Source organism: Bifidobacterium margollesii (assembly GCF_002860355.1).
Taxonomy (GTDB): domain Bacteria; phylum Actinomycetota; class Actinomycetes; order Actinomycetales; family Bifidobacteriaceae; genus Galliscardovia; species Galliscardovia margollesii.
In genome coordinates this window covers 1-97,542 of record NZ_NMWU01000012.1, presented here as the reverse complement: position 1 = coordinate 97,542, position 97,542 = coordinate 1, and the positions used below count along the sequence as shown (strand labels likewise).

The 97,542-nt window shown below is 62.0% G+C and carries 72 protein-coding genes and 2 pseudogenes; 19 read left to right on the top strand and 55 right to left on the bottom strand.

Translation table 11 applies throughout. The annotated features are described in order from the left end of the window. The 6 genes and pseudogenes from Uis1B_RS04480 to Uis1B_RS04455 form a co-directional block, all read right to left on the bottom strand. Nucleotides 1-189, bottom strand: a pseudogene (locus Uis1B_RS04480) (hypothetical protein); the annotation flags it as partial. Nucleotides 190-478: 289 nt separating this feature from the next. Further along, nucleotides 479-1,288, bottom strand: a complete 810-nt coding sequence (locus Uis1B_RS04475; RefSeq protein WP_279324934.1) for a gluconate 5-dehydrogenase — start codon at nt 1,286-1,288, stop codon at nt 479-481. A 163-nt stretch (nt 1,289-1,451) separates the two neighbouring features. Continuing rightward, entirely contained in the window at nt 1,452-2,246 is a 795-nt protein-coding gene (locus Uis1B_RS04470) for a carbohydrate-binding protein (RefSeq protein ID WP_101615993.1), read from the bottom strand. Between the two features lie 141 nt (nt 2,247-2,387). Further along, nucleotides 2,388-3,422 carry a LacI family DNA-binding transcriptional regulator gene (locus Uis1B_RS04465; RefSeq protein ID WP_101615979.1) on the bottom strand — a complete coding sequence of 345 codons (1,035 nt, stop codon included), beginning with the start codon at nt 3,420-3,422 and terminating at the stop codon, nt 2,388-2,390. A 235-nt stretch (nt 3,423-3,657) separates the two neighbouring features. Continuing rightward, nucleotides 3,658-4,896: an AGE family epimerase/isomerase gene (locus Uis1B_RS04460; protein ID WP_101615977.1), complete on the bottom strand. Its 1,239-nt coding sequence runs from the start codon at nt 4,894-4,896 to the stop codon at nt 3,658-3,660. Nucleotides 4,897-5,131: 235 nt separating this feature from the next. Continuing rightward, nucleotides 5,132-5,329, bottom strand: coding sequence for a hypothetical protein (locus tag Uis1B_RS04455; RefSeq protein WP_101615975.1), 198 nt, complete (start codon nt 5,327-5,329; stop codon nt 5,132-5,134). A gap of 840 nt (nt 5,330-6,169) precedes the next feature. Between Uis1B_RS04455 and Uis1B_RS12440 the strand changes: the two genes are divergently transcribed. Continuing rightward, a complete protein-coding gene (locus Uis1B_RS12440; RefSeq protein WP_279324933.1) occupies nt 6,170-6,295 on the top strand; it encodes a hypothetical protein in 126 nt (41 codons plus the stop codon). A 240-nt stretch (nt 6,296-6,535) separates the two neighbouring features. Further along, entirely contained in the window at nt 6,536-6,661 is a 126-nt protein-coding gene (locus tag Uis1B_RS12435) for a hypothetical protein (protein WP_279324932.1), read from the top strand. 144 nt (nt 6,662-6,805) lie between these two features. On the opposite strand, the gene Uis1B_RS04450 is transcribed toward Uis1B_RS12435, so the two are convergent. From Uis1B_RS04450 to Uis1B_RS04430, 4 genes are all read right to left on the bottom strand, one after another. Next, a complete protein-coding gene (locus Uis1B_RS04450; protein WP_207763376.1) occupies nt 6,806-7,960 on the bottom strand; it encodes a glycoside hydrolase family 88 protein in 1,155 nt (384 codons plus the stop codon). A 232-nt stretch (nt 7,961-8,192) separates the two neighbouring features. Further along, complete coding sequence (locus tag Uis1B_RS04440; RefSeq protein WP_165782732.1) at nt 8,193-9,215, bottom strand: sortase; 1,023 nt, start codon at nt 9,213-9,215, stop codon at nt 8,193-8,195. Between the two features lie 4 nt (nt 9,216-9,219). Next, on the bottom strand, nt 9,220-11,739 hold the full coding sequence (locus tag Uis1B_RS04435; RefSeq protein ID WP_165782731.1) for a prealbumin-like fold domain-containing protein: 2,520 nt from the start codon (nt 11,737-11,739) through the stop codon (nt 9,220-9,222). Between the two features lie 84 nt (nt 11,740-11,823). Continuing rightward, on the bottom strand, nt 11,824-15,402 hold the full coding sequence (locus Uis1B_RS04430) for a hypothetical protein (protein ID WP_101615970.1): 3,579 nt from the start codon (nt 15,400-15,402) through the stop codon (nt 11,824-11,826). 35 nt (nt 15,403-15,437) lie between these two features. Between Uis1B_RS04430 and Uis1B_RS04425 the strand changes: the two genes are divergently transcribed. Further along, nucleotides 15,438-15,641, top strand: a complete 204-nt coding sequence (locus tag Uis1B_RS04425; RefSeq protein WP_101615969.1) for a hypothetical protein — start codon at nt 15,438-15,440, stop codon at nt 15,639-15,641. Between the two features lie 300 nt (nt 15,642-15,941). Here the strand turns inward: Uis1B_RS04425 and dnaG are convergent, their stop codons facing one another. The 4 genes from dnaG to Uis1B_RS04405 all read right to left on the bottom strand — a co-directional run bounded on the left by dnaG (nt 15,942) and on the right by Uis1B_RS04405 (nt 21,724). Next, complete coding sequence (dnaG, locus tag Uis1B_RS04420; RefSeq protein ID WP_101615967.1) at nt 15,942-18,029, bottom strand: DNA primase; 2,088 nt, start codon at nt 18,027-18,029, stop codon at nt 15,942-15,944. 57 nt (nt 18,030-18,086) lie between these two features. Next, nucleotides 18,087-19,376 (bottom strand): deoxyguanosinetriphosphate triphosphohydrolase, encoded by a 1,290-nt coding sequence (locus Uis1B_RS04415; RefSeq protein WP_101615989.1) that lies wholly within the window; start codon nt 19,374-19,376, stop codon nt 18,087-18,089. Nucleotides 19,377-19,396: 20 nt separating this feature from the next. Beyond that, nucleotides 19,397-20,755 carry an alanine racemase gene (alr, locus tag Uis1B_RS04410; protein WP_101615965.1) on the bottom strand — a complete coding sequence of 453 codons (1,359 nt, stop codon included), beginning with the start codon at nt 20,753-20,755 and terminating at the stop codon, nt 19,397-19,399. 132 nt (nt 20,756-20,887) lie between these two features. Then, nucleotides 20,888-21,724, bottom strand: coding sequence for an ATP-binding cassette domain-containing protein (locus Uis1B_RS04405; protein ID WP_101615963.1), 837 nt, complete (start codon nt 21,722-21,724; stop codon nt 20,888-20,890). A 293-nt stretch (nt 21,725-22,017) separates the two neighbouring features. Between Uis1B_RS04405 and Uis1B_RS04400 the strand changes: the two genes are divergently transcribed. After that, nucleotides 22,018-23,493, top strand: coding sequence for an APC family permease (locus Uis1B_RS04400; RefSeq protein ID WP_101615961.1), 1,476 nt, complete (start codon nt 22,018-22,020; stop codon nt 23,491-23,493). 19 nt (nt 23,494-23,512) lie between these two features. Here Uis1B_RS04400 and gnd read toward each other — a convergent pair whose 3' ends face one another. Together gnd and Uis1B_RS04390 are read right to left on the bottom strand one after the other, a co-directional pair. After that, nucleotides 23,513-24,466, bottom strand: a complete 954-nt coding sequence (gnd, locus tag Uis1B_RS04395) for a phosphogluconate dehydrogenase (NAD(+)-dependent, decarboxylating) (RefSeq protein WP_101615960.1) — start codon at nt 24,464-24,466, stop codon at nt 23,513-23,515. Nucleotides 24,467-24,480: 14 nt separating this feature from the next. Then, nucleotides 24,481-25,011, bottom strand: a complete 531-nt coding sequence (locus Uis1B_RS04390) for a gluconokinase (protein ID WP_101615958.1) — start codon at nt 25,009-25,011, stop codon at nt 24,481-24,483. Between the two features lie 157 nt (nt 25,012-25,168). Here Uis1B_RS04390 and Uis1B_RS04385 point away from each other — a divergent pair, with 157 nt between their 5' ends. After that, on the top strand, nt 25,169-25,879 hold the full coding sequence (locus tag Uis1B_RS04385; RefSeq protein ID WP_101615955.1) for a FadR/GntR family transcriptional regulator: 711 nt from the start codon (nt 25,169-25,171) through the stop codon (nt 25,877-25,879). Between the two features lie 122 nt (nt 25,880-26,001). Here the strand turns inward: Uis1B_RS04385 and Uis1B_RS04380 are convergent, their stop codons facing one another. From Uis1B_RS04380 to Uis1B_RS04330, 11 genes are all read right to left on the bottom strand, one after another. Then, nucleotides 26,002-27,192: a pyridoxal phosphate-dependent aminotransferase gene (locus tag Uis1B_RS04380; protein WP_423734860.1), complete on the bottom strand. Its 1,191-nt coding sequence runs from the start codon at nt 27,190-27,192 to the stop codon at nt 26,002-26,004. Between the two features lie 36 nt (nt 27,193-27,228). Continuing rightward, nucleotides 27,229-27,711: an S-ribosylhomocysteine lyase gene (locus tag Uis1B_RS04375; RefSeq protein ID WP_207763375.1), complete on the bottom strand. Its 483-nt coding sequence runs from the start codon at nt 27,709-27,711 to the stop codon at nt 27,229-27,231. Between the two features lie 212 nt (nt 27,712-27,923). Next, the gene (gene recQ, locus Uis1B_RS04370) at nt 27,924-29,855 is read right to left on the bottom strand and encodes a DNA helicase RecQ (protein WP_101615949.1); all 1,932 of its coding nucleotides are present in this window, start codon (nt 29,853-29,855) and stop codon (nt 27,924-27,926) included. A gap of 229 nt (nt 29,856-30,084) precedes the next feature. After that, complete coding sequence (locus Uis1B_RS04365; RefSeq protein WP_243390254.1) at nt 30,085-31,470, bottom strand: MFS transporter; 1,386 nt, start codon at nt 31,468-31,470, stop codon at nt 30,085-30,087. Nucleotides 31,471-31,713: 243 nt separating this feature from the next. After that, the gene (locus Uis1B_RS04360) at nt 31,714-32,880 is read right to left on the bottom strand and encodes a cystathionine gamma-synthase (protein ID WP_101615944.1); all 1,167 of its coding nucleotides are present in this window, start codon (nt 32,878-32,880) and stop codon (nt 31,714-31,716) included. Nucleotides 32,881-32,949: 69 nt separating this feature from the next. Beyond that, a complete protein-coding gene (locus tag Uis1B_RS04355) occupies nt 32,950-33,960 on the bottom strand; it encodes a cystathionine beta-synthase (RefSeq protein WP_101615942.1) in 1,011 nt (336 codons plus the stop codon). A 429-nt stretch (nt 33,961-34,389) separates the two neighbouring features. Next, nucleotides 34,390-35,418, bottom strand: a complete 1,029-nt coding sequence (locus tag Uis1B_RS04350; protein ID WP_133124836.1) for a sensor histidine kinase — start codon at nt 35,416-35,418, stop codon at nt 34,390-34,392. Nucleotides 35,419-35,653: 235 nt separating this feature from the next. Further along, nucleotides 35,654-36,304 carry a response regulator transcription factor gene (locus Uis1B_RS04345; RefSeq protein WP_165782730.1) on the bottom strand — a complete coding sequence of 217 codons (651 nt, stop codon included), beginning with the start codon at nt 36,302-36,304 and terminating at the stop codon, nt 35,654-35,656. Nucleotides 36,305-36,367: 63 nt separating this feature from the next. Further along, nucleotides 36,368-36,823 (bottom strand): hypothetical protein, encoded by a 456-nt coding sequence (locus Uis1B_RS04340; protein ID WP_165782729.1) that lies wholly within the window; start codon nt 36,821-36,823, stop codon nt 36,368-36,370. Nucleotides 36,824-36,896: 73 nt separating this feature from the next. Then, nucleotides 36,897-37,667 carry a hypothetical protein gene (locus Uis1B_RS04335; protein WP_101615934.1) on the bottom strand — a complete coding sequence of 257 codons (771 nt, stop codon included), beginning with the start codon at nt 37,665-37,667 and terminating at the stop codon, nt 36,897-36,899. Between the two features lie 214 nt (nt 37,668-37,881). After that, nucleotides 37,882-39,369 carry a glycoside-pentoside-hexuronide (GPH):cation symporter gene (locus tag Uis1B_RS04330; protein WP_101615932.1) on the bottom strand — a complete coding sequence of 496 codons (1,488 nt, stop codon included), beginning with the start codon at nt 39,367-39,369 and terminating at the stop codon, nt 37,882-37,884. Between the two features lie 403 nt (nt 39,370-39,772). Between Uis1B_RS04330 and lacZ the strand changes: the two genes are divergently transcribed. Beyond that, a complete protein-coding gene (lacZ, locus tag Uis1B_RS04325) occupies nt 39,773-43,012 on the top strand; it encodes a beta-galactosidase, LacZ type (protein WP_101615930.1) in 3,240 nt (1,079 codons plus the stop codon). Nucleotides 43,013-43,166: 154 nt separating this feature from the next. On the opposite strand, the gene Uis1B_RS04320 is transcribed toward lacZ, so the two are convergent. Further along, entirely contained in the window at nt 43,167-44,324 is a 1,158-nt protein-coding gene (locus tag Uis1B_RS04320) for an ATP-binding protein (protein WP_101615929.1), read from the bottom strand. 359 nt (nt 44,325-44,683) lie between these two features. Beyond that, nucleotides 44,684-45,718 (bottom strand): LacI family DNA-binding transcriptional regulator, encoded by a 1,035-nt coding sequence (locus Uis1B_RS04315; protein WP_243390253.1) that lies wholly within the window; start codon nt 45,716-45,718, stop codon nt 44,684-44,686. Nucleotides 45,719-46,188: 470 nt separating this feature from the next. Between Uis1B_RS04315 and Uis1B_RS04310 the strand changes: the two genes are divergently transcribed. The 10 genes from Uis1B_RS04310 to Uis1B_RS04265 all read left to right on the top strand — a co-directional run bounded on the left by Uis1B_RS04310 (nt 46,189) and on the right by Uis1B_RS04265 (nt 56,989). After that, entirely contained in the window at nt 46,189-47,691 is a 1,503-nt protein-coding gene (locus Uis1B_RS04310) for a bifunctional phosphopantothenoylcysteine decarboxylase/phosphopantothenate synthase (RefSeq protein ID WP_101615987.1), read from the top strand. Between the two features lie 16 nt (nt 47,692-47,707). Beyond that, the gene (locus Uis1B_RS04305; RefSeq protein ID WP_101615924.1) at nt 47,708-48,520 is read left to right on the top strand and encodes a type III pantothenate kinase; all 813 of its coding nucleotides are present in this window, start codon (nt 47,708-47,710) and stop codon (nt 48,518-48,520) included. After that, complete coding sequence (locus Uis1B_RS04300) at nt 48,520-49,464, top strand: Rossmann-like and DUF2520 domain-containing protein (protein ID WP_101615922.1); 945 nt, start codon at nt 48,520-48,522, stop codon at nt 49,462-49,464. Before Uis1B_RS04305 ends, Uis1B_RS04300 begins: the two co-directional genes overlap by 1 nt. A gap of 126 nt (nt 49,465-49,590) precedes the next feature. Next, entirely contained in the window at nt 49,591-50,418 is an 828-nt protein-coding gene (panB, locus tag Uis1B_RS04295) for a 3-methyl-2-oxobutanoate hydroxymethyltransferase (protein ID WP_101615920.1), read from the top strand. A gap of 123 nt (nt 50,419-50,541) precedes the next feature. After that, nucleotides 50,542-51,411 (top strand): pantoate--beta-alanine ligase, encoded by an 870-nt coding sequence (gene panC / locus Uis1B_RS04290; RefSeq protein WP_101615918.1) that lies wholly within the window; start codon nt 50,542-50,544, stop codon nt 51,409-51,411. 35 nt (nt 51,412-51,446) lie between these two features. After that, nucleotides 51,447-51,830, top strand: coding sequence for an aspartate 1-decarboxylase (panD, locus tag Uis1B_RS04285; protein ID WP_101615916.1), 384 nt, complete (start codon nt 51,447-51,449; stop codon nt 51,828-51,830). A 114-nt stretch (nt 51,831-51,944) separates the two neighbouring features. Beyond that, nucleotides 51,945-53,510, top strand: a complete 1,566-nt coding sequence (gene zwf, locus Uis1B_RS04280) for a glucose-6-phosphate dehydrogenase (protein WP_101615914.1) — start codon at nt 51,945-51,947, stop codon at nt 53,508-53,510. Continuing rightward, nucleotides 53,507-54,433 carry a glucose-6-phosphate dehydrogenase assembly protein OpcA gene (locus Uis1B_RS04275; RefSeq protein ID WP_101615912.1) on the top strand — a complete coding sequence of 309 codons (927 nt, stop codon included), beginning with the start codon at nt 53,507-53,509 and terminating at the stop codon, nt 54,431-54,433. Before zwf ends, Uis1B_RS04275 begins: the two co-directional genes overlap by 4 nt. A gap of 329 nt (nt 54,434-54,762) precedes the next feature. After that, a complete protein-coding gene (gene pgl / locus Uis1B_RS04270) occupies nt 54,763-55,551 on the top strand; it encodes a 6-phosphogluconolactonase (protein WP_101615985.1) in 789 nt (262 codons plus the stop codon). A gap of 76 nt (nt 55,552-55,627) precedes the next feature. Further along, complete coding sequence (locus Uis1B_RS04265; protein WP_133124834.1) at nt 55,628-56,989, top strand: hypothetical protein; 1,362 nt, start codon at nt 55,628-55,630, stop codon at nt 56,987-56,989. A gap of 200 nt (nt 56,990-57,189) precedes the next feature. On the opposite strand, the gene Uis1B_RS04260 is transcribed toward Uis1B_RS04265, so the two are convergent. The 14 genes from Uis1B_RS04260 to prfB form a co-directional block, all read right to left on the bottom strand. Then, entirely contained in the window at nt 57,190-57,726 is a 537-nt protein-coding gene (locus tag Uis1B_RS04260; RefSeq protein WP_165782728.1) for a heme-binding protein, read from the bottom strand. A 123-nt stretch (nt 57,727-57,849) separates the two neighbouring features. Then, nucleotides 57,850-59,304, bottom strand: a complete 1,455-nt coding sequence (gene gndA / locus Uis1B_RS04255; RefSeq protein WP_101615983.1) for an NADP-dependent phosphogluconate dehydrogenase — start codon at nt 59,302-59,304, stop codon at nt 57,850-57,852. Nucleotides 59,305-59,441: 137 nt separating this feature from the next. Then, the gene (locus Uis1B_RS04250; RefSeq protein ID WP_243390256.1) at nt 59,442-60,233 is read right to left on the bottom strand and encodes a pseudouridine synthase; all 792 of its coding nucleotides are present in this window, start codon (nt 60,231-60,233) and stop codon (nt 59,442-59,444) included. Nucleotides 60,234-60,414: 181 nt separating this feature from the next. Then, nucleotides 60,415-63,003, bottom strand: coding sequence for a glycoside hydrolase (locus Uis1B_RS04245; RefSeq protein ID WP_101615905.1), 2,589 nt, complete (start codon nt 63,001-63,003; stop codon nt 60,415-60,417). A gap of 41 nt (nt 63,004-63,044) precedes the next feature. After that, a complete protein-coding gene (gene glmS / locus Uis1B_RS04240; RefSeq protein ID WP_101615903.1) occupies nt 63,045-64,937 on the bottom strand; it encodes a glutamine--fructose-6-phosphate transaminase (isomerizing) in 1,893 nt (630 codons plus the stop codon). Between the two features lie 288 nt (nt 64,938-65,225). After that, nucleotides 65,226-66,059: an amino acid ABC transporter ATP-binding protein gene (locus Uis1B_RS04235; protein WP_101615901.1), complete on the bottom strand. Its 834-nt coding sequence runs from the start codon at nt 66,057-66,059 to the stop codon at nt 65,226-65,228. A gap of 18 nt (nt 66,060-66,077) precedes the next feature. Continuing rightward, entirely contained in the window at nt 66,078-67,058 is a 981-nt protein-coding gene (locus Uis1B_RS04230; RefSeq protein ID WP_101615898.1) for an amino acid ABC transporter permease, read from the bottom strand. Between the two features lie 145 nt (nt 67,059-67,203). After that, a complete protein-coding gene (locus Uis1B_RS04225) occupies nt 67,204-68,148 on the bottom strand; it encodes an ABC transporter substrate-binding protein (RefSeq protein WP_101615896.1) in 945 nt (314 codons plus the stop codon). 165 nt (nt 68,149-68,313) lie between these two features. Next, nucleotides 68,314-69,201: an ABC transporter substrate-binding protein gene (locus Uis1B_RS04220; RefSeq protein ID WP_243390252.1), complete on the bottom strand. Its 888-nt coding sequence runs from the start codon at nt 69,199-69,201 to the stop codon at nt 68,314-68,316. A gap of 191 nt (nt 69,202-69,392) precedes the next feature. After that, nucleotides 69,393-69,872 carry an SsrA-binding protein SmpB gene (gene smpB, locus Uis1B_RS04215; RefSeq protein ID WP_101615891.1) on the bottom strand — a complete coding sequence of 160 codons (480 nt, stop codon included), beginning with the start codon at nt 69,870-69,872 and terminating at the stop codon, nt 69,393-69,395. 160 nt (nt 69,873-70,032) lie between these two features. Beyond that, on the bottom strand, nt 70,033-71,463 hold the full coding sequence (locus Uis1B_RS04210; protein WP_101615889.1) for a CHAP domain-containing protein: 1,431 nt from the start codon (nt 71,461-71,463) through the stop codon (nt 70,033-70,035). A gap of 113 nt (nt 71,464-71,576) precedes the next feature. Next, the gene (gene ftsX, locus Uis1B_RS04205) at nt 71,577-72,500 is read right to left on the bottom strand and encodes a permease-like cell division protein FtsX (RefSeq protein WP_101615887.1); all 924 of its coding nucleotides are present in this window, start codon (nt 72,498-72,500) and stop codon (nt 71,577-71,579) included. Then, nucleotides 72,497-73,978: a cell division ATP-binding protein FtsE gene (gene ftsE / locus Uis1B_RS04200; RefSeq protein ID WP_101615886.1), complete on the bottom strand. Its 1,482-nt coding sequence runs from the start codon at nt 73,976-73,978 to the stop codon at nt 72,497-72,499. Before ftsE ends, ftsX begins: the two co-directional genes overlap by 4 nt. Nucleotides 73,979-74,095: 117 nt before the next feature. Further along, the gene (prfB, locus tag Uis1B_RS04195) at nt 74,096-75,226 is read right to left on the bottom strand and encodes a peptide chain release factor 2 (RefSeq protein WP_101615883.1); all 1,131 of its coding nucleotides are present in this window, start codon (nt 75,224-75,226) and stop codon (nt 74,096-74,098) included. Between the two features lie 401 nt (nt 75,227-75,627). Between prfB and dapD the strand changes: the two genes are divergently transcribed. Then, nucleotides 75,628-76,611: a 2,3,4,5-tetrahydropyridine-2,6-dicarboxylate N-succinyltransferase gene (dapD, locus tag Uis1B_RS04190; protein ID WP_101615882.1), complete on the top strand. Its 984-nt coding sequence runs from the start codon at nt 75,628-75,630 to the stop codon at nt 76,609-76,611. A 286-nt stretch (nt 76,612-76,897) separates the two neighbouring features. On the opposite strand, the gene Uis1B_RS04185 is transcribed toward dapD, so the two are convergent. After that, nucleotides 76,898-78,184, bottom strand: a complete 1,287-nt coding sequence (locus Uis1B_RS04185) for a citrate synthase (protein ID WP_101615880.1) — start codon at nt 78,182-78,184, stop codon at nt 76,898-76,900. 278 nt (nt 78,185-78,462) lie between these two features. Further along, nucleotides 78,463-79,239 carry a type I methionyl aminopeptidase gene (gene map / locus Uis1B_RS04180; protein ID WP_101615878.1) on the bottom strand — a complete coding sequence of 259 codons (777 nt, stop codon included), beginning with the start codon at nt 79,237-79,239 and terminating at the stop codon, nt 78,463-78,465. Nucleotides 79,240-79,444: 205 nt separating this feature from the next. On the opposite strand from map, the gene Uis1B_RS04175 reads away from it, so the two are divergent. Then, entirely contained in the window at nt 79,445-81,511 is a 2,067-nt protein-coding gene (locus tag Uis1B_RS04175) for a M13 family metallopeptidase (protein ID WP_101615876.1), read from the top strand. Between the two features lie 16 nt (nt 81,512-81,527). Here Uis1B_RS04175 and Uis1B_RS04170 read toward each other — a convergent pair whose 3' ends face one another. The 5 genes from Uis1B_RS04170 to Uis1B_RS04150 form a co-directional block, all read right to left on the bottom strand. Then, nucleotides 81,528-82,088 carry a single-stranded DNA-binding protein gene (locus Uis1B_RS04170; protein WP_165782726.1) on the bottom strand — a complete coding sequence of 187 codons (561 nt, stop codon included), beginning with the start codon at nt 82,086-82,088 and terminating at the stop codon, nt 81,528-81,530. A gap of 496 nt (nt 82,089-82,584) precedes the next feature. After that, nucleotides 82,585-84,405: a proline--tRNA ligase gene (locus tag Uis1B_RS04165; protein ID WP_165782725.1), complete on the bottom strand. Its 1,821-nt coding sequence runs from the start codon at nt 84,403-84,405 to the stop codon at nt 82,585-82,587. Between the two features lie 110 nt (nt 84,406-84,515). Continuing rightward, nucleotides 84,516-85,961: a PIF1 family DEAD/DEAH box helicase gene (locus tag Uis1B_RS04160; protein ID WP_101615870.1), complete on the bottom strand. Its 1,446-nt coding sequence runs from the start codon at nt 85,959-85,961 to the stop codon at nt 84,516-84,518. Between the two features lie 211 nt (nt 85,962-86,172). After that, nucleotides 86,173-87,315, bottom strand: a complete 1,143-nt coding sequence (locus Uis1B_RS04155; protein WP_101615866.1) for an iron-containing alcohol dehydrogenase — start codon at nt 87,313-87,315, stop codon at nt 86,173-86,175. A 138-nt stretch (nt 87,316-87,453) separates the two neighbouring features. Next, the gene (locus Uis1B_RS04150) at nt 87,454-88,680 is read right to left on the bottom strand and encodes an aspartate aminotransferase family protein (protein WP_101615865.1); all 1,227 of its coding nucleotides are present in this window, start codon (nt 88,678-88,680) and stop codon (nt 87,454-87,456) included. A gap of 467 nt (nt 88,681-89,147) precedes the next feature. Here Uis1B_RS04150 and Uis1B_RS04145 point away from each other — a divergent pair, with 467 nt between their 5' ends. Beyond that, the gene (locus tag Uis1B_RS04145) at nt 89,148-90,461 is read left to right on the top strand and encodes an ATP-binding protein (RefSeq protein ID WP_101615863.1); all 1,314 of its coding nucleotides are present in this window, start codon (nt 89,148-89,150) and stop codon (nt 90,459-90,461) included. A 314-nt stretch (nt 90,462-90,775) separates the two neighbouring features. Here the strand turns inward: Uis1B_RS04145 and Uis1B_RS04140 are convergent, their stop codons facing one another. From Uis1B_RS04140 to Uis1B_RS04120, 5 genes and pseudogenes are all read right to left on the bottom strand, one after another. Continuing rightward, nucleotides 90,776-92,062 carry a riboflavin kinase gene (locus Uis1B_RS04140; protein ID WP_101615861.1) on the bottom strand — a complete coding sequence of 429 codons (1,287 nt, stop codon included), beginning with the start codon at nt 92,060-92,062 and terminating at the stop codon, nt 90,776-90,778. A 118-nt stretch (nt 92,063-92,180) separates the two neighbouring features. Next, entirely contained in the window at nt 92,181-93,317 is a 1,137-nt protein-coding gene (locus tag Uis1B_RS04135) for a tRNA pseudouridine synthase B (RefSeq protein ID WP_101615981.1), read from the bottom strand. An 11-nt stretch (nt 93,318-93,328) separates the two neighbouring features. Then, a complete protein-coding gene (gene rbfA / locus Uis1B_RS04130; protein WP_101615859.1) occupies nt 93,329-93,883 on the bottom strand; it encodes a 30S ribosome-binding factor RbfA in 555 nt (184 codons plus the stop codon). A 179-nt stretch (nt 93,884-94,062) separates the two neighbouring features. Continuing rightward, nucleotides 94,063-97,026 carry a translation initiation factor IF-2 gene (infB, locus tag Uis1B_RS04125; protein ID WP_101615857.1) on the bottom strand — a complete coding sequence of 988 codons (2,964 nt, stop codon included), beginning with the start codon at nt 97,024-97,026 and terminating at the stop codon, nt 94,063-94,065. 278 nt (nt 97,027-97,304) lie between these two features. Then, a pseudogene (locus Uis1B_RS04120) lies at nt 97,305-97,542 on the bottom strand (transcription termination factor NusA); the annotation flags it as partial.

Sequence of the window (97,542 nt, the reverse complement as noted above, 5' to 3'; positions counted from 1 at the left end):
CCCGGAGTTGAGCAGCGCGGCGGCGAGCACGCCGTTCTGCACGTAGGTCAGCTGCGCGGCGTCGTCGGCCGCGTACATGCCGTAGTTGTCCACGTCGAAGCCCTTGGCGGCGGCGACCTTGCCCAGGGCCTCGTGGATCAGGCCGTTCTTCGCGGCCTGGCTGTTCTCGTTGATCAAAGCGATGCGCATGATGGTGTTTCCTTTCCGAATCGGTGAGATATGACGGTGTGACGGTTTGCCGGCGTGGGACCGGGGCGTGCGGGCGCGGGGCCTCCCCTCCGGGAGGGGGCGGGCGTGGGGCCGGGGCGAGTTCGGGGCCTCCCCTCAGTCGCCTCCGGCGACGGCTCCCCTCCGGGAGGGGAGCCGGGCGTGGGATGCCGTGGATCATGTGATGCGTGCGTCGTCAAGGCGCGGGGCGCGAAGGCGTATTCGCATACGTCGAGCGCCCCGCAACGCGGACGACGCTCCATCACATGATTCACTGGGGCTGCTTGCCGATGTACGCGAGGATCCCGCCGTCGACGTACAGCACGTGCCCGTTGACGAAGTCGGACGCGTCGGAGGCGAGGAACACGGCCGGGCCCTTGAGGTCGTCCGGGGTGCCCCAGCGGGCCGCGGGGGTCTTCGCCACGATGAACGCGTCGAACGGGTGGCGCGAGCCGTCGGCCTGACGCTCCCTGAGGGGCGCGGTCTGCGGGGTCGCGATGTAGCCGGGCCCGATGCCGTTGCACTGGATGTTGTGCTCGCCGTACTCCGAGCAGATGTTGCGGGTGAGCATCTTGAGCCCGCCCTTGGCCGCGGCGTACGCGGACACGGTCTCGCGGCCCAGCTCGCTCATCATCGAGCAGATGTTGATGATCTTGCCGTGCCCCTTGGCGACCATGCCCGGGATCACGGCCTTGGCGACGATGAACGGGCCGTTGAGGTCGATGTCGACGACCCTGCGGAAGTCCTCCACGCTCATCTCGGTCATCGGGATGCGCTTGATGATGCCCGCGTTGTTCACCAGGATGTCGGGCGTGGTGCCGAAGTCGCGCTCGATGTCCTCGACCAGACCCTGCACCGCGTTCTCGTCGGTGACGTCGGCCACGTAGCCGCGGGCGTCGATGCCGGCTTCCTTGTAGGAGGCGAGTCCCCGGTCGACGGCTTCCCGCGTACGGTCGTTGAACGCGATCCTCGCGCCGGCCTGGGCGAACGCCGAGGCGATGGCGAAGCCGATGCCATAGGAGGCTCCGGTGACCAAGGCCACCTTGCCTTCGAGGGAGAAGCTATTCATGTCGAATGCCATGGAATAATCCTTTCACGAGATGATGCGATCTTCCACAACCACATCAACACCGCCACTATATCATGAAATCGGTTTCAAAATCAACCGGAGAAGCGTTGCTTCAAACACCGTTCAAAACCGCGCAACCATGCAGACACCCTCCGGTCACAATCGAGCGACTACCTCAGATCTCGGAATCCCGACCGTACGCCTCAAGCTGCACCAAGGCCGCCCACGGCGAGGGATCGTCGGATTTCACGAGGTCGCCAAGCTTCACCCACGTCACGCCGCGCTCATCCACCGGGAAACGGTGCGGCTGATCGCTGCGTTCCATGGACAAATCCCGAACGTCCCCGTTGGAGAACGTCAGCCGGGCGCTCACCCACCAGTTGTCATGCGGAAAATCAGCACGGGTGACCAGCACCACCTCGTCGAGGTCCACAGGGCGCCCGAACTCCACGACGATCTCGGCGTCGTCTCGCCCGTCATTGCCCCAAGTGGCGTATGGCCACACGCCGTGCGAATCATTCGCCGTCACGCCATCGATGGCGTTCCGGGCGAAGAACACCGCCTCCCCGCGGGTTTCGGCATTGGCGCGGGCGTGCGGATAGCAGGTCTCGCAATCATGCTGGTCGATCGGATTGACGGCAAGATTGCCGTATGCGAATCGCTCCTCATCAGCCAACGCCCTAATGGAGAGCATATGGCGATCCCCCGCGAACGCCTTGGGGCTGTAAGGAATCCGGGCGTCGCCGAACGGTACCTCATAGGTGAGCCCGGTGCCCTTGAGCAGCACCGAAGCCTCGTCGACGGCATCGTCCACGCGAACACGCCACATATCGCCGGACGTCGGCACGCCGAAGCGTATGCGATCGCCCTCCTCGTATTCGCCATCCCATACCAATACCGCGCGATCGGCCGCTTCGACCGATGCCTTGACTTCGCCCTTGGCGTTTTCGACTGTGATGCTCAGCGTCATCGTCTGACCTTTCATTAATCGATTTCATTTCATATAGTAAATTATGAAACCGATTTCTTAAATAAGGCGTGTCGAATTCCGCTTCACATCGGCCCTGCGGCGATCCGATCAGATCAATCAACCCGTCCGACCCTTTGCCGACTACCCCGCGAACGGACGTGCCGAGTCACGCTCCACGAACTCGCCCCGCACAATCTCCATTCGCGATTCCGGCGGCTCCTGACCGGCGCGTCTGGCCTGAATCTGCTCGTAGAGCAGATCGAACGCCCGCTCCCCCGTCTCGACGAAATTCTGACTGTAGCTGGTGAGCGGAGGGGTCCACAACGGCCCGAAGATGCGGTTATCGAAACCGACCACGCTCACATCCTCCGGCACACGTCGGCCACCCTCCCTCAGGCCCCTGATCACGGCGATGGCGGTTTCATCGTTGCCGGCAAACACCGCAGTCGCGTCGTCAATACGCGCGAGCCTGCGACCGGCCTCCACGGATTCATCAAGATCAGTGGCGGAAACCTCCAGAACCGGAGGCGCGACAATGCCCGCCTCCGCAAGGGCATCACGCCATCCGTTGGTCCGCGTATTATCGCTCGGCCCCTGCGGACGGCCGACGTGATACACCGTACGATGCCCCAGACCAAGCAGATACCGCGTCATCAGATGACCGCCCTCACGCTCCGAATTGATGACCTGATAGCGTCCCTCACCGGCATTGCCCCCGACGATGACCAGCGGAATGTCGTCGGGAATGCACCGCAACGCCTCGGCTCCGGCATGATCGTACTCATACACCACCACACCGGCGGGATTGGATCCAAGCACCATCTGCACGGTCGAACGAACCTCGTCCATCCGATTCTCGCTCAATGTGGTCACACCGAACAGATAGTTTTTGCTCCGCGCCCCGTTCTCGACGCCGATACTGGTCATGTTGGTGGAGAACGTGCCGGAGTTGGTGGCGAACACCATCACCGAATCCATTTCCTTGTTCGCCAGGGCACGCGCCACGACGCTGGGCTTGTACCCCAGCAGTTTGATGGCCTGAGCGATGCGCTCCCGCTTCTCCTCGTTCACCTTGGCGGTGCCGTTGAGATATCGGGATACCGTGGGTGCGGAGACTCCGGCGAGCTTGGCCACGTCCTTGATCACCGGCGTGCTGCGTTGCGCGTTACGGGGCATGATGTCTCCTTCGGAATGCTGACGATGGGTCCCCGCTGGAACGACGATACGATTCGCGGGGACGACGATACGATTCTTCCTACAACCATAGACGCGGCCGCACCGGGCATGAAAACGTTTCATACAGTCGTTTCATCCGGTGCCACCGCGCCGGTATACGTCCGTTGCCGGCCAGCTTCGGCCTACGAGGCGCAACCGCTTACCTGTCCGGTTACTTGTCCGGTTACTTGTCCGGTCACTTGTCCAGAGCGGCCTTCAGCGCCGGCGCCACGGAGACGCTCGGGTCAAGCAGCGGAATGAAGGTGCACTGCAGGGCGTGATACAGATCGGACTTGCCCGGCCACACGGTGCCAATCACATGGTTGTCCTTATCGAGCTGGTGGAACCAGCTGCCCTTCTCATGATCGATCAGGTACTGGTCGATGTACGCCCAGAACTTGGCGTACCAGTCCTTGTACACCTGCTTGCCGGTCACGCGGGCCAGCACGGCGGAGGTGTTCACCGATTCGGCAAGCGTCCAGTGCATGCGGTCGGTGACCACGGGCTCACCTTGCCAGTCGGTGGTGTAGGCCAGTCCGATGGTGCCGTGACGGTTCCAACCATCCTCGAGGGCACGGGCGAACAGGTGCTCGGCCGCATCGACGAGACGCGACTTCTCGGCATCGTCACGCTTGGAGCTCAAGGCGAACTGGGTGATCAGACGGGCCCATTCGATGCCGTGGCCCGGCGTGGCGCCGTACGGCTTGAACTGGTCGTCCGGCTTGTCGCGGTTGCATTCCAGATCAGGAGTCCAATCGGCCGTGAAGTGTTCGGGGATGCGCCAGTCGTTATGGCTCGCCCAGTCCACCACATGGTCCACGATGCGACCGGCACGCTCGCGGTACCGCTCGTCGCCGGTCACATCGGCCACCGCGAGGAACGCCTCCGTGGTGTGCATGTTGGCATTGATGCCGCGATACGGATCGAGCTTGGTGAATTCGGTGTTCCATGTATCGACCGACAGCCCGGTCTCCTCGTCCCAGAACCGCTTGTCGAAGGTTTCCAGAGCCTGATCGAGCAGCTCTCTGGCACCCGGACGGCCGATCAGCGTGGCCGACGCGGAGGCCAGCATCACGAAGGCATGGGTGTAGCAGATCTTATTGGCTGCCGGGGCTCCGTCCCAAGAGATCTCGGGATACCAACCGCCGTTGACGTCGTCATGCAGATGGCCGCGAAGACCTTCGAGGGCCTTGTCCACCAGTTCCTCGGAACCGGGATGACCGTAGATGGCACCCAGGGAATAAACGTGGGCCATGCGGCAGGAGATCCACGTCTGGATGCCGTGCGACGGATCGGGATTGCCTTCGTTGTCCAGCCAGGCCGAGCCGCCTCCGGGAGCGGGGAAGCGATGTCCGAAACCGAGCAGATTTTCGGTTTCCCGCTTCAGTAGTGCGCGATTGGCGTCGGTGCCGTATTCGTATGCGATGTCTGTCATGGTCGTGTGCTCCATCGGTCACTGTGATCGATCACTGTGGTCAATCATGCTGATCAATCATGCTGATCAATCATGCTGATCAATCAGAGTGATCAATCATCTGATCATTGATTTGTATGAACCGTCATTATTATATGAAACCGATTTCAAACAATCAACCGGGACACACGATCCAACCGGAATACACGAAACAACCGGAACGCATAAGGAAAATCACAGCTCACATCACCGGACGTCACGAAGACCTGCGCGGTACGGCCACCGATCCGCGAACCCCCAGTCCCGTCGGCATGACGATGTTCGCACCGGCATGCTCAAGCCCCACCTGCACCGCCATGCGGCCATCATATCGACCATGACCGTCGACCGACAATCCGAACGTCCAAGCGTCCAGCTTTTCGTCCGCATCCCCGCACTCCCTTTTCGTCCGCATCCCCGCACCACCTTTTCGTCCGCACCCCTCCGGAAGAAGATGGACCAGCACGCATTTGATACGAAATGCACACTAGTCCATGAAAAGCCGAAGTCATCGGAACACAGATCCGCATGATTGCAGCATTTCCGAAACCATGAAATCCCGCCAACAATGGATCGGACTGCATTTCGAATTTTTTGCGCCCTGTTCCATTCGAGATTCCCCGCCGCCATCCAAATCCCGCTCCGCTACTTTGCGCCTCATGCCACCGTCCGCGCCCGACATCACCATTTGAACCCCACGCCACCATTCGGCAGCACTTCATCGTTTTGCGCTTGACTCCACCGAAGCCTCAACACACGGCGGTCGGAGATTGAAGCGATCGACAACGAGCCCCCACGCGCGCAATCTCGCACGAAGCCTCCGCCGATAAGGCTGCGCCACAATGTCGCAGCACAGCAACACCATGCCACCGCAACACCACTACACTACGTCGCAGCACCACGGCACTACAGCTCTATGCCACCGCAATGCCACGCCACCACAATGCCGCGCCACCACGCTACGCCACAAAACGCCACAAAACGCCACAAAACAGCATCCGCTTGCGCCATCATCAGCCAGCTTAGGGAGTATCGATCAACCACGATTCTCAGCAGGGAATCCCTTGTCAATCAACACAAAGACCACATTGCCCAAAATGCGACACGCCGACAAAACCCTTGAAAACCTACCAATCGGTAAGTATTTTTGCGGGAGCGCTTGCGCATCGGTGAAACAGGGTCTATGGTTAACAATGTCAGCCAAGGAACAAGGAAAGAATCCGGCTGACGGAAACAACCACCTAAGGAGAACACGATGGACTTCAAGAAGAGCATGATTCGCGGCATGGCCATCTACGGCGCCTCCACGATGATGAACAGCAGCATGGGCAACAAGCAGCTGGTACAGGACGTCATCAATCTGACCAACGAGAACCGCTGAGCAGCAAACACGGATCCTCGCTGAATTCATCGCCGACCCGCGGCGACATGCACAAAAGCGTCAAGAGCAAAAACAACAAGAGCAAAGCAAAACGGCATCCGACCACGACACATACGGCCGCAATGATGCCTGCAGTGAACCACTGCCCGAAACAATCACCGGGCAGCAGACACCGATAAACGGATCAGCACCGCTGATCACACAGAACAACGTCAAGAACGTCAACGTCAAGGAGTAATCATGAACCTCAAGAAGAGCATGCTGCGCGGTCTGGCCCTCTACGGCGCAAGCAACATGACCACAGCCAGCCTGGCCAACAAGCAGATCGCCGAAACCGTCAGCGACATCGTCAACGACGTTCGCTGACCCCTCACCTTTATTGCATCCCTCCGCTCAGTCGATCACCTGAGTTCGGATACGTAAATACGTAGAACGTTGGGCCGTTACGCGAGAAGCATTCGCGTAACGGCCCAACGGTTATTCATATCCGCTCTCAACGGCACACCGGCACTACCACAGTTGAGCGGCCTTGCCATTGAGACGTAGCACCGCCTCAAGGAAGTAGTAGTCCGCGTACATCATCGGCACTTCCCTATCACTATCGTTTTCATAGCAGCCGGAGCACATCTGCACCAGACCGTCGCGCGCGGAATCCCAATCACACCAGTTCTTATCGACGGCCTTGAGCAGACGCACCGCCCAGCGCACGTAGAACGGTCGTTCCAGTTCAGGCACCTGTTCGGCGATCTCTAGCAGACCGCACGCCGTGATCACATTCGCCAGCGCATCCCAGTAGACCGGTTCCGCGGGGGCTCGGAAATCGATCAGGGCTTTGTCGTCATTGAGCGCGACGTTGGCGCAGAAGTAGTTGGCCACGCGCTTGGCCGCGTCGAGATAGCGCTGCTCCCCGCTGTGATGCGCCGCGAGCGCATAGCCGTAGATGGCCCAGGACTGCCCGCGGGTCCATGACGATCCCGACTTGTAGCCTTGGCCTCCGGGATTGTCTCTAAGTTCACCGGTTTCCAGATCAAGGTCGACGATGTGGTTGCAGGAACCGTCCGGACGGACGACCGCCTTGAGCAGGGTATCGGCGTGCATGCGCGCCACGTCGGCGAATCGCGGGTCTCCGGTGACGTCGCTGGCCCAGAACAGGATTTGGATGTTCATCATCGAATCGATGATCGCCCAGCCTTCGGAATTCGGCAGATTCCATGCACGGATGAACCGTCCTGCGGGATTGAAACGTCCGGCGAGCAGGGTTGCGGCGGCGAGGCCACGGTTCTTCGCGCGTTCATCACCGGTGAGTCGATAGTCGGCCACGGCGGACAGCAGCCACATGAATCCGACATCGTGGTGCAGTCCCATGAAGTCGGTGTCGATTACCTTGGTGAGCGTATCCTCCACTTCGCGGGCAGGCTTCTCGTAGTTCTTGTCGCCGGTGGCTTGATACATCTGCCATAGGATTCCCGGCCAGAATCCGTTGGTCCACCACGCGGGATCGCTGACATCCTTGAAATCCCTGTACACACCGTCTTCGGAGATGTACGGAATGTGCGAACCGACGCGATCACGTTCGGCCTTGAATTTGTCGTTCAGCTTGGGCAGCAGCGAGGCGGCCCATTCACGTTCCTCTTCGGTCAACATCTGCGTTATGTCGAACGCCATAATCACCCTCCGTCGGGAAAGACTCCATCCGGTTTATGAAACCGGTTTCAGAAGGTATTCAAGCATATGACACTCGGCTCTGTCAAACCCGACACTCAAATCAGCGCCCGCACACATCGGATCCTGCGGTGCGATGACGACGAATCGGATCGACACCGCGCCGCACGAATCACCGTTCATCGGCCACATCATCCGGCCACCATCGGTCACCAACAGCCACCATCGATCGCCATCATCGCATGGCATGCCGCATCACGATCCGACGCGGAGTGACGATCAGCGCGATGACCACCGCCACACCACCGGTGATCCCCGCGGAAATCCACGGAGCCCACGGATCGGCCTGATCAGGCACCGATCGCTCGTCGACATATGGGACCCGATGCGCCGTGACGATCAGCCGTCTGGTATTAAGGCCGGGCGGATCGCAGGTGTACAGGGTCAGCAGCACCCTGCTGCCGTCAAGCTCGATGGCCCGACGCTCCTCCGCACCTCCCGGTTCCACTCGAATCGTCGATTCCACCTGCCAGGAGACGATTCTTCCGGCAGCCTCAGTGTAAATCAGATCTCCGGATTTCAGTTCACCGAGACGGTAGAACAACATGCGAGCGCCAAGACCCCTATGCGCGGCGATCACCGAATTGCCGGGATCACCCACCGGAAGCGTCGTGCCGTACATGTGTCCGGCCTGCGTCGACAGCATTCCTTCCGCGGTACCGTGGCCCACCGGCAGATTCACACCGATCCGGGGAATTCTGACGGCGGCCATCATCACCCCCTCTCCGAGTTGGGACCGATAATCCGCATCCCGCTCATGGGCGGGGACGTCGGAATCCCGAAGGAATGGGTCGGCGGCCTCGCCCAAAGCCAGCGTGCCATGCTTCAGCAGATTCCGATCGTATTCGGATGCCCTGCGCAAGGCGCGGGTGTCTTCAGCCACAGGACCGGCGACGGCATGGCGAACCGTTTTCGGCATATCGGCAAGACCGATCGTCAGCGGCAGACTGAGAATCAACGCCCCCATGACGATCAGCATGATGCCGATTATGGTGAGACGACCGTGAATCAGCCGGGAAGACGATACGTTATCCATACCACCGATGATGTCGCACCATGACGGATGCCGGATGCCGAGCGAACGGCGTGCGGGGAGAGCGACGGAACCCCCGTCGCTCTCCCCCAGCCGCCGACCTTCCGCAACGGTTCGTCCGATCGGATCGATGGACACGGACTTCGCCGCGGATTCGGACGACATTCGATCAGCCTCGTAAGGCATTACGCCGGACGAGCATCAGTACGCCGCCGATGATGGCCGCGATGCCGGTGACGGCGATCAGACCGAGACCGACCCAGCCGCCGGTTTTGGCGAGCATCACGTTGATCGGCTGGTTCCACAAGGTCAAATCCGTACTCACCCAGTCGGTTTTGTCGTCGGCGTAATACTTGCCGGAACCGTCCGTGCCCGACCAGTACGCATCGGTTGCGGTGATGGTCAGACCCTTGGGAGCGTTGGCCTGGGTGACCGCGAAGTTGAACATCGGTTTAAGCAATGGCACGATGCGATTGTTCCGGCTGATGGTGAGCTTTGATTCGGTCTGATGGTCCGGTGTGATGAAATTCGCAGGATCATCCACGAACTTGGCCGAAATACGCACGTCCTCACTGCTCTTCAGCAACTGATAGTTCTTGGGAGCTTTGGTTTCGGTCAGCGTATAGGTGCCCATATCCAACCCTCGCAGCCGCAACAGCCCATCACGACCGGTGACGACGAGATCGGTGCCGCTTTCCCCCTTCACGGCGAGGCGATAATCCCCGGCCGTGGAGGATGCTCTGACGAGCTTGAGCGCGCCGCCGTTGGTCTTCCCGTCGGCGGGGTTGGCGTTGTCCTTGACGGTGACCTTGAACTCGGCGCCGGCCAGTCCGGTGTTGGACGTGCTGGAGCGCTTGTGAAGGTCGATGTCGTAGGTCCACTGGCGGATGATCACATGCGGGGTGGAGTGGTGGCTTCCGCTGTTCACGTCGTGCGGAGTGTCGGTGTAGTCCAGCCAGTTCTCGTTGTGGGTCATGTTCTGGTGGGCGAGGATCTTCGGCGTGATGGTCGCACTATACCGGATCGCCAGCTGAGAGCCGTACAGCGTCTTCGTTCTGTCGTTGAGCCTGATGTCGCCGTAGTTCTTCACGATCCACTTGCCCAGGCCGACGATCATGTGGGTCTCGTCGTTCGCACCGGATTGCAGGTAGTACCAGGCGTCCGGCTGGCCAGCCTGACCGGTCGCGGTGCCCGCGCCCTTGGCCGCGTACTGCGGGATGCCGGTCACACGGGTCAAGGGGATGGAGACTCTGGGTTTGATCAGGGTTTTGCCGTCGGCCCCGGTGACCTTGTCTCTGGCGAGCGCCTTGCCCTTCGCGTCGTACAGGTTCGCTTCCGGGACGTACAGGTCCACGGTCGGCGTGTCGGTGATCTTCAGGCCCGGCTGCGTGTAGTCGAGCACGCGGTACTCGTAGCTCCACTTGTCGCCGTTGTCCAGAGCCGCCCGATAGGCGGACATGTCCGCGATCCGGTAGCTCACGACATACGGGATCACATCACCCACGTCGGAACCGTTGTCGGCCGCATCCTTGCCTGGATTGACCGTCTCATCACGCTGCTTGGGGATGCTGGGCGGCAGAACCTCCTCGTCGACCACGTTCTTCACCACGATCTCGCCGAGCGTGCCGGTGGTGCCGAGCTTCGTGCGGTCGGACGGCTTGTACCCATCCATGGTGGCCACGTCCTTGTCGTCGGGCCGGGTGGGCACGATCATCGGCTGCGTGGAGCCGACGGTCCATGACGCCGAATGCCCATTCACGTTTCTCCCGCTCCACGTCGTGGTGCCGGCGGTGTCGAGAATCAGATACACGCCCGTGCCCTGGTTTGCCGTCAGGGGTATCGTACAGCTGTCGGCCGCCTTGCAGGTGACCGTCGCACTGTGCGGCTGTGCCTTCACCGCGGTCAACGCCGCCGAATCCTTGACGAGATTGTCGGCGAATTCACGCACCGAACCCGTGTACGCCTTCGCCGGTGAATTGTTGCCCACGCGCTGCGGGCCCGATTCATTCCATCCGAAGCCGAAATACCCCGCATCCTGCCGATTGCCGGGCTGCCCGTTCCCCGCCTGATGCTGTCGGAATCCACCCATCCATGCGATCGGATCCGAACCAGCCTGCGCCCATCCGGGAAGCTTGGCGACATCCGCCACTCCCGTGGTTCTGGCCAGTACGCGGTTCAGGTGTCCTTTCGTCGCCGAAGGCGTTTCCACGGCCACACCGTCGAGCTGTTTGTTGCCGACGGATACGTAGGTGCCGTTCACATACTCGGCGAGCTTGTAGGCGGTGAACTGCCGACCCGTCAGGGAATGCCGGCCTCCCCGCGATGCCGTCGCGGCCTTGATGGTGATGTCGTAGGGCGGTGCCGCATTGGCCGTCGTCGCTCCGGCCGCCAGCCCGGCCACCATGCCGGACGCGGCGATCACGCCCACGGCGGCACGGCGAATCCCGTTCCCACGGCGGCGAGCGCTTCTCGCGTCGGCATGCCGAACGTCCATTCGCCGCCCATCAGTTTGACGCCCATCGGTGGAACGGCCATCGCGCGGTGGAATGCAGACGGGGCGAAGGTGTCCGGTGCTTCGGACCATCCTCACCGATGCGGTTCGAGGGGTGTCCCGCACGTCGAGTTCGGGGGTTTTCGTTGCCGTTCGGGCGTTCGCGGGAACGCCGCTGCGTTGATTGTTGGTGTTCATGGGAGGGTTTCCTTTCCTGATGTTGTGTTCCCAAAATTGATGTCCGGTCGTCGCCTCGCGAATGCGTCGGCGCACGACCTTTGGTCATCGTCGGAATCTGACGATGGCGAAGCCTAGTCCTGCAATGCCCGCGGTCACCACCAGCACGCCGATCATCATCCGAACAGCGTCCACATCCGAGCCGGTGATCGGCGGCGACACGTTGACGCCGACCGGGTCTCCCAGCGTCTGCCGCCAGTGTTCCGGTCTTGCGCCGCGGCCGGAGCCGGGACTGGTGGTCTGCTCGGCCGTTCCCGTGGCCGCGCCCTTGATCAGCCAGGAGGTTTCCTCGGAACTGCCGGTGACGTTCAATGTCACGCCTCGCGAACCGGTGACGTTCGTGACTTTGACCGTCCAGTAGGCGCTGTTCGCCGGCACTCGCATGGGTTCGGGGGCCTTGGATTCCCACACGCGGTAGTATCGCGTCTGGCCGGAGCGGATATGCTGTTCGGCGAATGTTCCGTGCCCCTGGGCATCCAAGGTGATCGTGGAGGTGGGGGCTTCATTCAGCATCGTCGTTCCGTTGGCGTCGCTGGTTTCCCTCATGTGCAGTATGGCTCCGGCAGCCGGATGGTCGGTCATCCAGGCTCCTTGCGAGCCGTTGCCCATGCGGGCGATCTTGGTGACGGACAGTCTCCATCGGGCGAGCTGCTCGGCCTGTTCTCGTCCCGGTCGCCATCCGTCGGTGACCGACGGCCCCATGTCGAGGATGCTTTCGCTGGCGACGTTCAGCGTCTTGGCCCACCCGCGACCGCGGAAGTTCCATGAGTAGGTCACGCGCTGGCCGATCAGGTCGGCTTTGTCGATCCGCCATACATAGGTCACGTATCCGGTGCCGATATGCGTCGCCGATTTCATCGCGGCATCGACGGCGGGATCGTAGAGGATCGTCTGTTTGCCGTCACGGAAGTCCTTCGCTAGGAACTTCAGCGGCGTGACGGTTCCGATCCTTTTGGCGTCTGCGGGAATCGCCGTGCCGTCGTTGCCTTTCGTCGGACTCCAGTACACGTCGGCTCTGGCCAGAACCGTCAGCCCGGTCACCGATTTGGGCAGCGTCACCGTGATGGCGTCCTTGGGCAGGGTGCCGTCCGTTGTGGAGGCGGTGGCGATTTTCGAAGCGATACGGGGCGTCACCGGACCGATGAGGTGCATGCTTTCGGCGCCGTTGAGCTCGCTGGTCTGCCGCCCGTAGTCCTTGAGGCATAGACGGTGGGATCCCGCCACGGCGTTGACGAGCAGCTGGCCGGCCGGGCATTCGTATCCGGCTGTATTCGTCGCTCCGGTGACTGAGACCACCGCGCTGGTGAACCATGCGTCTCCGGTCGGCCATTCATCCAGGCCGACATCGTCCGGAACGAACCTGAATGATTCGGTTCCAGCGGCATTGGCGGTGGACGACGTGCGGTACCCCTTGAACGGTATGAGCTTCGACGCGGTTTTCCCTCCCGCCAGATGCAGGGTGGTTTTCACGACGAATCGCAGATCAGCGTCGAAACGCCCGTCGCCGTCGGCATCCCAGTCGTGGTGGCCGTCCGCCGCGCTTACGGTGAGCGCCACCGCATCGACCAGCGGCGCGGAGCCGCCCGCCGTTCGCAGTGAGGCGTCATGGGAGCTGAATCTCGTGGCAGCGGTGATGTCGTTTTGATTCCAGCCCTGGACCAGACCGTTGACCGCCTGGCTGGTCACCGTCGCGGTCATTTCGCGACTATCCGGCTGCCGTGGCGGCGGTATCGGCTCGGTGTTGTAGCGCTCCGCGGGATCGTTCGCGCCGCTGCTCTGATTGAAGCCGTAATGCACGTATCGTTGCCCCTGCGCACCGTTGGGCACCATGTATGAACGGTATTCGTAGACGGTTGCGGCGTAGCCGGGATCGGACGGCGATACGCGCCGGACGATGGTGTCGTACCACAGGTCGGCGTTGGCCGGCCACTGCGTGGCTCCGCCACCTTGACTGCCGGTGAGGAACTGGAACGTGTAGTCGCGGGTCTGATGGCGGGTGAAGTAGTCGTTGACGATGCGTCGCTGGGCGATGGATTTTTCGGCGCGGCCGTCCTTGTTCGCGTCGATGTTCAACCGTACGTCGATGGTGAAGAAGTCGTCGGTGGGATGGCCGACCCCGAGCGCCTTGATGCTCACCACGTCGCGCAGCACGCTGTTGCGGGCGATCTTCGCGTTCACGCTGTCCTTCCATTGCGGTTTGCCGGACAGAAACGATCCGGCCGAAGCGTATCCGGCGTGGGTGATGATGCTGGGCTTCCACGGCGACATCTCCCATCCGATCAGCGACTGGCCTGCCGAAGCCGGCTGGGCCATGTAGAAGAGCAGGCGCAGTCCGGAGCTGTCGGGGATCGGATTGCTCTTCGACAGGGATATGAGCTTGTTGTAGAAGCCGTCCTTCAGCACCGAACCGGGAATGCCGGCCGTACTGCCGTTGTGGATGGCGGAAAGCGCGTAGTGCACCATCACCAGTCCGGTGTTGCGGTCCGAACCGAAGATGTTGCCCGGACCTTCCGGACCGAAGTAGAACACGGATCGCATTCTGTTGCCCTTGTCCGTACCGTAGTTGTATGACCTCGGATCGTAGCCCGTACCGAGCTCGGGCGTACGGGCGGCGGCCTGCACGCACAGGGCGTGACGCCCGTTGGAGAGGATGAAGTCGCCGGCGGCGAAATCGTTGCCGTTCCACGGGATGCGGCCGATCTCCTTAAGGCTGAGGGCCGCGGCCCGAGTGGATCTCAGGGAGAACATGCCGCGCAGTCTGGAGAACAGTCCCCCTTCGCCGGTCGGAAATCCGTTTCCGGTCTCGTTCGCAGCCGAAGCCGTTCCGTCTCCCCCGGTCGCAGCGAGTTCGGCGGGATCCGAAGCTGCTTCTCCGCAGACCATCGCCATGCCCAGATGATGATCGTTCGGGCTTAAGCCGTCGATTGCGGTTCCGGCCAGCGTGGCAACGCTCATTCCGTGCTGCGGTACGACGAGATACACGCCTTCGGGCACGGAGACGTCGCCCTCTCCGGTGACGACGGCGTCGGCGGACACGCCGGATCGGCGTATTCGTTCGGCCAGCGATGAGTATGCCTGTTCGCGATCACCGATGTTGGTCATATGCCACAGATCGTTCATGGGATCATCCGCAGTCCGCTTGCCGATGCCGGACAGCACTTCGGCCGCGGCTTTTCGCTGCCGCTCGCCGTGGCTGACGATCCGCAACGATTCGAACGGCATGTTCCTCACGTCGCCGGCGACGTCATAGTCGCCCACTCGATACAGTTCGACGCCGACGCCGGTGAGCGTGGTGGAGGCCACCGCTCGTATGGTCAATGACGCCCGTCGCCCCTCATCCGCTGTTCGTGACGCGGCCCCCGTTCGCGGCGACGTCTCCTGTATCGATGTGGAGGGGGCCGGCTCCCCAGCCGGCTTGCCCGAGGAAGGGTTCGCGGCAAACGCCGCGACGCCGCATCCCGCCATCATGGATCCCGTCACCAACAGGCCGATCATGATGCGCAGCGGTCGTTTCCATCCGCCGCCGGGAGCAGCGTCGGATCCGCCTCTCGTGAAGCTGGGACGCCGTCGTTTCCGGGACACGATGCCCGTCAGTCGCTCGATGAGTTCTCCGATCATGTTCATCTCGTTCCTTTGCTCATCCGCACCCTGCGGAACCGATGGCCCGTGGCGGCGTCCGCATCGATGACAGCCCGTACAGGCTGGCGTCGATATCGTTCGGTTCCTTCCGCATCCCACGCCGGATCGGCTATGGGTACGGCCAATCATGGCAACGGCTCGACGTCGATTCCACCGGGGCCGACGAGATTGTGGATAACCGGGAAAAGTTGAAGACGAATGCCGTGAATGTGGAAAACCCGTGACCACGGAATCGTTGTCATGTGGAGAAAACCGGGAAAGATTTCGCGACATGTGGACGGTTTTCCGGCCGTCCACATGTCACCGAGTTCGCCGCAGCCGCACCAGTCCGGACGCACATGTACAGGCACGCCAGCCCGGATATGCCCGTGATCGTACCCGTCCGGCCGGTCGGTCGTACCCATCCGGACATACCCATCCATTCGCATCCGTCCGGCATCGACCGCGGTGTCAATGCCGGTTACGCAACGACGGCGTTCAGGATCGGCTGCCATTCGGCGCGAGCCGTACCGAAGTCACGGAATCTACGCGGCGACGTTGCCGTAGATTTCGGCCTTGAGATTCTTGCGGCTGGTTTCGAGTCCGGTGATCTCGCCGAGCAGTCGGAACTTCTCCTCGCCTTCGGGAAGCTGGTTCATCCGCCGCTTGTCGGCGGCGATGCGACGCATGAATCCCAAATCGAGAATGCGCACCAACAGTTCGGAGGCATACTGGCTCTCCGCTGCTGTGGGGGCCCTGAGCGTCGAACCGGAGCCGTCGGCCTGCGAATCACCGCCGACCACATTGCCCGACTGACCGGAGCCTTGGCCGGATCCGTTGCCGTTCGAAGGCAACGGCAGCGGCATCACCGCGAGTTCGTTCACCACGCCTTCGAGCATGGGTCCCGCCGCCTTCGAAAGGTTATGCAGCCACAACCCCTGGGGAGTGTCGTCCGCAGGGAGCCCTCCCGCGGCTTCGACCGCTTGGAACAGCGAACGGAACACGGGGGTCATGAAATTGCCGGGAACCAGCTGGGAGAACATGGCGGCATTCACGGCCCTAGGCACTTGGATCAGCACCCCCATGAACTGCTGCTCGCAGATGAACACGGCATCGTCGATGCGGTAGTAGCCCTGTGCGATGGCATCGTGACGCTCCAAAGCGCGACGACGGGCCGGATCCACATACGGATCCTCTCCGCGCGAATGTTCTAAGCCACGCGAATCCTCTCGACCCCTTCGGGGGGCGTACGCATCTTCGTCTCGGACGTTCATCCGCCGTCGAGCGGCATTGACCTCGTTGGTCATGATATCGAGATCGACTCCCACCCGTCGCACCGCCTTACGCGCATACAGGTTGACCAGCGAACGGTCGCGGATCTGCGCAATCACCGGGGCCACCGCCTTCACCGCCCCCATCTGCCCGGTGGCGTATGTAGTGTCGAACTGGTCGATGGCGGTGTCGATCACGAAATCGTAGAGCGGCCGGGCATGTTCCACCAGCGTACGCACGGCGGCGTCGCCCCGCTCGATCCGCAGATCGCACGGATCGAGATTGTTATCGGCCACGGCCACGAACGTCTGGGAAAGGAACGCACCGTCAAGGCCGAAGGCATGAAGCGCCGCCTTCTGCCCGGCGGCATCGCCGTCGAAGGTGAACACCACTCGTGACGTCTGGTTCTTCCCCGGTCCGATGAGCTGCAGAGCGCCGAGCTTGTCATCGGAGATCAGCCGCCGCACGATCTTCGCATGTTCTCGGCCGAATGCGGTGCCGCAGGTGGCCACCGCCGTGTCCACGCCGGCCAGATGACAGGCCATCACATCCGTGTATCCCTCGACGACCACGACCTGACGCTTCTTGACGATATTGGCCTTGGCGACGTCAAGACCATACAGCACCTGATTCTTGTGGTACAGGGAGGTGTCGGGGGTGTTGATGTATTTGGCCTGAATCGTGTCATCGTCGAAAAGCTTGCGCGCGCCGAACCCGAGCGTACGGCCCGTGGCGTCGCGGATCGGCCAGGTGACGCGCCCGCGGAAGTAGTCGTAGACGCCGCGCTGCCCCTGACGCGCCAGACCCGCGTCGAGCATCTCCTGCTGGGTGAATCCCTTGCCCGCCAGATGCCGGACGAGATTGTCCCACCCCTGCGGCGCGTACCCGCAGCCGAACCGTTCGCAGTCGGCCTGGGAGAAGTTGCGGCCGGCAAGCAGCTTGCGCGCGGCCAGAGCCTCCTTGCTCATGATCTGGGAGACGAAGAACCGCTGCGCCGCCTCGTTGGCCTCCAGCAGACGGGAGCGCTTGGACCCCTGACGCTGGTCCGGCCGCTGCGAGTCGTAATGCAGCTCGATGTGGTACTTGTCGGCGAGGATCTCCACAGCGTCGGCGAACCCAACGCTTTCGGACTGCTCGACGTATTTGAACACATCGCCGCCCAGCCCGCAGCCGAAGCAATGCCATGCCCCCAGCGCGGGGCGCACCGAGAAGCTCGGGGTCTTTTCGTCATGGAACGGGCACAGGCCCATGTAGGTGCCGGTTCCGGAAGCCTTCAGGGTGACGTCGGCGGATACGATGTCGTACAGATCCGCGACGGCACGCACCTTCTCGATGTCTTCCTTCAAAATCAAACCAGGCATATCGCTACCATACATGCGTTCAGCGAATTATCGCGCGTTCACGCGCGCCCGTACGCCTCACGAACACAGGATCGAATGCAGCGCCAACGCCGAACCGTCGGTAAGGCTCGCCACCTGATCCACCGCCACACGCAGTCGTTCGCCGTCATCGGCGGCGTCATACCAGTCGTCGAGGAACTGATCCTCCAGCGCATCGGAGGGTTCGGGGGAGTTCGTCATCATCACGTCGATGAGATCCTCCACGATTCTCAGCTGTTCCTGATGGAACGGCTCATGCTCGCGTGGAGCCATCACGAAATGGACGGCGATGCCCTTGAGCGCCGTGATCTCGTAGACGGTTTCCTCCGGAATCACCAGCGAAGCGGTGTATCGCACCAGAGGACCCTCACCGTACCGTTCGCGCGTGGCGCTTTCCACCGACCATGCGAACCGGCCGATCAGATCGCTGGTGATGTTCTTCAGCAGGGCAAGGGAACGCCGAGATCCCGAGAAATGGTCGGGCAGCAGATGGGCCCGGCGCAGCCTGCGGTAGGCGGCCAGCAGGAGATCGGGATTCCATTGCGGACCATACCAGCGTATGGTGCTTTCGACGATCCGATCGAGCATATGGGGGTCGACGAGAGATCTGGGATCGCAGGATCCGGAGACTATGGCGTCCTCCATGTCGTGCACGCAGTAGGCGATGTCGTCGGAAAGATCCATCACCTGGCATTCCATGGGCTTGGTCCGCGCGGGGGCATTGCGCTTGAGCCAGTGGAACACCGGCTCGTCGTCGGGATACACGCAGAACTTCGGGCTCGGTTTGCCGTCCGGACGCAGAGGCGCCTCGGCCTTGGTCCACGGGTATTTGACGGCCGCGTCCAGTGCGGCGCGGGTGAGGTTGACCCCGGCGCTGCGACCGTCGTCGTGGAAGACCTTCGGCTCCAGACGGGTCAGGATGCGCAGGGTCTGCGCGTTGCCTTCGAATCCTCCGATATCGCGGGCTATGCCGGCCAAGGCCCGTTCCCCGTTATGGCCGAACGGGGGGTGCCCCAGATCATGGGCGAGGCACGCGCAATCCACCACATCCGGATTGCAGCCCAGCAGCGCGGCGATCTGCCGGCCGATCTGCGCCACCTCCAGCGTATGGGTGAGCCGCGTTCGCGCGAAATCGTCGGTACCGGCCACCAGCACCTGGCTTTTCGCTCCGAGCCGACGCAACGCGGCGCTGTGGATCAGACGGGCGCGATCACGCTCGAAGGCGGTGCGGCTTTTGGATTTCGGCGGCTCTTTGGCCCATCGCTCCTCGTCGAAGGCCATATAGCCTTCGGTCTCCAGCACCAGCTCCCCGTCGGCGGTCTCGCCCATCATCGTCACGGCTGGCTCGCTCACAGCAGGCTCGCCGGATCCAGCTTCGCAAGATCCCGCCCGTCAAGCACCTTCGAAGCGTTGAGATACAGCCGCGGAATGCGATTGCGCAGGCAGGTGAAGATCTCATAGCTGATGGTGCCGGCGGCCTTGGCCCAATCATCGGCGGTGGGCTCGGCGAACGCCTCTCCCCTGCCCGGACCGAACAGTTCCACGGTATCGCCCTCATGCACGCCGAGCTCGGCGGCGGAACCATGCAGATCGAGGATGAACTGATCCATGCATACGCGGCCGGATACCCGCATGAGCTTCGGCCCGTCGACGGTCATCACCCGCACCGGGCCGCCGTTCTTCTGCACATGCTCGGCACCCTGCATGTCGAATCCGGAGGCCGAGCGGTGAATGCCGTCCGCGTAGCCCACCGGCACGATGGCCGTGCTGGTGTTGTCGGGGGTCAGATAGGTGCGGCCGTAGGAGATGCCGTGCCCGGCCTCCACGTCCTTGACGGTGCCGAGCTGGGCCTGGAAGGTCATGGCCGGCTTCAGCCGGTAGCTCGACGGGGTGCCCATCGCGGGATCGGGCTCATAGCCGTACAGGCCGATGCCCGGCCGGGTGAGCTCGAAATGGATCTCCGGTCGGCTCAGCGTGGCGGCGGTGTTGGCGAGGTGACGGATCTCGGGGGCGATGCCGGCCTGCTCCATGCGACGGGTGAAGTCCTTGAACGATTCGATCTGGCGGTCGGTGGAGGCCACGAATTCGGGAACGTCGGGACTGTCGGCCACGGCGAGGTGGCTCCACTGCCCTACGATGTGCAGCACACCTTCCTTGGCGAGCGGCACCAGTTTGTTCAGTGCGGCCTCGAAGCCCTGCGGGGTGAACCCGTTGCGTCCGAAACCGGAATCCACCTTCACATGCACGCGGGCGGGCCTGTCGAGCCTGCGGGCGGCTGCGGCCACCGCATCGATGCCGGCCAGGGAGCCGACCGAAACGTCGATGTCGTTGGCGATCAGCTCGTCGAAGGGCACGGCCGTGCCGTTGTACACCCAAGTGAGAATATGGCAGCGGTCGGGACCGATGCCCGCCTTGCGCAGCAGCAGAGCCTCGTGCGACTGCGCGGCGCCCAGCCAGGTGGCGCCGCCGGCGAGCGCGGCGAGCGCGGCGGGGATGAGCCCGTGCCCGTAGGCGTCGGCCTTGACGATGCCCATCACCGCGGTACCGCTGTTCGGCCCTCCCACCACGTTGACCAGCTGGGCCATGTTGTCTTTCAGGGCTGCGAGGTCGACGATGCATTGGGCCGGGTATCTCCGGCATGCCGCCTCGTAGTTGGCTTTTCCTTCGGCGGAGGAGAACTTCCAATCAGGTACTGCGTTCAAAGTCATAGCCACCATTGTGGCGCGTGAATGCGACGAAATCGTGATCATCGGTCGGTTCGCCGGAATCAAGTCACTCGGGTCGTCCGCATCGGGTCGTTCCGGTTCCCGTGCTTGCCGCGGGTTGCGCGTCCTGATCGCTCACGCCTCGGACTTCATGTCCTCGTACCGCCGGCGGATGAGATCGTTGTAGAAGTCAACGGCGGGTTGGGCCTCGCCGTCGAAGACGATGGTCTGGTCGTCCACCACCAGCACGCGGTCGATGCGGTAGGTGGGGTTGACGATCAGGTCGAGGTCGTGCGTGGCGAAGATCACCTGCTTGTTGTAGCCGAACAGCGCCTTGGCCACGGTTCTCGTGGCGTTTTCGTCAAGTCCCTTGGTCGGTTCGTCGGCGACGATCGCGGCCGGGTTGATGACCAGGGCGCCGACGATGGCGAGCAGATGCCGTTTTTCACTGTCGAGGCTGGAGGCCTTGCTGCGGGCGTACGGGGTGAGGCCGAAGTGGGCGAACAGCGATCCGACGGTCTCATGCTGCACGCCTTCCGGCAGACGGTATTTCCTCAGCTGGGCGGCCACCGCTTCGGAGATGTTCTCGGCCATGTAGTAGGACTGCGGGATCTCCTCACGTCGTACGATGCCGATGACGTCCCGGGCTTTTTTGGCGTCCGCCTTGACGGCGAGGTCCAGTGCGTCCGCGGTTTCGGTGGTGCCGTCGTCGTTGTAGAGGGTCTCCACCACGCTCGCATGGCCCGCGGTCGCCTTCTCCGAACCGTCGAGCACCTTGAGCAGTGAGGATTTGCCTGCCCCGTTGAGTCCGATCACCGCCACGCGTTTTTCGTCGATGGTGAGCGTGGCGGGTTTCAGCCCGACATGCCCGTCCTCGTAGGTGAGGCCGGCCTCGTCGAGCACGAACGTCAGCGATTTCGCGCGCGAATCCCAGGTGCGGTCCTTTCGTCCGAACAAACCGAACAGTGCCATGTCGTTCCCCTTTACGTAGATCCGTTACCGCCATTGTAGGGATGCGCTCGGATACCGCCGGACGGACCGGGGTTCGATGCGGATCGAGTCTTTCCGCAGACGTATTTCACGGCCCGGTCGTCTTACGATACGGACAAACGGAACATGCACAACACCACGGTTACATGGAAGCCTCTAAAATGTGATGGTCGATATTCGACGACCGATAACCGATGCGGGGCACGATCCTGACAGTCAGGCTCCGACGTCCCCGATCTCATGCCTGCGTGCATATCGAAGAGAAGAGTTATTACATGAGCGACTTGTTGCGTAAGAAAGACGTGGCGACCATCGTGGCCGAATCCACGCCTTTGAAACGAACGATGAAGACCTTTGATCTGACGATGCTGGGCATCGGCGCGATCATCGGCACCGGTATCTTCGTGCTCACCGGCAAAGGGGCACTCACCGCCGGCCCAGCGTTGTCGGTGTCGTTCCTGCTCGCCGCCGTCTGCTGTGGTTTCGCCGGTCTGTGCTACGCGGAGTTCGCGTCCATGGCCCCGGTTTCCGGTTCCGCCTACTCCTACGCTTATCTGGCGTTCGGCGAGCTCGTGGCGTTCGTGATCGGCTGGAATCTGATTCTGGAATACGCTCTGCAGGCGGCCACCGTCTCCGCGGGTTGGGCGGGCTATTTCAACAAGCTGCTCGAAGGGTTCGGGCTGCATCTGCCCGTAGAGCTCACCGCCGCATACGGCACCACGCCGGGCGTGACCACATACTTCAACCTGCCGGGCTTCGTGGTCGTGCTGATCATCACTTGGGTGCTGTCGATCGGCATCAATCAGACCAAGCGCGCCAACGACGTGATGGTGATGATCAAGCTGGCCATCATCGTCCTGTTCATCGTGTGCACCGTATGGTACGTGAACCCGGAGAACTGGAAGCCGTTCTCCCCGTACGGCATCTACACGTTCCAGCCCGGATCCACCCAGCCGTACGGCATCATCCCCGCGGCGTCGATCGTGTTCTTCAGCTTCATCGGCTTCGACGCCGTCTCCTCCTCCGCCGAGGAGACCGTGAACCCGAACAAGACCCTGCCGCGAGGCATTCTGATGTCGCTGGCCATCTCCACGGTGATCTACGTGATCATGACGCTGGTGATGACCGGCGTCGTGCCCTACAAGGAGTTCGCGAAGTTCATCGACGCGCCCGTCGCCGGCGTGATCCTCGAAACCGGGCTCAACTGGCTGGCGGTGATCGTGAACCTCGGCGCGCTGGTGGGCATGACCACGGTGATGCTGGTGCAGTTGTACGGTCAGTCCCGCATCTGCTACGCCATGGGCCGCGACGGCCTGTTCCCGAAGATGTTCAGCGAAGTGCACAAGAAGTACCTCACCCCGTTCAAGGGTACGTGGTTCTTCGGCCTGCTCACGGCGTTCGCCGGCGGGTTCATCAACATCAACATCCTGTTCGAGCTGGTGAACATCGGCACGCTTTCCGCGTTCATCATCGTCTCCGCCGGCGTGCTGTGGATGCGCAAAACGCACCCGGATGCCCATCGTGGATTCAAGGCGCCGGGCGTGCCGTTCACGCCGATCCTCTCGATCATCTTCTGCCTGGTGTTCATCGCCGGACTCAACTGGGAGACCTGGGTGCGGTTCGCGATCTGGCTGGCGATCGGCCTGTGCGTGTACTTCGGATTCTCCCGCAGGAACTCGGTGCTCGGCAAGCAGGCGCAGAAGAAGGCCCGCAAGGCCATCGACGAGGCGCTGGCCAACCAAGGGAAATAACCCCACGGAAGCGGCCCGATCACCATTTGGCGATCTCATCCACCTTGGTGACATGTCCGCCGAACTGGGCGCGCAGGGCGGTGACCACGCGCAGGATGTCGTCCGCGCCGCCGCGGGAGGACTGACGCTGCCACAGGGCGGCAGCCGTGGTCGGAGTCGGCACGCCAAGCTCAAGTGCCGCTTCGATCATCCACTTGGCCTCACCGGACTCGTTGGCTACCGCGGGCGTGTTCTTCAATTCGGGATCGTCCTGCGTGGCGTTGTCGAACAGGTCGAGCAGCCAGCTCGCCACCACCGAACCTTCGCGCCACGAATCCATGACGGCGGCCGGATTCTCGACGTATTCGCTTCTCATCATGGTGGCGAATCCTTCGCCGAACGCCTGCATCATGCCGTATTCGATGCCGTTGTGCACCATCTTGGCGAAATGGCCGCCGCCCACCGGGCCGGCGAGCACCAAGCCGTGATCACCCTCCGGCTTGAGCGTTTCCAATAGCGGCCGCACGGCATCGAACGTCTCCCGATCGCCGCCGAGCATCAGCGCGTAGCCGCGATCCGCGCCCCACACGCCTCCGGAGACGCCGCAGTCAAGGAACCGGATGCCCCGCTCGGCGAGCGCGGCGGCATGCGCCCGATCCTCGGTGTATTTGGCGTTGCCTCCGTCGATCACGATGTCACCCGGTTCCAGCAGCGTCTTCAGCGAATCGATGGTCTCCTCGGTGGGTTTGCCGGAGGGAACCATCACCCACACCACGCGCGGAGCGGACAGGGCCTCGACCAGCGCTTCGAGGCTGTCCACGTCGCGCTCGGATTCCGGGTTCATGTCGAATCCGACGACCTCGTGTCCGCCATCCCGAAGCCGCTTGGCCATGTTGCCGCCCATGCGGCCGAGTCCGATCATTCCGATCTGCATGATTGTGCTCTTTTCTCTGTGATGTTGTTCGTGACGTTGTTCTCTCTGTAGGGCAGGCATGCGTAACGCCGGCATCATGCGGTGAGTGCGCGCTCCTCCGTGGCGGCGTGCATATCCACGGCTGCAAGAGCGCGTTCGATCATCTCGTCGATGCCGCCTTCGATGGACACCGTGATGCCGGGTTCGTCATTCTCGAGTGGTTCCAAATCGGCGAACTGGCTGGGCAGCAGCGATGGCGGCATGTAATGGCCCTTACGGCGTGACATGCGCTCACCGATGACCTCCTCGCTGCCGACCATATGCACGAAGAACACGGGGACATCCTTGCGCAGCACGTCGCGATAGGCGCGTTTGAGCGCCGAACAGGAAACGACGGTGGACTCCCCCTCGGCGGCCCGACCCCGCATCCACTGATTGATGGTGCGCAGCCAGGGCCATCGATCCTCGTCGGTGAGGGGGATACCTGCGCGCATCTTGTCGACGCTGGCTTGGGGATGGAAGTCGTCGCCTTCGGCATAGACGAATCCCCTGCGATCCCGAATCGCCTCGGCGATGGTGGTCTTGCCGCATCCGGCCACACCCATAACCACTACATGCGTTGTCATCGTTCGCTCCTTTGCCTCAGTGGCCGCACTGCGGCCACGATCACGACTGCAAGTTGATGAGATTATCATAAATACATATCGTAATCTTTGTCAATTCAAAAAGAGTACTTTTAAAGATAAGGTACTGCCATACTTGCGGATTGGTATTCTTTTTCCTATGACCGATACGCCGAAACCCTCCGACACCAAGCTGATGCACCTGCCCATTGCGGATCGACTGGCCACCGACATCATCGACGGACCATGGGCCGTGGGAGCCAGCATGACGCTTGAGGACATCCAGAACCGGTTCGGCGTCTCCCGAACGGTGGCGCGCGAAGCGGCGCGATATCTGGAAGCCACCAATGCAGTGACGATACGGCGACGCGTGGGACTGGTGGCGCAGGATCCCGCAACCTGGGCCGCGATGAACCCGCAGGTGATTCAGTGGAAGCTGCATTCGAACCAACGTAAGCAGGAACTGCTGTCACTCACCGAGCTGCGACTCGCCGTGGAGCCGGCCGCAGCCGCATGCGCCACGCATCGGGCGCCTCTGGAGACCCGCGCGAAGATGCCGGTGCTGGCGATGGAAATGAGGCGACACGGCGAGGCCGGCGACCTCGATCCATTCCACGAACTCGACATCGAATTCCATTCGACGCTGCTGCGCAACAGCGGCAACGAGCTGTTCGCGTCGCTGGCACCGATCGTCGAAACGATCCTGCGCGGACGCGTGGAGATCAACATGTATCCGAGCAGGCCGTCGAAAAGCGCACTCGATGCGCACGACGCGGTGGCAGACGCCGTATGGCGGGGCGACGCCGAACGGGCGCGTATGGCCATGCACGACATCGTCGATGAAGTCAGCACGGTGATCGCAGCACGGTGATCGCAGCCGCTTCACCGCACGATCACCGATATGCCGGGCAGCCGGCGTGAATCCGGCATGGATGGATCCGGCATGGATGGATCCGGCATGGATCCACAGTCAGGCAAATCTGCACCGCAAATCTAAGCCGTCGCGCCGAGACGCGACCGCACCGACGTCATACGACGAACCGCCTCGGCCAGCTGCCGCTCATCCTTCAGCAGACTGAACCGCACATAATCCTTTCCCGCAGAGCCGAAGCACGAGCCGGGCAGAATCGCCACCTCGGCCTCGCGCAACACCGCTTCGGCGAACGACGAACCATCCACGCCATGCGGGGCCCGCGCCCAGACGAAAATGCCACCGGCCGAATCGAACACGTCAAGACCGAGATCGCGCAGACCATCGGCGATGATCGCGCGACGGCGGGCATATCGCGCGGCCAATCGCTCCACACAGCTCTGATCGCTACGCAAAGCGGCGATGCCGGCGTCCTGGACCATGCCGGTGATCATCGATCCCATCTGATAGTGGTAGCGCTTGAGATGCGAAACGATCTCGGCATTGCCGGCAACGAACCCTGCGCGCCATCCCGCCATCGCATACTGTTTGGACAGCGAATCCACCTCCACCGACACGTCGAGCGCCCCCGGCACGGACAGCAGACTGATCTGCTGATTCGCCGGATCCACGCCGAGACCGGTGTAGGCGAAATCATGCACGATCACGAAACCGTATTCATGGGCACGCGACACGGCTTCGGAGAAAAACGACACGGGCGCCTGAGCGCCGGTGGGATTGTTCGGATAGTTGAGCACGAGCACGCGCAGGCGCCGCCACACGTCGGCCGGCACCGCGTCGAGATCGGGCAGCCAGCCGAGCTCCGGGCTGGCCGGCAGCAGGATCTCCTCAGCCCCCGCCATCACCGCCATGCAATGATACGAGGGATAGTATGGGTCGGCGAACGCCACCGCATCGCCGCGATCCAGAAGGATCGCGGTCAATCCGGCAAGGCCGTCCACCGCCCCCTCCACGGCGAACACCTCGGTTTCGGGATCCACCGCCACTCCATGAACATCGCGATACCAGTCCGCGGCCGCCCGCAGATACTCACGCTTGCCGTCGAACGGCGTGTAGCAGGCATTGCCGGGATCATCAACGGCCCGCTTCGCCGTCTCACGGATGAACGACTCCGGATAGGCGTCGGGATTGCCCTTGCTCAGATCGATGACATCCGCTCCCCCGGCAACCGCCCGCGCCACCCTGGCATCCATATCGGCGAAAATATTCGCCGGGATCCCCTGCGCGACCCTTGAAAACCGCATCGGCCTCATTGACTGCATGCCCCCGAACCAGACGAACCAGACGAATCAGACGACCTTGCGTTCGAACGGGTCGGAGCTGATGCCCTTGGCGAGAATGTCCTTGGCCCATTCCTTCGCAGTGAACAGGCTGTGGTCGCGGTAGTTGCCGCAGCTTTCGATGGTGGTGGCGGGCACATCATCCCATGTGGCCTTGTAGGCGATGAATTCCAGCGACTCCTTGAGCGCGCGGGCCACGTCCTCGGTGGAATGCTCGCCCCAGGTGAGCAGATGGAATCCGGTGCGGCAGCCGAACGGCGAGCAGTCGATGTAGCCCGGAATGCGTTCGCGCAGCAGCACGGCGATGGTGTGCTCGATGGTGTGCAGGCCGCCAGTGGGGATGGCGTTCTCGTTCGGCTGCACCAGACGCAGGTCATAGTTGGAGATCACATCGCCGTGAGGGCCGGTCTCCGTATCGATGTAACGCACATACGGCGCCTTGACCTTCGTGTGATCGAGCTGGAAACTTTCAACGACCGGCTTATCTGCCATGATGCCTCCTTGGATGGGAATGGTAACCGCTACCTACTGTGGTCCGAAAACGACCGATCGTCAACCATGCGATCATATGCGTTGGTTATCGCCGGCCATCAGGAACGTACCGACCGGGGCGGATCGGCGGCTCGGCCCGGATCGACGGCAATGCCGACGCCCTCGTCCTGCCGACAGCGTCGATGATTCCCGATCCCGCTATTCCACGAAATCTATTCCACGAAATCACGGATGGCTGCGATGAAACGGTCACCGTACAGTTCAAGCTTGTGCTGCCCGACGCCGTTGACCTCGAGGAATTCATCGGCCGAGGTGGGACGCCGCTCGCACATGCCGCGCAACGTCTTATCGGAGAAGACGATGTACGGTGGCTTGCCGATCTCGCGAGCGATCTCCAGACGCAGTTCCCGCAGCCGGTCGAACAGTTCGGCGTCCGACCCCTCAAGCCCGGCGGCCGCAGCCGATCGGGACCGGGCACCATCCCCGGAGCCCCCGTACGCTCCCGCACCGTATACGCTGGCCTGTCTTACGGACGCGCCGGCCGGCCGCTCCAATCGTTTGACCGTCATCCGGAAGTCCGGCGCCACGGTCCGCACGGCCCGGGGCCCGAACAGCACGATCGGAAATCTGCCATCGGACACGACGAGATATCCGTCAGAAATCATCTGAGAGATCACGTCGCGAATCTGCGCCGCGGACCTATCCTTCAACCGTCCATAGGTGGGCGCCGAATCGAGATGACGCCAATCGTGCATGTCCTGCGAATCGGAACCTCGTAGGATCTGCACGATCTTGGCCGCGCCGAGACCACGGGGACTGCCGTCCCGATTCGGTTCCAGCAACGTCAGGATGTCATGCACGCATTCGCTGACCGCCCGCGCGATGTCGGTCACGTCGACGATTTCGAATTCGCCGTCGCAGTTCGAACAGCCGGAGCATGCGGTCTCGCCGGTTTCGCCGAAATACGTGGTGATGTACCGGTGCAGGCATTCGGTGGTGCGGCAGTATCCGGTCATGCCGTCGAGCATTACGCGCCGGCGGTTGCGCACGGCTTCGAGCTCCTCTGCGCTCAGACGGTCGTTCTCGCTCTCGTTGTCGATGAACCGGCGTCGGGTCATGATGTCCGCATCGCTCCACAGCAGGGTGCAACGGGCCGGTTCGCCGTCACGCCCGGCGCGACCGGCCTCCTGATAGTAGGCCTCGATGCTGTCCGGCATGTTGTGGTGGATCACGTATCGCACGTTGGATTTGTCGATGCCCATGCCAAACGCATTGGTGGCCACCACCACGCGCACCGTATCGTTGACGAAATCCCGCTGCGCCCGGTGACGTTCCTCCGCAGACAATCCCGCGTGATAACATGCCGCGGATATGCCATGACGCTGAAGATCGTCGGCAAGTGACTCCGTCTCCTTGCGCGTGGCGCAGTAGATGATGCCGGATTCGTCAGGGCGGGCGGTCACGTAGCGTTCGATCCACTGTCGCTTGACGGTGGGCGTGGCCTTGATGACGTCAAGGTACAGGTTGGTTCGGTCGAATCCGGTGACGCTGATCTGCGGAGCATTGAGGCCGACGAGTTTGACGATGTCGCGGCGCACCCGTTCAGTGGCGGTGGCGGTGAACGCGGCGATGATGGGACGGTACGGCAGGCCACCGATGAAGTCGCCGATGCCAAGGTAGGCGGGCCTGAAGTCCTGCCCCCATTGCGAAACGCAATGCGCTTCGTCGATGGCGAGCAAGGAGATGCGGGTGTTGGCGGCGAAACCGGCGAACTGCCGGGTTCCGAGCCGCTCAGGGGCGACGTAGACGACTTTGCACCGCCCGGCGCGCGCCTCGGCAAGCGCTGCGGACTGTTCCTCGAGGCTTTGCGTCGAGTTGACGTAGACGGCATGAATACCGTTGTCTTCGAGGCCGGCGACCTGATCGGCCATCAGCGAGACCAGCGGCGAGACCACCACGGTGAGGCCTTCGAACAGGACCGCGGGAATCTGATAGCAGATGGATTTGCCTGCGCCCGTAGGCATGACGCCGAGCGCGTCACGGCCGGAAAGGATCGCGGCGATCAGCGGTTCCTGACCGGGCCGGAAGCCGTCGTAGCCGAAATACTGCCGCAGCGCCGCGCGCGCATCGTTCATGTCTGCCATGATTCAGACCATAGCACCGAGGGTGGGGGATTTTGCCGTTCACTCTTCGCGGGGTGCCGGCGAAGAGTGAACGAATCTATCTTCGCAATACCATCAAACGAACACGGGTTCGACGGAATCATGCCGATGCGAAGAAGGAAACCGAACAATTGCGAACAGCCTCCAATTCACTCTTTGAAGCGCTCTTCAAAGAGTGAACCGAGAACGAGCACAGCTAATGGGCCACCGATCACCGTTCTCTGGTGATGGTGAAGTTGCGACGGAACACAAGCAGCAGAATCAGCGCCACGATGGCGATGCCGCACATGATCCAGAACATGTTCGCCGCCTGCGCCGAAACGCCACTGCCCACGCCGAACAGGCTGCCGCGAGCCGTGGATGCGCTTGCCATGAGACTTGAATACACGGCGATGCCGATGGATGCGGACGTATTGAGCATCAGATCAAGGATGCCTATGCCACGACCATTCTCCTCCACCGGAAGCGCATCGGATGCCGCATCATAGATCGGCGCGTAGATCAACGTGGTTCCGCCGACGAACACGCAGGCGAGGACGGTCAGCACAGCGAACCCCTTGCCGATGAGCAGTGCCGAACCGGCGAATCCGACGATCATCATCAGCGCGGACACGATGATCGTACGCATACGACCCATACGGTTGATCAGCGGCCCCGACAAGGAACCCAGGACCGCGGAAATCGCGTAGACCAAGGCAAGGCACATCGAAATGACCGTCAGCGGCATCCGATAGATCTGCGTACCGATAACGTTGTAGATCGGCACACAGGCGTAGTTGAAGAACACGAACAGAAACTGGACCAACAGAATCGACATGAACGCGCCGTTGGTGACGAAGGATCGACCGAGGAACGGATTCTTCGACTTCCAGATCCACAGCACGAACAGAATCGCGAACAGCACCGCGGCGACGATAAGACCGAAGCCGGGGAACGAGAAGTAGACGGCGATAAGGCCCGCGAACACCGCAAACAACGCAATGCCAATGCCGTCGATACGTTCGCCGCGCTCCCCAACGTCGGGAGTGTTCCGAATCAGCAGCGGAACGAAAACGACCGACAACGCCGGCACAAGAAAAAGGTACTTCCAGTCGAAGGAGCTGATGATGCCGCCGGCAAGAACACCGATCGCAGCCGCGACGCAATACACGGCATTGTAGAGCCCAAGGTAGAAGGCCTTCTCCTTGTCGTTGAGGTATTTGACCGCCATCACAAGGAACACGGATCCGGCGACCTGCGCACCGGCGACCTGAACCATGCGCGAAACCAGTACGATCCAGAAGTTGAATGATCCGAGGAATCCCACCAAGCTTCCCGCCAGCAATGCGGCCATGCCGAATATCGTCATGCGTTTCGGGGAGATGAAATCGCACAGCGTGCCATATAGCATGCAAACGACACCAAGCACGATCCCCGGCAATGTGCTGATCAGCGAAGCGCTCGACGACATGCCCAGCGCATCGCCGATATTCTGGAACACCAGATTGAACGCCTGGATCATCAGCGCACCCAGCATGAATACGACGAGCAGCGCCGGCAACGCCTTCTTGGTTTTCGCGCGGTTTTCTTCAAATTCGACGGCCGCTTCTTCGGTCATGATCGGCATTCCTTTTTCTGGGCAACATGAAAACAACCTTCAGTATCGGTCAATCATGTTTCCTCCGTTCACTCTTCGCGGGGTGCCGGCGAAGAGTGAACGAATCTATCTTCGCAATACCATCAAACGAACACGGGTTCGACGGAATCATGCCGATGCGAAGAAGGAAACCGAACAATTGCGAACAGCCTCCAATTCACTCTTTGAAGAGCGTTTCAAAGAGTGAACCGGAAACAGGCACGATCAGGCACGCTCAAGGGCCTGATCAAGGTCGGCGATCAGATCGTCGATGTTCTCGATGCCGACGGAGAGACGAATCAGGTTGTCTGGGACCTGCAGCGTGGTTCCTTCCACGGAGGCGTGGGTCATCGCGGCGGGATGCTCGATCAGCGACTCTACGCCGCCCAGCGACTCGGCCAGCGTGAAGATCTCGGTGGATTCGGCGAACTTCAACGCCGCCTCGCGTCCTGCGGCCAACTGCACGGAAACCACGCCTCCGAAACCGCCATGCATCTGGCGGGCGGCGATCTCATGACCGGGATGGGATTCCAGACCGGGATACAGCACCTTCTCCACTTCCGGACGGGAAGCCAGATGCTCGGCCACGGCCAGCGCATTGGCACTGTGCCGCTTTACGCGCAGTTCGAGGGTCTTGAGCCCACGGGTCTGTAGCCAGGAGTCGAAGGCGCCCGGCACCGCACCCGCGGAGTTCTGCAGGAAGGCCACCTGGTCGCGCACCTCCTCGTCGTTGAGCACCACGGCACCGCCGACCACGTCGGAATGGCCGCCGATGTACTTGGTGGTGGAGTAGACCACGGCGTCGGCGCCCAGCTCAAGCGGATGCTGCAGCACCGGGGACGCGAAGGTGTTGTCCACCACGATCTTCGTGCCATGACGGTGGGCCAGATCGGCGATGGCCTCGATGTCGGTGATGCGCAGCATCGGGTTCGACGGGGTCTCCACCCAGATGTAGGCGTAGTCATTGCCCTCCAGCGCCTCGGCGACGGCGGCGAGATCCGAGATGTTGACCACGTCCAGACCGACGCCCCACGGCACGAACACCTTGCTCAGCAGTCGGTAGGTGCCGCCGTACACATCGTTGCCCAGCAGCACGCGGTCGCCAGGCCGAAGCGTGGAGCGCAGCAGCACGTCGATCGCGGCCAAACCGGACGAGAACGCGAGCGCGTATCTGCCGCCTTCGATCGCGGCGAGCTGGGTGTCGAAGGAGTCACGGGTCGGGTTCACCGAACGGGTGTAGTCGTAGCCGTGGCGGAGCTTGCCGACGCCGTCCTGCTTGTAGGTGGAGGTGAGGTACAGCGGCGGAACGACGGCGCCGGTGATCGGATCGGGTTCCTGTCCGGCGTGGATGGCGCGGGTGGCGAGCTGGGTGGCGGTGAAGTCGATGGACATGATGGCTCCTTAGCTATATGCGATGAAATTTATGAGGTTGATTGAATCGTATGGTGATGGGCGGCAGGATCACTCGGGGATGATCGAAGGACGCGAGGTGCGCTTGACGACGTCTTCGAAGCCGTTGTCGATCATCCACTGGTCGTTGAAGATCTTGCCGAGGTAGCTTCGGCCGGAGTCGGGCAGCAGCACCACCACCACCGCGTCCTTGCCGAGCTGGTGCTCGCGAGCGTACCGCAGCGCGGAAACCACGGCCATGCCGGAGGAGCCGCCCACCAGCAGTCCTTCCTCGGCGGCGAGACGGCGGGTCATTTCGAAGGCGTCGGCGTCGTTCACCTTCACGATCTCGTCGACCACGCTCGGATCATAGGCCTTGGGGAAGAAGTCCTCGCCCACGCCTTCGATCTTGTACTGATGCACTTCGGCCGGATCGTCGGCCGAGTAGATCGAGCCCTCGGGATCGGAGCCGACCACGGTCACAGCCCCGTCGGAGACCTCCTTGAGGTACTTGCCCGCTCCGGAGATCGTGCCGCCAGTGCCGATGCCGGCCACGTAGTGGGTCACCTGGTGGTCGGTCTGCTCCCAGATCTCCGGCCCGGTCGTGTAGTAGTGGCTTAAGGGGCCGTTGGGATTGTCGTACTGGTTGGGTTTGAACGCGCCGGGGATCTCCCGGGCGAGACGGTCGGACACGTCGTAGTAGGAGCGCGGGTCGCCGGGGCCGGCGTCGGTGGGGGTGACGATGACTTCGGCGCCGTAGGCGCGCAGCACGGCGCGCTTGTCTTCGGAGACCTTGTCGGGCACGGTGAAGATCGCGCGGTATCCGCGCTGCTGGGCGACCAATGCCAGTCCTACGCCGGTGTTGCCGCTGGTGGGTTCGACGATGGTGCCGCCGGGCTTGAGCTGACCGGATTTCTCGGCCGCGTCGACGATGCGGGCGGCGATGCGGTCCTTGGAGGAGCCGCCGGGGTTCATGTACTCCACTTTCACGGCGATGGTGGCGTCGATGCCGTCGGTCACATGGTTGAGCTTGACGAGCGGGGTGTTGCCGACGAGTTCGGTGATGGAGTTGGCGATGGTCATGTCTCATTCCTCCGGTTGCGGATGGTTGTTTCGTACTGCCTGCGTTCCTTGCGATTGCTGCGATCGTTCGCCGCTTCCCCGTGGGCGCCGATCGGCTGTGCAGTACTGAAATGAGACGATACCCGATGCTGGTTTCGGGTTTGGATGATGATCGCCCTGCGAGATATTCGGTCGGGCATGCCATCAGGATCGACAATGGATCATGATGTTTGATCACCGATTGGATTTCACGCCGAATGGCGGTGAGAAATTCGTCCTATTTCAAGTTATGCGTCACTGACCAGCGCCCGGCACCTATCGTGCCTCGGGGCGGCGGTTAGCGACAACAACATGAAAAGAACGTCATGGCTCAAACAATACCACCCTCCCCGACATCCGGCGTGTCGGAAGATCCGCCCGGTACGCCGACGCAGCCCACGGACCTAAACGTCACCCCAATGATCGCAACGGAATCACAGCGGTCATCGCCCAGAATCCATCACGCGAATCCACGGTCAGGGAACCGCCCTGAGATCGGAACAGCGCTTCATGACTTCGCATTCCCCGACCGGAACGGGCAATCACGACGGAGGAATCGCCGGAATCATCCTTGGGCCTGTCGCTCACCGTCACGACAAGTTCATCGTCCTTCACGCAGATGCGCACCGCATATCCTCCCTCAGGAGAGGCATGACGAGCGATATTGCCATAGACCTCGGCGACGAATGATTCGACCAAAGTCCGCTGATTCCTTCCGATTCGCACGACGCCCGAATCATCCAACCACGAATCGCCTCGGAATCCCAAGGAATGCAAGCGACCATCGCCGTTCTCGACGATCAACCACAACGATTTCCCAAGATCCGCGCCCCTCACCGCATCGCCGACATCGTCAACGGTTCCGGCGAAGACCCCGGAAGAATTCCCGGACCTCGCATCATCCTCCAATGCGTCAATGACCTCATAGGTGTGATTCAGCGCCGTCACAGCAACCTCCCGCAGATCCGACAACGCTTCAGGAGCTCTATCATTCATCGCCTCATTCGTTGTCGTCGACTGATCGATGCGCATGATAAGATACGCCAGATCATTGGAGATCGAATCATGGATGCGAAGGGCCGCCCGTTCCCGTTCAAGACGATCATCCAGAGCCCGAACCACCTTGCGATTGCGAGTATTCCAGTACAGTGACGATCCGATGAACACCATCGCCACCATGATGCCGATCATAGCTGTCAGAGCGGGCGTGGTGTAGGTATCGTAATCGCTGGAACGCACGGCCTGAACGACGCTGCCGGAAAGTGCCAGCACCGCAAAGGGCACCCCTTCAACCGCATGCCGATGTGAAATCGTCAGCGCCGACAGCCATACCAACAGCATCGGAGACCATGGACTGTCCACCACGGCGTTGAACGAACCGACGAACCACAGCGATCCCACGAACCATCCAGAGACACGGGGAACGAACGGCAAGGCCATCGCCGCCATCGCATATAGACCCAGTTCGACAATGACACCGATCCGAAGCTGATCATAACCGTGTAACACCGTCATCTCGAAAATGGATATGCCTACGCATCCGACCGCTCCGATCCCGACCCACATGCGCCAAGGAAGTCGAACGAGCAGTCGAGCCAAGCCAGTAGGCCAAGCCAGGGCATCACGTATCGATCGCACTGATCTCATCATCGCATCGCCTTTATCACGGTATTTCCTACAAGACATGGTTGAACAGATTTCGTCGCTTGCAAATGGTGATGGCCTGCTCTCGATTCTTCACATGCAGCTTGCCAACCGCCCTATGCGTGTATACATATACGGTGCCTTCGCCAATGCCAAGCATCCTGGCAATCTGCGGGGTCGTATGATGCTCGGCATACAGGCGAAGCACCTCGACTTCGCGAGAGGTCAGCTCGACATCGAGTGAACCACCTTCGGGGGAATTCAGGACGGCATAAGATTCCCTCGGCGTCATGAATCCGGAATCTGCGGGATACACGCCGCCTGTCACGACGCTCCGAATGGCATCGGCGATATTCGCGAGCAGCGCATCCTTGGTCAGTAATCCCTGTGCCCCCGACTCACGAGCCCGGCCACGATACACGCGGGGATCATATGATGTTACGGCAAGTAGGCCGATGGACTCGGATCGCCTGCGAAGCTCCCGGCAGATCTGGCATCCGTCGCCGTCGGCAAGAGACATGTCCACCAACAGCACGTCGGGGACTTTGTCTGTGTACAGACAACGATGCAACGCTTCGGCACCCGTGGAAACGTCCCACACCACATGGAAGCCTCTCGAAACACGGCCGATGATCGTCTTCATCGCCTTGCGTGACAGCACATCGTTATCGACGATGCCCACGGTGATGGCTTCGCCGGCCTTGTCGCTGGCACCCATCGGCACGAGTCCATCAAGCCTCATATATCACGCTCCCCATGGATCCGGCTCAATGGAGGTCAACGATATATCCGCATATCGCAGCAACACGCGATATCCGGATGCGGTTTCCGCCGTCACATCGAAGTCCAAAGCCGAGCTCAACACCGAATCGGCGTTGAATTTCCCGGCATCGGCCTTTCGGTACACCGCCACATGATAGATCGCCCCCTCCTGCAGCCAAGGAACCACATCGATCTCGACGGCATCGAAACCTCCCAGACGATGAAGCATGCGACGCATCTTCGTCACGGCCCTCCGAAGGTCCTCATCGCTCTCATTCAAATCGGAAACCACGCAGGCCTTATGGATATCGCCGTCGCGTACGGATTCCATCAGCATGGTCACCGCCATATCCGGCGTGCGCGCCCCTGCGCCGCACCTGGCAAACCCAATGCCGCTGGAACACGCGGAACACGCCGCAACCATCAGCACGGTCAGCAACAGGGACGACATCCTTCGAACCATCATCGATCCGCTCTTATCGGATCACACCAGATGACCGAACCACTGCTTTTTACCGCGATCCGTAATCGCCGTAAACGGCTTGTTCCGAATCGGAGCGGAATGACCGCTCAAATAAATGAGATTCCCCTTCTTTGAACTGCGCATCCGAATCGTTGGACGCCGCATACTCATCATCGATGCTGCCTGATTCGTCTTCATCAGAAGACCTGTTCTCCGAAGACACTGCCTCGTTCGTGGATTGAGTATCCTGCCAGTTCTGATCTTCGGCAAGAATGTTGACGACGGTATTGTTCTCCGTATCGATAGTGAACCGATGAGGAACGATTTCCTCCCAATCAACGTCATCTTCGAAGATGTGCCGAGTGATGCGCAAATCAGCCGTTGCGACAACCATCGAATCGCCGCTGTTTGATTGCACCGACACGTTCCCCTCCTGTACGATAGTCACCTTATCAACAGTGAGAGGTCTGTCTCCTTTAGACATCGAACGCACGGTTTCAAGTTGCTCCGCTCCTTGCTTCTTCAGCGCATTGGATTCGGCGTCAGAGGCATGCAACGCATCCACAGAACGATCGACTCTATTTTGCGCGGAACGTGATTTCGGATTCGACGTCTGCGCGTACACCGCGTTATACACGGCGTTGAGATTGCTCGTCGTGGTTTTTACGGCATTATCTATGCTGATGCTGTCCGACGAGGACAGTCCCGCAGTATCATCCGAAGTCTCCGCCGCGGTCGCGGCAAATGGCATCATAGGGATGAGGGAAACAGCCAAAGCCGATGCGACACCCGCAATCATCAGATTCCGACCGCTCTTCATGGTTCCTCCTTTTGCATTGGAATCAATTCGATGATTCCGGTTGTATTCGAAGAACGCATGGGGGTTCAATCACCGGTACAGGAAATCTATACACCAAATCATCGGCCCCACAACGGTTGCACACATTCCGAAGCAGTCCCACACGGGATTGAGGAAAGCATGATGCCCCGATGATGGATTGCCGTGTTTCCATCGTCTTCGACTGTGGATGCCATCACTCCTCCTCGTCCTCGGTCTCGCCGTCGGCAAGCTTGGCTTCGAGTTCCTCGACGATCTTCGCGTGCATCGTTTCGTCGATCTTCACGGTGAAGACGAACACGAGCAGGCTGGCGACGATCAGCGCGAGCGGCGTGTAGAAGGCGAACATCTTGAAGGTGCGGATGTTGGCGGCGGTCATGTCGTCGGCGGTGGCGGTGCCGACCATGCCGGCGGCCACGGCGATGAAGCCGACGATGCCGTTGGAGAACGCTCCGGCGATCTTGTCGAGCATCGGACGGACGGAAAGCGTGACCGCCTCGTTGCGGCTTCCGGTTTTGAGCTGCCCGTATTCGATGGAGTCGGTGAGCGAAAGAATGGCGGTCATTTGGATGAACGTGCCGGGAATGTAGAACAGCACCAGGGCCACGATCACCATCGTGAGGTTCTGCGCGCCGACGATGAACGTGAGGTATCCGGCGATCATGAAGACCATGCCGGCGATGTACAGGTATCGGCGGGGAATGTAGCGGTTGAGCACCGGGTAGAGCGGAGTGGCGATGAGACCGGTGATGATCGGGATGATGCCGGCGATGGAGAACGCGGCCGGCTGGCCGAGCACGAACTTGAACAGGTAGAGCAGCACGCCGGTGGTGGCCACGTTGGCGATGGCGTACAGCAGGTAGCTCAGCGCCACCCACAGCAGCTGATCGTTTTTCGCGAGCGCGGCGAACGCCTGCAGCGGGTTGCCGTTCTTCTGCGCCTTGGCTCGCAACGCGCTTTCGTTCTCCTTGGTACCGAAGGCCACGGTGAGGGCGGTGATGATGCCGAGCAGTCCGACGATGATGCCGAATGAGGTCCAGCCGCTCTGGCTTTCCGCACGGGATCCGGTGAACACGTAGCTGAAGTAGGTGACGATCGGGATGACGACGACGGTGATGCCGTTGTAGCCGATGGAGCCGGTGAACGAACCGAGTGCGGTGTAGACGCTACGCTCGTGCGAGTCCTCGGACAGGGCGGGAATCATGCCCCAGTAGGAGATGTCTCGCAGCGAGTAGAGCACGTCGAGCACAATGAACACGATGACGAACAGGATGACGAACCATGTCTCGCTCACGTTGACCAGACCGAACAGGCCGGTGTAGACGAGCATGAGCAGCAGGGCGGATGTGCATCCGCCAATGACCTGCCATGGGCGGAAGCGGCCGAATCGTGTGGTGGTGTTGTCGATGAGGTTGCCGAGCAGCGGGTCGATGAAGATCTCCGCGATGCGGATCACCACGATCAGACCGGTGATGATGCCGATGAGTTTGGCGGCGAGTGCTTTGTCGACGCCTGAGAACATGGCGCTGGTGACGTAGACGACGAAATAGGTGCTGAGGGCGTTGTAGAAGGCCGCCTGCCCGAGGTTGCCGACGGCATAGCAGAGGCGGCGGCCGATGCCGGTTCGCCCGCCTTCGGATTGTCCGGTTTGACCTTGCGTCGATTGATCCGTTGTTTGCTTCATGGTCGCTCTTTTCTGTAGGTTCCGGTTCTGTGGATTGCTGCGGAGGCTGGGGATGTTGTCAAAGGATCATCCGTTGATCCAATATCGGTCAGTGTATTTCATTATTGATTTAAAGTAAAATTCATTACTAAAATATTGGTAATACGGCGTGTTCGAAACCGGAAACATTTGGTTATCACGGTAAAAGATCAAGCAAGATACCAAGCATTCCCACCGAGATCACCGGCCGAAATCGCCGACGATTCCGACAATCGTTCTCCCCGAAGTTGCGCGACGGCAACCCATGTATTACTTTTTTCAGTAAAGAGTTTTACTCCTCTTGCTGAATCAACGACAACGGCCACAACAACGATCACAAACAACAACGATCACGACAACGATCACATGTCAGGAAGCAGGCATCATGTCCATCAACGACACCGACCGACCGGCAATCCGTCAGCGAATCCGCATCACCGAAGCGGCGGAGGCGTCACCGACGTGGCTCACCGACCCGGAGGTGTTTGCGGTCAATCGCACGCCGGCCCATTCGAGCCATCGTTTCTACGACCACACCCCGATGCCGAACGAGACGATGAACCTCGTGCAGAGTCTCGACGGGGAATGGAAGATCGATATCGTCGAGGCCACGCCGGACGGATACCCGATCGCTTCGGTCGGCGGCACCGGCGATGCCGATCATCCCTCCTTCGCGAACCCTGATTTCGACGATTCCCCATTCGGCAGGATCGATGTGCCGTCGAATCTGGAGACGGCGGGATATCTCAATCCACAGTATGTGAACATCCAGTATCCGTGGGACGGCCACGAAGATCCCGTTGCACCCGACGTCCCGGAGCGCAACCATGTGGCACTGTACCGGCGTACGTTCGTCCCCGACGCCGCAGTAGCCGAGGCGCTGGCCGAACACCGACCGGTCACGCTGACGTTCCACGGCGCCCAGACCGCGATCACCGTATGGCTCAACGGCCGGTTCGTCGGATACGCCGAGGATTCCTTCACGCCAAGCGAGTTCGACGTGGCCGAACATCTGCAGGCCGGCGAGAACATACTGGCCGTCGCCTGCCACGAATTCAGCAGCGCCTCATGGCTGGAGGATCAGGACTACTGGCGGTTGCACGGCCTGTTCCGCAGCGTGGAGCTCACCGCACAGCCGAAAGTCCACGTCTTCGACCTGCGGATCACGCCCGACTACGACGCCGAACGGCATGAGGGACGGCTGGACGTTCGGGCATCGGTTCGCCATGCGGACGCCGCCCGAACGGTGACCGCCCGCCTGCTCGACGCCGACGGAGACACCGTATGGCAGTCGCAGCGAACGACGGCCGGAGCAGGCCTCCCCGAGGAGGATCCCTCCGAAAACGACCTCACCGAAAACGACCTCACCGAGTTCGATTGGAGCACCGCGGTGGAGTGCGTGCGCCCGTGGAGCGCCGAGGACCCGTATCTCTATACTCTGCAGATCGTCATCGACGACGAGGCCGGCGATGTCGTCGAAGTCACCGCCCAACGGATCGGCTTCCGCCGGTTCGTCATCGACGACGGCGTCATGAAGCTCAACGGCAAACGCATCGTATTCAAGGGGGTGAACCGTCACGAGTTCGACGCCCGCTTCGGCCGGGCCGTCACCGAGGAGGACATGCTGTGGGACGTGCGGTTCCTCAAACGGCACAACATCAACGCCGTACGCACATCCCACTACCCGAATCAGAACCGATGGTACGATCTGTGCGACGAATACGGCATCTATCTGATCAACGAAACGAACATCGAGACCCACGGCACATGGTCCATCCCCGGCGACCGGGTGACGCCGGAAACCAACGTGCCCGGGAACCGGCCCGAATGGGAGGGCGCCTGCCTCGACCGCGTGAACTCCATGATCCGCCGCGATTTCAACCACGCCAGCGTGCTGATCTGGTCGCTGGGCAACGAATCGTACGCCGGCACGGTGTTCCAGTCGATGCACGATCTCGTCCATGAGCTCGACCCCATGCGTCCGGTGCATTACGAAGGCGTGTTCTGGAACCGCGAATTCGATGCCTCCTCCGACATCGAAAGCCGCATGTACGCCAAGCCCGCCGAAATCGAGGCGTATCTCACCAACAACCCGCGGAAGCCCTACATCTCCTGCGAATACATGCACGCGATGGGCAATTCGGTGGGCGGCATGCAACTGTACACCGATCTGGAACGATACCCGCAGTATCAGGGCGGGTTCATCTGGGATTACATCGATCAGGCGCTGTGGCAGCGGCTCGGCGACGGCACCGAGCGACTCGCCTACGGCGGCGATTGGGACGACCGGCCCCACGACTACGAGTTCGCCGGCGACGGCATCGTGTTCGCCGACCGCACCGAATCGCCCAAGGCGCAGGAGGTCAAGAAACTCTACGCGAACGTGAGGGTCACGCCGGACGAAACCGGCGTGACGATCGACAACGGAAACCTGTTCGTCTCCACGGCCGGATACGTGTTCACGGCCCGCGTGCTGGTGAACGGCGTGGAGGTGTGGCATGCTGATCACCGGTTCGACGTGGCTCCCGGAGCCAGCGAACGGTTCGACGTGACGTTCGCCGAAGCCGGCCTGCCCGGCGACGAAATCATTCACGAGGTGGATCAGCGTCTCGCCGATCCGACCGAGTGGGCCGAGGCAGGGTATGAACTGGCCTTCGGACAGTATGCCTTCACCGTTCCCGGCGCCGATCCGGCAGACGACGCGACGCCGGAAACCGCATTCCAGCGGCCAACCTCCACAACGCCGAGCACCATCACGATCGTCGATTCACGCTGGAATCTCGGCATTCACGGCACTGGCCGGGCTTCCGGTGATTTCGAGGCGATCCTCTCCCGCACCCAGGGCGGATTGGTATCGCTGCGCCGAAGCGGCCGCGAGATGGTGATCCGCAGGCCGGACATCGTGACGTTCCGCCCGCTCACCGACAACGACCGGGGCAACGGCAGCGGATTCGAGCGCGCGCAATGGTTCGCGGCCGGCCGGTATGCCCGCGTGGTCGACACCTCGTTCGGCACGTCCGGAAACGGCATCACCGGCGAATACGTCTACGAACTGGCCACGCCGCAACGCACCCGGGTGACCATGCGCTACGAGGTGAACGGCGACGGACTGCTGCATCTGACCGCGTCCTACCCCGGTTGCACCGATGCACCGACCCTACCGGCGTTCGGCCTCGAATGGCAGCTGCCCGCACGGTACGAACATCTGCGATTCTACGGCCTCGGACCGGAGGAGACGTATCTCGACCGCAAAGCCGGCGGCAAACTCGGCATATACGAGACCACGGCCAAGGACAGCTTCGCACCGTATCTGGTACCGCAGGAGACCGGCAACCACGAGGACATGCGCTGGGCCGAAGTGACCGACGATCACGGGCACGGCATGCGGGTAAGCCAGGCAGGTTCCGGTACGTTCTGCGCCAGCCTGCTCCCCTACTCCACGCTGATGCTCGAGGAGGCCCGTCATCAGAATGAACTGCCGCAGCCCCGCCACACGTTCCTGCGACTGCTGGCGGCCCAGATGGGCGTCGGCGGCGACGATTCATGGGGAGCGCCCGTACACGAGCAGTTCCTTCTCGACGCCGCCAAGCCCCTCACCCTCGACGTGAGCATCGAACTGCTGTAGGCACGCGCCCTGATGGGGCTGCCTGTCATGGGCAGGGCAGACCGAGGGTGGTCAAGCCAAACTTGAGTACTCGACCACCCTCGGTCATTGTTCATGAGTACTCGACCACCCCCAGTCAGACTATGCCTGACAGCTCCCGCCGGCGGGAGCGGCTTCAATCGGAAGCGTCCGCGCTCATTCGCACAAATGCGGCATGCTCTCGCAGATACTCGCGCAAATAGGGAATCGCGAAATCCACCTTGCCGTATCCGCACTCTTCGATGACCTGCGCCTCCAAAAGCCGAGTGCGATAGGTTCCCGCATAGCTCAGCCCCTTTCCCATTCGCTCGGCGATCTCCGACGTGGAAGACGGGCCATCATCCTGCGCCATGGCCAGCAAATAGGTCTTGTCCACCGGCGACAGACTATCCAATTCCGGCCCATGCACGGTATCGCCCAATCGCGCCAGCGCCTTGGCTATGCCTCGTTCGGCATCGCTCACCGTCACCTCAGAGCTGTCGGGATGTTCCCGCATCGCGGTTCTCCAGATGTGGTACCCGACAAGCTGGATCATGAATGGATACCCGTACGTGGCCTCTGCGGCCATATGCAGCGCATCACCCGCCAGCACCATGCCGGAAGCGCGAAACGTATCCTCGAATGCGTCAGCCACATCGTCAAGAGGAACATCGTCAAGCACATGCGGATCAGCACGGCGCATGAACGTAGTCGCTTCATCGTTCAGCCATTTCGACGACATGGAAGGCAGACCCGCGAAGACAAAAGCATAATCCCGGCTCTCGGTGTTCATCTCCTGCGCCGCATTGGAAATGGCGATCATGTCATCACGATCCGCGGCCTGAGCCTCATCGATCTCGATCAGCAAGCCCGCATCCTTCTTTTCAAGCGCATCGAGTCGGCATCGCAAGGCGTCGGAAAGCGTGAGCGGCATCTGCTGAGGGGAATCGTAATGAAACTCGCCCAAGCTCCCGCCAGCCACGCCAGCCAGATTGAAGCTCGGGCTGATCGTAAACCCATATGAGCCCTTATCGCCCTGCGGATGAAGTCTGGTCACCAATCGTGCCGCCAACCCCTTGGAAGCCGATTCCCGAATGACCTCCCATCCTCGTTCCTGAGCTATGCTCGCGAATTCGGAAAGCAACACGGTCTTGCCGACTCCCCGCGCACCAGTGACTCGCATCAAACGAGACGGCGCCCCCGGACCGTTATCGAGCCCCTCCACAAAGTCATCGACGTCATCATCCCTACCGATGAGCAGAGGAGGCGTATGCCCGGCAGTTGGCTTGAACGGGTTTCTTCTCACGTTCCGCATAGCGGCCTCCTTCAGCACGACGACGTTTCAATGATAAAACTTTTCTAAAAGTTACTAAAGAATACTAAAAGTTACTAAACCATACGAAAACCCGTATGAGTATGCAAAGATAACCGATCGGCATACACTCAACGCCGCGTCAGACCACCCTCAGTCAAGCTTACGCCCCCACAGTCTGGGGACCAGGCAGATTGTCCAAGAGTATTCGACCACCCTCAGTCAAGCTTCGCCTGACAGCTCCCGCCAGCGGGAGCGGGAGCGGGATCCGTCAGCGAGTCTAAGGAGCCAGCGGCGAGCGCATCAGGCTCCCTCACATGGAGATTGTCAAGATACCATCTCCCATCATCAGAAGGAGATTGTCACCTATAGACCCGCACGAAGCTGCCGCGCTCGACCAACGTGGTGGAGAGGAAGACGTGATGACGCACGGTACGGCGGCTGGAGATCGCCTCGGCAAGCGTGTAGATGCCGGTTCTGGCCAACTCCCGCTGATCGATGGCATATGTGCTCAGCGGCGGAGAAGTGTACTGGGAGATCGGCTGATTGTTGATGCTGATCAGGCTCACATCCCTCGGCACCAGCACCCCGACCGCATTGAACGCCTGCAGCACGCCGACTGCGATCACGTCGGCCGCCACAATGAACGCATCGGGAAGATCGCCGTGCATGTCCGCGATGATGCGCTCGCCGAGCTTCTGCCCGCTCGCCACGTTGAACGGCCCATCGATGTAGATCAGCCCCTCGGTGTCGAATCCCAATCGCTTGGTCCAATTGTCGAAGGCCATGAGACGCAGATCCTCCGGATATTCGTGCATACCCATGATCCGCCCGGTTCCGCCGATGAAACCCACGCGGTTCATTCCCTCGGCACGGCATTCATCCAAGGCATCGAGAAGCGTCTGAGATAGGTCCGGCTGTACGGAATCGAACAGATTCGGCGCCGGATTGGTGTCGAGAAACACGCCGTAGGGCAGCACGTCGTGCAGCCTGCGCAGATCATCGTTGTCGATCACTTCGGCGCCGATGGTGATGAACCCGTCGTAATGGCCGGCTTCGGCGATGAGACGGGAGACGTCGGTGTGGAACGTGAGGTTCATCCGCTGCGATTCGCCGCTTTGCCGCAGCACGTCGCGCAGTTCGTTGAAGTAGGCGTCCTGCAGGTGGTCGCCGGGGTCGATCACGTCAAGCACCGCAACCTCGCGCGGCAGCACGATGTGCTTGGTCTGCATGGCGTACCCGAGCTGTTCGCTGACCTCGATGATCCGGCGCCGCGTCTCCTCCTTGACCGACAGCGTGGGATCGCCATTAAGCAGCCGCGACACCGTGGCCTGCGAATACCCGGCCTTCTTGGCGATTTCCTTGATCGTGACCGTGACGGCTCCAGTCCGTAGCACTACAGATTTAGTAAATATTTTACTCATCCGTAGTGTAACGCATCACGCCGTCGCAGGATGACGGCGGCTGACGGGACGCGACGCTGCCGGCCACCCCTCGGTCAGGCTCAACCACCCTCAGTCAGGCTCGGCCACCCTCAGTCAGGCTCCGCCTGACAGCTCCCGCCAGCGGGAGCGGTGCCAGCGGGAGCGGTTCCACCAGCACGAATCCGACCGACACCGCGATCCCACGAATGTGACGAAGATTACAGGGCAATAATCGGCATTCGGATGGCGTCGATCCTTCGCCGGCACGTACACTGATATCAGCTTTGACGGGGGCTTCCCGCAGAGACGGTTATCGGCACATCGAAGTATATCGACGAGTACACGGGATCGACTGGCATCAACGATGCATGCAGATGGATCCGCGTGGCTTCGCCGTGCCTTCAGGAGGATTTGGCATGAGCGCTTCCGATTCGACCGCATCCATGACGACGCGGCATCCGCATCCCGACGCCGACGAGAACGAACGGGTCCGGCCCAGGCACGTATTGCTGGGGGTCACCGGTTCCATCGCCGCGTTCAAGGCCTGCCAGCTGGCCAGCGATCTGACCAAACGCGGCCACGAGGTGCGCGTGATGATGACCGCGGCCGCCACACGGTTCGTCGGCCCGATCACCTTCGACTCGCTGACCCATACCCCCACCCGCACGGCGATGTTCCCCGAAACCGAATACGTTTCGACCACCGACGCGAGCGGCAACACCCGTCTCGGCATCAGCCACATCGCGGACGCCAAATGGGCCGACATCGTCGTGATCGCACCGGCCACCGCCAATGTGATCGCCAAATTCGCCTCCGGCATCGCCGACGACTACCTCACCTCCACCGTGCTGGCCGCCACCTGCCCGAAGCTGGTATGCCCGGCGATGAACGTGCATATGTACGAGAATCTGGCGACCCAGCGCAACATCGGCGAATGTCGTGAGCTTGGCTTCCGGTTCGTGGAGCCGGCCACCGGTCTGCTCGCCTGCGAGGACGTAGGCAAGGGACGGCTGGCCGATCTGCCCGACATCGAACAGGCCATCGACGCGGTATTGGCGGAGGATCCGGCAGGCGACAACACCGAACACGCGGGTGAGGCATCCCCCGAAACCGGGAACACCGAATCCCCCACCGTCGAATCCGCCGCAATCGAATCCACAGGCGCGACCGCCCCGCTTGCCGGACTGAACGTGCTGATCACCGCGGGCCCCACACAGGAGCCGCTTGATCCGATCCGCTACCTGACCAACCATTCCACCGGCAAGATGGGCTACGCGCTGGCCGAGGCCGCGCGCGACATGGGCGCAACCGTGACGCTGGTCTCGGGCCCGGTGGCTCTGGACGCTCCGGCCGGCGTGCGCATCGACCGCGTGACCACCGCGCAGGAGATGTTCGAAGCGGTGTCCTCGCATTTCCCCGAAGCCGATCTGACCGTCATGGCCGCCGCGGTGGGCGATTTCCGCCCGGTGAACGCCGCTTCGGAGAAGATCAAGAAGCACGGCCGCACCACGCTCGAACTGGAGCTCACCGCCAACCCCGACATCCTCGCCTGGGCCGGCTCCCGTAAGCGTACGGATGGTTCGCAGGTGATCTGCGGGTTCGCGATGGAAACGCAGCATCTCATCGAAAACGCCGCGAAGAAGCTGCTGGAGAAGCATTGCGACATGCTGGTCGCCAACAACCTTCGCGAGCCCGGCGCCGGATTCGCCACCGATACCAATGTGGTCACGATCCTCACCCCAACCGACGAGCAGACCGCCGACATCGAACAGCTGAGCCGCATGCCCAAGCGGCGGCTCGCCGGAGAGATCCTGAACCGTCTGAACTCACTGCGGGCTCAGGTTCCGCAGACGGTTCGGACCGTTGGTCTGAACCAACGGTCCGAACCAACGGTCGCAACGACCACGAACGCAGAAAACCATAACGCCCATAACGTATGCCCATAACGTATAAGGAGTACGCATGCTGATCGCCGTAGACATCGGCAACACCAACATCGTCATCGGTTTCATCGACGGCGACGACATCATCGGCACCTACCGGCTGACCACCAGCACCCGGCGCACCAGCGACGAATACGCGATGATGCTCTCCACCTTCATGGGGATGTCCCATGTCGATCCGGACGACGTGGACGACGTGATCATCTCCTCGGTGGTTCCGAAGGTGATGTACGCCTTCCGCTCGAGCATCAAGAAGTTCCTCGATCTGGAGCCGATCATCGTGGGCCCCGGCGTCAAGTGCGGCATCAACGTGCGCGTGGACGACCCGAAAACCGTGGGAGCCGACCGTATCGCGGATTGCGCCGGCGCGTACTTCCTGTACGGCGGGCCGGTGCTGGTAATCGATTTCGGCACCGCCACCACCTACGACTACGTAGACGAGACCGGCACGTTCTGCGCCGGTGTGATCAGCACTGGCCTCGAATCCGGGGCCAGTTCGCTGTGGAGCCACACCGCGCAGCTGCCGGAGGTGGAGATCACCAAGCCCGACACGATTCTCGCCACCGGAACGAAGACCGCCATGCAGGCCGGCCTGTACTACCAGTATCTCGGTGGCGTGGAGTACACGATCAACCGATTCCGCAGGGAGATCGGCCATGATTTCAAGGTGGTGGCCACCGGCGGGCTCGGCAACGTGTTCTACGGCGACACCGACTCCATCGACGTGTATGACCGTCAGCTGATCTTCAAGGGTCTGGCGATCATCTACGCGAAGATCCAGGCGCAGAAGAACGCCCAGCGCAACGCGCGCGGCAGGGGGCGCAGACGCTGATGCGCATCGGATTCATCGGAGCGGGCCGTGTCGGCTGTGCGCTGGGGTCGCACCTGAAGCGTTCCCCGCTGGTACAGATCTCCGGGTATTTCAGCCGTTCGCAGACGAACGCCCAATCGGCTTCGGACGCGATCGGCGGGCAGGCGTTCCATACGCTCGAAGCGCTGGTCCGCGGCAGCGACATGATCCTCGTCACCACGCCGGATGATGCGATCGCCGCGGTATGGCGCGAACTGCGCGCGATTCCCGGTCTTCCCGAAGACGGGCATATCGCCGGCAGCCCGGCGGTCAGCGGCATGTCGATCGGCCATTGCAGCGGATGCCTGTCGTCCGCGGTGTTCGACGATGCCGAACGATTCGGCGTCTCCGCGTTCTCCATGCATCCGATGCAGGCGGTCAGCGAACGATTCGCCGTGGACGATGAACGCAGGCCCGTCGATCAACTCGAAGGCGCGTTCTTCGCCCTCGAAGGCGACCGTCGCGTCACCGAGATGATGGTGCAGCTGCTGGCCAGACTGGGCAATCCCAATCGCATCATCCGTCCCGAAGACAAAACCCGGTATCACGCCGCCGCGGTGATGGCCTCGAACCTGCCGATCGCCCTATGGCATCAGGCCGTGGAAACACTGGCCTCCTGCGGATTCACCGAATCGCAGGCGAGGGAGGCGCTCACCGGCATGATCGAGCACAATGCGGCGGCGTTCTGCGAGCGCGGGGCGAAGGCCTCGCTCACCGGACCGGTCGAACGCGCGGACGTCGGCACCGTCCGCGCGCATCTGGAGGCGCTCGACGCCGCGAATTCCGATCCCGAATCCGGAGCGACGGCCGCGCGGATCTATCGCGTGCTGTCGCAGGCGCTGCTCGACGTGGCCGAGGAGAAGAATCCGAATAGGGACTACACCGAACTGCGAGATCTGCTCAGCATGTCGAACGGATCGGTCTGACCGACGACGTTCCCATCCGCCGACCGACCACATCCCGGCGGACGATATCCGATAACCCAACAGTTTTCCCGATAACTCAACAAGGCACGGATCGGCAACGACCGTGACCATAACGAAAGGAACACCATGAAGCACACCGCGGTCACCTTCCAAGCGGCCAAGGACAAGGGCGAGAAGCTCACCATGCTCACCGCCTACGATTACACCACCGCCAAACTCATCGACGAATCCGGCATCGACGGCATTCTCGTCGGCGATTCGCTCGGCATGGTGATGCTCGGCTACGATTCCACGCTGCCCGTCACCATGGAGGACATGATCCACCATGCCAAGTGCGTCACCCGCGGCGCGAAGAACGCGCTCGTGGTGGTCGATCTGCCGTTCATGGCCTACCACACCGTGGATCAGGCCGTGGAGAACGCCGGCCGTCTCGTCAAGGAGGGCGGCGCGCAGGCCGTGAAGCTTGAAGGCGGCGTGGCGTTCCACGATCAGATCAAGGCGATCGTCACCGCTTCGATCCCCGTGATGGCTCATCTGGGTCTTACCCCGCAGTCGGTGAACAAGTTCGGCGGATTCAAGGTGCAGGGCAAGAACGTGCGGACCGCCCAGCAGATTCTCGATGACGCCCGCGCCATCGAGGACGCCGGGGCGTTCGCCGTGGTGCTTGAAGGCGTCCCCACCCTGCTCGCCAAGCGGATCACCGAGGAGCTGACCATTCCGACGATCGGCATCGGCGCGGGAGACGTGACCGACGGGCAGATTCTCGTGTATCAGGATCTGCTCAACATGTACGGGGAGATGAAACCGAAGTTCGTGCGCCACTACGCCGAGATCGGCACGCAGATGCGCGAGGCGTTCGGCCGGTACATCGAGGACGTGAAGTCCGGGGCCTTCCCCGACAACGACAATGAAGGATTCAGGATGGACGAAACGATTCTCGACGAACTCAAGTAGCGCCGTTCCGGACGTCACCTCATCCGGTTGCTGTCACCTCATCCGGCCGGTTGCACCGGCCACCTTCCCCTCAAGGGAAGGCAGAACCATCAACGCATCAATCAACGAAAAGGAAGCAACATCATGACCGATACCAACGAATTCAAGATCGTCCACACCATCGCCGAAGTGCGCGAGGCAGTCAAGGCGTGGAAGGCCCAGGGCCTTTCCGTCGGCCTCGTGCCGACCATGGGATTCCTGCATGAGGGACACCGGAGCCTGATCGACCATGCCGTGGCCGACAACGACCGCGTCGTCGTCTCCGATTTCGTCAATCCCGTGCAGTTCGGGCCGAACGAGGATCTCGAAGCCTATCCGCGCGATCTCGACCGCGACGCGAAGCTGGTCTCCGGCGCGGGCGCGAATCTGCTGTTCAACCCCTCCCCCGAGGAGATGTACTATCCGAATCGCACCACCGCCATCACCATGGCCACGATCACCGAGGAGCTGTGCGGCAAGAGCCGTCCGGTGCACTTCGGCGGCGTGTGCACGGTAGTCGCCAAACTGTTCAACATCGTAACCCCGAACCGCGCCTACTTCGGTCAGAAGGACGCGCAGCAGCTGCTGGTGATCAAGCGTATGGTACGCGATCTCAACTTCGACATCGAGATCATCGGCTGCCCGATCATCCGCGAGGCCGACGGTCTGGCGAAGAGCTCGCGCAACACGTATCTGAACCCCGAGGAACGGGCCGCCGCGCCGATCCTGCACAAGGCGCTTGAGGCCGGCCGTGCGCTGGCCGAGGCCGGCGAGAAGAACGCCGAGACGATCAAGGCCAAGGTGCGCGAGGTGCTGGCCACCGAGCCGCTCGCCGATCCGGAGTATGTTGAGGTGGTGGATCTTGAGAACGTGCATCCCGTGGCCACGCTCGACCAGCCGGTGCTGGTGGCCATCGCCGTGCGCATCGGCAAGACCCGTCTGATCGACAACTTCTTCTACCCCGAGCTCCACTGATTCGTTCAACGATTCGTTCACAAGGAAAGACACCAATGCAACTCACCATGCTCAAAGGCAAGATCCACCGCGTCACCGTCACCGAGGCCAAGCTTGACTACGTCGGTTCGATCACCATCGACTCCGACCTGCTCGACGCGGCCGGGATCCTCGAATACGAAAAGGTGGCCGTCGTCAACGTGAACAACGGCCATCGTCTGGAGACCTACACCATCGCCGGAGAGCCCGGCAGCGGCGTGATCTGCCTCAACGGCGCCGCAGCCCACTTCTTCGACCCCGGCGACACGGCGATCATCATGTGCTACTGCCAGTTGGACGCCGACGAGGCCAAAACTCACAAGCCCAAGGTGGTGTTCGTGGACGGCAAGAACCACGCCACCCGCGTCACCAACTACGAAAAGCACGGTCAGATCGCCTGACCGGACCTTTAGAAGGTTTACCGGTTTCTGCCCCAATAGCGGAATACGGCTGTACTGCCGTCGCGTTCCGTGATTGACTGAAGGTATTCAGACGAGATGTTCTGAAGGAGGGATATGAACATCGCAACCAATATCGCGAACATCGCGAGTCCCGAAGGGGGCTGGAGCAATCCGCTGCGCGACCCGCGAGACATGCGTCTGCCCCGCGTGGCCGGCCCGTGCTCGCTGGTGATCTTCGGCGTCACCGGCGATCTTGCGCGCAAGAAGCTGCTGCCCGCGGTCTACGATCTGTACAACCGTGGTCTGCTGCCCGCCGGCTTCGGTCTGATCGGCTTCGGCCGTCGTCCGTGGAGCAACGAGGAGTTCGCGAATTTCGTGCGCAAATGCGTTGAGGAGCGCAGCCGCACCCCGTTCAGCGAATCGACCTGGGGCCCGCTGAGCGCCTCGATCCGGTTCGTCCAAGGCGAATTCGACGATGCCGAGGCGTTCGGCCGGCTTTCCGACACGGTTTCCGAACTCGACCGGGACCGAGGAACCCGCGGCAACCACGCCTTCTACATGTCGGTGCCGCCGCGCGCATTCCCGTTGGTCTCCAAGCAGCTCGCCGCCTGCGGTCTGGCCCATTCCACCGAAGGCGCATGGCGACGCGTGATCATCGAGAAACCGTTCGGCCACGATCTGACCAGCGCCCAGGAGCTCAACCGCGTAGTCTCCGAGGTCTTCTCCCCCGAATCGGTGTTCCGCATCGACCATTATCTCGGCAAGGAGACCGTGCAGAACCTGCTGGCCCTTCGCTTCGCCAACACGATGTTCGAACCGGTGTGGAACGCGAACTACGTGGATCACGTACAAATCACCATGGCCGAGGATCTCGGCGTGGCCGGCCGTGCCGGCTACTATGACGGCATCGGTGCGGCACGTGATGTGATCCAGAACCATCTGCTGCAGCTCATGGCCCTCACCGCCATGGAGGAGCCGGTGAGCTTCTCCGCGCAGGATCTGATCGCCGAAAAAACCAAGGTGCTTTCCGCCGTTCGACTGCCGAAGGATCTGGCCGCCCATACGGCCCGAGGCCAGTACGCCGCCGGATGGCAGGGTTCGGAGAAAGTGGTCGGCTATCTTGACGAGGCCGGCATCGACCCGAAGTCCACCACCGAAACCTATGCGGCGATCCGTCTGGATGTGGACACCCGCCGCTGGGCCGGCGTGCCGTTCTATCTGCGTACCGGCAAGCGGCTCGGCAAGCGTGTGACCGAAATCGCCGTGGTGTTCAAGCGCGCGCCGCACCTGCCGTTCGAAACCACCGCCACCCGCGAGCTGGGCAACAACGCCGTGGTAATCCGCGTGCAGCCCGACGAGGGCGTGACCCTGCGATTCGGCGCGAAGGTACCGGGCACCGCCATGGAGGTGCGCGACGTGAACATGGACTTCAGCTACGGCAGTTCGTTCACCGAGGCATCCCCCGAAGCCTACGAGCGTCTGATCCTCGACGTGCTGCTCGGCGATCCACCACTGTTCCCCACCACCCGCGAGGTGGAGCTTTCCTGGGAGATCCTCGACCCGATCGAGGAGTTCTGGGCCACGCAGGGTCAACCCCAGCCGTATCGTTCCGGAACGTGGGGCCCCGCTGAGGCCGATGAGATGCTCAACCGTGATGGACGTCATTGGAGGATGCCATGATTCTTGATCTGCCCAATACCAGCACCGCGGCCATCGCCCGCAAGATCGAGCAGCTGCATGAGCAGCGTGGCGAGGCCGCGCTGGGTCGCGTGCTTACGCTGCTGATCTGCACCGAGGAGGCCGGTCTGGAGCGTGCGCTGGCCACGGCCAACGACGCAAGCCGTGAACACCCGTGCCGTGTGATCGCGATCATCACCCATGCCGATGACGATTCCTCCGAGGCCACGCTGGACGGCCAGATCCGCTTCGGCGCGGACGCCGGTGCCGGTGAGATCATCGTGCTGCGCCCGCACGACGGACTGGTCCGTCACCTCGATACGCTGGTGATCCCGCTGCTCGTGCCCGATGCCCCCGTGGTGGCATGGTGGCCGGGCCGTGCTCCGGAGAATCCCTCGATCGATCCGATCGGCGTGATGTCGCGCAGCCGCATCACCGACGCCTGCCATGCGCCGAACCCGGAGGCATCGTTCACCGCGCTTCGCGCCCACTACGCGCCCGAGGACGTGGACATGGCGTGGACCCGTCTGACCACTTGGCGTGCGCTGCTGGTCTCCATGCTGGAGCAGCCGCCGCATCTGCCGATCCATTCGGTGCGTGTGACCGGCCAGACGCATTACCTGCCGCTGGAACTGCTCGGCTCCTGGCTGGCGCTGCGGCTTGACGTTCCGGTACGGATCGAACGCTCCGACGATGCGAAGGCCGTCACCGGCGTGTATTTCGAACGCGAGAACGGGGTATTGAGCATCGAACGCAAAACCGAGCATCACGCGGTGATCAACCAGCCCGGCGAATCGGAGCAGACCGTATCGATGCCGGTGCGCACGCTGGGAGACTGCCTGAGCGAGGAGCTGCGCCGACTTGATCCGGACGAGATCTACGGCGACGTGATCCGCGACGGCTGGGGCCTCGTGGACCACGAGTAGCTTGATTCCTTAGGCCTGAGGATCGGGCCTGAGGATCGAAAGGCGGGGAATCATATTTGGTCGACATCAGTCGATTGGACGGGTTTCCCGCCTTCGCCGTATCGCGAATCGCACAGCCGGACGGCAACGGTATTCCAGCCCGCGGATTTCGTGGAACCGCAAGTGAATTTGGGGTGTACGGCAGATCACCAAATGATGGATATCCCGCGCCGGGATGGTGAACATGCGATAGTCTGGCATCATTGCAACCGATGGCCGCAGTCGGAGGAAGAAGTGCGTCAAACGAGTATGATGCGGCAACGTTTTGTGGAGGAACTATCATCATGCCGATGATCGATCGAAAAGTCATCATCTACCCGTCCGCCGAGGTGCTGCAGGAGGCGCTGGCCGCCCGATTCCTGCTGAAGATCTCGGATCGACTCGCCAAGCATCAGCGTGTGGACGTGGCGCTGACCGGCGGCACTGATGGCATCGCGCTGCTGCGCGCGGTGGGGGTGAGCCCGCTGGCGTCGGCCGTGGATTGGAGCCGTGTGCACCTGTGGTGGGGAGACGAGCGTTTCGTCCCCGAAGACGACCCGGATCGCAATGCGCTGCAGGCCCGCGAGGCATGGTTCGGCAAGTTGGTGGAAAACGGCGAGATGCCTGAATCACACATTCATGAGATGCCGGCCGACACCCGTGACGACAAGGCCCGCATGACGGCCACGGAGGATGAGAACTACGACGCTGTGACTCAGGCGGCCAAGGCTTACGAGAAGGAGATCGTCAAGGCGCTGGGCAAGAAGCAGGCGTTCGACATCGCACTGTTCGGCGTGGGCCCCGACGGGCATTTCGCCTCGCTGTTCCCCAACCATCCGGTGCTGCGCAGCAAGGACAAAAAGACCCGCGTGGTCGGCATCACCGATTCGCCGAAGCTGCCGCCGATGCGCATCAGCCTCACCGTACCGTTCATCCGTTCCTGCCGCCGCGTATGGGTGTTCGCATCCTCGCCGCGCAAGGCCGAGGCCGTGGGCAACGCCCTCGCCGGCACGAACAATCCGCAGGTGCCCAGTTCGTTCGCCGGCGGCGCCAAGGAGACGCTGTGGCTGCTTGACAAGGATTCCGCCGCGAATCTGTGACGGCCCGGCCATTGCAAAAGGGGGATGGACCGCGGCGATACTTGCGGCCTGCACGTTGTTGTCGGGGCTGGTGATCATGCCCGTGACAGCTTCGGCGGCGAACGGGGATGTGGCGGTGAGTGCCGCGAACTTCCCGATCGCCACGTTCCGCCAATACGTGTCGAGCAATCTTGACCGTTCCCCTCATAACGGCGTGCTCAGCGTCGCGGAACGCAACTCGGCGATCGAAATCGACCTGTTCAGCAAGAACGTCACGTCGCTGAAGGGCGTCGAATACTTCCCCCGTCTGGACAAGCTGTATGCGCCGGGCAATCGGCTGACCTCGATCAACGTCTCGCATAACACGCAACTGACGGTATTGGACGTCAAGAACAACCTCTTGACTTCACTGGACATCACCCGCAATCCCCGATTGGACTTGGTGTGGGTCAACGGCAATCGACTGTCTTCGCTGAACGTGTCACGCAATACGGCGTTGAGCTACCTCGATGTCAGCGGCAATCGACTGACTGGATTGGACGTGACGCATAATCGGCGACTGCAGAGTCTGACGGCCGGCAGCAACCGTCTCACCAGCCTGAATCTGGCGAACAACCCCGTACTGTTCAATCTTGCGGTGAGCGGAAATCAACTGTCGTCGCTGGATCTTTCGCACAACCCGAATATGACGTTCCTGAATTCCAGTGGCAACCGTCTCCTGGCTGCGCGCGTGCCGTCGGATATGCTGTTCGAAACGGCCTCCCAGAAGCAGAACGCCTATGTGGTGGATGGGACTTCGCTGAATGTGAGGCGACTGATTCCGTGGTTTACCCTGTCGAAGGTGTCGGGAGTTCGCGGTGGCACGATCTCCCCAAGCGGTGTGATCACGCCGTCGAGTAGGAAACCGGGCAGCGTGGTGTCGTATTCCTACGGCACCGGCGGTTCAGGCAACTGGATCATCGACATGGAAGGCATTGTGGATGTCAAGGTGTCGTTCACGATGAAGGGGGCTTCGACGAAGCCCGGCACTTCGGGATCGGTGAGGCAGGTGCCGGTGTATCGCGTGTACAACCGTCGCAGCGGCTTGCATCATTACACCGCCAACAAGGCGGAGAAGGACATGCTGGTACGCCTTGGCTGGCGCGACGAGAGCCGTAAGGGAGCCTCGTTCATCACGGTGGCCAAAGGCACGGCGGGAGCCAAGCCGGTCTACCGCGAATACAACCGCCGTACTGGCAACCACAACTGGACGCTGAACAAGCGTGAGCATGACATGCTCGTGCGTCTCGGCTGGAAGAACGAGGGCGTCGCATGGTATGCGCCGAGCAGCGGCAAGAACGTGTACCGCCTGTACAACAGGAATTCCGGCGAGCATGTGTACACGATGAGCTACGGCGAGTATGTGGCCGTCCAGCGCGCCGGCTGGCGCGGCGAAGGCATCGCATGGAAAAGTCTGTGATTGAAGGCGTGGCCCGCTTCGGGGAGCCGCCCTTGATTTGCGGGATGTCGCTCTAGCCTTCGCCCCCGCTGGCGGGGGCTGGCTGCCGTAAGGCTGACTGGGGGGGGGGTTGAACCGCCATGTGACGGGATTTCGGTCATCCCAGTCTCGTTGCAACAACCCCCGCCAGCGGAGGCATGAGAGGGGCATCAATGCCCCGGTCAGTTGATGATGGCGGCTTTGGGGATCTCCACACCGCGCCACTTCGACAGGCATTCAGTCAGGAAGGCGTGGTCCTTCTGGTGCGGCAGCGCGGAGACCGTGGCCACAGCCAGCAGATCGCCGTTGGCGTTCAGCAGCGGGAATCCGCCGCCGCAGACCGCATAATCGTTGTGCGCGGCGAGATCGGCATACTCTCCGCCTTCGTCGTCGCGCTGCCAGCACGCCCACGCGTACAGCGAGCAGTGTCCGACCGCGGAGATGGTGTTGAACTTACGCCGCATCCATTCGATGTTGCTCATGCCGGCGCCCTTGGAAAGATAGCGGAACATCACCGTGCCGTTCGGGCGGAAGATGCTCGTGCCCAGATCGATGCCGGTTGCGAAGACATGGTTCACGACGGTTTCGCCAAGCGCCCAGGCGTCACGGTCGTCGAACCGCTCGACCCGCAGCAGCCGCTCCTGTTCGAGCAGGGTCTTCGCCAGTTCAGCGTAGGGATTCAGGCCTGCGATATGTGGGTCGGCCGTGGTAGTGGTCATGATGTCAACTCCTTTGTTTGGCATGAATAGAAGAGAAGCCAAGTTTCTCAATTGCCGGTCCGGCAACTCAGCCGGCCCGGCAATTACGGACAGTCCACCGGACTGTCCACTGTCAGGAGGAGATCAAGCCTGCTTGATTTCCTCCTGGCCCGGTTCGGCCCACAACGTGTGGAACACGCCGGGTTCGTCGACACGCTGGTAGGTGTGAGCGCCGAAGAGATCGCGCTGGCCCTGGATCAGAGCGGCGGGCAGGCGCTTGGAACGCAGGCCGTCGTAGTAGGCCAGCGAGCTGGAGAACACCGGCATCGGAATGCCGAAGCTGATGGCGCGGGAGATCACGCGACGCCACGAACGCTGCACGGTTTCGACGGCGTCCTTGAAGTACGGGGCGAACAGCAGCGACACATCGGCTTCGCCGGATTCGAACGCCTCGGAGATGCGGTTGAGGAACTGGGCGCGGATGATGCAGCCGCCACGCCAGATGCGGGCCACCGCAGCCAGATCGATGTTCCAGCCGTATTCCTTGGCGGCCTCGGAGATCTCGTTGAAGCCCTGGGCGTAGGCCACGATCTTGGAGGCGTAGAGAGCCTCGCGAATGTCGTTGATGAACGCCTGACGCTCCTCCAGCGGCATCGGGATGATCTCGGACGGGCCTTCAAGCTCCTGCTTGGCGGCCTCCTCGCGCAACTCGGTCTGGGAGGAAAGACCACGGGCGAACACGGCCTCGGCGATGCCGGTCACCGGCACGCCCAGAGACAGGGCGGTCTGCACCGTCCAGGTGCCGGTTCCCTTCATGCCGGCGTGATCAAGCACCACGTCGATGAACGGCTTGCCGGTCTTCTTGTCCACATGGTGGAGCACTTCGGCGGTGATCTCGATCAGGTAGGAGTTCAGCTCGGTCTTGTTCCACTCCTCGAACAGGTCGCCGATCTCGGCGGGCTCCATACCTAGGCCACGACGCATCAGATCATAGCTTTCGGCGATCAGCTGCATGTCGGAGTATTCGATGCCGTTATGCACCATCTTCACGAAGTGGCCGGCACCGTCGGAACCGATGTGGGTGACGCACGGCTCGCCTTCGGCCTTGGCAGAGATGCTCTCCAGAATCGGACCAAGGGTCTTCCAGGATTCCTCGGTGCCGCCGGGCATCATGGACGGGCCCTTGAGCGCGCCCTCCTCGCCGCCGGAAACACCGCAGCCGACGAAGTGCAGTCCGCGGGCGCGGATGGCCTTCTCACGGCGCATGGTGTCCTTGTAGTAGGCGTTGCCGCAGTCGACGATGATGTCGCCGGGCTCCATGAGATCGGCAAGCGCATTGATCATGTCGTCGGTGGGCTCGCCGGCCTTGACCATGATGATGGCGGTGCGCGGCTTGGTCAGGGAGGCGACGAACTCCTCCAGCGTCTTGGCGGGAACGAACTTGCCTTCATCGCCATGTTCGTTGATCAGCGTTTCCGTACGTGAATAATGACGGTTGTAGACGGCCACCGTATTGCCCTTGTGCGCGAGGTTGCGAGCCAGGCTCGCTCCCATCGCAGCCAGACCTACGACACCGATATTGGCTTGTGCTTCGCTCATCATTGCCTTTCGATAGAACGTTCGGCGGTCTGAAACCGCCCTGTGAGCACGATGTATCACGCGCGTTTAGATTATACCATTCAAGTTAATCAGAGTACTTTTTAAATCCCAAGAGTTCCGGAATCGGTCGACATCGCTCATATTCCCAGCGGCACGCGGGATTCGAATCGACGCGGCTCGCCCGTATACGGATCGTCGAATTCCAGCGTTCGGGCCACCAGCTGCAATGGATTCGAGAAGTCGTCGTAGGCACGGTCGATGATTCGCGGATACATGGGATCTCCCATGATCGGCAATCCCAAGGAATTCATGTGCACCCGCAGCTGATGGGTTTTGCCGGTGCGCGGACGCAGCGTATAGGCACGAACCGCAGGGCTGCGACGTCCGACCTCCTCAGTCATGCTCCGCATGACGGCTCCCCCTACCAGGGGAAGCCGAAAAGCCCCGCCATGCGATCCCTCAACGCCGACTCCCAGCTCGATCACGGTCTCGGCGTTCACCACGCCCGGCTCCTCATACGCCTGCAGGATTCCACGATCCTTGACGATGCGCGAACGCCTTCGCATCGGAAACACCCGCGGGGGCTCCAACCGTTCGATCGTGCCGAAACGCGGCCGGATGATCGGCCGACACGGGGCCACGCACTCATACGTCTTCACTGCGCGATGCTCCTGAAACAGCATCTGATACCGACCTCTGGAAGCGGGATCGCGCACGAACACCACCACGCCGGCCGTATCACGATCCAGCCGGTGCGCCGGCGTGATCCGCGGCTCCCCATACCGTTCGCGCAGTCGAATCAGCGCCGTGGACCGATACCACATACCGCGCGGGGTGGTGGGCAGAAAATGCGGCTTGTCGACCACGATGATCCGCTCATCCTCATACAGCACCTCAAGCTCGAACGGAATCTCCGGCTCATCCACCACCCAGCGGTGTTGTTTGCCGTCCGGCAGGTGCAGTCTGCCGTCCGGCAGGCATTGTCCGCCCCCAGATCCGTTTCCCACCATGCCGCCATCTCCCTTCCCCGTCGTACCGCAGCCATCGGATACTGTTTCAGTCGTTCCCTGACCCTATCGGAATGTGCCGGCCAATCGGACACCGACCGCGTCAACCAAGCGATTGGAAATCGAAATTCGCGGCCGTGTCGTCGGTGAAGACGAGAGCGCCGGAATCGATTGTGAGATAGCGTCTGGCCGCGGAGTTCGCCAGCTCCCAATGCTCACCGTCCTCGCTGTTGACGATCCAGATGGCGCTGCGGTCCCGCTTCGCCTGCTCCACCGACTGATGTCTCAGCACGATCCGGTAGCCGGAACCATCCGAACCGCCGGACCCCGAACCGTCAGCCCCCGAACCAGCGGAACCGCCGCCGTCATCCCGTTCCGCCGCCAGAACCCGACCAGACACATCACGGATCACATATTCACGCAGGGTCGGCCGATCACCATCCACCACTCCGATCGAGCTGAACCGCCACGCGTCGGAGGTCGAACCGGCCGAGTCTGAAGTCGTGTCGGCAGTTCCCACGCTCATCGAACCGTCAGCACTGCCGATCACCGAGGATGATCCGGATTCGTCCACGATGCGATACGTTCCGCCGCTATGCACGCCGACCGCCTTATCGGAAACGCCCGAAACCCCGAACAGCCGGATATCGGCGATGGATTTCGCCGGGACCGTCACCCTCGCCACGTTGTTCCGCCTATCGATCTTCACGACGGCACGCCCCTTGAACACATTGCTGTGCCGGTTCAGCCGGTCGATCGCGGCGCCGGCATCACCGGCACCACCATCCGCATCTGAGTCGAGCAGATCGGCAAGCCCGGACCGCGGAGCCGTGGTCACGTACAGTTCGCCGTAGGCGTCATCCGCGATCCGCCCGAATTTCGACAGGTCGATCGCCACGGTTTTCGGCAGACTGCCGTCATTGCGATGGATCACGGTGAGCGTTCGACCATCCGCGGACTGCACGGTCATCGAATCGTCCGCATCATCGTTCGCGATGATGTCATCACCCTCATGCACGAATTTCGTATACGCCCGCAGGGCGAGATACTTCGTGTTGGCCGTCACGTCGCACGGCCGGATGCCTTCCGTCCGACCACCATTGTTGTGCACGGCCCGTTCGGAATACAGTTTGCCGTCGCGACCCGCCACCACGCAGTCGAAATCGACGAGGATCGTGCCCCAATTGCTGTTCTCCCCCGCCGGATCGGCGGGATTGCCGTTGAGATCATGATCCCCGGACGACATGTTGTACAGATCCTCCACCGCCTGCCATACCGTGAAGTCCTGTGATTGCAGACGGTAGACGTCGGCGTTGATCTTGCCGGCGAATCCCAGCGCATTGTTGAACCCGTACGGATTGAAGCCGCCGGACTGCCAGCTGCCGTCCACCTCGCTCATCGACATCCGCCTGCCGTCGGATTGGGCCATCAGCCGAGCCGCCAGTTGCCCGGCGGAACCGGTGTAGCTGTGCGTATTGTACTGGCCGACCCTTCCCAGATCATCCGCGGAATACCGCGACAGCGAGCCGACGAGATCCCACGCGCCGGTGGCGTCCGTCGCCGAAATACGTATGCCGCTCAGCCCCCGCTCCCGCAGTGCGGCATCCAGAGCCGCGATCGTCCGCCGCTGCCAAGCGACATCGACGTGCATGCCCTCCTGCACCTTCTTCACTCCGGTGCGGTACGGGGTGATCGACCGATTCGCGTAGCCGTAGTATTGCCGCCAATACCGGTCGATCAGATTCCGATCCGCCTCGGCAAGCCCGCCGTCATCGGCGAACACGCCGGAAGTGCCCCAGTTGGCGGTTTCGGATTCGTTGAGCGGGTCCACCGATTCAATGGAAACCGTTCTGCCGTTCGACGTTTTGAGTCCATCGAGATGCTTCACCACAGCAGCCACATACCGGGCGAACTTTTCCGGATCCCGCAGATTGTTCGACCGGCTGTTGAATCCGCCGGTGGCATACCCGCTTTCGGTCATGAACCAGGGCGCGGAGTTGGCGAACGCCTCGACATGCGTTACATCGCCGCCGTCCACGGCCCGTTTCAGCCACCACTCCTGAGCCTTGACGGCGTCCGCGGCCTCGGTACCCCGGCTGCCCGCACCCCACACGTAGGAGTCGTCATCATCCGGATCATACGCGGCATCGAGACGGTCCCCATCGGCCTGCCGGGTGGTCACACGACCATGCTCATCCGAATACAGTCCCTTCGAGCCATCCGGATCGGGAGCCCAGTAGCCGGGCATGGCGCCGCCCTGTCGCAGGAACGGATAGCCATAGGCCACGTCGGAGGCGTCACCGCCGCCGATGTTGTACCGGGCCATGGTGAGATCAAGACCATCGGAACCGAACACGCTGCTATACAGCCGTTCCCGAAGATCACGACCGTAGGCAAGCGCCTGACGGTAGGCCCGCGGACCAACCTCGTCCCTGTTGACGATGGAGCCCTCCTCGCCGTAACGGCCGGTGGCGTTGGCGAACCACGCCAGCGAAGTACCCCAGCCGCGGAACGGGCCGTTGCGCAGCCACGGGTTCGGCGTGATCACCGTGGCCCCTTCAGAGAAGGCGGCGGATGTGGAGCTGAACGCGACGAAGACGAGTCCCCCGCTGAGGCACATCGCCACCACGGCGATCAACGCCGCGAACGTGCGCCCCAGACGACTCATCGAACCGCCGTCGACATCCGACATCCCACCGGCCTGATTTCCCCGATGTTTCCCTGATGACCGCGCTATTCCACCGTGACGGACTTGGCGAGGTTGCGCGGCTTGTCGACGTCGTAGTTCTTCAGCTTGGCCATGTCCATGGCGAACAGCTGCAACGGCACCACATCCACCAGCGGACTCATCAGCGTGGGGCACTGCGGACGCCAGAACACCACGTCGGCGTAGTTCTCCACGTCCTTGTCGCCCTCCTCGGCCACGGCGATGATGTACGCGCCGCGAGCCTTGACCTCCTCGATGCCGGAGATCACCTTGGAGTGCAGCACGTTGCGGCCTCGTTCCGGCGGCACGATGAACACCACTGGTTCTCCTTCGTCCACCAGCGCGATCGGACCATGCTTGAGCTCGCCGGCCGCGAAGCCCTCCGTGAACGTGTAGGCGATCTCCTTGAGCTTCAGCGCGCCCTCCAACGCCACCGGGTAGCCCACATGGCGGCCGAGGAACAGGAACGAGTTCGCATTCACCATGTTCTCGGCGGCCTTACGGATCGTATCGGACTGCGTGTCGAGCACCCACTGGATCTTTCTCGGCATGGCCTTGAGGCTGCCGAGGATCTGATGGATCTCGTCGCGGAACATCGTGCCCTTGATCTGCGCGAGATACAGGCCCAGCACGTAGGCTGCGGTGATCTGCGCCACGAACGCCTTCGTGGAGGCCACAGCCACCTCGGGGCCGGCGTGCGTGTACAGCACCGCGTCGGATTCACGCGGAATGGAAGCGCCCTGCGTATTGCAGATGGCCAGCACCTTCGACCCCTGTTCGCGGGCGTGACGGAGAGCCATCAGCGTGTCCATGGTTTCGCCGGACTGCGAGATCGCCACGACGAGCGTGCGGGGCGTGAGGATCGGATCTCGATACCGGAACTCGTGCGCGAGCTCCACCTCCACGGGGATGCGCACCCAATGCTCGATCGCGTATTTGGCCACCAGACCGGCATAGCTGGCCGTGCCGCAGGCGATCACGATGATCTTGTCGATGGCCTTGAAATCATGCTCGTCGATGTGCACCTCATCAAGGTTCAGATCGCCGTCATGATCGAACCGGCCGAGCAGCGTACGCTGCACCGCGGCCGGATCCTCATGGATCTCCTTGTCCATGAACGAATCCCAGCCGCCCTTCTCGGCAGCCGAGGCGTCCCAATCCACGGTGTAGGTCTTCGGATGTTCGACGACGTTGCCGTCGAAGTCGGTGACGATCACCTCGTCGGCGGAGACGCACACCGCCTGATCCTGATCGACCTCCATCGCACGCTTGGTGTAGGCCACGAACGCGGCCACATCGGAGCCGAGGAAGTTCTCGCCATCGCCGAGACCGACCACCAGCGGCGAATCATGACGCGCACCGACGATGATGTCGGGCTGGCGGCAATCGGTGGCGAGAATCGTGAACGCTCCTTCGAGCATGCGGGCCAGACGACGGACCGCACGGAACAGATTCGGCTTGCCCTCCTCCGCGATGATCGTATCGACGATCTTGCCGAGCAGCTTGGCGGCCACCTCGGTATCGGTATTCGACGAGAAACGGTATCCCTCGGCCTGCAGATCAAGCCGAAGCTGCGAGGCGTTCTCGATGATGCCGTTATGGATGATGGCCACCTTGCCGTCCATGCTGGTGTGAGGATGGGCGTTCACGTCGCTCGGCACGCCGTTGGTGGCCCAACGGGTGTGGCCGATGCCCACGGTCGCCAACGGCAGCGGCTGACGCTCGATGTCCTCGATGAGATTGGCGAGACGGCCCGCCTTCTTACGGACCTCGACATGATCCATGCCGGGTGCCGTCAATGCCACACCGGCCGAATCATAGCCACGATATTCCAGACGCTTCAGGCCCTGCAGGCAAACCTCAAGGGGCTTGCCGCACGCCGTTGCGATGTTTCCTGCATATCCAACGATTCCACACATGGAAACCTAGTGTATGAGACGAATGTTGCCTATGCCTCAAGCAAAACGCCCACCTTGGCCGAACCGCTACAACTCTGTGGCTTCTCCACCTCATCCGACCGGCTTCGCCGGCCACCTTCCCCTCCAGGGGAAGGTCCTGATAAAGAAGCCGAATCGCCGGCCACCTTCCCCTCCAGGGGAAGGTCCTGACGGAGAAACCGGCTTCGCCGGACGCGGGGCCGAACGGCCTTGAGTGTCTCGCGAAATGCCTGTCAGTCCGCCATGACGCATCAAACCTTGCCGGAAAAATCACAGTACGTGCTGGAGGAAGTCCTTGAAGCGCGGCTCGGTGGGGTGCTCGATGATTTCGGGGCCTCCCTTCTCCACCACCACGCCGCCGTCCATGAACACGACCTGATCGGCCACCTCACGCGCGAATCCGATCTCATGCGTCACACAGATCATCGTCATGCCGGCCGTGGCCAGCGAGCGCATCACGTTCAGCACTTCGCCCACGAGCTCGGGGTCGAGCGCCGACGTGGGTTCGTCGAACAGCATGATGTCCGGGTGCATGGCCAGGGCGCGGGCGATGGCGACGCGCTGCTGCTGACCGCCGGAAAGCTGTGAGGGATAGTAGTCGAGACGGTCGCCGAGTCCGACTCGCTGCAGTTCCCCGACGGCCTCCTCGCGGGCCTTCGCCTTGCTTTCGTGCTTCACATGCACGGGGGCTTCCATCACGTTTTCCAGCGCGGTCATATGCGGGAACAGGTTGAATCGCTGGAACACCATGCCCAGTTTGGCGCGCTGCCTGGCCACGTCCTTGTCATCGAGGGTCTGGAGCACCTGCTGGCCGTTGCGGGTGACGTACTTGTAGCCGATCATTTCCCCGTCGACCTCGATGCTGCCGCCGGTGAGCGTCTCCAGCTGGTTGATGAGCCGCAGGAACGTGGATTTTCCGGAGCCGGAAGGTCCGAGGATCACGGTCACGGTGCCGGGCATCACGGTGAGGTCCACGCCCTTGAGCACATGCAGCGACCCGAAGGCCTTGTGCACCTGCACGGCCTTGACTGCGGGAACCGTCGTACCGGCGGCCGTGACGGTGTCGCCGGCTGCATCGGCGATGTTGGTATAGGTTTCGGTCATGAGTCTCTCTCCCCTGCCTTATGCGGTCATCCCGGTGAAGGTGGCCTGGTTCATCTTGTTCACGTCGTCCTTGGGTTCGCCGTCGGACTTGCCCGGGTACTTCGGGTCGTAGGGGGCCCGCTTGCCCTTGGCGCCGACCGGCCGGGCGTCGAATCCCTTGCCGAAGTACTTTTCGAGACGCGACTGCAGCACCATCAGAATCGAGGTGATGAGCAGATACCAGAAGCAGGCCACGATGAGCAGCGGGATCGGTTTGTAGATGCGGTTGGCGATGGCGTTCGTGGCGAACTGAAGGTCAAGGGTGAACGGTACGGCCAGTACCAGGGACGTGGTTTTGAGCATGCCGATGGTTTCGTTGCCGGTGGGCGGAATGATGATGCGCATGGCCTGCGGCAGGATGATGCGGCGCATGCCCAGCGCCTCCGCGGCCTCGGCCTGACCGGGGTCGACGGCCTCAAGTCCGGCGCGCACGATCTCGGAAAGATAGGCGGCCTCGTTCAGCGCCAGGCCGATGACGGCGGCGCGGAAGGCGGTGACCACGTTCTGGGAGTCGACCGACCAGAATTCGATGGACGTGAAAGGAATGCCAATGGCCAGCTTCGGCACCAACACGGAGAACAGACCCCAGAACACCAGCTGGGTGTACACAGGGGTTCCGCGGAAGAACCAAATGAAGAACCAGCTCACGCCGCGCAGCACCGGATTGATGGATTTGCGCATCACGGCGAGCAGCACGGCCAGCACGATGGCGATGACCATGGACAGCACGGTGATCCACAGCGTCCATCCGATGCCGGCGAGCACGTTCTCGTTGAACAGGTACTTCCACACCACGTTCCATTCGAACCGGGCGTTGGTCACCATGCCGTAGACCAGCATGACCGCCAGAAACGCGACGATGATGCCGGCGATCACCGGGCCGGGTCTCCTGACCGGCAAAGCGTTGATCCTGTTGGGGATGTTCAGTCCCTCCCCGTCCTTGGTCTTCTTGGCTGCCATAAGCTTCTTTCTTCCCTCTGCTGGCTTCCCGCTGATGGTTCCTATCGATGGTTCCTATCGAAACCGAGTCATCCAAGACACTACCCGAAGGCGGTGTCTTGGATGACGAAATTTCATGGTTATCGGGCGGAATCCCCCGAATCGATCAGGATTCGACCGTCGGGTTGATCTCGGCCTTGTCCACGGCTCCGGAGGAAACACCCCAGGTGTCGAGGATCTTCTTGTAGGTGCCGTCGTCCATGAGCTTCTGAACGGCCTTCTGCATCGCTTCGGCGGTCTTGGTGTCGCCCTTCTTGATGGCGATGGCCTCCGGGGTCACGCCGACGTCCTCGCCGAGGGCCTCAAGCGTGTCGCCGGTCTGCTTGATCGCGTATCCGGCCACCGGGGTGTCGGCGTAGAAGATGTCGGCCTTGCCGGATGCGACGGCCGTGGTCACGTCGGTCTGCAGCTTGGAGGACTGCACGTCGATGGCGCTCTTGCCGGCGGCCTTGCAGTCGTCGTTGGCCTTGTTGACCTCCTCCTCCTGCGTGGTGCCGGTCTGCACGGCCACCTTCTTGCCGCACAGGTCGGAGCTGTCGATCTTGGAGGGGTTGCCCTTCTTCACCACGTACGTGGATCCGGCCTTGAAGTAGGTGACGAAGTCCACGGCCTCAAGACGCTCCTTGGTGACGGTGAACGAGGAGATGCCGATGTCGTACTTCGAGCCCACCGAGGGGATGATCGAGTCGAAGGTGGCGGTGACGTTCTCGGCCTTGAGACCGAATTCGGCGGCCAGCGCCTTGGTGAGGTCCACGTCGAAGCCGACGGGGGTCTTGCCGTCTTCGGCGAGGAATTCGGCCGGCGCGTATGAGGTGTCGGTGCCGACCTTGAGCACGCCGTCGCTCTTGACGGAGTCGGGCAGCAGCGCGGCCAGTTCGTCGTCCTTCTTGATGGAGCTGGTGTCGAAGCCCTGAGTGCTCGACGACTTGGATGAGCTGTCGGAACTGCCGGAGTCGGCGGAATCGGAGGTGCCGCAGGCTGCCATGGAGAACAGTGTGGCGGCGGCGACGGACGCCGCGGCGATTGCCTTGATGCGAGTGGTGAATGACATGGGTTCTTCCTCTCAGGATTCGTTTCACGATCCGTGTCAGAAAAATAAGCGCCCAATGTCACGAATGCGTTACCAACCAAATATTTTGGACATCCAACCAAATGCCGTTGGCGGTGGGATGCTCGCACACCGAACGGCGGCTCGGCTTCGATGGCCCTTGCTGCATCAGCCTTCGGTTTCGGGATTGACCTGCGGGCGGTCGATCATCGCCCCTTCGACTCCCCACGCCTTCATGATGCCTTCGTAGGTGCCGTCGTCCATCAGTTTTTCGATCGCGGCCGTCATCGCCTTCACCGTGGCCTCGTCGCCTTTTCGCACGGCCACGCCCATCGGCTGCACGCCTTCGTTCTCCCCGAGCACCTGCAACTGTCCGTCGGTCTGGGCCACCGCGTATCCGGTCACCGGAGTGTCGGCGTAGAACATCTCGACCCTGCCGGCCACCACCGCGGTGGTCACGTCGCTTTGATTGCGGTACGGCAGCAGTTCGATGGCCTTCTCGCCGTTGGCCTTGCACTCGTCCTGTGCCTTGTACATTTCGGTTTCCCCCACGGTTCCCACCTGCACCGCGATGCGGCGTCCGCACAGCTCGGTGGTGTTCGCATGCGTGGGGTTCCCCTTGCGCACGGCGAAGGTGAGGCCCGCCTTGGCATAGGTGACGAAGTCCACCGCTTCGATACGCTCCCTGTTCACCGTGAAACCCGAGATGCCGACGTCGTATTTCGAGCCCACCGCCGGAATGATCGAATCGAAGGTGGCGTTCTGCACGTCAAGCTCAAGGCCGAACAGTCGGGCCAACGCCCGGTCGAGATCGATCTCGTAGCCGACCGGGGTTTTGCCGTCGGCCGCCAGAAATTCGGCCGGCGCGTACGTGACGTTCACGCCGACGGTGAATTTGCCGTCCTTGGTGATCGATTCGGGCAGCATGGCGGCGATCGCATCGTCTTTGGACACCGACGAAACGTCGTAACTCCTTGCGATATCCGGATCGACTCCGGTGCTGTCGGTGGTGCCGCACCCCGCCAAAGGAGCTGCCAGCATAATGGTCAAGGCCATGACCGCCAAGGATTTCACTCTTCTCATAGGTGCCATGGTAACCGTGCTGAGTTTCCTTGCAACCATCCAAACCATCGTGGCGTGCGTAGACGAACAACGTTGCGGCACGAATCGCGGTCGCCAACGACCGGCAACGCGAACCTCAATGGTCCGAACCATTACGATCCGAACCATTGAGGCCGGGAAACCAATCAGTGGCGCAGATTGCGCAACCGCATCACGCGCTGGGCCTCACGCTTGTCCTGGGCCTCACGCAACGCCTGACGCTTGTCGAATTCACGCTTGCCCTTGGCCAGCGCGATCTCCACCTTCACCCGACCGTCCTTGAAATACAGGCTGAGCGGGATGATCGTGTAGCCCTTGGCCTCGGTCTGCCGGGCCAACTTGCCGATCTGCTGGGCGTGCAGCAGCAGCTTTCGCTTGCGTTTCGGCGCATGGTTCGTCCATGTGCCGTTGAGATATTCGGGAATGTTGGCGTTCTCCAGCCAGATCTCGCCGCGGCGATCGATGGAGACGAACGCCTCGGCCAGCGAAGCCCTTCCCTCCCTGAGGCTCTTGACCTCGGTGCCGGAGAGCACGATGCCCGCTTCGAGACGGTCTTCGATGGCGTAATCATGCCGCGCCTTGCGGTTCACCGCGATCGGCTTGCTTGTTCCCTGTTCCCTGGCCATTGCAGACCTCCCTTCGATCATGCTCGTGCAATACAGGCCAAATGCCGACCTTATCACATGTCTTCGCACGTCCGCCGGCCAGTGTCATCGGCCAGACCGGTCAGCATCTTCTCCGGCCATCACCCGCAGGCCATCACGCATGGCCGGCGCACACCACCGATCAGTAGTGGACGTACTGATGATCGGGAGCGTCGTAGAGGGTGTCCCAATGCACGCCGCCCTGCCAGATGGACCCGCTTTCCGAAACCAGAATCGAACCATCGGAATTGATGCGTTCGACGATGGCCACATGGCCGTAGATCGGACTGTGACCGTCCTGTCCGGCGCGGAACACCATCACCGCACCGACGTGCGGAGTGTTGTTGACCAGATATCCGAGGCGAATCGCGGAATTGCCCCAATCCTGCCCGTTACCCAGATACGATCCGACCGGCAGACCCAGCTGGCCGCGGCGGATGTACGCCCACCAGGTGCACTGGCTCCACGGGTAGGCGTTGCCCACGTTGCCCGTGGAATGGCCATAGCAGTAGGAGGAGCCCTGCGGGCAGTTGCCGGGCACCGAATAATTCATGCCCGATGCGGTGGCACCGCTGTTGACCGAACCCGAGGAGCCAGACGATGAGGAGCCGGACGATCCGCTCGACCCGGACGAGGAAGTACCGGAACCACCGGAGGGACGGGTGCTGCCCTGACTGCCGCCGGCCGCGCTGATCTGCTGGCTGGCGCTCATCTGGGCGCGCTGCTTGGCAAGCTGCTGATTGTAGGCGTCGATCTGCGACTGCATCATCACGATCTGCGCGGCTTCCTTGGCCGAAGCCGAGGTGAGCTGATCCTGCTGGGATTCAAGATAGCTGCGCTGCTGATTGCCCTTGTCTCGCAAGGCGTTGAGCTCCGCCGTCTTGGCCTGCGCGTCACTGGCCGCCTGCTTGGCGTCGGCCGCATTGCTTTCGGCCTGAGCCTTGAGCGAGGCGATCTGCCGCTCGATGGCGGCAAGACGATCCTTGCGGTTCATCTGCGTGCTCTTGGCCGATGCGGCGTCGCTGGCCGCAGTGTTCTCGGACCGCGTCACCGCGGCCGACGACTGCATGGACTCGATGAAGTCATTGGTGTTCTTCGCCCCCGTGACCATGCTGATGGTGTCGGTGGCATTGGAACCGTGGAAACTGTCGCGGGCCACCTGAGCCACCGCTGCGTGAGCATCGTCGTAATCCTCACCGGTTTCCTTGATCTTCTGTTCCAGATCGGATTTGTCTTTCTGTGCCGCCTCAAGACGGGAGGCGGCGGCCTCGGCTTCCTGCTGGGCCTGCTCGGCCTTGTTCTGGGCCTGCTCGGCGGCCTTTTCCGCGGCGGGGATCTGGTTCGTGGTCAGATCGTTGAGTTCGACGATCTTGTCGGCCAGATCCGATTTCACACCGGCGAGCTGATCTTCCAGATCGGCCTTTCTGGCCTTGCTCGCCGCCAGATCACTGTACGAGGGCACGGCGTTGGCCTCGGGGACCGGAGCCGATACGGCCGTCAACGCCATGGACGCGATCAACGCCATGCAGGAGACGACCCCCAGAATCATCTTGCTGTTGCGCAACGCAATCATGTTTCATCCTCCAAACACCAAGTGCCGCCCACCTTAACACACCGCCCTGCAAACGAGCGCACCGTATCGCCACGAACGTATTCGCATCGCGGCTCACGGTACGAGGCACCGGCTTACGCCTTGAGATATCGATGCAGTGAGATCAGCGAGGCGATCATCGAAAGCACGATGGCCCCGATCACCAGCGCAGGAGACATCAGCAGCACCGTGAACTGATTGACGAACGGCATCCACGACACCGTCTTGGCCAGCCATCCGGTGACGAACACCTCCACGATGCCGCCCAGCGCGGCGCAGGCCAGCACGCTGCCGAGCAGCGACGCGATCGCCCCTTCAAGGATGAACGGCAGCTGGATCGTCCAGTTGGAGGCGCCCACCAGCCGCATGATCTCCGTTTCGTTCCTGCGGGACGCCGCGGACATGCGGATCGTGGTTCCGGTAAGCATGATCGCCACCACGATCATCACGGCGGCCAGCACCACCGTCACCGCCGTGGCCCGGTTGAGGATCGCGAACACCGGGTCGAAGATCTGACGCTGGTCCTCCACCTCCTCGACCCCCTTCTTGCCGGACAGCACTTCGGAGACCTGCTGGTACTTCTCGGGGTTGGTGAGCTTGAGCCGCAGGGAATCCTGCATGTCATCGGCCGTGAGCGTACGACCCTGATACACGCCGCCCGGATACTGCTTGCTGAACGTATCATCGAAGAACTGCTGCCGGCTCACATAGGTGATCTTCGAAACGTCGTTGGGCAACTCATCCTTGATCGTGTTCTGGATGTCCATGATTTCGTCGGTGGTCGGAGCCTTGCCGCTGGCGCAGTTGGCGGATTGGCTGGTGCCGTCGGGGCAGAGCCACACCACGACCTCCACCTTGTCGTACCAGGTGCCCTTGGCCTTGGTGATCTGCGCCTGCATAAGCACGGAAGCACCGATGAACACGAAGGAGATGAACGTGACGAGCATGACGGACAGGATCATCGATCCGTTGCGTTTGATGCTCGTCCAGGTTTCGGAAAGAACGAAACGGAATCTCATCGCTGGCTCTCCTTCCCATCGGTGGTAGCGTCGGATTTCACCGCGTCACCGGATTTCACAGTAGCGTCGGGTTTCACATCGTCGTCGGGTTTCACTGTGTCATCAGTTTTCACAGTGGCGCCGGGTGCCGGCGGAGTGGGCGGAGTGGGCGGAGTCGGAGGGGCCGGAGGAGCGGGTGGCGCCGGGACCGGAACGACGGCGGACTCGGCTGATTCAGCAGACTCGGCGGAATCCGCATGATCCACCGGATCGGCAGTCCCCGTCGAGACGGAGTTCTCGCCGGAATCGACGCTGCGATGCGGTTTGAACTTCTCGTCAGGATCGACGGTCAGCGTCTCATGCTCGGCGGATTCTGCGGACTCGCGGTCATCCTTCAAGCCTTCGGCCGGGGAACCGTCGGGCCGCAAACCATCGGATCGTGAATCATCGGATCGTGAATCATCAGCCGGTGACTTACCGGCCAGTGACTTATCGGCCGGTGAGGAGGAGGCATGCTCCAGCGAAATGCCCTTGCCCCACGTCAGCGTATCCTCCACCGGAGCGAACGCCTCGCCATACCGACCGGTACGACCGGAATGCACGGAACTGGCCAGACGGGCGATACCGGGATCGCCCGTCGTCACGCCACCCACCGCCTGCGCAGCCGCGGCGACGGCGGCCGCCGCGCCACGCGCATCATCGGCATTCGAAACCGCCGGCCGTCGCGCATCGGCTTGCTCCACATCGACTTTCTCCATGCCGAGCGCCAACTGAGCACGGGCCTCCACTTCCGCATCCGGGAAATACACGGCGGAATCATAGACGCCACCCTGCTCGTCACGCACGATCCTGCCGTTATGCAGCTCGACCACGCGCTTGCGCATCGAATTCACGATCTCCTCGTTATGCGTGGCCATCACGATCGTCGTACCGGTACGGTTGATGGCCTCCAACACCTCCATGATGCCCACCGACGTGGTGGGATCGAGATTACCGGTAGGCTCATCGGCCAGTAGAATCTGCGGATGGTTCACATAGGCGCGGGCGATCGCCACACGCTGCGCCTCACCGCCGGAAAGCTCATGGGGAAGACGATCCTCCTTACCGGTCAGGCCCACCGTCTGCAGCACCTGAGGCACCAGCGTCCTGATCGTGGAACGCCGGGTGCCGATCACCTCCAACGCAAACGCCACATTCTGCCACACCGTCTTGTTGGCCAGCAGCTTGTAATCCTGAAACACGAAACCGATGGACCGACGATACTGCGGCACCTGGCGGTTGGACAGCCGACGAAGATCATTGCCGGCCACGCGGATCTCACCCTCCGTGGCCTGCTCCTCGCGCAGCAACAGACTCAGCAGCGTGGTCTTGCCGGAGCCGGAGGCCCCCACCAGAAACACGAACTCCCCGCGATCGATGCTCAGAGAGACGTCGTCGAGAGCCGGACGGGACCCCCGCGGGTAGATCTTGGTGATCCCGTCAAGAGCGATCAAAGCCATTGCCTCATTCATCCTTCCTTCACCGGCAACGATCACCGATGCCGATTGCCGATACCGAACGGCCTCCGATACGGTTGCGATTACGCCTCGACTTCCGATTACGCCTTGGCTTCCCGATTACTCCTCGGCTTCGGCCTGCGCCGCGCGACGCTGCTGATGACGCCAACGGATACCAGCATCGATGAACGCATCGATATCACCGTCGAACACGGCCTGAGTCTGCGAAGTCTCATACCCGGTGCGAAGATCCTTCACCATCTGATACGGGTGCAGCACATAGGAGCGCATCTGATCGCCCCAGCTGGCCTTGATATCGCCGGCAAGCTCCTTCTTCTTCTTGGCCTCCTCCTCACGACGAAGCACCAGCAGCCTCGACTGCAGCACGGCCATGGCGGCCGCACGGTTCTGGATCTGCGAACGCTCATCCTGCATCGTCACCACGATGCCCGTGGGAAGATGCGTGATACGCACCGCGGAATAGGTGGTGTTCACACCCTGACCGCCAGGACCCGAAGAGCAGTACGTATCCACGCGAATATCGGTGTCGGGCACATCGATATGATCGGTCGCCTCCACCAGCGGTACCACTTCAACCGCCGCGAAACTCGTCTGACGACGACCCTGATTATCAAACGGCGAAATACGGACCAGACGATGCGTACCGCCCTCCACGGAAAGCCGGCCATAGGCATACGGAGCATCGATCTGGAACGTCGCGGACTTGATGCCGGCCTCCTCGGCATAGGAGGTGTCCATCACCTTGGCCTTATAGCCATGACGCTCGGCCCAACGCAGATACATGCGCAACAGGATCTGCGCCCAATCGGCCGCATCCACGCCGCCCGCACCGGAACGGATCGTCACCACGGCGGAACGCTCATCATACTCGCCGTCCAGCAACGTCTGGATCTCAATATCGGCAAGAGCCTTATGCACGTCCTTGATCTCGGCCTCGGCTTCGTCAAGCGTGCCCTGATCGTTCTCCTCACGACCCAGCTCCACCAGCGTCTCCACATCATCGATACGGCCGCCCGCAGACGTGATGCGCTTCAACTGCGATTCCGCCGCGGAAAGACGACTCGTCACCTTCTGCGCGTTCTCGGGATCATCCCACAACCCCGGAGCGCTGGCCTCCTTCTCCAGATCCGCGATCCTGCCGCGCAACGCATCGAGATCCACCGCCTTCGCGATCATGTCGTATTTGGAACGCAGTTCCTCGATACCCTGCGAAAAATCAAATTCTGCCATCGTTGTCCACCTTAATCTGCTGTACCGGATTATGTACCATCGATACCGTCACTGTACTGGATTGTCATAGAACACGGTGCCGAAACCCAGCCGGAACCGTTCGAACAGACTCGACCTCACGGTCGGAGCCGAAGCGGGAGAAGGCACGAAACGGTCAAAAACCGCCGTAGATGGCCGGAACAACCATGGTCGCCAGCATACCGACGACCGCGACGACGCACACCACCCTCGTGATGGTGCCGCGCCGACGCTCTCGGGCCTCGCGCTCATTCCGGTAATCATTCACAAACGCACATTGTACCCGGCTCCCCTCTACAAAACGTCATGGAATACGCTCTGAGAGTTTCCGATCCCGGATGTATGGTGGAAAACGGTTCCAACCTAAATATAAGGAGTCTGACATGACCGAATCTCGTACCGCGTGGGGCTGGGGACTCTCCAGCGTCGACGCCGCCGGCAACACGCTCGACGTATGGTACCCGAGCCTGACCTTGGGAGAGGCGCCCGCCGACGCCTACCGTCCGACCCACAACTTCGGATCCCTCGAACACATCGAACCCGACGCCCGCGGCATCCGACGCCTCCCCGTATTCACCATCTCCCGCGTCGACGACCCCATCGTCGACGCGGCCGACGCCTACCTTCGACTGCACCTCATGAGCATGCGACTCGCCAAACCCAACACCCTCAACCTCGACGGCATCTTCGGCAAGCTCTCCAACGTCGTATGGACCAACTACGGCCCCTTCGCCGTCCAGGATTTCGCCCTCCGCAAGCTCGACGTCCTCAAAGCCGAAGCCGGCGCATCACACCCCTCCCCCGAAATCAACGTCCTCTCCGTCGACAAATTCCCCCGCATGATCGACTACGTCGTCCCCACCGGCGTCCGCATCGGTGACGCCGACCGCGTCCGCCTCGGCGCCCACCTCGCCGAAGGCACCACCGTCATGCACGCCGGCTTCGTCAACTTCAACGCCGGCACCCTCGGCACCTCCATGATCGAAGGCCGCGTCTCCCAAGGCGTCGTCGTCGGCAACAACTCCGACGTCGGCGGCGGCGCCTCCATCATGGGCACCCTCTCCGGCGGCGGCAAACTCCGCAACTCCATCGGCGAACACAGCCTCCTCGGCGCCAACGCCGGCATCGGCATCTCCCTCGGCGACAACTGCGTCGTCGAAGCCGGCCTCTACGTCACCGCCGGCACCAAAATCACCATCCACGACAAAGCCAAACTCGCCGCCGGCCAGCCCCTCGACGTCGTCAAAGGCAAAGACCTCAGCGGCAAAGACAACATCATGTTCATCCGCAACTCCGTCACCGGCGCCATCGAAGCGCGCGCCCGGAAGACGGGGATTGAACTGAACGCCGCCCTCCACAACAACTGAAAATTCGGTGGCGGAGTGTCATCGGCGTTATGGCGGGATCGACGTACCACCGTACGCCTTCACCCGCCACGCCTTGACGACACACACGCCACCAAATTTTCCACGACCAAGTGGCGGAGTGTCATCCACGTTGCGGCGGGATCGACGTACCACCGTACGCCTTCACCCGCCACGCCTTGACGACACACACGTCACCGAACCCCCCCCCCCAACCACCAAACGGCGGAGCGTCGTCGGCGTTATGGCGGGATCGACGTTCCAATGGATGAGCGGTACCCGCCAGCGATTACCGCTCATCCATTGGAACGAAATCACGCTTGGGCTGGCCGGTGTATACCTGACGAGGACGGCCGATCTTGGTGGCCGGATCGGCAAGCATCTCGCGATACTGCGCGATCCAACCGGGAATACGGCCGAGCGAGAACAGCGTGGTGAACATCTGCGGGTCGAATCCAATGGCCCGGTAGATCAGACCGGTGTAGAAATCGACGTTCGGATACAGATGCCGGGAAACGAAGTAGTCGTCGTGCAGCGCGATATTCTCCAGCTCCAAAGCCACGTCAAGCAGACCATGCATGCCGGCAAACACGTCTCCGCGCTCGTTCATGATGCGTTCCAGATAGCTCTTGGCGATCGCCGCACGCGGATCATACGACTTATAGACACGATGGCCGAGTCCCGAAATACGACGACCGTCCCGCTTCGCTTCCTCCACGAACTCGCGAACCGATTTCCCGGAATCACGGATCGCCTCAAGCTGCCGCAACACCGCCTCATTGGCGCCGCCATGCAGCGGACCGGAGAGTGCATTGATGCCCGCGGCCACAGCGGAATACAGATTGGCGTGGGCAGAACCGGCGATACGAACCACCGAAGTGGAACAGTTCTGCTCATGATCGGCATGAACGATCAGCAGCTTGTCAAGCGCATGCACCATCAGCGGATCCGAATCGAACTTCGTATACGGCACTGCGAAGCTCATGCGCAGGAAGTCATCCACATAACCGTACTGGTTGTCCGGATACAGCAGCGGCTCGTCGCGGCGACGGCGGTGGATCAGCGACACGATGGTACGCACCTTGGCCATAATGTTGGCCGCCGCCTGATTGAGCTGCTCGGGATCATTGATGTCGACCGTATCGGGATGGTAGGCGGCGAGCGCGTTCACCGCCGAGGCGAGCACGCTCATCGGATGCGCATTGCGTGGGAACGACCCCAGAAACGCGCGGAAGTCCTCGCCGACCACCGTGCGCCGCAGCACGTCGTTCTCGTAGGTTTCGAACTGCGGTTTGGTGGGCAGTTCGCCGAACTGCAGCAGATACGAGACCTCGAGGAAGTTGGACTGGTCGCACAGCTGCTCGATCGGGTATCCGCGGTATCTGAGGATGGATTTGTTGCCGTCGATGAAGGTGATCTTCGATTCGCATTGCGCGGTGGTGAGGAAGCCGGGGTCGAGCGTCACCCAGCCGTCGTTGCGCAATTCGGAGACCACGATGCCGTCCGGACCGCTGGTCGCCTTGACGACCGGCAGATTGAATTCGGTGGACTCGACCTCCAGCTTTGCCGTTGACATGTGTTTCCTCCCATACATCCATAACCGCCCGCATCATGCAAGCCCGCCACGATTCCGATGCCGTTCATGACGCGAACGGCGGCCCCGTTTCGTACGATGCCGCCATGACCGCCCACAGCTCAGGCATGCAGTTTACGTGCGTCCGGTTTCGCCCTACGTTACAGCATGTCAGCCCAGAGATGGAACGAATGCCCATCAACGGCCGACATCAGCCAGTGGACGGTGTTCGCCGACCGGCTGATCGGGCCGCGTCCCGAAGATCTGTCCGCGGCCTGATGTCAGTTCCTCGCGGTGAGAATGATCGGATCGCCGTCGGTGATGGCGATGGTGTGCTCGCTGTGAGCGCCGCGGGAACCGTCCTGCGAGCGGAGCGTCCAGCCGTCCTTCGGATCCTGGAAGATCTCGTCGGTACTCTTGAGGAACCACGGTTCGATGGCGATGACCAGACCCGGACGCAGACGGTATCCGTGATGGGCGCGACCGTCGTTGGGCACATGGGGGTCGCCGTGCATGATGTGTCCCACGCCGTGTCCGCCGAACTCAAGGTTGATCGGGTAGCCGTAGGATCGGGCGATGTCGCCGATGGTGGACGAGATGTCACCCAGACGGTTGCCTGCGCGAGCCACGTCGATGGCTGCGGCCAGCGCTTCCTCGGTGCATTTGATGAGACGAAGATCCTCCGGATCGGGATCGTTGCCCACCACGAAGCTGATGGCGGAGTCTCCCACCCAACCGTCGACGTTGATGGCCAGATCCAGCGAGACCAGATCGCCGTCCTTGAGGTTGTAGTCGTAGGGCACGCCGTGCAGTACGGCGTCGTTCACGGACGTGCAGATGTAGTGGGCGAAGGGGCCGGTACCGAAATCGGGGGCATAGTCCACATAGCAGGATTCGGCTCCCTTGCGCTCCTCGATGCGCCGACGGACGAAATCGTCGATCTCCAGAAGGTTGGTGCCCACCTTCGTCATGGACTTGAGTTCCTTGAGGATCTCGCCGACGAACTTGCCGGCCGCACGCATTTCCTTGATTTCCTGAGGTGTCTTCAGTTCGATCACTGTATTGCTTCGCTTTCTACGGGTGTTCCTCATTACCTTACTTCAACGTCATGCCATCATCGCCGATGATTTGATAACCATTCTCACATAGTGACCTGCATGTCACGACTCCGAATCGACGGCCCCGCCTTCCGCATCCAATATTCCCCGCGGAAACGAAAGGCATTGATGGCATAAGTATGGCTCGGCCATTACTCTGGAAGGCATGACAGACAAGCTGATTTCCGGCATCGACCCGGCATCGTTCTCCTCCGTGATCAAACCGTCCGACGACTTCTTCCGATACGTCAACGGCCCCTGGATCGACACCTACATCCTTCCCGCCGACCGCGCCCGGTTCGGCGCGTTCGACAAGCTCGCCGAGAACGCGGAGAAGGACGTCCGCGACATTCTCGAGGACGAGTACAGCCCCGCCATCAAATCCGCGGTGCTGTACCGGTCCTTCCTAAACGAGGACGCCATCGAATCGGCCGGCCTCGATCCGATCCGGACCGACCTCGAGACCATCGATCAGTCAGCCGACAAGGCCGCTCTCGTCCGCACGCTCGGATCGCTGAATCCCGACGGCGGCCCCGACCTCATCGGATTCATGGTGTATCCCGATCCCGGTGCCCCCCAGACCAATGTGACCCATGTGGAGCAGGCCGGTCTGGGACTGCCCGATGAAGCCTATTACCGTGAGGACCGTTACGAACCCGTGCGCGAGGCGTACGTGGATATGGCGGCGAATCTGCTCAAGCTCGCCGGCTACGCGAAGACGGGAGCCGAAGCCGACGAGCAGGCCGCCCGATTCCTCGACGTGGAGACCCGCATCGCCAAGTACCACTGGGATGTGGTGGCCACCCGCGATGAGGAAAAGACCTATAATCCCACCGATTTCACCGAGCTGCAGAGCCTGTTGGGCGATTTCGACATCGCCTCATGGGCCCAGGCATGGCAGCAGGCGTATGACTCCTCCTCTACCTCGGCGTTGCAGCCCGTGGACATGAACGCCGTGCTCAGGCACACGATCGTGCACGAGCCCAGCTTCCTCACCGGCATCGGCCGCTTCTGGAGCGAGGCCGAACTCGACGACCTGAAGCTGTGGGCCCGCGTGCACGAGCTGATCGGCTGGGCAGGCTACCTGAGCCACGACTTCGACAAAGCCCGCTTCGACTTCTACGGCAAGGTGCTTTCCGGCACCACCCAGCAGCGAGATCGTTGGAAGCGCGCCGTATCGCTGGTGAACGGCATCTGCGGTGAGGATGTCGGACGTGAATACGTGCGCCGTCATTTCCCCGAATCCTCCAAGCGCCGCATGGAGGCGCTGGTGAACAACCTGATCCGCGCCTACCATGCCTCGATCACGGCCAGCGACTGGCTGGGCGAAGAGACCAAGGGCCGTGCGCTGGAGAAGCTCTCCAAGTTCACTCCGAAGATCGGATACACGAACCATTGGCGCGATTACGGTGCATTGAACGTGTCGGACGACTATTCGCTGGTGGAGAACCTGCGCAACGCCTTCCGCTACGAGGGCGGCTACCAGCTCGCCAAGGCAGGCCAGCCGGTGGACAAGGACGAGTGGCTGATGAACCCGCAGACGGTGAACGCCTACTACGAGCCGACGATGAACGTGATCGTGTTCCCCGCGGCGATCCTGCAGCCCCCGTTCTTCAACCCCGAGGCCGAGGACGCGGCCAACTACGGTGGCATCGGCGCGGTGATCGGCCATGAGATCGGCCACGGATTCGACGATCAGGGTTCGAAGTACGACGGCGACGGCCGACTTCACGACTGGTGGACCGCGCAGGATCGCGAGAACTTCGAGAACCGTACCAAGGCGTTGATCGAGCAGTACAACGGGTTCGTACCCAAGCAGCTCGCCGAAAGGTACGCCGATCACCCGGAGCAGGCGCCGCACGTCAACGGCGCGCTGACCATCGGCGAGAACATCGGCGATCTGGGTGGCGTGAACATCGCGATCAAGGCGTATGCGCTGGCCCTGGGAGCCGAAAACGGAACACCCGAAGCCGTGGCCGAGGCGCTGGACAAGGCGCCGACCATCGACGGTTTCACCGGTACGCAGCGGTTTTTCCTCGCCTACGCCTCCGTCTGGCGCGGCAAGAACCGCGATGAGCTCGCCGAGCAGTACCTGCAGATCGACCCGCATTCCCCCGCGGAGTTCCGCACCAACGGCATCGTGCGCAACGTCGACCTGTTCTACACCGCATTCGGCGTCACCAAGGACTCCGGCATGTGGCTCGACCCCGAGTCCCGAGTCCGAATCTGGTAGCGGCGATCGACTCATGTCATAGCACAGCCTCCCGTTCCATTGCCGGAGCCGTCTGCGCCGGTTGCGACGGCCCGGTTTCGGGAGGCTTTCCCTCAAAACCGGAGAACTCCTCGCTTTCGGATCTTTCGTCGCCTTCGGAACTTTCGGAACGAATCTCGTTCACCATCGTCCCGTTCGTCATCGTCCCGTTCGCCATCAACCCGTTGTTCGCCTTGTTCGGAACACGGGTGAACACGCTGATGCCCCGGTTGAGATCGTGCCCCACTGACGTGGCCTCGATACTCAGCCCGCTTTGCAGCCGACCGCCCCTGTCCCATTCATTGGTGGAGAGCACGCCGGAAACCACCACGGCATCGCCCTTCTTCAATGAGCGCATCACGTTGAGCGCCAACGACCAGAAGGTCTTCACGCTCACCCATGTGGTGGGACTGTCCTGCCAGGTCTGCGTGGATCGGTTCCAGAACCTTCTGGATGCGGCGAGGCGGAAGATGCAGCATGGCGTGCCTCCCTCCTGTCCGAACCGCTGAGGTTCCCGGCATACATTGCCCGCTATGACTATCTGTGCCTGCTGTGCCATCTTCGGCCCTTTCCCGTGAGTCGCACGGATGCGTGCGGCATGTTCGTAACGTTTGGACCACTTCACGACGGAGCCGGGTTCATGGGCGATGATGATGCGAGATTCGGATGCGTGTATTGGTCCGCCCGTGATCCCGGTCGTCGTGAAACGGTGATATCCACTATGCGACCGGAAGGGCTTCGGAGGATAGCCGTACGGGCAATGTGGTCGAACGTGACCGACACGCATGACGACTGTGGATAACTACGCCGGGAAACGCAACGACTGTGGATGGCTTCGTCGTCATCCACAGTCGTTGCCGAATATTTCGTCGGGTACGGATCGGCATTCCGGCCACGGATACGCTATGCATTGGATATACAGGAAAGGGGCAGGCCCCGAAGAACCCGCCCCGATATACGGACGATATGTGCTATCTTGCCGGAATATCCGGTCTGTCCTGTCTGTCCGACTGTGAAATCAGCTGAATCAGCACAGTGAAATCAACACTGCGGAATCAGCGGCCCAGCAGCTCCTCCACCCGCTTTGCGATCTCGTCGGCGGCTTCGGCCACCGGCACGGCCACGTCGTTCCCGCCGTCGCGGTCGCGGATCTCGATGGTGCCGTCGTTCACGGTGTCACGGCCGGCCACGGCGATCAGCGGGGCTCCGATGAGCTCGGCGTCCTTGAACTTCACCCCCGGGGAGACCTTCCTGCGGTCGTCGTAGATGACCTCGATGCCCTTGGCCTCCAGCTCCTCGACCAGCTTCTCGGCGGCCTCGAACGCCTCGGCGTTCTTTCCGGTGGCCACCACATGCACCTGAGCGGGAGCGATGATGGCCGGCCACGCCAGACCACGCTCGTCATGATGCGTTTCGGCGATGCAGGCGAGTACGCGGGAAACGCCGATGCCGTAGCAGCCCATCCACACGGGCACGGTCTTGCCGTTCTGATCGAGTACCTTGAGGTCCAGCGCCTTGGAGTACTTCAGACCGAGCTGGAACACCTGGCCGATCTCCACACCGCGCTCGAAGCTCAGCGGGCCGGAACCGTCCGGGCTCATGTCGCCGTGACGAACCTCGACGGCCTCGACGGTGCCGTCGGCTTCGAAGTCACGGCCGTAGACGAGATCGTAGTAGTCGACCTCATGCTCGTCGGCACCAGTGAACCATGCGGAACCCTTGACCACATGCGCATCGAGGAAGTAGCGCACCGGATTCTCCACGCCTGCGGCCTTGCCCTGCGGGCCGAGCACCATCGGACCGATGTATCCGGAGACCAACTCCGGATGGGCCTTGAGATCCTCCTCGGTGGCCTCCTCCAGCTCGGCGGGCGCGAACTGCGCCTCAAGACGCTTCATGTCGACCGTGCGGTCGCCGGGCACGCCCACGACGATCACCTCACGCCACGGCTCGTCATGCTCCTCATCCTCGGAGTGTTTGACGGCGACGACGACGTTCTTAAGAATGTCGGAAGCCTCCCACGAGCGACCGTCGGCACGCGGGTGATCGGCATTGGCACGCTCGATCATCTTGTCGATGGTCTTGGCGTCGGGCGTGGCCTCCTTGGACGCGACAGGCGTGTTCGAGCAGTCGATCGCCGGCAGTTCGGGCGTGGTGAGCGCCTCGACGTTCCATGCCTTGCCGGAGGGTGCGAGCGCGAACGTGTCCTCGCCGATCGGCATGGGGGCGAGAAACTCCTCGGAGGCGGAGCCGCCCATCGGGCCGGACATGGCGAACACGGGCACGTACTTGAGATCGAGACGCTGGAAGATGCGCTCGTAGGCACCACGCTCGTCGTAGTAGGCCTTCTTCAACCCCTCCTCGTCGATGCTGAACGAGTAGGCGTCCTTCATGATGAACTCGCGGCCGCGGATCAGACCGGCGCGAGGACGGAACTCGTCACGGTACTTGGTCTGGATCTGGTAGAGGGTGACGGGCAGGTCCTTGTACGAGGAGTACATGTCCTTGACCAGCAGGGTGAACATCTCTTCGTGGGTCGGCGCGAGCAGGTAGTCGGCCTGATGACGGTCCTTGAGACGGAAGATGTTGTCGCCGTATTCCTCCCAGCGATGGGTGGCCTCGTACGGTTCGCGCGGCAGCAGGGCCGGGAAGTGCACTTCCTGCGCGCCGATGCCGTCGATCTCCTCGCGGACGATGGCCTCGATCTTGTTGAGGACCCTCAGGCCCAGCGGAAGCCACGTCCAGATGCCGGGGGCGGCCTTACGAATGTATCCGGCTCGTTGCAGCAGTTTCGCGGAATCAACGTCCGCATCGGCGGGATCCTCTCGCAGAGTGCGAAGGAACAGCGTAGACATACGCAATGCTTTGGAACTCATGGTTTCCTACCATATCCGCGCAAAGCGACATCGCCGGCGATAGGAACGGCCGACCGGACCGACCTCATCACCGATGATCCGACAGCCCGATCACGGTCATACGACGATGATCAGAACAACGCGGATTGCGTGAACTCGTCGGCGGCATCGCCATCGCCGCCGTCATCCGAGTCCTCATCACCATCGACGATCCGCCTCTCCGGATCGAACGCCTCGGCCCCCTCCTTGGCGAGCCTGGCGGACGCGGCCTTGGAATCGTCTCTCAGCCGGGAGTCAAGCACCACCGCATCGGGGGAAACCAGAAAAGCCCGGTCGTTGATGCCGCGCAGATACAGACCATCAAGACCTTCGACCCTCGACAGCGCCACATATCCCATGCCCGGGGCGAACGTGCGTCGCAGATCCATCACGGCCCGGTCGAGCGTCATGCCCTGCGATTTGTGGATGGTAATGCCCCACGCACACCGCAACGGCACCTGATTGACCGAGGCGAGCACGGTCTCGCCGTCCATCATCTCCCATGCGGCCGGCTTCATCGTCACGATATTGCCGTTCTCGAACTCCACGATGGGCCATCCGCCCTTGGCCTCCCGAGCGAACCCCCGTACCGTGCCAAGCGAACCGTTGACGTACTGTCGATCCTGATCGTTGCGCAGCGCCATCACCGCGGCACCCGTCTTCAGCACCAGATGCTCGGGGGCCAGCATGCTGCGCTTCAGCCGTTCCACCAGCTGGGCGCCGCCGGCCGACTCGGCGTAAAAATCGTGCGGCTCATCGTCGATCCCGTGCAACCGCTGATTGTTGAGCGAATCAGCCTGACGGTTCGTGGGAAACAGATTCGTCGCGATCTCATCCGGCCCGGGCATCACGCCCAGCCGATCGGCCAACACCGTGCGATCCTCGTCACTCACCGACCCCTCGCGAATATCGGTGAGCACGGTAAGCAGCCGCCCGTCGTCCTGACGATGCTGCTCGGTCAGATAGCAGACCACCGGATCCAACCGGCCCCACACCAACGATTCGGTGACGAACCCCTCCGGATTCAACCCACGCCGCGCATACTCCTCGCGCGATCGCAGAAACTCCTCGCCCGGCATGATCACGTCGTTGTTGCGGCCCGACACGCTCACCGGCGGCAACTGGAAGAAATCTCCGGAAAGCACCACCTGCAGTCCGCCGAACGGACGATCGTCATGCCGCACCACGCGACAGACATGATCGACCATGTCGAACAGCCAAGCGTGCAGCATGGAGACCTCGTCGATCACCAGCACGTCAGCTGCATTGAGCTGCTTGCGACGGCGGGTGCGAATGCGTTTGAGCACCGACTCGGTGAGTACGGTGGAAACGCCGATGCCGCTCCACGAGTGAATGGTCTGCCCATTGATATGGGTGGCGGCGATGCCGGTGGACGCGGTAACCGCCACGGAAGCCCCCCGCCGTCGAACATCATGGACGAATTCGTTGAGCACGTAGGTCTTGCCGGCGCCGGGAGCGCCGGTGAGGAACACACTCGCGCCGGCTTTGAGGATGGCCAGGGCTTCGGATTGCTGCATAAGGCACCATGATACTCAGCCGGGCACATCCGAACCGTTCACATCCAAACCGATACAAAAAACGATGCCGCACGGATTTTCACCCCGCACGGCATCGCCAATCCCACAAATCGGCCGAACCCGAAGAGGAACGGGATCCGACCTTACGGCAGTATCACTTCAGAAGTATCGGCCGCGTCTGCCTACCACGGCCAAGATCATCATAGCGTCATCACAACGCCCGGTACAGCGCCTTGACGTCGTTCGGCGTCACCGAACGCGGGTTGACCGCGACGTTGCCGGACTTCATCGCATCCTCGGTCATCTGATCGACCACCGCGAGGAACGCGTCCCGATCCACGTTCGCAGTCTCCAGCGAATCCGGAATGCCGACGGCGTCGAGCAGCTCGCGGATCTCCTGCACGAACGATTCGGTGTCGTAGTAGTCGGCCTCCGGGAACAGCGCCTCGTGCATGAGCTCGTACTGACCCTTGTCGGCGAGCGCGTTGAATTCGAGGATGCTCGGCAGCAGCAGGCCGTTGGCCTCGCCGTGCGCCACATGGAAGAACGCGGAGATCGGGTGGCTCATGGCGTGCACGAGGCCGAGGCGCGTGGCTTCGAAGGCGATGCCGGCCATGGTGGCGGCTACCATCATGCCGCGGGCGGCTTCGGCGTCGTCACGGCGGGCGTAGAAGCGCTTGAAGTACTTGCCGATAAGCCGCAGCGCCTCCAGCGAGTACATTCCGGAGAACGTGGAGTCGACGGTGTTGGTGAACGATTCGATGGCGTGGACCATCGCATCGGTGCCGCAGGCGGCGGCCACGCGGGCCGGGACGGTGGCGAGCACGCCGGGGTCAAGGATCGCGTAGGCGGGCAGCAGCAGTTTGGAGCCGACGGTGAGCTTGTAGTTGCGGGCTTCGTCGGTGATCACGGAGAACGAGGTGACTTCACTGCCTGTGCCGGCGGTGGTGGGGATGGCGATGAACGGCACGATCGGGCCGGGCACGTTGTTCATGCCCTCGTAGTCGCCTATCTCCCCGCCGTATTTGACGACCACGCCGATGGCCTTGGCCACGTCGAGGGAGGAACCGCCGCCGATCGCGATGATCGAATCGCATCCGGCCTTCTTGAACGCGGCCTCGCCCTCCTCCACGCATACGGCGGTGGGGTTGGGCTTCACGTCGGAGAACATGGTGTGCTTGATGCCGGCCGCGTCGAGCGATTCGGCGGCCTGTTTGGCAAGCGGCGCCTCGGCGAGGAACGGGTCGGCGATGATCAGCGCGTTGGTCATCTTCAGTTCGCTTGCATACGATCCCAGACGACCTACGCCGCCATAGTCGACGATGATGTTCTGTGGTACGGAGAATTTCAGCATGGTAAGCCTTTCCATCTACCCATCTACGGCGTCTTCGCCGTAAGACCAGCATACGGTCGTGGGGCGGGGCCCGTGGGAGTGTGTTCGCCACGGGCCCTGTGAGTCAGTCGGCGTGATGCGCTGCGCGGAGCGGCGGGATCACTCCTCGCCCGCAGCCACCGCGTTCACGGAGTCGGTGAGGATCTCGATGGCCTCGTCCACCTGCTTTTCGGTGACGATCAGCGGCGGGATGCAGCGGATGATGTCGTGTCCGATAGCGGTGGTGAGCAGTCCGCGCTTCAGAGCGGCATGCTTGACATCCACGGCGTTGACGGTACCGTCGAATTCGAAGCCGACGAGCAGGCCACGGCCGCGGGATTCCTTGATATGCGGCAGGCTCTTGCCCTGTTCGATGAAATACTTGCCCACCTTGGCGGCGTTCTCCGGCAGCTTGCGGCCGACGATCTCGTCGACCTCGGCGAGCGCGGCGGCGGTGCACATCGGGGAGCCGCCGAACGTGGTGCCGTGCGTTCCGGGGGTCAGGGACGCGGCGATCGGGTTCTTGGTGACCATGGCGCCAATCGGGACGCCGCCGCCGAGGCCCTTGGCCATGGTGAAGATATCGGGCTCGACGCCGTAGCCCTGCCAGGCGAACAGGGAGCCGGTACGGCCCCAGCCGGTCTGAACCTCGTCGAAGATGAGCAGCAGACCGTTGTCGTCGCACAGCTTGCGCAGACCTTCGATGAACTCCTGCGTGGCCGGGTGCACGCCGCCTTCACCCTGCACCGGCTCGATCATGATGGCGATGGTGTTGTCGGTGATCTTGGCCTTGAAGTCGTCGAGGTTGTTGAATTCGGCGTAGGCGAAGCCGGGGGTCATGTCGCCGAAGCCGTCCTGGGCGAGCGAGCCGGGCTGGCCGGTGGCGGCGAGGGCGCCGAAGGTGCGGCCGTGGAAGGAGTGCAGCGCGGAGAGGATCTCGTACTTGTGCGGCCCGAAGTGGTCGATGCCGTACTTGCGGGCGAGCTTGATGGCCACCTCGTTGGCCTCGGTGCCGGAGTTCTGGTAGAAGATCTTGTCGAAGCCGGCGAGATCGCACACCTTCTTGGCCAGCAGGGCCTGCGGAATGGTGTACGGGTAGTTGAAGGTGTGCATGATGTCGCCCACCTGATCACGCACGGCGGCCACGACCTTCGGGTTGCAGTTGCCGGCGTTGTTCACGGCGATGCCGCCGTAGAAGTCGAGGTAGGCGTTGCCTTCCGGATCGTACAGGTACATGCCTTCGGCGCGTTCGGCGACGAAGTCGTAGCGTTCGTAGGTTTCGATCATGTACTTCTTGACGGTGGCCTTCAGCTCCTCCTCGGTGAGCCCGGTGTCCTTCAGCTTCATCGTCCTTCTCCTTTACGCACTCGATGGATTTCCTGACCGCCGCGATGCCGAACGCCGCCGTGCCTGTGGCGCGTCGATATCAGCTTCGTTGTGCAATCTAGAACGGAGTCTAAAGTCACCGTGTTACCCAACAGGCCCGTTTATGTGACGCAGAGATGACAAATCCAGTATTTTTGTCCAACGAAAATTTCCTATCAGTACAATTCGTCCAACCTCTGTTCGGCACCGAGCCGGAACAGGGGCGTTGCCACCGGGCAAATCGCGAGTTGTGATGATATAAGGAGATGTCAAGGAAGACCGAACCCGGATTCAATCGATAAGAGCGCCCTATGGATTGCGACGAATGCACACTTTTGCGGCTGATGAAATTCAACGAATGCTTAAATAGGTATCAGATGAAATCAGACGAGTGCATAAAATAGGACCAAACGGATTATGACGAGTGTTGATTAGAGAGGCGTGGACACTTGAAACGCAAAGCCTATGACCGCATCAAATTCTGGAAGGACCACAAGACCAAGCAGGCGCTACTCGTAAGCGGTGCGCGCCAGGTAGGCAAGACCTTCATCATCGAGGAGTTCGGCCGCGCCGAATACGATCATCTGGTCGAGTTCAATCTGGTGCTTGACGACAATGCACGTCGCTCGTTCTCCCAAGCTGCCAGCCCCGACGATCTCCTGCTCCGCATTTCCGTCGCATCCAGCGTGCCGCTGGTCCCGGGACGCACCCTAGTGTTCCTTGACGAAATACAGCAGTGTCCGCAGATCGTCACCTTCATCAAGGGCCTTGTGGATAAGGGCGACTACGACTACATTCTCTCCGGCTCCCTGCTTGGCGTGGAGATGGAGGACGTGCGTTCGTTGCCCGTCGGCTATCTGGACGAGTTCACCATGTACCCACTCGACTTCGAAGAGTTCTGTTGGGCGAACGGTCTGGTCGAATCGGCATTCGATGTCATCCGCGACAGTTTCTCGAATCTTCAAGAGGTTCCGGACTTCCTCCACCGCAGGCTCACCGACTTGTTCCACCGGTACCTGCTGGTCGGCGGCATGCCCGCGGCGGTCTCCGCCTTCGTCGCCAACGGCGCCATCGACCCTGTACGTGCCGTCCAATCGAACATCCGCACCTCCTACGAACACGACATCAAGCAATACGCTCCCAAGGAGCATCGGCTGACGATACAGGAGATCTACGGGCTCATACCCAGTGAGCTACAGAGCCAGAACCGTCGCTTTCAGGTCAGCTCCATCACCGACATCAAACGGTTCTCCCAGATCGAGGATGAGTTCCTGTGGCTGACAAACGCCAACGTAGCGCTTCCGGCGTTCAACGTCGCCGCGCCGGTTGCGCCGCTGCGCGCCAATAGCGAGCGTCGGATCATGAAGCTGTTCTATTCGGACGTCGGCCTGCTGGTCGGCTCGTACGGCAAGAAATCCGCATTGGGAATCCTCGACGGTAACGCTGCGATGAACATGGGCGGGGTCTACGAGAACGTCGCCGCGCAGGAACTCGTTGCGCACGGGTTCACGCACCTGTACTACCTCACCAGAAAAGGCATCGGCGAACTGGATTTCCTCATCGAGACCGACGACGGCGACGTTCTGGCGCTGGAGATCAAGTCAGGCGCCCGCTTCCGTTCGCATGCGGCGCTCGACCGGGCCATGGCAACCTCCGGCTATGGCATCGACAGTGCCTACGTTCTGGCCGAAACCAACGTCTTCGAGGAATCGGACGTCACCTACCTTCCCATGTACATGCTGTCGATGCTGGAGAACGGATAGGAGGCACCGGACGGTTCCGGCCCCGGAGCCATTCAACGAACGACCTGGACGATGCACTCAGGGCTCAACTCCTCGATGCTCCTATCCGCAGGCGCATTCGGACTCATCACCAGTACGACGATTCTCGCCGTCTCCCCTTTCATTCACAGGAAAAGAAACGTAAATCAAGAGTTGTGAGGCTTCGTCCGGCGGCAACGGCCTTCCTCCCGTTTCCCGGCCATGGCATTGCAACGGTTTCACTCCCTCGAATCGGACGGCTCCCGAGATGAAGCCTCACAACTCGCTGGTTGATGGCATCAGCCGAATTGAGTCGCCTATTCGGATGCGTTGCAGATCTTCAGGGTTTCGGCGACGTTGCGCTTGAGCTCGTCGACGAGCGCCTGCGGGCCGTCGAAGTGGATCTGCGGGCGCAGATATTCGAGGAACTCCACGCGCACCCGGTGCCCGTACAGGTCGATCCAACCAGCCGACTGCGGGTCGAGCGCCTCGCCGATGCCGCCGGCGGCCGCGGTCTCCAAACCGTCCTTTTCGCCGTCCACGATCGCATAGGCCTCAAGGATCCGCTCCTCCGGCTCGCCGAACGTCACCTTCGTGCCGATGGAGATCGCGGCCGGATACCGCTTCCCCGTCCGCTCGGTCTCAGCAGCGGCATTCGACTCAGCATTCGATTCACCTTCCGATTCGGGATTCGGCAAGTCATTCGGCTCAGCACCAAGATCCACCAACCATCCGGCGTACACGGCGTCGGCCGGCATGTACCCCTGCACGTTCTCGCCCACATTGGCCGTGGGGAATCCGAGGGTCCGCCCACGCTGTTTGCCAGAGACGACCGTACCCTCCACCGCATGCGGACGACCGAGAATCTCGGCTGCCTGTGCCGCACGGCCACGACCGAGCAGATACCGGACGTATGTGGAGCTCCATGCGCGCACTAGGCGATTCGGGGTCTTCTTGCTCAGCGCGCGACGCTCAGCCTTGGTCAGGCCGGAATCCGGATCGTTGACCCGGTCAAGCGCTTCGGCGGCCTCGGGGGTGTTCCGCAGCGGAACGCGCCGCTCCCCCGGCCCGCGGTCGTCGACCACGTCGAGCTCGAACACGCGGGTGGCGTCGGCCAGCGTGGCGATGGACTTCACGTCGCCGGCACGGTTACGGCCCATGTGCGCGTCGGTGCCGAGCACGAGGGTTCGCATGCCGATGCGCCCGACAAGCTGGCCGATGAAGTACTGATAGGATTTCGCACCGAACTCCAGCGTGTACCGCACCACGATCACCCGGTCGATGCCGTATCCTTCGATGAGCCTGAGACGCTGCTCGATGCCGGTGAGGGCGTCCGGATCGGCGTACGTCTCGTCCGCAGGCAGTTGGGCGCCGTCGTGGGCCTTGGCGTAGCGGTGCACCACTTCGGGACGGGGGTCGAAGATGATCGCCACCGACGTGGCGCCGTAGCTTTTCGCCAGGTCGACGGTGCGTTTCAGTACCGCGGCGTGACCGCGATGCACGCCGTCGAAGTTGCCGACCGCCACGATGGACTTCCGGTTACGGTTGAATGCCGGCCACGCCAGATTGCCTTCGGTGTCCGGAGTCAGCATATTGATCTTCATTGGTGTTCCCTGTTTCCTCGTCATGTGCTCATGGTGGATGCATCGCATTCGGCCGGCGGTCAACCGTTCGGCCGCCGGCTATCCGTTCAGTCGGTCAGCTGTTCAGATGGCCAACCGTTCAGCCGGCTGGGAAGACGACGACCGGTTTGGCCTTGGTCGCGGTGAACGGCGTGACGATGGCGATCAGCTCGTCCCCGGTGTGCGCGGCGGCAGCCTCCACCGTGAGGGGAAGGTCTGCCGGCCAGTCGATGAACCGGCCGAACCGCAGTTCGCGGGCCTGTTCGCCGGTGATCGTCGTGCACGGCATGGTGCGTTCGGCAGATTGGATCATCGTCAGTGCGCAGGATCGCGCATCGACGCCGTCGGGCAGATCGAGCACCGCCCGGTTGCGGGTGATGGTTTCGCCGTTCCGATTGGTGAAGGTGCGCGATTCCGCATGGGCTCCGATCACCGGAACGCCGGTTTTCCCGGTCGCCATACCGTCTCCGCCATCGCCGTTGACGGAGAACATGCCCACGCGGGTGCGCCGCAGATAGGTCAGATGTCCGCCGACGCCGAGCGCGATGCCGAGGTCGCGGGCCAGCGCGCGGATGTACGTGCCGGACGAGCAGGTGACCCGCACGTCCACGTCGACCACCGGAACGCCGGATTGCACGGATTCAACGGATCGCACATCCAGTACCGTGAACTCACTGATCGTAACGGGCCGGGCCTTGAGCTCGACCTTCTTGCCTTCGCGTGCCAGATCGTAGGCGCGTTTGCCGTCGATTTTGATGGCGGAGAACGCATTGGGCACCTGCATGATCTCGCCGGTGAACCGTTCCGCGATGGTCTGTTCGATCCGTTCGCGGGTGATCGTGTCGATGGCTGCCGTCTGGATATCCCCAGAGATATGCGCGTTTTCACCGACGCCTGTGGACGGCTCTGCGGCCGGCGCACTGCCCGAAAGCGCGATCTGTTCGGCGATTGGGATGAACGTGCCTTCGGCATCGTCGGTGTCGGTGGCCTGCCCGAGGCGGATCGTGGCCTCGTAGGTTTTGTCCGCGCCGACGATGTAGTTGAGCAGTCTGGTGGCGTGGCCGAAACCGACGACCAGCACTCCCGTCGCCATCGGGTCGAGCGTGCCGGCATGCCCCACACGCTTCATATGCAGGGCATGTCGGGCCGCGGCCACGACGTCATGACTGGTGACGCCTTTGGGCTTGTCGACGACGAGAATGCCGGAGTCACGCTGACCGGACGGATTGTCGGACATATGGCCGCCGGTCACTTGCTCTCGGTGTCGTCGGACTCGACGGCATCCGATTCGACGGCATCCGATTCGACGTCATCGGTGTAGCCGGCATCACCGAACTCGTCGAGCACGTCGGATTCCCCGTCATCCTCGGTTTCGGGATGACGATACGGATCGGCCTCGCCGGCATACTGCGCGGTTTCGCGGGCCTTGGCCAGCTCGCGGTCACGCTTGAGCGCCACGGAGAGGATGTCCTCGATCTCGGTGGCCTCGCCGGGCACTTCATCGTATTTGAATTCCAGTACCGGAGTGAGTCGCAGACCCGCCTTGCGGCCGACCAGCGAGCGCAGATGCCCCTTGGCCTTGTTCAACGCCTGATTGGCGCGCTTGCGCTGCCCTTCGGCCTTGCCTTCGGCGCCGAGCTGGGTCCAGAAGATGCGGGCGAGCTGCATGTCGTTCGTCACGCGCACGTCGGTGATCGTCACGTTGTTCAGTCGCGGGTCGTGCAGCTCGCGTTCCAGCGCCTGAGCCACCACACGCTTGATGAGACCGGCGATGCGCACGGCCCGCGGATTGGTTCCGGACATATGATGTTCCTTTCACATATACAATTGGCTCCCCTCGTGAGGGGAGCTGTCGGCTTTGCCGACTGAAGGGAGGGCGTCACGTACGAATCGGATACGTGACGCTTCCCCTCAGACCGCTTTCGGCGGCCAGCTCCCCTCAAGGAGGGGAGCCGATGGGACGAGTGGGACAAGAACGAGAACTACTTGCGTTCGACCTCACGCATCTCGAAGGTCTCGATGATGTCGCCTTCCTGAATGTCGTTGAAGGAGCCGAGGTTGATACCGGCCTCGTAGCCTTCCTTGACCGACTGCACATCGTCCTTGAACCGACGCAGCGAGGCGATCTCCAGATCGTTGACCGTGGCCACGCCGTTGCGCAGGATGCGGCACTTCGTACCACGCTTGACCTCGCCGTCCTGCACCATGACGCCGGCGATGTTGCCGAACTTGGAGGAGCGGAAGATCTCGCGGATCTCGGAGTGGGAGGTGACGACCTCCTCGTATTCCGGCTTGAGCATGCCCTTGAGGGATGCCTCCACGTCTTCGATGGCCTTGTAGATGATCGAGTAGTACTTGATCTCCACGCCCTCGCGCTCGGCGAGATCGGCGACCTGACGGTTCGGGCGCACGTTGAAGCCGATGATGACGGCCTTGTCGACCGTGGCGAGGTTGACGTCGTTCTGCGTGATGGCGCCGACGCCGCGGTGGATCACCTGGATGCCGACCTCGTCGGAAACCTCGATCTTCATCAGGGAGTCTTCCAGAGCCTCGACGGAACCGGAGGAGTCGCCCTTGATGACGATGTTCAACATGTCAATCTCGGACTTGGCGAACTGCTCCTTCAGGCTCTCCAGCGACACGACCTTGCGACGCTTGGCCAGCTGGGCCGCACGCTCGGTGGCCTGACGCTTCTCGGCGATCTGACGGGCCGTGCGATCATCCGGGGCGACCAGGAACAGGTCGCCGGCGGTGGGCACGGAGGTCAGGCCGAGCACCTGCACCGGGGTCGACGGCGGGGCGGCCTTCATCTGCTTGCCGTTCTCGTCGAGCATCGCTCGAACGCGGCCGTACGAGGTGCCTGCCACGATGGCGTCGCCCACATGGAGCGTACCCTGCTGCACGAGCACGGTGGCCACAGCGCCGCGACCCTTGTCGAGTCGGGCTTCGACGGTGGCGCCGCGGGCGTCCATATCCGGGTTGGCGCGAAGGTCGAGCGTGGCGTCGGCGGTCAGCAGCACGGCTTCGAGGAGCTTGTCCACGTTGATGTTCTGCTTGGCGGAGATGTCGACGAACATGGTGTCGCCGCCGTACTCCTCCGGCACCAGACCGAATTCGGTGAGCTGACCGCGCACCTTCTCGGGGTTGGCGCCCGGCTTATCGATCTTGTTCACAGCGACCACGATCGGCACGTTGGCGGCCTGCGCATGGTTAATGGCCTCCACGGTCTGCGGCATCACACCGTCGTCCGCGGCGACCACGAGGATCGCGACGTCGGTGAGCTCGGCACCACGGGCACGCATGGCGGTGAACGCCTCGTGACCCGGGGTATCGAGGAAGGTGAGCTTGCGGTGTTCGCCGTTGAGGTCGATGGAAACCTGATAGGCACCGATGCGCTGCGTGATGCCGCCGGCTTCGCGTGCGATGACGTTGGTCTTGCGGATCGTGTCGAGCAGTCGGGTCTTACCATGATCGACATGGCCCATGACGGTGACCACGGGCGGACGGGGCTTGAGATCCTCGTCGTCCTGCAGCTCCTCCTCGTCAAGATCGATGTCGAACTGCTGAAGCAGCTCCTTGTCCTCCTCCTCGGCGGACACGATCTTGATGTTCCAGCCGATCTCCTCGCCGAGGATCTGGAAGGTGGATTCGTCCAGCGACTGCGTGGCCGTGGCCATCTCACCCAGATGGAACAGCACGGTGACCAGGGAAGCCGCATTGACGTTGATCTTCTCGGCGAGATCGGCCAGCGTGGCGCCCTGGCGAAGCTTGATGGTCTGACCGTTACCGGTGGGGATGCGAACACCACCGATAACGGGTGCCTTCATCTCCTCAAACTCCTGCCTCCTTGCGCGACGCGCCTTGCGTGCCTTGGAGGAACGGCTGCCCTGACGGCCGAACGCGCCTGCGGCGCCGCCGCGACCGCCACGACCCGGACGGCCGCCACCGGACTGCGGGCCATTGTTGCCGCCGTTGTTCTGACCGGGACGAGCGCCGCCGAAACGGTTGCCACCGGGACGAGCGCCGGTACCGGTACCGGCACCCTGACCGTTGCGGGTATGACCCCACTGATTCGGCCTGCCCTGAGCGCCTTGACCCGGACGAGCGCCACGGGCGCCCGGACGGGGACCGCCCTGACCCGGACGGCCACGACGATTGTTCACCGTGGGACGGGCCATCGGATGAGGACGCGGAATGTCACCGGGAGTGGGCACGCTCATGCCCTGCTTGCGGCTGAACGGATTGTTGCCGGGACGAGGACCCGGAGTATGCGGACGTGCGGAGTTCGCCGCGGCATTGCCACCGTTGCCGGGGGTGCCGGCACCACCCTGATGAGGGCGGGACGGACGAGGCTGCTGGCCGCGCTGCGAACGATCGTTGCGATCGTATCGTTCGTTGCGATCGTTGCGATCGTTGCGATCATAACGGTCGTTGCGTTCGTTACGGTTGCGGCCACCGTTATGGCCGGAGCCTCGACGGTCACCCTGACCGTTCTGGCCTCCGCGTCGATCACCGGGATGCGGAGCCGAAGGCCTCGGACCGGGAGCATGCGGACGAGGAGAAGCGCCACGTTCACCGCGCTGGGACTGACCGGGCTGGGCGTCACGATGCGACTGACCGGCATGGGCGGACGGCGTGGGAGCCGGCGACGCCGAATGCGATTCCGATGATTGCGGTTTCGCCATGCCATGATGCGCGGCACCCGGCTTGGGCACATTGGCATGGGGGGACAGCCGCTTGGCCTGCGGCTTGGGAGCCGGCTTCCGCTCGGCATTGTTCGAATTGTTGGAAGGCTGGAACTCGGCCTTCAGTTTGCGCACCACCGGCGCTTCCACGGTTGACGAGGCCGACTTCACGAACTCGCCCATGTCCTTGAGCTTGTCAAGAACGGTTTTGCTGTCAACGCCAAACACCTTGGCTAATTCATACACGCGTGCTTTGGGCACCAATATCTCCTATTCCCGATCACGCGTATGCTATGTCATCACCGCGCGATCATTGATCACTGATGTCGAACAGTTCCTGTCTCATCGTGCGACCATGGTTGTATTACCTCATTCTTGCTGAAAGCGGGCATAATAATCCCCTGTTTTCAGATACCGTGACTAGCATACTCAGGGCTATGGATTGCCGGAAATATGCGAACGCCGGCTGTGTCGCGTTCCGCGATCACAACCGGCGATGCCGAAAGCAAGGAATTCGAAGCCGTTGGGGGCGATGCCGGTCAGGCTTCGGAACCGTCCGCCGGATCATTCCGATCCGCCTGCGCATCCTTCGCCTTCGCTGCGGCCTCGGCCATCTTCTTCGCACGGATCTCCTCGGACTCGATGCCGATCTTCCATCCGGTGAGCTTGGCCGCAAGTCGGGCGTTCTGCCCTTCCTTGCCGATGGCCAACGACAGCTGATCATCGTGAATGAAGGCGATCGCCGTCTTGTTCTTCTCGCTGACGACCTGCACCTCG

Excerpts from the sequence above, each read along its gene's own strand:
- lacZ (WP_101615930.1), top strand. The coding sequence starts at position 39,773 with ATGTCCATCAACGACACCGACCGACCGGCAATCCGTCAGCGAATCCGC.
- Uis1B_RS04450 (WP_207763376.1), bottom strand. The coding sequence starts at position 7,960 with ATGGCGTTCGACATAACGCAGATGTTGACCGAAGAGGAACGTGAATGG.
- Uis1B_RS04245 (WP_101615905.1), bottom strand. The coding sequence starts at position 63,003 with ATGTCGGATGTCGACGGCGGTTCGATGAGTCGTCTGGGGCGCACGTTC.
- zwf (WP_101615914.1), top strand. The coding sequence starts at position 51,945 with ATGAACATCGCAACCAATATCGCGAACATCGCGAGTCCCGAAGGGGGC.
- dnaG (WP_101615967.1), bottom strand. The coding sequence starts at position 18,029 with ATGCCTGGTTTGATTTTGAAGGAAGACATCGAGAAGGTGCGTGCCGTC.
- Uis1B_RS04210 (WP_101615889.1), bottom strand. The coding sequence starts at position 71,463 with ATGATTGCGTTGCGCAACAGCAAGATGATTCTGGGGGTCGTCTCCTGC.
- Uis1B_RS04385 (WP_101615955.1), top strand. The coding sequence starts at position 25,169 with ATGACCGATACGCCGAAACCCTCCGACACCAAGCTGATGCACCTGCCC.
- Uis1B_RS04335 (WP_101615934.1), bottom strand. The coding sequence starts at position 37,667 with ATGAAGAGCGGTCGGAATCTGATGATTGCGGGTGTCGCATCGGCTTTG.
- Uis1B_RS04415 (WP_101615989.1), bottom strand. The coding sequence starts at position 19,376 with ATGGGCGAGACCGCCGACGGGGAGCTGGTGCTGGAGACCGAAGGCTAT.
- Uis1B_RS04265 (WP_133124834.1), top strand. The coding sequence starts at position 55,628 with ATGCCCGTGACAGCTTCGGCGGCGAACGGGGATGTGGCGGTGAGTGCC.
- Uis1B_RS04300 (WP_101615922.1), top strand. The coding sequence starts at position 48,520 with ATGCGCATCGGATTCATCGGAGCGGGCCGTGTCGGCTGTGCGCTGGGG.
- Uis1B_RS04275 (WP_101615912.1), top strand. The coding sequence starts at position 53,507 with ATGATTCTTGATCTGCCCAATACCAGCACCGCGGCCATCGCCCGCAAG.
- Uis1B_RS04475 (WP_279324934.1), bottom strand. The coding sequence starts at position 1,288 with ATGGCATTCGACATGAATAGCTTCTCCCTCGAAGGCAAGGTGGCCTTG.
- Uis1B_RS04425 (WP_101615969.1), top strand. The coding sequence starts at position 15,438 with ATGGCCCGTGGCGGCGTCCGCATCGATGACAGCCCGTACAGGCTGGCG.
- Uis1B_RS04400 (WP_101615961.1), top strand. The coding sequence starts at position 22,018 with ATGAGCGACTTGTTGCGTAAGAAAGACGTGGCGACCATCGTGGCCGAA.
- Uis1B_RS04430 (WP_101615970.1), bottom strand. The coding sequence starts at position 15,402 with ATGAACATGATCGGAGAACTCATCGAGCGACTGACGGGCATCGTGTCC.
- rbfA (WP_101615859.1), bottom strand. The coding sequence starts at position 93,883 with ATGTCCGGAACCAATCCGCGGGCCGTGCGCATCGCCGGTCTCATCAAG.
- Uis1B_RS04150 (WP_101615865.1), bottom strand. The coding sequence starts at position 88,680 with ATGAAGCTGAAGGACACCGGGCTCACCGAGGAGGAGCTGAAGGCCACC.
- Uis1B_RS12435 (WP_279324932.1), top strand. The coding sequence starts at position 6,536 with ATGAACCTCAAGAAGAGCATGCTGCGCGGTCTGGCCCTCTACGGCGCA.
- Uis1B_RS04230 (WP_101615898.1), bottom strand. The coding sequence starts at position 67,058 with ATGGCAGCCAAGAAGACCAAGGACGGGGAGGGACTGAACATCCCCAAC.
- Uis1B_RS04465 (WP_101615979.1), bottom strand. The coding sequence starts at position 3,422 with ATGCCCCGTAACGCGCAACGCAGCACGCCGGTGATCAAGGACGTGGCC.
- Uis1B_RS04440 (WP_165782732.1), bottom strand. The coding sequence starts at position 9,215 with ATGTCGTCCGAATCCGCGGCGAAGTCCGTGTCCATCGATCCGATCGGA.
- Uis1B_RS04350 (WP_133124836.1), bottom strand. The coding sequence starts at position 35,418 with ATGGCCTTGCCGTTCGTTCCCCGTGTCTCTGGATGGTTCGTGGGATCG.
- Uis1B_RS04380 (WP_423734860.1), bottom strand. The coding sequence starts at position 27,192 with ATGAGGCCGATGCGGTTTTCAAGGGTCGCGCAGGGGATCCCGGCGAAT.
- panC (WP_101615918.1), top strand. The coding sequence starts at position 50,542 with ATGACCGATACCAACGAATTCAAGATCGTCCACACCATCGCCGAAGTG.
- Uis1B_RS04310 (WP_101615987.1), top strand. The coding sequence starts at position 46,189 with ATGACGACGCGGCATCCGCATCCCGACGCCGACGAGAACGAACGGGTC.
- ftsE (WP_101615886.1), bottom strand. The coding sequence starts at position 73,978 with ATGGCTTTGATCGCTCTTGACGGGATCACCAAGATCTACCCGCGGGGG.
- Uis1B_RS04260 (WP_165782728.1), bottom strand. The coding sequence starts at position 57,726 with ATGACCACTACCACGGCCGACCCACATATCGCAGGCCTGAATCCCTAC.
- smpB (WP_101615891.1), bottom strand. The coding sequence starts at position 69,872 with ATGGCCAGGGAACAGGGAACAAGCAAGCCGATCGCGGTGAACCGCAAG.
- Uis1B_RS04135 (WP_101615981.1), bottom strand. The coding sequence starts at position 93,317 with ATGTCCGACAATCCGTCCGGTCAGCGTGACTCCGGCATTCTCGTCGTC.
- gnd (WP_101615960.1), bottom strand. The coding sequence starts at position 24,466 with ATGCCTGCCCTACAGAGAGAACAACGTCACGAACAACATCACAGAGAA.
- Uis1B_RS04330 (WP_101615932.1), bottom strand. The coding sequence starts at position 39,369 with ATGAAGCAAACAACGGATCAATCGACGCAAGGTCAAACCGGACAATCC.
- glmS (WP_101615903.1), bottom strand. The coding sequence starts at position 64,937 with ATGTGTGGAATCGTTGGATATGCAGGAAACATCGCAACGGCGTGCGGC.
- Uis1B_RS12440 (WP_279324933.1), top strand. The coding sequence starts at position 6,170 with ATGGACTTCAAGAAGAGCATGATTCGCGGCATGGCCATCTACGGCGCC.
- pgl (WP_101615985.1), top strand. The coding sequence starts at position 54,763 with ATGATCGATCGAAAAGTCATCATCTACCCGTCCGCCGAGGTGCTGCAG.
- Uis1B_RS04185 (WP_101615880.1), bottom strand. The coding sequence starts at position 78,184 with ATGTCAACGGCAAAGCTGGAGGTCGAGTCCACCGAATTCAATCTGCCG.
- Uis1B_RS04460 (WP_101615977.1), bottom strand. The coding sequence starts at position 4,896 with ATGACAGACATCGCATACGAATACGGCACCGACGCCAATCGCGCACTA.
- Uis1B_RS04175 (WP_101615876.1), top strand. The coding sequence starts at position 79,445 with ATGACAGACAAGCTGATTTCCGGCATCGACCCGGCATCGTTCTCCTCC.
- Uis1B_RS04305 (WP_101615924.1), top strand. The coding sequence starts at position 47,708 with ATGCTGATCGCCGTAGACATCGGCAACACCAACATCGTCATCGGTTTC.
- Uis1B_RS04455 (WP_101615975.1), bottom strand. The coding sequence starts at position 5,329 with ATGCGGACGAAAAGGGAGTGCGGGGATGCGGACGAAAAGCTGGACGCT.
- Uis1B_RS04140 (WP_101615861.1), bottom strand. The coding sequence starts at position 92,062 with ATGAAGATCAATATGCTGACTCCGGACACCGAAGGCAATCTGGCGTGG.
- Uis1B_RS04390 (WP_101615958.1), bottom strand. The coding sequence starts at position 25,011 with ATGACAACGCATGTAGTGGTTATGGGTGTGGCCGGATGCGGCAAGACC.
- Uis1B_RS04360 (WP_101615944.1), bottom strand. The coding sequence starts at position 32,880 with ATGTCCATCGACTTCACCGCCACCCAGCTCGCCACCCGCGCCATCCAC.
- panB (WP_101615920.1), top strand. The coding sequence starts at position 49,591 with ATGAAGCACACCGCGGTCACCTTCCAAGCGGCCAAGGACAAGGGCGAG.
- Uis1B_RS04220 (WP_243390252.1), bottom strand. The coding sequence starts at position 69,201 with ATGGCCTTGACCATTATGCTGGCAGCTCCTTTGGCGGGGTGCGGCACC.
- Uis1B_RS04320 (WP_101615929.1), bottom strand. The coding sequence starts at position 44,324 with ATGCGGAACGTGAGAAGAAACCCGTTCAAGCCAACTGCCGGGCATACG.
- Uis1B_RS04225 (WP_101615896.1), bottom strand. The coding sequence starts at position 68,148 with ATGTCATTCACCACTCGCATCAAGGCAATCGCCGCGGCGTCCGTCGCC.
- Uis1B_RS04165 (WP_165782725.1), bottom strand. The coding sequence starts at position 84,405 with ATGAGTTCCAAAGCATTGCGTATGTCTACGCTGTTCCTTCGCACTCTG.
- dapD (WP_101615882.1), top strand. The coding sequence starts at position 75,628 with ATGACCGAATCTCGTACCGCGTGGGGCTGGGGACTCTCCAGCGTCGAC.
- panD (WP_101615916.1), top strand. The coding sequence starts at position 51,447 with ATGCAACTCACCATGCTCAAAGGCAAGATCCACCGCGTCACCGTCACC.
- ftsX (WP_101615887.1), bottom strand. The coding sequence starts at position 72,500 with ATGAGATTCCGTTTCGTTCTTTCCGAAACCTGGACGAGCATCAAACGC.
- Uis1B_RS04355 (WP_101615942.1), bottom strand. The coding sequence starts at position 33,960 with ATGACCATCGCCAACTCCATCACCGAACTCGTCGGCAACACCCCGCTC.
- gndA (WP_101615983.1), bottom strand. The coding sequence starts at position 59,304 with ATGAGCGAAGCACAAGCCAATATCGGTGTCGTAGGTCTGGCTGCGATG.
- Uis1B_RS04375 (WP_207763375.1), bottom strand. The coding sequence starts at position 27,711 with ATGGCAGATAAGCCGGTCGTTGAAAGTTTCCAGCTCGATCACACGAAG.
- recQ (WP_101615949.1), bottom strand. The coding sequence starts at position 29,855 with ATGGCAGACATGAACGATGCGCGCGCGGCGCTGCGGCAGTATTTCGGC.
- Uis1B_RS04170 (WP_165782726.1), bottom strand. The coding sequence starts at position 82,088 with ATGGCACAGCAGGCACAGATAGTCATAGCGGGCAATGTATGCCGGGAA.
- Uis1B_RS04235 (WP_101615901.1), bottom strand. The coding sequence starts at position 66,059 with ATGACCGAAACCTATACCAACATCGCCGATGCAGCCGGCGACACCGTC.
- Uis1B_RS04470 (WP_101615993.1), bottom strand. The coding sequence starts at position 2,246 with ATGACGCTGAGCATCACAGTCGAAAACGCCAAGGGCGAAGTCAAGGCA.
- Uis1B_RS04365 (WP_243390254.1), bottom strand. The coding sequence starts at position 31,470 with ATGACCGAAGAAGCGGCCGTCGAATTTGAAGAAAACCGCGCGAAAACC.
- Uis1B_RS04405 (WP_101615963.1), bottom strand. The coding sequence starts at position 21,724 with ATGGCACTGTTCGGTTTGTTCGGACGAAAGGACCGCACCTGGGATTCG.
- Uis1B_RS04155 (WP_101615866.1), bottom strand. The coding sequence starts at position 87,315 with ATGCTGAAATTCTCCGTACCACAGAACATCATCGTCGACTATGGCGGC.
- alr (WP_101615965.1), bottom strand. The coding sequence starts at position 20,755 with ATGACTTTGAACGCAGTACCTGATTGGAAGTTCTCCTCCGCCGAAGGA.
- Uis1B_RS04435 (WP_165782731.1), bottom strand. The coding sequence starts at position 11,739 with ATGAACACCAACAATCAACGCAGCGGCGTTCCCGCGAACGCCCGAACG.
- Uis1B_RS04160 (WP_101615870.1), bottom strand. The coding sequence starts at position 85,961 with ATGCAGCAATCCGAAGCCCTGGCCATCCTCAAAGCCGGCGCGAGTGTG.
- prfB (WP_101615883.1), bottom strand. The coding sequence starts at position 75,226 with ATGGCAGAATTTGATTTTTCGCAGGGTATCGAGGAACTGCGTTCCAAA.